At 63.2% G+C, this 113,441-nt stretch carries 103 protein-coding genes and 1 tRNA gene (1 of these 104 cut by a window edge); 43 read left to right on the forward strand and 61 right to left on the reverse strand.

All coding sequences use genetic code 11. From position 1 onward, the window contains the following. From apnL to AC1D1N_RS10860, 8 genes are all read right to left on the reverse strand, one after another. Positions 1 to 834, reverse strand: partial view of a D-apionate lactonase gene (apnL, locus tag AC1D1N_RS10825; protein WP_477348438.1) — the start only. 1,005 nt of this gene lie to the left of the window's left edge; 834 of the gene's 1,839 nt are visible here — the first part of the coding sequence; the start codon lies at positions 832 to 834; its stop codon lies off the left edge, out of view. After that, entirely contained in the window at positions 831 to 1,865 is a 1,035-nt protein-coding gene (locus tag AC1D1N_RS10830; RefSeq protein ID WP_477348440.1) for a Gfo/Idh/MocA family protein, read from the reverse strand. Before AC1D1N_RS10830 ends, apnL begins: the two co-directional genes overlap by 4 nt. A gap of 2 nt (positions 1,866 to 1,867) precedes the next feature. After that, the gene (locus tag AC1D1N_RS10835) at positions 1,868 to 2,932 is read right to left on the reverse strand and encodes an ABC transporter permease (protein WP_477348442.1); all 1,065 of its coding nucleotides are present in this window, start codon (positions 2,930 to 2,932) and stop codon (positions 1,868 to 1,870) included. After that, entirely contained in the window at positions 2,925 to 4,481 is a 1,557-nt protein-coding gene (locus tag AC1D1N_RS10840; protein ID WP_477348444.1) for a sugar ABC transporter ATP-binding protein, read from the reverse strand. The genes AC1D1N_RS10835 and AC1D1N_RS10840 overlap by 8 nt, the downstream gene beginning before the upstream one ends. Continuing rightward, positions 4,478 to 5,122 carry a DUF2291 family protein gene (locus tag AC1D1N_RS10845; RefSeq protein WP_436262040.1) on the reverse strand — a complete coding sequence of 215 codons (645 nt, stop codon included), beginning with the start codon at positions 5,120 to 5,122 and terminating at the stop codon, positions 4,478 to 4,480. Before AC1D1N_RS10845 ends, AC1D1N_RS10840 begins: the two co-directional genes overlap by 4 nt. A gap of 95 nt (positions 5,123 to 5,217) precedes the next feature. Further along, the gene (locus AC1D1N_RS10850) at positions 5,218 to 6,159 is read right to left on the reverse strand and encodes a D-ribose ABC transporter substrate-binding protein (RefSeq protein WP_112563086.1); all 942 of its coding nucleotides are present in this window, start codon (positions 6,157 to 6,159) and stop codon (positions 5,218 to 5,220) included. Positions 6,160 to 6,473: 314 nt separating this feature from the next. Continuing rightward, on the reverse strand, positions 6,474 to 7,301 hold the full coding sequence (locus AC1D1N_RS10855) for a phosphogluconate dehydrogenase C-terminal domain-containing protein (RefSeq protein ID WP_352583436.1): 828 nt from the start codon (positions 7,299 to 7,301) through the stop codon (positions 6,474 to 6,476). A gap of 741 nt (positions 7,302 to 8,042) precedes the next feature. Then, a complete protein-coding gene (locus AC1D1N_RS10860) occupies positions 8,043 to 8,942 on the reverse strand; it encodes a GNAT family N-acetyltransferase (protein WP_477348446.1) in 900 nt (299 codons plus the stop codon). A gap of 240 nt (positions 8,943 to 9,182) precedes the next feature. Here AC1D1N_RS10860 and argE point away from each other — a divergent pair, with 240 nt between their 5' ends. The 6 genes from argE to AC1D1N_RS10890 all read left to right on the forward strand — a co-directional run bounded on the left by argE (position 9,183) and on the right by AC1D1N_RS10890 (position 15,761). Further along, a complete protein-coding gene (argE, locus tag AC1D1N_RS10865; RefSeq protein WP_477348448.1) occupies positions 9,183 to 10,307 on the forward strand; it encodes an acetylornithine deacetylase in 1,125 nt (374 codons plus the stop codon). An 11-nt stretch (positions 10,308 to 10,318) separates the two neighbouring features. Beyond that, entirely contained in the window at positions 10,319 to 11,242 is a 924-nt protein-coding gene (locus AC1D1N_RS10870; RefSeq protein ID WP_477348449.1) for a 2-hydroxyacid dehydrogenase, read from the forward strand. Positions 11,243 to 11,265: 23 nt separating this feature from the next. Beyond that, positions 11,266 to 11,619 carry a cupin domain-containing protein gene (locus tag AC1D1N_RS10875; RefSeq protein ID WP_112563097.1) on the forward strand — a complete coding sequence of 118 codons (354 nt, stop codon included), beginning with the start codon at positions 11,266 to 11,268 and terminating at the stop codon, positions 11,617 to 11,619. 149 nt (positions 11,620 to 11,768) lie between these two features. After that, complete coding sequence (locus AC1D1N_RS10880; RefSeq protein ID WP_477348451.1) at positions 11,769 to 13,232, forward strand: aldehyde dehydrogenase family protein; 1,464 nt, start codon at positions 11,769 to 11,771, stop codon at positions 13,230 to 13,232. Between the two features lie 10 nt (positions 13,233 to 13,242). Beyond that, a complete protein-coding gene (locus tag AC1D1N_RS10885; protein ID WP_477348453.1) occupies positions 13,243 to 14,286 on the forward strand; it encodes a tartrate dehydrogenase in 1,044 nt (347 codons plus the stop codon). Positions 14,287 to 14,303: 17 nt separating this feature from the next. Continuing rightward, a complete protein-coding gene (locus tag AC1D1N_RS10890) occupies positions 14,304 to 15,761 on the forward strand; it encodes an NAD-dependent succinate-semialdehyde dehydrogenase (protein ID WP_477348454.1) in 1,458 nt (485 codons plus the stop codon). 38 nt (positions 15,762 to 15,799) lie between these two features. Here AC1D1N_RS10890 and AC1D1N_RS10895 read toward each other — a convergent pair whose 3' ends face one another. Together AC1D1N_RS10895 and AC1D1N_RS10900 are read right to left on the reverse strand one after the other, a co-directional pair. After that, positions 15,800 to 17,074 (reverse strand): NAD(P)/FAD-dependent oxidoreductase, encoded by a 1,275-nt coding sequence (locus AC1D1N_RS10895; RefSeq protein ID WP_477348456.1) that lies wholly within the window; start codon positions 17,072 to 17,074, stop codon positions 15,800 to 15,802. Between the two features lie 16 nt (positions 17,075 to 17,090). Then, on the reverse strand, positions 17,091 to 17,759 hold the full coding sequence (locus tag AC1D1N_RS10900) for a haloacid dehalogenase type II (RefSeq protein ID WP_477348458.1): 669 nt from the start codon (positions 17,757 to 17,759) through the stop codon (positions 17,091 to 17,093). Between the two features lie 319 nt (positions 17,760 to 18,078). Here AC1D1N_RS10900 and AC1D1N_RS10905 point away from each other — a divergent pair, with 319 nt between their 5' ends. From AC1D1N_RS10905 to AC1D1N_RS10935, 7 genes are all read left to right on the forward strand, one after another. After that, positions 18,079 to 18,918, forward strand: coding sequence for a GNAT family N-acetyltransferase (locus tag AC1D1N_RS10905; RefSeq protein WP_477348460.1), 840 nt, complete (start codon positions 18,079 to 18,081; stop codon positions 18,916 to 18,918). A gap of 14 nt (positions 18,919 to 18,932) precedes the next feature. Continuing rightward, positions 18,933 to 20,306 (forward strand): aspartate aminotransferase family protein, encoded by a 1,374-nt coding sequence (locus AC1D1N_RS10910; RefSeq protein WP_436260927.1) that lies wholly within the window; start codon positions 18,933 to 18,935, stop codon positions 20,304 to 20,306. A 267-nt stretch (positions 20,307 to 20,573) separates the two neighbouring features. Further along, a complete protein-coding gene (locus AC1D1N_RS10915) occupies positions 20,574 to 21,266 on the forward strand; it encodes an HAD-IA family hydrolase (protein WP_477348869.1) in 693 nt (230 codons plus the stop codon). A 64-nt stretch (positions 21,267 to 21,330) separates the two neighbouring features. Next, positions 21,331 to 22,941 (forward strand): ABC transporter substrate-binding protein, encoded by a 1,611-nt coding sequence (locus AC1D1N_RS10920; RefSeq protein ID WP_477348462.1) that lies wholly within the window; start codon positions 21,331 to 21,333, stop codon positions 22,939 to 22,941. An 86-nt stretch (positions 22,942 to 23,027) separates the two neighbouring features. Beyond that, a complete protein-coding gene (locus AC1D1N_RS10925) occupies positions 23,028 to 23,978 on the forward strand; it encodes an ABC transporter permease (protein WP_112563116.1) in 951 nt (316 codons plus the stop codon). Beyond that, positions 23,975 to 24,826 carry an ABC transporter permease gene (locus AC1D1N_RS10930; RefSeq protein ID WP_112563118.1) on the forward strand — a complete coding sequence of 284 codons (852 nt, stop codon included), beginning with the start codon at positions 23,975 to 23,977 and terminating at the stop codon, positions 24,824 to 24,826. The genes AC1D1N_RS10925 and AC1D1N_RS10930 overlap by 4 nt, the downstream gene beginning before the upstream one ends. Next, positions 24,823 to 26,478: an ABC transporter ATP-binding protein gene (locus AC1D1N_RS10935; RefSeq protein WP_477348465.1), complete on the forward strand. Its 1,656-nt coding sequence runs from the start codon at positions 24,823 to 24,825 to the stop codon at positions 26,476 to 26,478. The genes AC1D1N_RS10930 and AC1D1N_RS10935 overlap by 4 nt, the downstream gene beginning before the upstream one ends. A gap of 127 nt (positions 26,479 to 26,605) precedes the next feature. Here AC1D1N_RS10935 and AC1D1N_RS10940 read toward each other — a convergent pair whose 3' ends face one another. Next, positions 26,606 to 27,082, reverse strand: a complete 477-nt coding sequence (locus AC1D1N_RS10940) for an Lrp/AsnC family transcriptional regulator (protein ID WP_192259777.1) — start codon at positions 27,080 to 27,082, stop codon at positions 26,606 to 26,608. 223 nt (positions 27,083 to 27,305) lie between these two features. On the opposite strand from AC1D1N_RS10940, the gene AC1D1N_RS10945 reads away from it, so the two are divergent. Beyond that, on the forward strand, positions 27,306 to 28,631 hold the full coding sequence (locus tag AC1D1N_RS10945) for an NAD(P)/FAD-dependent oxidoreductase (RefSeq protein WP_477348467.1): 1,326 nt from the start codon (positions 27,306 to 27,308) through the stop codon (positions 28,629 to 28,631). Positions 28,632 to 28,672: 41 nt separating this feature from the next. Here the strand turns inward: AC1D1N_RS10945 and AC1D1N_RS10950 are convergent, their stop codons facing one another. The 5 genes from AC1D1N_RS10950 to AC1D1N_RS10970 all read right to left on the reverse strand — a co-directional run bounded on the left by AC1D1N_RS10950 (position 28,673) and on the right by AC1D1N_RS10970 (position 35,406). Further along, positions 28,673 to 30,040, reverse strand: a complete 1,368-nt coding sequence (locus AC1D1N_RS10950; protein WP_477348469.1) for an FAD/NAD(P)-dependent oxidoreductase — start codon at positions 30,038 to 30,040, stop codon at positions 28,673 to 28,675. Further along, positions 30,037 to 30,339, reverse strand: coding sequence for a (2Fe-2S)-binding protein (locus tag AC1D1N_RS10955; RefSeq protein ID WP_192259783.1), 303 nt, complete (start codon positions 30,337 to 30,339; stop codon positions 30,037 to 30,039). Before AC1D1N_RS10955 ends, AC1D1N_RS10950 begins: the two co-directional genes overlap by 4 nt. Then, the gene (locus AC1D1N_RS10960) at positions 30,336 to 32,321 is read right to left on the reverse strand and encodes a hydantoinase B/oxoprolinase family protein (RefSeq protein WP_477348471.1); all 1,986 of its coding nucleotides are present in this window, start codon (positions 32,319 to 32,321) and stop codon (positions 30,336 to 30,338) included. The genes AC1D1N_RS10955 and AC1D1N_RS10960 overlap by 4 nt, the downstream gene beginning before the upstream one ends. 4 nt (positions 32,322 to 32,325) lie before the next feature. Further along, a complete protein-coding gene (locus AC1D1N_RS10965) occupies positions 32,326 to 34,410 on the reverse strand; it encodes a hydantoinase/oxoprolinase family protein (protein ID WP_477348473.1) in 2,085 nt (694 codons plus the stop codon). 90 nt (positions 34,411 to 34,500) lie between these two features. After that, on the reverse strand, positions 34,501 to 35,406 hold the full coding sequence (locus AC1D1N_RS10970; RefSeq protein ID WP_477348475.1) for a LysR substrate-binding domain-containing protein: 906 nt from the start codon (positions 35,404 to 35,406) through the stop codon (positions 34,501 to 34,503). Positions 35,407 to 35,509: 103 nt separating this feature from the next. Between AC1D1N_RS10970 and AC1D1N_RS10975 the strand changes: the two genes are divergently transcribed. Both AC1D1N_RS10975 and AC1D1N_RS10980 read left to right on the forward strand, forming a co-directional pair. Next, positions 35,510 to 36,628: an NAD(P)/FAD-dependent oxidoreductase gene (locus AC1D1N_RS10975; RefSeq protein ID WP_477348477.1), complete on the forward strand. Its 1,119-nt coding sequence runs from the start codon at positions 35,510 to 35,512 to the stop codon at positions 36,626 to 36,628. A gap of 128 nt (positions 36,629 to 36,756) precedes the next feature. Next, a complete protein-coding gene (locus AC1D1N_RS10980) occupies positions 36,757 to 37,020 on the forward strand; it encodes a hypothetical protein (protein WP_477348478.1) in 264 nt (87 codons plus the stop codon). Between the two features lie 288 nt (positions 37,021 to 37,308). On the opposite strand, the gene AC1D1N_RS10985 is transcribed toward AC1D1N_RS10980, so the two are convergent. The 7 genes from AC1D1N_RS10985 to AC1D1N_RS11015 all read right to left on the reverse strand — a co-directional run bounded on the left by AC1D1N_RS10985 (position 37,309) and on the right by AC1D1N_RS11015 (position 45,803). Then, positions 37,309 to 37,749, reverse strand: a complete 441-nt coding sequence (locus tag AC1D1N_RS10985) for a hypothetical protein (RefSeq protein WP_477348480.1) — start codon at positions 37,747 to 37,749, stop codon at positions 37,309 to 37,311. Between the two features lie 164 nt (positions 37,750 to 37,913). Further along, positions 37,914 to 38,513 (reverse strand): hypothetical protein, encoded by a 600-nt coding sequence (locus AC1D1N_RS10990; RefSeq protein ID WP_477348482.1) that lies wholly within the window; start codon positions 38,511 to 38,513, stop codon positions 37,914 to 37,916. Between the two features lie 13 nt (positions 38,514 to 38,526). Next, positions 38,527 to 41,625 carry an efflux RND transporter permease subunit gene (locus tag AC1D1N_RS10995; RefSeq protein ID WP_477348484.1) on the reverse strand — a complete coding sequence of 1,033 codons (3,099 nt, stop codon included), beginning with the start codon at positions 41,623 to 41,625 and terminating at the stop codon, positions 38,527 to 38,529. Beyond that, entirely contained in the window at positions 41,625 to 42,596 is a 972-nt protein-coding gene (locus tag AC1D1N_RS11000) for an efflux RND transporter periplasmic adaptor subunit (protein WP_477348486.1), read from the reverse strand. The genes AC1D1N_RS10995 and AC1D1N_RS11000 overlap by 1 nt, the downstream gene beginning before the upstream one ends. A gap of 337 nt (positions 42,597 to 42,933) precedes the next feature. Next, positions 42,934 to 43,758, reverse strand: coding sequence for a 3-hydroxybutyrate dehydrogenase (locus AC1D1N_RS11005; RefSeq protein WP_477348488.1), 825 nt, complete (start codon positions 43,756 to 43,758; stop codon positions 42,934 to 42,936). Then, a complete protein-coding gene (locus AC1D1N_RS11010; RefSeq protein ID WP_477348490.1) occupies positions 43,748 to 44,533 on the reverse strand; it encodes an acetoacetate decarboxylase in 786 nt (261 codons plus the stop codon). The genes AC1D1N_RS11005 and AC1D1N_RS11010 overlap by 11 nt, the downstream gene beginning before the upstream one ends. A 97-nt stretch (positions 44,534 to 44,630) precedes the next feature. After that, entirely contained in the window at positions 44,631 to 45,803 is a 1,173-nt protein-coding gene (locus AC1D1N_RS11015) for a patatin-like phospholipase family protein (protein ID WP_477348492.1), read from the reverse strand. A gap of 150 nt (positions 45,804 to 45,953) precedes the next feature. On the opposite strand from AC1D1N_RS11015, the gene AC1D1N_RS11020 reads away from it, so the two are divergent. Continuing rightward, on the forward strand, positions 45,954 to 46,547 hold the full coding sequence (locus tag AC1D1N_RS11020) for a TetR/AcrR family transcriptional regulator (protein WP_477348494.1): 594 nt from the start codon (positions 45,954 to 45,956) through the stop codon (positions 46,545 to 46,547). 120 nt (positions 46,548 to 46,667) lie between these two features. Here AC1D1N_RS11020 and AC1D1N_RS11025 read toward each other — a convergent pair whose 3' ends face one another. The 15 genes from AC1D1N_RS11025 to AC1D1N_RS11095 form a co-directional block, all read right to left on the reverse strand. Continuing rightward, complete coding sequence (locus AC1D1N_RS11025) at positions 46,668 to 47,369, reverse strand: TetR/AcrR family transcriptional regulator (RefSeq protein WP_477348496.1); 702 nt, start codon at positions 47,367 to 47,369, stop codon at positions 46,668 to 46,670. Positions 47,370 to 47,497: 128 nt separating this feature from the next. Beyond that, entirely contained in the window at positions 47,498 to 48,391 is an 894-nt protein-coding gene (locus tag AC1D1N_RS11030; protein ID WP_477348498.1) for an alpha/beta hydrolase, read from the reverse strand. Between the two features lie 752 nt (positions 48,392 to 49,143). After that, on the reverse strand, positions 49,144 to 50,520 hold the full coding sequence (locus AC1D1N_RS11035; protein ID WP_477348500.1) for an aspartate aminotransferase family protein: 1,377 nt from the start codon (positions 50,518 to 50,520) through the stop codon (positions 49,144 to 49,146). Between the two features lie 256 nt (positions 50,521 to 50,776). Further along, positions 50,777 to 51,592 (reverse strand): D-glutamate cyclase family protein, encoded by an 816-nt coding sequence (locus AC1D1N_RS11040; protein WP_477348501.1) that lies wholly within the window; start codon positions 51,590 to 51,592, stop codon positions 50,777 to 50,779. Between the two features lie 158 nt (positions 51,593 to 51,750). Continuing rightward, positions 51,751 to 52,566 carry a type III secretion system export apparatus subunit SctT gene (gene sctT / locus AC1D1N_RS11045; RefSeq protein ID WP_477348503.1) on the reverse strand — a complete coding sequence of 272 codons (816 nt, stop codon included), beginning with the start codon at positions 52,564 to 52,566 and terminating at the stop codon, positions 51,751 to 51,753. 10 nt (positions 52,567 to 52,576) lie between these two features. Further along, positions 52,577 to 52,846: an EscS/YscS/HrcS family type III secretion system export apparatus protein gene (locus tag AC1D1N_RS11050; protein ID WP_477348505.1), complete on the reverse strand. Its 270-nt coding sequence runs from the start codon at positions 52,844 to 52,846 to the stop codon at positions 52,577 to 52,579. Positions 52,847 to 52,862: 16 nt separating this feature from the next. Next, positions 52,863 to 53,516: a type III secretion system export apparatus subunit SctR gene (gene sctR / locus AC1D1N_RS11055; protein WP_112563216.1), complete on the reverse strand. Its 654-nt coding sequence runs from the start codon at positions 53,514 to 53,516 to the stop codon at positions 52,863 to 52,865. After that, on the reverse strand, positions 53,509 to 54,609 hold the full coding sequence (gene sctQ, locus AC1D1N_RS11060) for a type III secretion system cytoplasmic ring protein SctQ (protein WP_477348507.1): 1,101 nt from the start codon (positions 54,607 to 54,609) through the stop codon (positions 53,509 to 53,511). Before sctQ ends, sctR begins: the two co-directional genes overlap by 8 nt. 111 nt (positions 54,610 to 54,720) lie before the next feature. Further along, on the reverse strand, positions 54,721 to 55,194 hold the full coding sequence (locus AC1D1N_RS11065) for a hypothetical protein (protein WP_477348509.1): 474 nt from the start codon (positions 55,192 to 55,194) through the stop codon (positions 54,721 to 54,723). Continuing rightward, complete coding sequence (locus AC1D1N_RS11070; protein ID WP_477348511.1) at positions 55,181 to 56,539, reverse strand: FliI/YscN family ATPase; 1,359 nt, start codon at positions 56,537 to 56,539, stop codon at positions 55,181 to 55,183. The genes AC1D1N_RS11065 and AC1D1N_RS11070 overlap by 14 nt, the downstream gene beginning before the upstream one ends. Then, a complete protein-coding gene (gene sctL, locus AC1D1N_RS11075; protein ID WP_477348512.1) occupies positions 56,536 to 57,153 on the reverse strand; it encodes a type III secretion system stator protein SctL in 618 nt (205 codons plus the stop codon). The genes AC1D1N_RS11070 and sctL overlap by 4 nt, the downstream gene beginning before the upstream one ends. Further along, positions 57,150 to 57,764, reverse strand: coding sequence for a hypothetical protein (locus AC1D1N_RS11080; RefSeq protein ID WP_477348514.1), 615 nt, complete (start codon positions 57,762 to 57,764; stop codon positions 57,150 to 57,152). The genes sctL and AC1D1N_RS11080 overlap by 4 nt, the downstream gene beginning before the upstream one ends. After that, entirely contained in the window at positions 57,764 to 58,603 is an 840-nt protein-coding gene (gene sctJ / locus AC1D1N_RS11085; RefSeq protein ID WP_477348516.1) for a type III secretion system inner membrane ring lipoprotein SctJ, read from the reverse strand. Before sctJ ends, AC1D1N_RS11080 begins: the two co-directional genes overlap by 1 nt. Positions 58,604 to 58,613: 10 nt before the next feature. Then, entirely contained in the window at positions 58,614 to 59,228 is a 615-nt protein-coding gene (locus AC1D1N_RS11090; RefSeq protein WP_477348517.1) for a hypothetical protein, read from the reverse strand. Positions 59,229 to 59,245: 17 nt separating this feature from the next. Beyond that, the gene (locus AC1D1N_RS11095; protein ID WP_477348519.1) at positions 59,246 to 59,905 is read right to left on the reverse strand and encodes a type III secretion protein; all 660 of its coding nucleotides are present in this window, start codon (positions 59,903 to 59,905) and stop codon (positions 59,246 to 59,248) included. Between the two features lie 295 nt (positions 59,906 to 60,200). On the opposite strand from AC1D1N_RS11095, the gene AC1D1N_RS11100 reads away from it, so the two are divergent. Together AC1D1N_RS11100 and AC1D1N_RS11105 are read left to right on the forward strand one after the other, a co-directional pair. Then, the gene (locus AC1D1N_RS11100) at positions 60,201 to 60,818 is read left to right on the forward strand and encodes a L,D-transpeptidase (protein WP_477348521.1); all 618 of its coding nucleotides are present in this window, start codon (positions 60,201 to 60,203) and stop codon (positions 60,816 to 60,818) included. A 3-nt stretch (positions 60,819 to 60,821) separates the two neighbouring features. Continuing rightward, on the forward strand, positions 60,822 to 61,736 hold the full coding sequence (locus tag AC1D1N_RS11105; RefSeq protein WP_477348523.1) for a LysR family transcriptional regulator: 915 nt from the start codon (positions 60,822 to 60,824) through the stop codon (positions 61,734 to 61,736). 46 nt (positions 61,737 to 61,782) lie between these two features. Here AC1D1N_RS11105 and AC1D1N_RS11110 read toward each other — a convergent pair whose 3' ends face one another. Both AC1D1N_RS11110 and AC1D1N_RS11115 read right to left on the reverse strand, forming a co-directional pair. Next, positions 61,783 to 72,273, reverse strand: coding sequence for a LysM peptidoglycan-binding domain-containing protein (locus AC1D1N_RS11110; RefSeq protein WP_477348525.1), 10,491 nt, complete (start codon positions 72,271 to 72,273; stop codon positions 61,783 to 61,785). Between the two features lie 73 nt (positions 72,274 to 72,346). Continuing rightward, positions 72,347 to 73,207, reverse strand: coding sequence for a MurR/RpiR family transcriptional regulator (locus tag AC1D1N_RS11115; protein WP_477348527.1), 861 nt, complete (start codon positions 73,205 to 73,207; stop codon positions 72,347 to 72,349). Between the two features lie 216 nt (positions 73,208 to 73,423). Between AC1D1N_RS11115 and AC1D1N_RS11120 the strand changes: the two genes are divergently transcribed. The 6 genes from AC1D1N_RS11120 (at position 73,424) to AC1D1N_RS11145 (ending at position 78,695) form a co-directional block, all read left to right on the forward strand. Continuing rightward, positions 73,424 to 73,600 carry a hypothetical protein gene (locus AC1D1N_RS11120; RefSeq protein WP_477303437.1) on the forward strand — a complete coding sequence of 59 codons (177 nt, stop codon included), beginning with the start codon at positions 73,424 to 73,426 and terminating at the stop codon, positions 73,598 to 73,600. A gap of 89 nt (positions 73,601 to 73,689) precedes the next feature. Further along, the gene (locus AC1D1N_RS11125; RefSeq protein WP_477348529.1) at positions 73,690 to 74,679 is read left to right on the forward strand and encodes a SctD/MshK family protein; all 990 of its coding nucleotides are present in this window, start codon (positions 73,690 to 73,692) and stop codon (positions 74,677 to 74,679) included. A 101-nt stretch (positions 74,680 to 74,780) separates the two neighbouring features. After that, positions 74,781 to 75,110, forward strand: coding sequence for a hypothetical protein (locus AC1D1N_RS11130; RefSeq protein WP_477348531.1), 330 nt, complete (start codon positions 74,781 to 74,783; stop codon positions 75,108 to 75,110). 77 nt (positions 75,111 to 75,187) lie between these two features. After that, positions 75,188 to 75,439 (forward strand): tetratricopeptide repeat protein, encoded by a 252-nt coding sequence (locus AC1D1N_RS11135; RefSeq protein ID WP_477348533.1) that lies wholly within the window; start codon positions 75,188 to 75,190, stop codon positions 75,437 to 75,439. Continuing rightward, positions 75,436 to 77,595, forward strand: a complete 2,160-nt coding sequence (sctV, locus tag AC1D1N_RS11140; protein WP_477348535.1) for a type III secretion system export apparatus subunit SctV — start codon at positions 75,436 to 75,438, stop codon at positions 77,593 to 77,595. The genes AC1D1N_RS11135 and sctV overlap by 4 nt, the downstream gene beginning before the upstream one ends. Before the next feature lie 59 nt (positions 77,596 to 77,654). After that, complete coding sequence (locus AC1D1N_RS11145) at positions 77,655 to 78,695, forward strand: EscU/YscU/HrcU family type III secretion system export apparatus switch protein (RefSeq protein WP_477348537.1); 1,041 nt, start codon at positions 77,655 to 77,657, stop codon at positions 78,693 to 78,695. A gap of 35 nt (positions 78,696 to 78,730) precedes the next feature. Here AC1D1N_RS11145 and AC1D1N_RS11150 read toward each other — a convergent pair whose 3' ends face one another. Together AC1D1N_RS11150 and AC1D1N_RS11155 are read right to left on the reverse strand one after the other, a co-directional pair. Next, the gene (locus AC1D1N_RS11150) at positions 78,731 to 79,570 is read right to left on the reverse strand and encodes a putative hydro-lyase (RefSeq protein WP_477348539.1); all 840 of its coding nucleotides are present in this window, start codon (positions 79,568 to 79,570) and stop codon (positions 78,731 to 78,733) included. 565 nt (positions 79,571 to 80,135) lie between these two features. Continuing rightward, on the reverse strand, positions 80,136 to 80,909 hold the full coding sequence (locus AC1D1N_RS11155; RefSeq protein ID WP_162712237.1) for a DeoR/GlpR family DNA-binding transcription regulator: 774 nt from the start codon (positions 80,907 to 80,909) through the stop codon (positions 80,136 to 80,138). A gap of 105 nt (positions 80,910 to 81,014) precedes the next feature. On the opposite strand from AC1D1N_RS11155, the gene AC1D1N_RS11160 reads away from it, so the two are divergent. The 5 genes from AC1D1N_RS11160 (at position 81,015) to AC1D1N_RS11180 (ending at position 85,551) form a co-directional block, all read left to right on the forward strand. Then, positions 81,015 to 81,656, forward strand: coding sequence for a TIGR00725 family protein (locus AC1D1N_RS11160; RefSeq protein WP_477348541.1), 642 nt, complete (start codon positions 81,015 to 81,017; stop codon positions 81,654 to 81,656). 80 nt (positions 81,657 to 81,736) lie between these two features. Beyond that, a complete protein-coding gene (locus tag AC1D1N_RS11165) occupies positions 81,737 to 82,516 on the forward strand; it encodes an ABC transporter permease subunit (protein ID WP_112563247.1) in 780 nt (259 codons plus the stop codon). Beyond that, positions 82,516 to 83,559, forward strand: coding sequence for an ABC transporter ATP-binding protein (locus AC1D1N_RS11170; RefSeq protein WP_477348543.1), 1,044 nt, complete (start codon positions 82,516 to 82,518; stop codon positions 83,557 to 83,559). Before AC1D1N_RS11165 ends, AC1D1N_RS11170 begins: the two co-directional genes overlap by 1 nt. Before the next feature lie 24 nt (positions 83,560 to 83,583). Continuing rightward, positions 83,584 to 84,657, forward strand: coding sequence for an extracellular solute-binding protein (locus tag AC1D1N_RS11175; RefSeq protein ID WP_477348545.1), 1,074 nt, complete (start codon positions 83,584 to 83,586; stop codon positions 84,655 to 84,657). A gap of 63 nt (positions 84,658 to 84,720) precedes the next feature. Beyond that, positions 84,721 to 85,551 carry an ABC transporter permease gene (locus AC1D1N_RS11180; protein ID WP_477348547.1) on the forward strand — a complete coding sequence of 277 codons (831 nt, stop codon included), beginning with the start codon at positions 84,721 to 84,723 and terminating at the stop codon, positions 85,549 to 85,551. A gap of 89 nt (positions 85,552 to 85,640) precedes the next feature. Here the strand turns inward: AC1D1N_RS11180 and AC1D1N_RS11185 are convergent. Continuing rightward, a tRNA-Ile gene (locus AC1D1N_RS11185) sits at positions 85,641 to 85,716 on the reverse strand. A gap of 134 nt (positions 85,717 to 85,850) precedes the next feature. On the opposite strand from AC1D1N_RS11185, the gene AC1D1N_RS11190 reads away from it, so the two are divergent. Then, positions 85,851 to 86,561: an SIMPL domain-containing protein gene (locus tag AC1D1N_RS11190; RefSeq protein ID WP_477348549.1), complete on the forward strand. Its 711-nt coding sequence runs from the start codon at positions 85,851 to 85,853 to the stop codon at positions 86,559 to 86,561. A gap of 249 nt (positions 86,562 to 86,810) precedes the next feature. Here the strand turns inward: AC1D1N_RS11190 and AC1D1N_RS11195 are convergent, their stop codons facing one another. From AC1D1N_RS11195 to AC1D1N_RS11205, 3 genes are all read right to left on the reverse strand, one after another. Beyond that, on the reverse strand, positions 86,811 to 87,155 hold the full coding sequence (locus AC1D1N_RS11195; protein ID WP_477348551.1) for a hypothetical protein: 345 nt from the start codon (positions 87,153 to 87,155) through the stop codon (positions 86,811 to 86,813). A gap of 299 nt (positions 87,156 to 87,454) precedes the next feature. After that, a complete protein-coding gene (locus tag AC1D1N_RS11200; RefSeq protein WP_112563363.1) occupies positions 87,455 to 87,901 on the reverse strand; it encodes a YcgN family cysteine cluster protein in 447 nt (148 codons plus the stop codon). Between the two features lie 106 nt (positions 87,902 to 88,007). Further along, positions 88,008 to 89,018, reverse strand: a complete 1,011-nt coding sequence (locus AC1D1N_RS11205; protein WP_477348553.1) for a hypothetical protein — start codon at positions 89,016 to 89,018, stop codon at positions 88,008 to 88,010. Between AC1D1N_RS11205 and AC1D1N_RS11210 the strand changes: the two genes are divergently transcribed. Both AC1D1N_RS11210 and AC1D1N_RS11215 read left to right on the forward strand, forming a co-directional pair. Beyond that, on the forward strand, positions 88,983 to 90,275 hold the full coding sequence (locus AC1D1N_RS11210) for an OmpA family protein (RefSeq protein WP_477348555.1): 1,293 nt from the start codon (positions 88,983 to 88,985) through the stop codon (positions 90,273 to 90,275). The two genes, AC1D1N_RS11205 and AC1D1N_RS11210, sit on opposite strands and share 36 nt — an antisense overlap. A gap of 325 nt (positions 90,276 to 90,600) precedes the next feature. After that, entirely contained in the window at positions 90,601 to 91,116 is a 516-nt protein-coding gene (locus tag AC1D1N_RS11215; RefSeq protein ID WP_477348557.1) for a TIGR00645 family protein, read from the forward strand. 116 nt (positions 91,117 to 91,232) lie between these two features. Here AC1D1N_RS11215 and AC1D1N_RS11220 read toward each other — a convergent pair whose 3' ends face one another. After that, positions 91,233 to 92,099, reverse strand: coding sequence for an SDR family oxidoreductase (locus AC1D1N_RS11220; RefSeq protein WP_477348559.1), 867 nt, complete (start codon positions 92,097 to 92,099; stop codon positions 91,233 to 91,235). A 177-nt stretch (positions 92,100 to 92,276) separates the two neighbouring features. On the opposite strand from AC1D1N_RS11220, the gene AC1D1N_RS11225 reads away from it, so the two are divergent. Next, positions 92,277 to 92,543, forward strand: a complete 267-nt coding sequence (locus AC1D1N_RS11225; protein ID WP_352589640.1) for a type II toxin-antitoxin system VapB family antitoxin — start codon at positions 92,277 to 92,279, stop codon at positions 92,541 to 92,543. Further along, positions 92,540 to 92,926, forward strand: coding sequence for a type II toxin-antitoxin system VapC family toxin (locus AC1D1N_RS11230; RefSeq protein ID WP_477348561.1), 387 nt, complete (start codon positions 92,540 to 92,542; stop codon positions 92,924 to 92,926). The genes AC1D1N_RS11225 and AC1D1N_RS11230 overlap by 4 nt, the downstream gene beginning before the upstream one ends. Before the next feature lie 6 nt (positions 92,927 to 92,932). Here AC1D1N_RS11230 and AC1D1N_RS11235 read toward each other — a convergent pair whose 3' ends face one another. Together AC1D1N_RS11235 and AC1D1N_RS11240 are read right to left on the reverse strand one after the other, a co-directional pair. Continuing rightward, positions 92,933 to 93,568 carry a helix-turn-helix transcriptional regulator gene (locus AC1D1N_RS11235; protein WP_477348563.1) on the reverse strand — a complete coding sequence of 212 codons (636 nt, stop codon included), beginning with the start codon at positions 93,566 to 93,568 and terminating at the stop codon, positions 92,933 to 92,935. A gap of 8 nt (positions 93,569 to 93,576) precedes the next feature. After that, positions 93,577 to 94,449, reverse strand: a complete 873-nt coding sequence (locus AC1D1N_RS11240; protein ID WP_477348565.1) for a S1C family serine protease — start codon at positions 94,447 to 94,449, stop codon at positions 93,577 to 93,579. Positions 94,450 to 94,675: 226 nt separating this feature from the next. Between AC1D1N_RS11240 and AC1D1N_RS11245 the strand changes: the two genes are divergently transcribed. Further along, positions 94,676 to 95,626 (forward strand): S1C family serine protease, encoded by a 951-nt coding sequence (locus AC1D1N_RS11245; RefSeq protein ID WP_112563267.1) that lies wholly within the window; start codon positions 94,676 to 94,678, stop codon positions 95,624 to 95,626. Positions 95,627 to 95,629: 3 nt separating this feature from the next. Here the strand turns inward: AC1D1N_RS11245 and AC1D1N_RS11250 are convergent, their stop codons facing one another. Further along, positions 95,630 to 96,541 (reverse strand): arginase family protein, encoded by a 912-nt coding sequence (locus AC1D1N_RS11250; RefSeq protein WP_477348567.1) that lies wholly within the window; start codon positions 96,539 to 96,541, stop codon positions 95,630 to 95,632. A gap of 95 nt (positions 96,542 to 96,636) precedes the next feature. Beyond that, on the reverse strand, positions 96,637 to 97,062 hold the full coding sequence (locus tag AC1D1N_RS11255) for a VOC family protein (RefSeq protein ID WP_477348569.1): 426 nt from the start codon (positions 97,060 to 97,062) through the stop codon (positions 96,637 to 96,639). A 66-nt stretch (positions 97,063 to 97,128) separates the two neighbouring features. Here AC1D1N_RS11255 and AC1D1N_RS11260 point away from each other — a divergent pair, with 66 nt between their 5' ends. After that, positions 97,129 to 97,752 (forward strand): TetR/AcrR family transcriptional regulator, encoded by a 624-nt coding sequence (locus tag AC1D1N_RS11260; RefSeq protein ID WP_477348571.1) that lies wholly within the window; start codon positions 97,129 to 97,131, stop codon positions 97,750 to 97,752. On the opposite strand, the gene AC1D1N_RS11265 is transcribed toward AC1D1N_RS11260, so the two are convergent. Further along, a complete protein-coding gene (locus AC1D1N_RS11265) occupies positions 97,691 to 98,641 on the reverse strand; it encodes a LysR family transcriptional regulator (protein WP_477348573.1) in 951 nt (316 codons plus the stop codon). The genes AC1D1N_RS11260 and AC1D1N_RS11265 overlap by 62 nt on opposite strands. Before the next feature lie 109 nt (positions 98,642 to 98,750). Between AC1D1N_RS11265 and AC1D1N_RS11270 the strand changes: the two genes are divergently transcribed. Further along, positions 98,751 to 99,392, forward strand: coding sequence for an FMN-dependent NADH-azoreductase (locus AC1D1N_RS11270; protein ID WP_477348575.1), 642 nt, complete (start codon positions 98,751 to 98,753; stop codon positions 99,390 to 99,392). Positions 99,393 to 99,617: 225 nt separating this feature from the next. On the opposite strand, the gene AC1D1N_RS11275 is transcribed toward AC1D1N_RS11270, so the two are convergent. Together AC1D1N_RS11275 and AC1D1N_RS11280 are read right to left on the reverse strand one after the other, a co-directional pair. Continuing rightward, a complete protein-coding gene (locus AC1D1N_RS11275) occupies positions 99,618 to 99,914 on the reverse strand; it encodes an HlyU family transcriptional regulator (protein WP_477348577.1) in 297 nt (98 codons plus the stop codon). Positions 99,915 to 100,073: 159 nt separating this feature from the next. Continuing rightward, entirely contained in the window at positions 100,074 to 100,745 is a 672-nt protein-coding gene (locus AC1D1N_RS11280) for a PadR family transcriptional regulator (protein ID WP_477348579.1), read from the reverse strand. 272 nt (positions 100,746 to 101,017) lie between these two features. Between AC1D1N_RS11280 and AC1D1N_RS11285 the strand changes: the two genes are divergently transcribed. Further along, positions 101,018 to 101,275 (forward strand): DUF2798 domain-containing protein, encoded by a 258-nt coding sequence (locus tag AC1D1N_RS11285; protein WP_112563373.1) that lies wholly within the window; start codon positions 101,018 to 101,020, stop codon positions 101,273 to 101,275. Positions 101,276 to 101,318: 43 nt separating this feature from the next. On the opposite strand, the gene AC1D1N_RS11290 is transcribed toward AC1D1N_RS11285, so the two are convergent. From AC1D1N_RS11290 to AC1D1N_RS11300, 3 genes are all read right to left on the reverse strand, one after another. Continuing rightward, positions 101,319 to 101,699, reverse strand: a complete 381-nt coding sequence (locus AC1D1N_RS11290) for a thiol-disulfide oxidoreductase DCC family protein (protein ID WP_477348581.1) — start codon at positions 101,697 to 101,699, stop codon at positions 101,319 to 101,321. An 84-nt stretch (positions 101,700 to 101,783) separates the two neighbouring features. Beyond that, the gene (locus AC1D1N_RS11295; protein WP_477348583.1) at positions 101,784 to 102,413 is read right to left on the reverse strand and encodes a sulfotransferase family 2 domain-containing protein; all 630 of its coding nucleotides are present in this window, start codon (positions 102,411 to 102,413) and stop codon (positions 101,784 to 101,786) included. Between the two features lie 93 nt (positions 102,414 to 102,506). Further along, entirely contained in the window at positions 102,507 to 102,800 is a 294-nt protein-coding gene (locus tag AC1D1N_RS11300; RefSeq protein WP_112563285.1) for a GYD domain-containing protein, read from the reverse strand. 315 nt (positions 102,801 to 103,115) lie between these two features. Here AC1D1N_RS11300 and AC1D1N_RS11305 point away from each other — a divergent pair, with 315 nt between their 5' ends. Further along, a complete protein-coding gene (locus AC1D1N_RS11305) occupies positions 103,116 to 104,171 on the forward strand; it encodes a TauD/TfdA family dioxygenase (protein ID WP_477348585.1) in 1,056 nt (351 codons plus the stop codon). Between the two features lie 75 nt (positions 104,172 to 104,246). Here AC1D1N_RS11305 and rpoD read toward each other — a convergent pair whose 3' ends face one another. The 3 genes from rpoD to AC1D1N_RS11320 form a co-directional block, all read right to left on the reverse strand. Further along, positions 104,247 to 106,274, reverse strand: coding sequence for an RNA polymerase sigma factor RpoD (gene rpoD, locus AC1D1N_RS11310; protein ID WP_477348587.1), 2,028 nt, complete (start codon positions 106,272 to 106,274; stop codon positions 104,247 to 104,249). 419 nt (positions 106,275 to 106,693) lie between these two features. Then, a complete protein-coding gene (gene dnaG / locus AC1D1N_RS11315; RefSeq protein ID WP_477348589.1) occupies positions 106,694 to 108,634 on the reverse strand; it encodes a DNA primase in 1,941 nt (646 codons plus the stop codon). A gap of 148 nt (positions 108,635 to 108,782) precedes the next feature. Next, a complete protein-coding gene (locus tag AC1D1N_RS11320; RefSeq protein WP_477348591.1) occupies positions 108,783 to 109,175 on the reverse strand; it encodes an RcnB family protein in 393 nt (130 codons plus the stop codon). Positions 109,176 to 109,584: 409 nt separating this feature from the next. Between AC1D1N_RS11320 and AC1D1N_RS11325 the strand changes: the two genes are divergently transcribed. The 3 genes from AC1D1N_RS11325 to AC1D1N_RS11335 all read left to right on the forward strand — a co-directional run bounded on the left by AC1D1N_RS11325 (position 109,585) and on the right by AC1D1N_RS11335 (position 112,862). Continuing rightward, positions 109,585 to 111,249 carry a Na/Pi cotransporter family protein gene (locus AC1D1N_RS11325; RefSeq protein ID WP_477348592.1) on the forward strand — a complete coding sequence of 555 codons (1,665 nt, stop codon included), beginning with the start codon at positions 109,585 to 109,587 and terminating at the stop codon, positions 111,247 to 111,249. A gap of 92 nt (positions 111,250 to 111,341) precedes the next feature. Beyond that, entirely contained in the window at positions 111,342 to 111,551 is a 210-nt protein-coding gene (locus AC1D1N_RS11330) for a DUF2061 domain-containing protein (protein ID WP_142866937.1), read from the forward strand. A 129-nt stretch (positions 111,552 to 111,680) separates the two neighbouring features. Further along, on the forward strand, positions 111,681 to 112,862 hold the full coding sequence (locus AC1D1N_RS11335; RefSeq protein WP_436260963.1) for an MFS transporter: 1,182 nt from the start codon (positions 111,681 to 111,683) through the stop codon (positions 112,860 to 112,862). Between the two features lie 3 nt (positions 112,863 to 112,865). On the opposite strand, the gene AC1D1N_RS11340 is transcribed toward AC1D1N_RS11335, so the two are convergent. Beyond that, positions 112,866 to 113,423 carry a GNAT family N-acetyltransferase gene (locus AC1D1N_RS11340; RefSeq protein ID WP_436260964.1) on the reverse strand — a complete coding sequence of 186 codons (558 nt, stop codon included), beginning with the start codon at positions 113,421 to 113,423 and terminating at the stop codon, positions 112,866 to 112,868. Between the last annotated feature and the right edge of the window lie 18 nt (positions 113,424 to 113,441).

A 113,441-nucleotide genomic window follows, 5' to 3' on the forward strand; every position in this document is an offset into this window, starting at 1 on the left:
CGGAAGGTTTGCGAGCGCGGCCTCCACGTCATCCGGGTAGATGATCACGCCGATATCCGGCAGCCTCTGCCCGGCCTCGCCGAGTTCGATGCGCACCGGTTCGGTGCTTGCCGCGACAGCCGGTATTTTCCCCTCGTCGATGATGCGCAGGCTGATCGTCTGTCTGACGGGTTGACCGGCAGGCAACACATAGGGCCATGGCAGCGCCAGCGGCCGGACATAGGTCTTGTAGGACGCATCCGACCAGTTGCGCTGGTCTTCCATCTCGAAAGTGTCGCCCTCCATCCGGCATTCGGCAGTAATGCCCGGCTGAACCTCATGGGTGATCGCGCGCAAATCCTTGAAAGGCTGCCAGGGATCGATCAGCAGCGGAAGTTTTGTCGCCACCACGCTGCCATCGGTATGCTCGACCGTCACCGCACTGCCAGCCAACCCGGCGATCGGGTGCAAGATGCAGAAGCCGCAGCGATTGGTCTCGAAATCGCTCTCGGGCAGTGCGCTGACGTCGAAGACCAGATGGCCATCAGAGGAGCCTTTGATCGTGGCGCGGAAGGCGAGCCGGCTTGCGTCCTGCCCGGCGCAGTTTGCCGTGTAGCTCACCGAGAAACTGTGGGTGCCACAATCGATCATAAGGTTGGTCAGCGCTGGTTCGTAAGTGCCCCAATCGCGATCCCTGACGATGTAGGCGATGGCGCGCAGCACTTCGATGCCACCATAACGGATGCTGCGCAGATTGCCGTTGACGAAGTCGGCGCTGAGCGGGCCTGCACGCAGCCTGACTGGCTCGGCCTCGACCACGCGTGTGCCGTAGATGAGAAACGCGTCGGCTGTCATTTCAGCAAGGCATCGAGGTGGACAGGTTCGTGGCTCGCGGCGCCCAGATAGGCCGCCTCGACAAGCGCAAAGGTTTGGAGATTGTCCGCGCCCGAGGTCGCCGGCTCAGTCCCCTTTGCCAGGCAGTCGACCCAGTGCTGTTGAATCGCGACGACGCTCTCCTGGATGTTGTGCCAGGGCCGCGACGCCCAGGGCAGCAGCGGCGGCGAAACGTCTATGATCTTCGTACCGCTCTTGCCGGTGACGGTGAGCCGGTATCCTTGCGCCAGCCGGATCGTGCCGTCGCGGCCGTCGATCTCGATCAGCGTTTCGGGAAACGGCTCGACGGCAAGCTTCGTCGCGTAGCTGCAGTCGACGACCGACGTCGCGCCGTTCTTGTGGTCCATCAACATCGTCGCGACATCTTCGCCGGCGATATCAGGGTTGATGCGCGCGGTTCGCGTCGTGATCGTCGACACGTCGCCGAGCAGAAAGCGGGCGATGTCGAGACTATGGATGCCAAGGTCTTCGATGATGAAGCGCTTTCCCTTGGCCAGATAGGGCTGGCCGGAGAACACGTCATAGGCGGAGCGGAAGGAGATGCGGCCGAAGAAGGGCGTGCCGATCTTGCCGCTGTCGAGCACGGCGCGCACCGCCTGGATCGGCGACTGCCAGCGGAAGTTCTCATGCACCATCAGCGGTACGCCGGCATCGGCACAGGCCTTCACCATGGCCTTGGCGTCGGCCAACGTCGGCGCGAACGGCTTTTGGCAGATCACCGGCACACGGTAACGCGCCGCCATCTCGACCAGCGGACGATGACTGGGCGCCGTGGTGGCGATATCGACGAAATCCAGCCTCTCGCTGGCAAAAAGTTCGGCCGCGTCGGTGTAGCGCTTCGCGATGCCGAACTGGTCACCAACGATGCACAGCCGTTCCGGGTCGCGGTCGCAAACGGCGACGATCGAGGCGCCTTCAATGTCACGCCAGGCATGCATCTGGTTAACGGCAAAGAAGCCGCAACCGATCAGCGCTCCCCGCAACTCCGCCATGCTCACCCTGCCTTTGCCATCTGCATCAGTGTCACCCGGCTCTGCAGCCGACGCTGCGCCTGGTCGACGACAACGGCGACGATGATGACCAGGCCCTTGATCACCATCTGCCAGAAGGAACTCACCCCCATCATCACCAACCCGTCCGAAAGAATACCGATGACGAAGGCACCGACGATGGTGCCGCCGATCGTGCCGCGACCGCCCGACATCGACGTGCCGCCAAGCACCGCCGCGGCGATGGCGTTGAGCTCGAAACTTTCACCCGTCGCCGGATGCGAGGCCATCAGTTCGGACGAAATGATCAGGCCGACGATCGCCGCGCAGAAACCGGAGAACATGTAGACGAACATTTTTACCATGTTGACACGGACGCCCGAAATTCGGGACGCCCGCTCGTTGCCGCCGACGGCGAAGATGTGGCGGCCGAGCGGCGTATATCTGGCGAGATAGGCTGCCGCCAGCGCAACGACGATCAGGATCCAGATCGCCACCGGCAGGCCGAGCACCCGGCCGGCGCCGAGAAAACCGAAGCCGGTGGTGCCGAGTTCCGGCTTGCCGACCAGATTGGGGAAGGTGCGGCCATCCGACGACAGCAGCGCCAGGCCGCGCGCGACGTAGAGCACGCCAAGCGTGGCGATGAACGGCGCGACGTTCAGCCTCGTGATCAGCAATCCGTTGACGGCACCGATCAGGATGCCGACGGTAAGCGTGATCAGCGCGATCTCGACCGCGTTGAAATAGATGGTGTAGCCGATCTGCAGGTCGATGCCGTTCAGCACGAGGTAGCCGGCTACCATGCCGCACAGGCCGACGATCGAGCCGACCGACAGGTCGATGCCGCCGGTGATGATAACAAAGGTCATGCCCATGGCCAGGAACGCGTTCAGCGCCACGTGTTTCGACATCAGGATCAGATTGGCGGTCGACAGGAAATTCGGCGCCGCGATCGAAAAGAAGATCAGCACGGCGATCAGCGCGATGAAAGTCCTCGCCTTCATCAGCGTGAGCAACAGCGAGCCGCTCGAGACGGAGGGGACAGCCGCCTTGGCCGGGATGTCAGTCATGAGCGGTGTTCTCCGTGTGCGGGGCCGGTCCGTGGCCAAGTGCGGAGGCAGCGACAAGGGCCGCCTCCGTCGCCTCGGCGCGATCGAACGTGCCCGTCAGTTTTCCATTGCTCATCACCGCGATCCGGTCGGACAGCGCCATCACCTCGTCGAGATCGGAGGTAGCGAAGAGAATGCCCAGCCCGTCGCGCGACAGTTTGCGCATGGTGCGGAAGACATCCGCCTTGGCGCCGACGTCGATGCCACGGCTGGGCTCATCCATCAGCAGCACCTTGGGGCCGGTGAGCAGCGCCTTGCCAATCACCACCTTCTGCTGGTTGCCGCCGGACAGCGACGAGACGTCCTGCGCCGGGTCGGCAACCTTGATCGCCAGTTCCCGCACCATCTGCGTCACCGCCTGCCTTTCGGGGCCGCTGCGAATATGAAACAGCCGGACAAAGCGCGACAGGCTGGCCAGCGTCAGATTGCTGGCGACCGAGAGGATCGACACCAGCCCTTCGCGCTGGCGGTCTTCGGGGATCAGCGCCAGCCCGCGCCGGATGCGCCGCGTCGTGTCGCGCTCCTTGACCCTTTTGCCAGCAATGAAGATCGCGCCGGTGGCCTGGCCGTGGCGGCCCATGATGCAGTCGAACAATTCGCTGCGCCCGGCGCCCATCAGGCCGTAGATACCGAGGATTTCGCCGGCGCGCAGCGACAGCGAGACGTGGTCGACTGAAAGCCCGCCGGTCGCGCGCGGCAGGCAGATGTCCTCGGCGCGGAATATCTCTTCGCCGGGAACATGGCCGTCGGCCTTGGCAAAATCCTTGGCGTCGGAGCCGATCATCTGCCGCACGATCCACCGCGTGTCGACGTTTCTCATCTCCTCCTGGCCGGTGATGTGCCCATCGCGCAGCACGGTGATGTAGTCGCCGATGCGGATCAGCTCTTCCAGCCGGTGCGAGATGTAGACGATAGCAACGCCACGCGCCTTGAGGTCGGCGATCACCTTGAACAGGATCTCGACTTCCGCCGCACTCAGCGCCGAGGTCGGCTCGTCCATGATCAGGATGCGCGCATCGAGCGAAACCGCCTTGGCGATCTCGACCAACTGCTGCTGGCCGATGCGCAGATCCTCGACCAGCATATCGGGCCTTATGCCGGCCTGCAGCCGTTCGAGAAATTGCGCGGCACGGCGCTCCTGCTCCTTGCGGTCTATCTTGCGGAACCGGTTGGTGATCTCGCGTGTGGCAAAGATGTTTTCGGCAACGGTCAGATTGCCGAACAGGTTCAGCTCCTGGAACACCATGCCGATGCCGCGGTTCACCGCATCTCCCGACGATGAGAAGGAGACCTCCTCCCCTTCCAGAAGGATCCGGCCGAGCGTCGGCTGTTCGACGCCGGCGATGATCTTCATCAGCGTCGATTTGCCGGCGCCGTTTTCACCGACCAGCACATTGACCGCGCCCTTGCGCACCTCGAAATTCGCCCGCTTGACCGCGACTGTGCCGGAATAGACCTTGGAGACGTCTTCCAGTTTCAGGATGACATCGTGAGCAACCACAGCGCTCATCGCTTCGGCCCGATTTCTGCCTCCGCCGGCGTCACCAGCGGCAGGTCCTGGCCGCTTTCGAGCGTATAGGCGCCAAGAACCTTGGCGGTCCGGCCCTCCAGCGCCTCGCGCGGCAGTTTGGAAAGCACGGCCTTGTCGGCATAGGCGTTGAACGCCTTGCCGAACTGGGCAAAATCGATCTGGTTGGTAAAATCGTTGAACTGGATGAAATCGAGGCTGTCGCGCAGCGCTGTTCCCCGCATCGCCGGTCCGATCTGCACCCTCGCATCTGCCTTGCCGTCGCCGTCGACATCGATATCCATCGTCGCCGCGCGCGACGCCGTGTTGGCGGCAATGATCTTGCCCTCAACGCGAACCGCGAAGGTCCAAGGCGAATTTGCCTGCTTGTTTGGATTGCCATATTTGGCGCCGGCAGAAGCGGGATCGGTTTTCGCCAGCGCGTGAACCTCGGCAAACGGCCCGGCTTTCCGCTGGAGATAGGGCACGACCTTCGCCACCCAGATCTCCTCGACCATCTTGTCGGGGTTGAACGCGGTGCTGCTGCCGCTGTCTCCCGAGGGAGTCGGAAGAATCTTGCAAGCGGTAAGGCTGATGCCGAGTGTCGCGGCAAGGATCGGCCAGATCGGCTTGTTGTTCAGCATGATGGCCTGTTGTTCAGCATTGCGGTCGGCACCCACGGAAAATGGCGGCGAGGGGCGCCCCATGGGTCGCCCCTCGCTATTCATATCGCGCCGGCTCAGTTGGTCAGCGCAAAAGTTTCCAGCTTGGGAGCATTGTCGCCATTGACCAGGACGCAGTCCATCAACTGCTTTTCCTTGGCCGGCGACTTCTTGTTCTTGATGAAGTCGTTGGCCTGCTCTACCGCCATCTGCGCCTGCGCATAGGCCGGCTGCAGCACGGTAGCCTTGATGCCGCCCGCGGTGATCGAGTCGCGCACGTCGTTCGATCCGTCGAAGCCGACGACGATGACGTCCTTCCGGTTCGCCGCGACCAGCGCCGCATAGGCGCCCATCGCCATCGTGTCGTTGCCGGAGATGACGCCCTTGATGTCGGGGTTGGCCTGCAGGATCGATTCCATCTTGGCGTAGGCTTCGGTCTGGCTCCAGTTGGCCGATTGCTGGGCGACCATCTTCAGGTCCGGATAGTCGTCGATGACGTCGTGATAGCCCTTGGAGCGGATGCCGGCATTGGTGTCGGATTCCTTGCCGACCAGCTCGACGAAATTGCCCTTCTCGCCCATCAGCTTGACGAATTCCTGCGCGCCGAGCTGGGCGCCCTGGTAGTTGTTGGAGACGATCTGCGCGACGGCGACTCCGGTGGCGTTGATCTCGCGGTCGATCAGGAACGAAGGCACGCCCGCGTCCTTGGCCTTCTGCACGGCGGCGACGGTGGCGTCGGCGCCGGCATTGTCGAGGATGATCGCCTTGGCGCCGCGACCGATCGCGGTGTCGATCAGTTCGGACTGCTTGTTGGCATCGTCGTCATGGACGAGCACCAGCGCTTCGTAGCCGAGTTCCTTGGCCTTGGCTTCGGCACCGACGGCTTCCGCCTTGAAGAACGGATTGTCATGCGAGGGCGTGATGATTGCAATGAGGTCCGCCGCATAGGCGGGTGCCGCGGTGCCAAGCGCCAGCATCCCGGCAAAAGCCGCAAGTGTCATTCTGCGTGTGAGTTTCATGATGTCCTCCCGTTTGAAAAACGGCCTTGATCAACCAAGGCCACTGTCTGCATTCGAATTCGTTACGCAGCGCGGGCCGCTGATCGGTTCAGGCTCAAAAGCCGTTTGCCGGCTTCCACTGACGGATCGTTGCTCCCCGGCCGTCCTCCACTCGTCCAGGCTTCGAACTCCCTGCGAAACCTTATCGATCCGAGTCAACAACAGCTAAGCCAACTGGTATGATGAGTCAATCACAAATTCAGATGATATGTAAGCGTCGGCGGCGATGCGCCGAGGCATCGAGACGCTCCGGCGAGCACCTGACTTGACCTTTCTCAGGTGATGCGCTGAATGCTCGCGGCGATCTCTTCCGGCTCGAACACCCGCTTCCAGTCGTCGCGCATCAGCACCGGCTTGCCGAACTCGATCGCCTTGTTGCAAGCGTCGGAGAACACACCCTTGGTTTCGCCGAAGATGACGGCGCCAAGAACATTCATATGGCCGAGCAGGAAATCGAGCGCAGCTTGCTTGTCGACGCCGCGCGCCACAACCTCGTCGACGGCTTCCTTCATGACGACGAGCAGCGAGGCGCATACGGTTTCCGAAAGGCCGGGCTCCAGCAACGCCATCTGATCGACAGTGACACGGTGCGAACGCATCACTGGCGCCCAGATGATCTTGGCGATCGCCTCGCCCTTGGCAAAATCCTCTTCCGGACCCTGCATCAGCGCGCTGACCATATGCTGCTTGGCTTTGACGCCGCCGAAATAGTCTTTTTTTGCCGCCATGTCGGTCTCGTCGTTGAAGATCGGCGGGTGGCAGGGATGGGTGACAAAATAGGTCAGGTCCGGCCGCTTCGGCAAATGGCCGGCGAACGGCGCGGCGGCGTCGAGAACGACGACCATCGTGCCCGATGCAAGCTTGCTCTCTATGCTGGCCGCCACCTTGCCGATATGCGTATCGGGAACCGCCAGGATCACCACATCGGCACCTTTGAGCGCTTCATCGGCGCTGACGGCTTCGAAGCCCAGACCCGACTTCAGCCGCTCGCGGCCGGCATCGCTGACCTCGACATGGCGTATCGTATAGGGCGAACCGCGAAAATTGGTCGACAGGCGGTACCCCATCTTCCCGCCGGCACCGAACAACGCAATCGTCGTCATGTATCCCTACTCCCGATTTTTAAACGACGGCCGCGCCGATCGTCATGTTATCAACTGGTATAATCACTTTACCACGCTTTAGCAAGTTGAACAGGCCGAGAATTTGCCCAAACCAGAGCCCCGTTGCCCGGCTTTGCCAGACGTTCGATGCCCACGCTCTGGAAGTCTGCGAGGTCCATTTTCTCGGGTGCTCGCGGCGATCCGGACGCTGCATTTTTCTACGTGTACGGAAGCCCGAGGTGGTCGAAGCAGTCGCGATCGGTTAGATGTGGCTCAAGACCCAGCAGCGTCGACTACCGCAGCGCGATACCGCCCGTAGCGGTATGGGACCACCGGCAAGGCGAAGTGCTTCCGAGCGGTCTCGGTCGCGTTTTTCGCATCTTAGGTTCCTGCTGCGAATTTTGGCGAAGGGCTATGGAGAATTCGTAATTCGCGGCTTCGCCGATCCCGGCGAGCCACCGCCTTTTCTACGCCATGACACGATATTGAACACTAGCGTGCCATTGTCAGTGCACTTCGGTCACGAATAAGCGAATCCAACAAAGTTGTCGCGACGTCGATGCGTTCAGACGGAAGTTGATGCGCGCCTGCCTTGGGCAACTTCGAAGGTTGTGACAATCCAGTGTTGTCTGCGTTTGAGCATGGCTGCAGAAACCATACTTTTAGATGTTAGTTCTACTGGTGCCGCAAGAGTGCCTGCGAAGGCGTGGACAACCGCGACTGCCCGCGTCCTGGATTGAACTAACCGAGCGTTTGACTGGCGAGGGCATAGGTCACCGGTTCAGCTGAGCCGCCGACTGCAAAATCGTTGAGGGGCTTGCCCATCGACATGGTGAGCACCGTGTCGAAAACCGGCATGCCGCTGTGCGACAGAAAGGCGGCGAACTCGCCATTGTCCATGTGGGTGTCGATCCGCAGGAAAGACCCCGAATGGTCGTCCACATGCGGCCGGACGATCGCCACGGCGTCGGCATCGCTTTCCGCCACGACCGGCCCCACGACGTGGCCTCGCCCGAACGGCCGGCAGAGCGCGAATGCGTTCAGCCTGCCATCCTTGAAAAGACCATAGCCGGCCGAGTGTGCGAAAAGCCTTTCGATGAGTGCCGCCCGCCTCACGCCAAATCCTGCCGCGTCGAGCGCGATAGCTGCGGGAATGTCCCCTGCGCCCAAGGTCCTGACATCGCGTATGTCTCCCGGGCTACCCGTCGTCTCCAGGCGGGCGATGCCCTGGCATTGATAGACAGTCTTCTCCGGCTGGAAGTCGAGCGAGAGATAGAGCCGCCTTGCCGCCCTGGTCGCATTGAGGCGCAAGTCGCGGCCGGCTACCCTGTCGAAGACCCGCTTCATCAGCCATTGCCCCGCACCCAGCGTCTGGAGCCGCGGCGAGGTGATGACCATGCCCACGGTTGCGAAATCCGTGCCATGCGCGAACCACATGGCCGAGCCGAGAACCCGGCCGATCTCGTCGAGCGCCACGAACCCCTCTCCCGATTGGCGCAGGAATTGCCAATCCTCGGCGCGATGCGGCCATCCCACGGAGAGCGAGAGTGCGTGCAACCGGTCAAGATCGACGCCTTCGATGTCGTCGATGCGCATCGAGAAAGTATCGATTTTCAAGCTCTCGGACGGCTTCAAGTCCATGCCCCTGAAAGATTACCACGAGGGAGGGCGACCTATTGGCGACCGCCTACTGCCACGCCAACGCTAAACAAGCAGCCCGGTACGATTTGCTCGAAAGCCGCGCGCCAACGCAAGATTCGACTGAAACACTTCCGCTTTCGGCACGCAATCGCGAAAGAACGCGCACACTCTCTCTCGAAATCTAGCAGCATATGGTCGACGGCATCGATCCGGCGAACCCGAAATGTTTTGAGGGCTGGAATGGACGTCTTCGACATCCTCGATCGTCTCGTCGCCTTTCCATCGGTCGCCGGCAGACCGAACGGCGATATCGCCGGCTGGATCGAGACCTATCTCGCGGAACACGGAACCCAGGTCACCGTGCTTCCAGGGCCGGAAGGCGATCGTTCCAATCTTTTCGCAACGATCGGCCCTGCCGATGTCCCGGGCTACATACTGTCCGGCCATATGGACGTCGTCCCCGCCAGTGAGCCGCAATGGAGTTCGAGCCCTTTCGCGCTACGCCGGGAGGGTGAACGGCTCTACGGACGCGGCACCACGGACATGAAAGGGTTTCTTGCCGCGGCACTGGCGGCCGTGCCTACGCTGGCGGGACTGCGCCTCGCCAGGCCAATCCACCTCGCCTTCTCCTATGACGAGGAGGTGGGATGCCGCGGCGTGCCGCATTTGATCGCCCGCCTTCCTGAGCTTTGCGCAAAGCCGCTCGGCGTCATTGTCGGCGAGCCGAGCGGTATGCGCGCCGTGCGCGGCCACAAGGGCAAGGCGGCCGCCCGCGTGATTGTCAACGGGCGCTCCGGCCATTCCTCCCGACCCGACCTCGGGCTCAACGCCATCCATGCCATGGCCGATGCGCTGAGCGCGGCCGTGAGCGAAGCCGAGCGGCTGACGCGCGGTCCGTTCAACTCCGCCTTCGAGCCCGCCTATTCCTCGCTGCAGGCCGGTGTGATCGCAGGAGGACAGTCGGTCAACATCATTCCCGACAGTTGCACGCTGGATCTGGAGGCACGCGCCATACCCGGTGTCGACCCAGCGAGCCTTCTCGCGCCGATCAGGGCGCGGGCCGAGGCCCTCGAAACCGACGGCTTTCCGGTCGAGTGGACGGCGATGAGCGCTTATCCGGCCCTGTCGCTGCCACAAGAAGCGGCACTGGCAGGACTGCTGCGCGAGCTGACAGGCGAGGTGCCGCTCGCCGCCGTCAGCTATGGCACGGAGGCAGGACTTTATCAGGCCGCCGGGTTCGATGCGATCATCTGTGGACCGGGCGACATCGACCGCGCCCACAAGCCGGATGAGTACATTCTCACCAGCGAACTCGCAGCCTGCCAGCGATTGATCGAGGCGCTTGGCGCCCGCTGCGCGGCTTGAAGGGAAACCGGATGACGTTCCTGTTCAATTCCGATGCGGGGCGCGGGGCGGTCTTCGCCGATGCATTCGCTAGAGAATTGCCGGACGTCCCCTTCACGATGGATGCTGCAGCGGTCGATCCCGACGCGGTACGCTATCTCATCACCTGGACCGCGCCAGAAGACCTCGCGCGCTACAGGAGCCTGGAGATCCTGTTTTCGATTGGCGCTGGCGTGGACCAGTTCCGCTTCGATACCGTGCCGGAACAGGTGAAGATCGTGCGTACGGTCGAGGAAGGCATCGTGCGCATGATGCAGGAGTATGTGACGCTGGCCGTGCTCGCGCTGCACCGCAACCTACCTGCCTATCTGGCGCAGCAGCGCGCCGGCGAATGGAGCGATATCGCACAACTCCAGGCCGGGTCGCGCCGGCTCGGCGTGCTTGGCCTCGGGCAACTCGGCCAGGCCGTCCTCGACCGGCTGAAGCCCTTCGGCTTTCCGCTCGCCGGCTGGAGCCGCTCGCCTCGACAGATCGCGGGCGTGGCCTGTTATCATGGCGAGCTTGGGCTGGAGGAGATGCTCGCGGCCAGCGACATATTGATCTGCCTGCTGCCACTGACCGAGGATACGCGCGGTTTTCTGAATGCCGACCTGTTGGCGAAGCTGCCCAAGGGCGCGGCGCTCGTCCACACCGGCCGAGGGCCGCAGCTCGACCACGAAGCGCTTGTCGCGGCTCTGAACAGCGGCCAACTATTGGCGGCGATGATCGACGTCACCGATCCCGAACCGCTGCCCGCGGGTCATCCGTTCTGGTCGCATCCGAAGATCATTCTCACCCCGCATATCGCAAGCGTCACCCAACCTGCGACGGCTGCACGCGCCGTCATCGACAACATCAGGCGCCACCGCGCGGGTCTCGATCCTATCGGGCTCGTCGACCGGTCGCGCGGCTATTGAAACCCAACCGGAAAGGTCATCCTTTGTCCCTGCTCAAGACCGTCGATACCAGCCCTGCCTCCCCGCCGCGCGAATCCAGGGCGCTGCCCGAACGGCTGATTGCCGGCAACCCTGCCTTCAAGACCTGGGCGCAGGACGCCGCCAAGAACGATCTCGTCCACACCGGCGTCTGGGAGGCGACGCCGGGAGAGACGCGCTCGATCAAGGGCGACACTTTCGAGTTTTGCCACATCCTGTCCGGCGTGGTCGAAATCACGCCCGACGCCGGTGAAACGGTGATCTACCGCGCCGGCGACAGCTTCGTGATGAAGCCCGGCTTCACCGGTGTCTGGAAGACCATCGAAACAGTGCGCAAGATCTACGTGACCGTCGGCTAACGGAACCCGCGTGAGATGCCGGCCTGCGCGGAAGATTTTGCCGTCTCTCACGTCTGGCACGCAACATTCGTCGGCGGTAGGTCGCCGAACAGCGCATGCTGCGTGCCGGCACGCGCTAGGCTCCAGCCCACGCCGCAGAGTGGTTGTCGATGAGCCTAAGCTTCAATCCCGATACAATCCCCCTCCCCGTCGGCCACCTCATCGGCGGGGAACTGATCTCGACCGAGGGCGGGATCGAAATGCGCCGCCCCTCGGACGGCAGGTCATATACTGCCTGCCCTGTGGCTGGCTTAGACATGGTCGACCGTGCGGTGGCAAGCGCCAAGGCGGCGCTTAAGGCCAGCAACTGGGGCGGCGTCCGGCCGCGCGAGCGCACCAAAGCACTCCAGGCCTGGGCCGACCTGATCGAGGCGGAAGCCGAAACGCTCGCCAGGATCGAGGCGCTGTCCTCGACGCGGCCCGTCGGCCAGCTCGTTGCCGGCGACATTGCCGTGACCGCCGAACAGATCCGCTTTTTTGCCGAGTTCGCCGACAAGGAAGGCAGCGAGCTCGTGCCGACCGACGACACCACCTTCGGCATGATCATGAGCGAGCCCTATGGCGTGGTCGGCGCGATCACACCCTGGAACTTCCCTGTCTCCATGGCCGGATGGAAGCTCGGCCCGGCGCTGGCCGCGGGCAACGCTGTCGTGCTGAAGCCGTCTGAAATGACGCCCTTCTCTGCTGTCTACATGGCAGAACTCGCGATCAGGGCGGGCCTGCCGGCAGGGCTCATAAACGTGGTGGTCGGCGACGGTCCGACGACCGGCACGGCGCTGACCGGTCATCCCGACATCGCCAAGGTCTCCTTCACCGGCTCGACCCGCGCCGGTTCGGCCATCATGGAGAACGTCGCTCGTACCGGCGTCAAGCCAATGACGCTGGAACTCGGCGGCAAGAGCCCGCAGATTGTTTTTGCCGATGCCGATCTCGACAAGGCAGCAATGGCGATCGCCGGCAGCGTCACCTTCAATGCCGGCCAAGCCTGTGTGGCCGGTACGCGCCTGATCGTCGAGAAGAGTGTCGCCGACAGGCTGACGACCGCCATCCTGCAACGGATGAAGGCGGTGCGGCCAGGCCCGACCTGGGACGAGACGACGCAGTATTCGCCTGTTATCTCGGAACGGCAGCGAGCGCGCATCGACAGCATCGTGCGAGCCGCGGTCGAAGCCGGCGGCGAATGCCTGATCGGCGGCGCCACCATGGACAGCCCGGGCTATTTCTACGAACCGACACTGATCACCAATGTCGATCAGGCCAATCCTGCAATCATCGAGGAAATCTTCGGCCCGGTCCTGACCGTCCAGACGTTCGAGACCGAGGAAGAAGCGCTGACGCTGTCGAGCCATCCGACCTACGGGCTGGCTTCCGGCCTGTTCACCTCCGACCTGTCCCGTACCATCCGCTTCGCGCGCAAGCTCGAAGCGGGCACCGTCTGGGTCAACCGCTACAGCCGCTCGCGCGACCATATCCTGCCAACCGGCGGCTACAAGCGCTCCGGCATCGGCAAGGATCTCGGCCGCGAGGCCTATCTCGCCAACCGCAGGACCAAGAGCGTCCTGATCAGCCTGTGAAGAGAAGCCGATGAAGTCCTATTCGATCGCCCTGATCCCAGGTGACGGCATCGGCCGCGATGTGACCGCCGCCACCTGGACGGTGCTGGAAGCCGCGGCCAAAAACTTCGGCTTTGCGCTGACGGGAACCGAGTTCCCCTGGTCCTGCCGCTTCTTCAAGGAAACCGGCCGCATGATGCCGCAGGACGGCATCGACACCTTGCGCGGCTTCGACGCCATCCTTCTCGGCGCGGTCGGCTGGCCGGCGGAGGTGCCGGATTCGGTCTCGCTGCACGGCCTGCTGCTGCCGATCCGCAAGGCGTTCGTGCAATATGCCAACATCAGGCCGCACCGTCTGCTGCCGGGCGTGAAGGGCCCGCTGCGGGCCGAGGGCTTCGACATCCTATGCATCCGCGAGAACACCGAGGGCGAATATTCGGGCGCCGGCGGGCGCGTGCATCAGGGAACTCTGGACGAGGTGGCCGTAGAGACCTCGATCTTCACCCGCGCCGGCGTCGAGCGCATCCTGCGCTTCGGCTTCGAGCAGGCGCGGTCGCGGCGGCGGAAGCTCGCCTCGGTCACCAAGTCCAACGCGCAGAAATACTCGATGGTGTTCTGGGACGACATCACGCGAAAGCTGGCTGCGGATTATCCGGACGTCGAAGTGACCAGCTATCATGTCGACGCGCTCGCCGCGCGCATGATCATGGCGCCGGAGAGCCTCGACGTGGTCGTCGCCTCCAACCTGTTCGGCGACATCCTGACCGACATCGGCGCAGCGATCCAGGGCGGGCTCGGCTACGCCGCCTCCGCCAACATCAATCCCAACCGCTCGGCGCCGTCGATGTTCGAGCCTGTGCACGGCTCCGCGCCCGACATCGCGCATCTGGGCATCGCCAACCCGATCGCCACCATATGGTCCGGCGCCATGATGCTCGACCATCTCGGCGAAGCGGCCGCCGCCGGCCGGGTCATGCAAGCGGTCGAAGCGACAACCGCGCGCGGCATTGGAACCACTCCGGGCAAAGACAGAACGGAGGCCATCACGGCCGCCGTCGTCGCAGCGCTCTCCTGATTGCAAGGCCGTTTTCGATGAAGAACCTGAAAGACAAAAACCTCTTCCGCGAAGCCGGCCTGATCGGCGGCAAATGGATCGCCGCCGACTCCGGCAAGACGGTCGATGTCGTCGATCCGGCGACTCAGTGCGCGATCGGCACGGTGCCCGACATGGCCGGTCCGGAGACCCGGGCGGCCATCGAGGCCGCGGCGTCCGCTTATGCTGGTTGGAAGAAGAAGACCAACGCCGAGCGCGCTGGCCTCCTGGAGGCCTGGCATGGCCTGATGCTGGCGCATCTGGACGATCTCGCGCTGATCCTGACCACGGAACAGGGCAAGCCGCTGGACGAGGCCAGGGGTGAGATCCGTTACGGCGCTTCCTTCGTCAAATGGTTTGCGGAGGAGGCACGCCGCATCAACGGCCATACCATCCCCTCGCCGACGCCGGACCGGCGCATCATCGTGCTGAAGGAACCGGTCGGCGTTTGCGGAATCATCACGCCGTGGAACTTCCCCAATGCGATGATCACCCGCAAGGTCGCGCCGGCGCTGGCCGCCGGCTGCACGGTGGTGATCAAGCCATCCGAGTTCACGCCCTACTCGGCGCTGGCGCTCGGCGTGCTTGCCGAACGAGCGGGCATCCCCGCCGGCGTCATCAACATCGTCACCGGCATGCCGGCCGAGATCGGCAACGAGATCATGGCGAACGAGACCGTTCGCAAGATCTCCTTCACCGGCTCGACGCGGGTCGGTTCGCTGCTGATGCGCGGTGCGGCCGACAGCGTGAAACGGCTCAGCCTCGAACTCGGCGGCAACGCGCCCCTCATCGTCTTCGACGACGCCGATCTCGATCTCGCCGTCGAAGGCGCGCTTGTCTCGAAGTTCCGCAATGGCGGGCAGACCTGCGTCTGCGCCAACCGCATCCTCGTCCAGGCCGGTGTCTACGAAGCCTTCGCAGCGAAGCTCACTGCTCGAGTCAACGCCATGACGGTCGGGCCCGGCACGCAGCCCTGCGTCGCCATCGGGCCGATGATCAACATGGCGGCGGTCGAGAAGATCAACCGCCATGTCGAGGACGCACTCGCCAAGGGTGCTTCGATCATCACAACGAGGCCGGCATTGCCCGACGGTCCTCAGTATGTCGCGCCGCTGGTGCTGACCGGCGCCACAAAAGACATGCAGCTCGCCGGTGAGGAAACCTTCGGTCCGGTCGCGCCGCTTTTCCGCTTCGAGACGGAAGAGGAGGCGATCGCGCTCGCCAACGGCACACCCTACGGCCTTGCCTCCTACTTCTACACAGAGAACCTGAAGCGCGCCTGGCGCGTCGGCGAGGCGTTGGAGTTCGGCATGGTGGGGCTCAACACCGGCTCGGTCTCGATGGAAGTTGCCCCCTTCGGCGGCGTCAAGCAGTCGGGCCTCGGCCGTGAGGGTGCGCAGGCCGGTATCGAGGAATATCTCGAGATGAAGAGCTTCCACATGGGCGGGCTCAGTTGAGGCAATTTGGCTGAAGCCCGAGCGGACTGGATCGACGATCACTGGATACGGTCGAGCGCCTTGTAATATAGGCCGACCATCGGCAGGAACCAGGGCTTGCCGGAATAGCCGGGGATGGGGGGCCACTCGAGCCCCTTCATCGGATTGCGGTCTTCGCGGCCGAGCATGGCATCAGCCAGGATCATGCCGAGATGGGTGGAAAGCTGCGCGCCGTGGCCGGAATAGCCCATCGCGTACCAGACACCGTCATGGTAGCCGGCCCGCGGAAAACGGTCCTTGGTCATGTCGACCAACCCACCCCAGCAATAGTCGATCTCGACCTTGGCGAGCTGCGGGAAGATAGCCGCGAGGCCGGCCTGCAATATCTGTCCGCTCCTGGCATCGGAGCGCTGGTCCGAGGTCGCCGAGAAGCGCGCGCGACCGCCGAAAATCAGGCGCCTGTCCGGTGAAAGCCGGAAGTAGTTGCCGATGTTCATTGAGGTCACGCATGTCCGGTTGCCGGGCATGGTGGCAGTGATCTCGGCGTCGCTCAACGGCCGCGTGGCGATGATGAAGCTGCCGACGGAGATGATCCTGCGGCGGAAATAGCTGAAATTCGGCGTCGTGTAGGCACCGGTCGCCACCAGCACATTGTCGGCGCTGATCCGGCCGCGGGAGGTGGTGATCTCATGCTTGCTGCCGACCTGCCTTCGATCCGTCACCGCCGCGTTCTCATGGATGGCGGCGCCATGACGGGCGGCGGCCGTGGCCAGGCCTGCCACATAGCGGCCCATATGCATCATGGCGCTCTTCTTCGACAGCATCGCGCCGTGAAAGGGCGAGCCGATCTCGGACTTGAGATCGGCCGCAGACAGCAGTGCGGTATCCGGATCCACTTCGGCATGGAGTGCTTCGAAGTTGCGGGCGATCGCTTCGAAATGCTGCGGCTTGGAGGCGAGCTTCAGCTTGCCGGCGCGGCGGAAGTTGCAGTCGATGCCTTCCTCTGCGACCAGCGCCTCGATGGTGTCGACCGAGGAGTCCAGCGCCCGGTAGAGCGCGATCGCGCGTTCCTTGCCGAGCTCCGCCTTGGCAGAGAGGTAGCTGTGAGCAAGACCGTTGTTCAGGTGCCCGCCATTGCGCCCGGAAGCGCCCCAGCCCACCCGCTCCGCCTCCAGCACAGCCACCTTCGCGCCGGCTTTCGCCAGTTGGCGCGCGGCCGCAAGACCTGTGAAGCCGCCACCGACGATGGCGGCATCGTAGTGCCCCTCGACCGGGTCTAGCGCCCCGCCGGTAAAGACAGGGGCCGTGTCGTGCCAGTAGGAGATCAGTTTCATCGACGATCCGCCTGCTTCAAAGCCCGACCACTCCCGGAAGACCGGAAATGTCCGGTATCTCGACATAGCCATAGTAAGGGTTTGCCGGTTCGTGGCCGCGATTGACCCAGACCTTGTTCTTGATGCCGAGATCATGTGCCGACATCAGGTCGTAGCGGAACGAGGACGAGCAGTGAAGAATATCTTCCGGGCCGCAACCCAGCATGTCGAGCATGTATTCGAACCCCTTGAACCGAGGCTTGTAGGCCTGTGCCTGCTCGGCCGTATAAACGGCATGGAATGGCGCGCCGAGCTTCTCGACGTTGGACATGATCTGCGCGTTCATGGCGTTGGACAGGATGACCAGCGGAATTTCCTTGGCGACCTTCGCCAGGCCGGCCGGAACGTCCGCGTGAGGCCCCCAGGTCGGGACACGCTCGTAGACCATCGTGGCATCGTCGGGGCTGAAGGCGACGCGGTTGCGCTTGCAGGAGCGCTCGAGCGCGTTGTGGACGACCTCGGCATAGGGCTTCCAGTCGCCCATGATCTCGTCGAGCCGATAGGCGGCGAAGTTCTTGATGAACTCCTGCATACGCGGTTCGTCGAGCCGGCTGCCGTAAAGGTCTCGCGCCGCTTCCGCCATCTGGAAATTGGTCAACGTGCCGTAGCAGTCGAAGGTGATATATTTGGGCCTGAAAGAAGCCATGTCCGTCGATCTCCAGTGGAAGCACATTCGCGTTGGGATGCATTCCATCATAGGACGGCAGTTTGCGACCCACCTGACCGAAATGGCCCTCCCGAAAGCAGAAAGTTCCGTATCCGCCGTCCGGTTTGGCACGCTGTAGCATCTTGACGGTTAATCGGAGCGGCGGCCACGGCGTCAAAGGCATCCGCCGCGGAGGGCGCCAGCACAAGATGCGGCGCACCCCTTGTGCTACGGCGAAAGATACCGCCGGAACCGACGCCTTCAGACGATCTGCGGCGCGCCGATGGCCGAGACTTGGCATCAGACGGAAGGGAAGCCTATGCAGCAGGGCGAGATCCAAATCCAGGCGTTCGGGCCGGACCATATCGAGGGCGCTGTGGCGCTTTCTCGCCAGGAGAACTGGCCGCATCGCCCGCAGGACTGGCAGATGGCGCTGCAGCTCTCGAGCGGCGCGGTCGCGCTCGACGACCAGGGCCGCGTCACCGGAACCATCCTGGTAACGCCCTACGGCGCGGAGTGCGCCATGATCAACATGGTGATCGTCGACAGGAACGTGCGGGGCAAGGGGCTCGGGCGCCGGCTCATGGAACAGGCCTTTGACTTGGCAGGAGGCCGCCCATTGCGGCTCGTCGCGACGACCGATGGCATGCCTCTCTATCAGAAACTGGGCTTTGTGCCCTCCGGCACGATCCTGCAGCACCAGGGCAAGGTTGCAGAGCTTGCTGCGCCCGAAGGTGTGGAAGCAGCAGGTGCAGACGATCTGCCGGAGATCAAGGCGCTGGACCGCGAGGCCTACGGCGCCGACCGTGAAGCTCTGATCGATGCGCTGGCCGAGCGCGGCCAGTTCGCGGTCATCCGCCGCAATGGCGCCATCGAAGGCTATGCCGCGATACGCCCGTTCGGACGCGGCGAGGTGATCGGCCCGGTCATCGCCGGAAATGTCGAGGACGCCAAGGCACTCATCAGTTTCTTCGCCACATCGCGCCCCGGCGCCTTCCTGCGTGCGGATACCGACAGCAGGGCCGGCATCGCCGACTGGTTCGGGGAAATCGGCCTCGCCCATGTCGGCGGCGGCGTGACCATGGACCGTCCGCCCAGGAAGGACGCGGCACAGGCCCGGCCAAAAGTTTACGCCCTCGCCAACCAGGCGCTCGGTTAATCCGGAGGACAACAATGCTCGCCAATTCCCTGATCGAACTCGACCGCGCCCATCTCATCCATCCGGTCTCGTCCTATCGCGGCCATGAGGCGCTCGGTGTGCGCGTCTTGAAATCGGCGAAGGGCGCGACCGTGACCGATGCGTCCGGCAAGCAACTCGTCGACGGTTTTGCGGGACTATGGTGCGTCAACGCCGGCTATGGCCACGACAGCATCGTCGAGGCCGCGGCCCGGCAGATGCGCGAACTTCCCTACGCCACTGCCTATTTCGACCTCGGCTCGGAGCCGGCCATACGGCTCGCCTCGGAACTGGCCGAGCGCGCGCCCGGGGATCTCAATCACGTCTATTTCACGCTCGGCGGATCGGACGCGGTCGACAGCACGATCCGTTTCGTCCGCTACTACTGGAATGCCAAGGGCGAGGCGAAACGCGACCAGTTCATTTCCATCGAGCAGGGTTATCACGGGTCGTCGGTGGTCGGCGCCGGCCTGACCGCGCTCCCCGCCTTTCACGCCGGTTTCGGCATTCCCTTCGAATGGCAACACAAGATCCCCTCCCCCTATCCCTATCGCAACCCGGTAGGCGAGGACGAGAACGCGATCATCGCCGCATCGCTCGCCGCATTGAAGGCCAAGATCGAGGATCTCGGACCGGAGCGGGTCGCCGCCTTCTATGCCGAACCGATCCAGGGCTCAGGCGGCGTCATCGTCCCGCCGAAGGGCTGGATAAAGGCGATACGCGAACTCTGTCGGGAGTACGGCATCCTGTTCATCGCCGACGAGGTGATCACCGGCTTCGGCCGCACCGGCCCCCTGTTCGCCTGCACGGAGGAGGACATCGTTCCCGACTTCATGACGACCGCGAAGGGGCTGACCTCGGGCTATGTTCCTATGGGTGCCGTGTTCATGGCCGATCATGTCTACAACGTCATCGCCGATGGCGCGGGCGCTTCCGCGGTCGGCCACGGCTACACCTATTCCGCCCATCCCGTCAGCGCCGCCGTCGCGCTCGAGGTGTTGAGGCTCTACGAAGACGGCCTTCTGGAGAATGGCATCAAGGCCGGCGCTCGCCTGATGGCGGGACTGGCAGGCCTGAGCGACCACCCTCTTGTCGGCGATGTGCGCGGTCGCGGCATGCTTGCCGCGATCGAACTGGTGGTCGACAAAAAGGAGAAGACACCGCTTCCGGCTTCGGCCATGGCGGCGCGGCGCGTCTTCGACAGGGCTTGGGACAACGGCCTGATCGTCCGTGCGTTTGCGCATGGGGTTATCGGCTACGCTCCCCCGCTCTGCTGCACTGACGACGACATCGATGCGATCATCGAGCGCACGCGCCGGACGCTTGACCAGACGCTGGACGATGCGGATGTCCGCCAGGCCCTGGCATGACGGGCGACGAATACCACGTGTTTCGAAATAGCGCCGGGGCAAACGATTTCGCAATTTTGTGCCGCAGCCCTGCGCCTTTTCGGCGAATCCAGCGCGGGGGAAGTGCCAGACTGTCCTTAAGACAAGGCCAGAGGGCTCGAATTTCCGGGCTCTTGAAAAGGCCGATGCCCCGGACAGCACGAAATTTTGTTCTGTTCAGCACCATGCAATTCGGCCGCGCGCAGAGGAGAGCCAGTCTTGGCCAGGGGCTTTAGCGAATTCAAATACATGACCTTCGATGTCGTCGGCACGCTGATCGACTTCGAAGGCGGCATCACAACCTGCCTAGCCGGGATTGCCGCCGACGCCGGCGTTGCCATCGATGGCGAAGCCGCGCTGGCCCTGTATCGGCAGGCCCGCTACATGCCCGATGCGGGCCTGTTCCCCGACGATCTCGTACGCGTCTACATGGTCATCGCGCCGCAACTCGGCCTGCCGGTCGAGGAGAAGTATGGCGTGCGCCTACGCGACTCCGCCAGCGCCTGGCAAGGCTTTCCCGACAGCGCAGCGGCATTAGCCGAGCTTGCGAAGTCACACAAGCTGATTGCCATGACCAATGCTCGGCGCTGGGCGCTCGACCATTTCGAGAAGCAGCTCGGATCGCCCTTCTTCGCCACCTTTACCGCCGACGATACCGGAACGGAGAAACCGGATCCGGCGTTCTTCCAGACGGTCTTCGATTTCGTCGCCTCAAGGGGCGACGGCAAGGACGACATCCTGCACGTCGCGCAAAGCCAGTACCACGACATCGGCATATCCCGGACACTTGGCCTGACCAATTGCTGGATCGAGCGCCGGCACGCCCAGAAGGGCTATGGCGGCACGATCGAACCGGAGCGCTTCACCGCGCCGGACTACCACTTCACCTCATTGGCCGCGTTGGCGGCGGCCGTGCGGGAAAGCCTGAAGGAACGAACCTGAGCCCAAGCCCGGAAAGCCGCAGCAAGACGAGCATCCCGACCAGACAAACAGAAAGGGGAATAACATGACCGACAAGATCACGAACTGGACCAGCGCAGACGATGCCATGGTCGAAAGCGCCATTAGGCGGGGCGCGAACCGCCGCGAACTTCTCAAGATGCTGTTGGCCGGCGGCGCCGCGGTTGCCGCGGACAGCCTGGTGCTCGGCCGCGCCACTCAAGCCGTCGCCGCTGAGCCGGTTTCCGGCGGAAATTTCAAAGCCGCCGGCTGGTCGTCATCGACCGCCGACACGCTTGATCCTGCAAAGGCGTCGCTCTCCACCGACTATGTCCGCTGCTGCTCGCTCTACAACCGCCTGACTTTCCTCGACAAGGATGGCGTCACGCAGATGGAGCTGGCTGAAAGCTTCGACAGCAAGGACGCCAAGACCTGGACGGTGAAGCTGCGCAAGGGCGTCACCTTCCACGACGGCAAAGACCTCACGGCCGACGACGTCGTCTTCTCGCTGAAGCGCCATCTCGACAAAGCGGTCGGCTCCAAGGTCGCCAAGATCGCCGCACAGATGACTGGCTTCAAGGCGGTCGACAAGTCGACCGTGGAAATCACGCTCGCCGACCCGAATGCCGACCTGCCGACCATCCTGGCGCTGCACCATTTCATGATCGTCCAGGACGGCACCACGGACTTCTCCAAGGGCAATGGCACCGGCGCCTTCGTGCTGCAAACCTTCGAACCTGGCGTGCGTTCGGTGGTCACCAAGAACAAGAACTACTGGAAGTCGGGCAAGCCCCATCTCGACTCCTTCGAGTTCATCGCCATCAGCGACGACAGCGCCCGCGTCAACGCCCTGCTTTCGGGCGACATCAATTTTGCAGCCTCGATCAATCCGCGTGCGATGAAACTCATCGGCGGCCAGGAGGGCTTCGAATTGTCGAAGACGACTTCGGGCAACTACACCGACCTCAACATCCGGCTCGACATGGATCCGGGCAGCAAGGCCGACTTCGTGGCGGGCATGAAGTATCTCGTCAACCGCGAGCAGATCGTCAAATCGGCATTGCGCGGCCTCGGCGAAATCGGCAACGACCAGCCCGTCTCGCCGGCGAATATCTTCCACAATCCCGACGTCAAGCCGAAGGCTTTCGACCCGGACAAGGCGAAGTTCCACTTCCAGAAGGCAGGCCTGCTCGGCCAGTCCATCCCGGTGATCGCTTCCGACGCGGCGACCTCGTCGATCGACATGGCGGTGATCATCCAGGCCGCCGGCGCGGATATCGGCATGAAGCTCGACGTCCAGCGCGTCCCGGCCGACGGCTACTGGGACAACTACTGGCTGAAGGCGCCAATCCATTTCGGCAACATCAATCCGCGCCCGACGCCGGACATCCTGTTCTCGCTCCTCTACGCTTCCAACGCGCCGTGGAACGAAAGCCAGTACAAGTCCGAGAAGTTCGACAAGATGCTCATCGAGGCGCGCGGCTCGCTCGACCAGGCCAAGCGCAAGGAGATCTACGGCCAGATGCAGGCTATGGTCTCCGAGGAGGCCGGCACCATCATCCCGGCCTACATTTCCAACGTCGACGCCCTCTCCAGCAAGGTGAAGGGTTTGGAAGCGAACCCGCTCGGTGGCATGATGGGCTATGCAATGGCGGAATATCTCTGGCTCGAAGCCTGAGAGAAGCCAGCCGGGGGCCGGTCAGCCAGCCCCCGGCACTTCATTGCGCAAGATTGCTTGGCCGAACAACCGCAGGGAGCGCTTCCATGACATCTGGGGTTCTCAACCTCGTGCTGAAGCGGCTGGGGATCGCGGCCGTCACGCTTTTGATCGTGCTGTTCGCCGTGTTCTTCGCCACCAGCATGCTGCCCGGCGACACCGCATCGATCCTGCTTGGCCAGGCGGCGACTCCGGAAGCGGTCGCCGGCCTGCGCGAGGCCATGCATCTCAACGATCCGGCGATCCTGCGCTTCCTGCTCTGGCTTGTCGGACTGCTCCACGGCGACCTCGGCACCTCCTATGCCAATGAGATGCCAGTCGCAGCGCTGATCGGCGGGCGCCTGGTCAACACCATGAAGCTCGCCGGCATCACCACGCTGCTCTCGGTGCCGCTGGCGCTGACGCTCGGCATCACCGCCGCGATGTTGCGCGGCTCCGTCTATGACCGCACCGTCACCATCCTGTCGATCGGCGTCATCTCCGTGCCGGAATTCATGGTCGCGACCCTCGCGGTCCTGCTCTTCGCCGTTTATCTCAAATGGCTGCCTGCGCTGTCCTCGGTCAACGAGGCACATTCGCTGACCGACCTCGTGCGCATCTATGCAATGCCGGTGATCACGCTCACCTTCGTCATCTCCGCCCAGATGATCCGCATGACCCGCGCTGCGGTGATCGAAACGCTCTCTACGCCTTATGTCGAGATGGCGCTTCTGAAAGGCGCCTCGCGCGGCCGCATGGTGCTGAGGCACGCCCTTCCGAATGCTCTTGGGCCAATCGTCAACGCTGTCGCGCTCTCACTGTCCTATCTGGTCGGCGGCGTCATCATCGTCGAGACGATCTTCAACTATCCCGGCATCGCCAAGCTGATGGTCGATGCCGTCGCGACCCGCGACCTGCCGCTTATCCAGAGCTGCGCGATGATCTTCTGCCTCGGCTACCTCTTCCTCATCACCGCTGCCGACATCGTCGCTATCATGTCCAACCCGAGGCTCAGATGACGATAGCCCGCGCGACAACCTCCCAACGGTCCTTCCTGGGCCACAGCTACAGCCTCGTCGGCGTCGTGGCCGCGCTGGTCATCCTGGCCTGGACGCTCATCGCGATCCTGGCGCCTTACGTCATTCCCCATTCGATCGGCGACATTGTCGACGACGACTATTTCGGCCCGATGCGCCAGGGACTGTGGCTCGGCTCGGACTATCTTGGGCGCGATATGCTCTCGCGGGTTCTGATGGGCGCCCGCTACACCGTCGGCATATCGCTCGCCGCCGTCGCCATCGCCTGCTTTTCAGGTGTCGTGCTGGGGATGATCGCGGCCGTCACCGGTGGCTGGCTCGACACCTGCCTCAGCCGCTTCCTGGACGCCATGAACTCAATCCCCAGCAAGCTGTTCGGCCTTGTTGTCGTCGCTGCGGTCGGCTCGTCGATCCCGGTGCTGATCCTGACGCTGGCCGTCATCTATATCCCCGGCGCCTACCGCTTCGCGCGCGCTCTCGCCGTCAACATCAACACCATGGATTTCATCACCGTCGCCCGTGTCCGTGGCGAGAGCACCGCCTACCTTATCGGCTCCGAGATCCTGCCCAACATCATCCGCCCGGTGCTTGCCGACTTCGGGCTGCGCTTCGTCTTCATCGTGCTGTTGCTCTCCGGCCTGTCCTTCCTGGGGCTCGGCCTCCAGCCACCGCTCGCCGACTGGGGGGCGCTTGTGCGCGAGAACATCGGCGGCCTGCCCTTCGCGGCCCCCGCCGTCATCGTGCCGTCGCTGGCAATCGCCAGCCTCACCATCAGCGTCAACCTGCTGATCGACAACCTGCCGCAGAAGATCAGGGACCGAGACGCATGAGCAATCTCGTCGAGGTCAGAAACCTGAGGATCGAGGCGAAGACCGACTCCGGACGGCTTGTTGAAATCATCAAGGGCGTCAGCTTCGACATCGCCGACGGCGAGATCGTTGCCCTGATCGGCGAGAGCGGCTCCGGCAAGACGACGGTAGCGCTCTCGCTCATGGGCTATGCGCGGGCCGGCTGCCGGATCGTCGGCGGCGAGATCAACGTCAACGGCGAGAACATGGTTGCCCTTTCCGAAAAGGAACGCGCCAGGCTGCGCGGCACCGACATTGCCTATGTTCCGCAAAGTGCCGCCGCCTCGTTCAACCCCTCCTCCACGATCATGGAGCAGGTCATCGAGGTCACGCGCATCCACAAGCTGATGCCACCCGAGCAAGCGCGCCAGCGCGCGGTCGAGCTGTTCCGGGCCTTGTCGTTACCAGATCCGGAAGGGATCGGCGCGCGTTATCCGCATCAGGTTTCGGGCGGGCAATTGCAGCGGCTGGCCGCGGCCATGGCGCTCATCGGCGATCCCAAGCTGATGATCTTCGACGAGCCGACGACAGCACTCGACGTGACGACGCAGATCGACGTGCTGAAGGCATTCAAGTCGGTCATGCGGGCGGGCGGAATAGCGGGTGTCTATGTTTCCCACGACCTCGCGGTCGTCGCCCAGATCGCCGACCGCATCGTGGTGCTGAAAGGCGGCGAAGTGCAGGAGACCGGCACCACTGCGGCAATCCTTTCGGCCGCCCAACACCCCTACACGCGCGAACTGCTGGCCGCCTTCGAACCGAAGCCGCGGCAAGCACATGCAGACGCGGATGCCGGGACGAAACAGCTGCTGCGTATCGACAATGTGACAGCCGGCTACGGCCCGGTGCGGGATGACGGACTGCCACTTATCCGCGCGGTCGATTCCGTCAGCCTGGTCGTCGAGAAAGGGCGCAATCTCGGCATCATCGGCGAATCCGGCTGCGGAAAATCGACGCTGGCGCGCGTCATCGCCGGCATCCATCCGGCGGCCGCCGGTGACATCGTCTTCAACGGTGAGGAACTGCAGCGTGCCGCCAGGAAACGCAGCCAGAACCAACTGCGCGAGATGCAGATTGTGTTCCAATATGCCGATACCGCGCTCAATCCGGCCAAGCCGGTGGAGGACATCATCTCCCGCCCGCTGGCCTTCTATCACCGGCTCGACAGGCAGGCGCGCTCGAAGCGCGTCGACGAACTGCTCGACATGGTGCGCCTGCCCAAGACGCTGCGCTACCGTCACCCATCGGAGCTCTCGGGCGGCCAGAAGCAGCGCGTGAACTTCGCGCGTGCGCTGGCGGCCGATCCCAAGCTCATCATCTGCGACGAAATCACCTCGGCGCTCGACACGGTGGTGGCGTCCGCCGTGATCGAGCTGCTCAAGGAGCTGCAGCGCGAGTTGGGCCTTTCCTACATTTTCATCAGCCACGACCTCTCCGTCGTCGAGGCCATCTGCGACGAGATCATGGTCATGTACAATGGCGAGCGGGTGGAGCAGATCACGCCCGACAAGCTGACGGCGCCCACCCACCCCTATTCCAAGCTTCTGTTTTCCTCCGTGCCGAAGCTTGACCCAACGTGGCTCGATGGCCTCGTCCGCGACCCCGAACTCGTCAGCCAGTACGGCCATCGATAGAGCGGTTCACCGTTTCAAGGAAACGGCGAACCGCTCTATCGCTTTGTTTTTGACGCAATTCCCAAGGGAAAGCGCTGCGCGCTTTTCCCGGGAAAACCGTTTTACACTTTTCCTGGAATTGCTCTAACTACATCGGAAACAGGCTGGGCAACGGCATGTGCGCCTTGACGATGGGAGACTTCAGCACCACGAAGCTGAAATACTTGTCGATGCCGATATCCATGTCGGTCAGTCGCTCCATGATCGTCTGATACTCACTAATGCCGGAGGTCACGAATTTCATCAAATAGTCGTAGCCGCCCGACACAAGATGGCATTCGATGACCTGCTCGATCTTCTCCACGACAGCGAGAAAGCGGGCGAAGTCAATCTGACGGTGGTTCTTCAAGGTGATCTCGGTGAACACGGTCAGCGTCTGGCCGAGCTTGCCGATATTGATCTGCGCGGAATAGCCTTCGATGTAGCCTTCCGACTGGAGCTTCTTGACCCGCATCAGGCACGGGCTCGGCGACAGATGCACCAGATCAGCCAGTTCCACATTGGTGATGCGGCCGTTCTTCTGCAATTCGTGAAGAATTTTGATGTCGATCCGATCCAGTTTCATGGCCGTCTCCGCAGAACACATGCCGCAGCACAAAATGCTGCTATACCCATAGCCATCGACACTACCACAGCCCGCCGGCCTGTCCATCCAAGCGGATACCGCTTTGAAACGCAGCGTCTCCCGATTTCAATCGAACAGCCGGAATAAAATTCTGCATCGGCCTCAACTGCAGCAGCGGCTGCCTGTGCAACGCGCTAGATTGGCGCTTCAAGGTAGAGAGACCATGCGCGCGCAGCTGCAGCAAATCGAGACATCTGGCGAACTGCCACAGTCCGCGGACGCGGTGGTGATCGGCGGTGGCATCGTCGGCGTCTTTGCGGCCTACTATCTGGCCAGGCGCGGCATGAAGGTCGCGCTTGTCGAAAAGGGGCGCATCGGCGCAGAACAATCCTCCAGAAACTGGGGATGGTGCCGCCAACAGAACCGCGACGCCCGCGAGCTGCCGATGGCGACCCAAAGCCTCGATCTTTGGGACAGCTTTGCGGCGGAAACCGGCGAAAACACCGGCTTTCGCCGCTGCGGCCTGCTCTATCTGAGCAACGACGAGGCGGAACTGGCCGGCTGGGCACGCTGGCGTGACTTCGCCAAAACGGCCGGCGTCACCACGCATATGCTTGACGGCGCCGAGGCCAGCGAGCGAGGCCGCGCCACGGGTCGGACATGGAAGGGCGGCGTCTCCTCGCCGACCGACGGCACCGCCGATCCGTCGCGGGCCGCGCCCGCGGTCGCCCGCGCCATCGTCAAGCTCGGGAGCACCGTGCACCAGCATTGCGCCGCGCGCGGCATCGAAACCGCGGGCGGGCGCCTGAGCGGCGTGGTCACTGAAAGCGGCACGATCCGGACAAACGCTGTGGTGCTGGCCGGTGGCGCCTGGGCCTCTTCGTTTTGCCATCAGTTCGGTTTCCGCTTTCCGCAGGCGTCGATCCGCTCCTCCATCCTGTCCGTATCGCCCGGCGCGGAGGGCCTGCCGGATGCGCTGCACACGGCAAGGATCTCGGCCACGCGTCGCGGCGACGGCGGCTACACGCTCGCCATAAGCGGACGCGGCCGCGTGGACGTCACGCCGCAGCAGCTGCGCTTCTCGTCGCAGTTCCTGCCTATGTTCCTGAAGCGGTGGCGAAGCCTCGCGCCCGGAGGTCTGCAGGGCGTGCGCTCGGGCCACGAAACGCTCCGGCACTGGCGGCTCGACCAGCCGACGCCAATGGAGCGGATGCGCATCCTCGATCCGGCCCCGGACCAAGCGACCATCCGCCTGACCCACGCCCGGGCACTCGAGCTGCTGCCGGCACTGCGCCAGACCAGGATCAGCGCAGCCTGGGCCGGCTATATCGACAGCACGCCGGACGGCGTGCCTGCCATCGGCGAGATCCATAGTGTTCCGGGTTTCTTCCTGGCCGCCGGATTTTCGGGACACGGCTTCGGCATCGGACCCGGCGCCGGGCATCTCGTCGCCGATCTGATGACCGGCTCGGAACCGGTCGTCGATGCGACATCCTATGATCCCCGACGCTTCGACGCTTCGGCCTGGGGGAAGGTCGCCGACTTCTAGGATGTGATCCATGCCATCCTGGTGTGGCCTCCGGAATTGCATCAACCGTCCCGGAGAAAGGCACCGATAGGTGCCGGGCGGACAGGCGCCTGCCCGCGAAACCGGCCGACAGCGCCGGGCGCACAGCCGGCTTGCGCCGCAACAAGTTCAACGGCAGCCAACTGGCAGTAGCGCCCCTGGCATCGCCCCATGCCGACGCGCGACAGCGATTTCACCCTGTTGGCCTCGCCGCCGCCGAAACCCGCGCTCTCGCGTACAGCTCCGGCAGTCACGTTCTCGCAGCGGCAAACGACCGCGTCGTCGGCGAGTGCCCGCGCCATCGCTGCCGGCCAGGGAAAGGCGCAAGCCAGGCCACGGGCAAAGCGCTCGAGCCGCGCAAGCTTGCGCAGATCGCCGCCGGTGGACCGCGCCGGAATTCCGAGATCGGCAAGGCATGCCGCCGCCGCGAGACGCCCCACGATCTCCGCGCCGTCCGCTCCCAGAAGACGAGCCCCATCGCCCGCCAGATAAACGCCGTTGCCGGCCCGACCCATCTCGTCGGTCTTCGGCAGCCATTGCCGCCACTGCTCGTCATAGGTGAAGGCGCACCCCACAAGGTCGGCCAGATGCGTCTCTGCCCGCAGATGCCAGCCCATGCCTATCATGTCGCAAGGGGTGCGGTGCTCCCGGCCGCCGGCGTCGCGCCAACGCATCGCGGTGACACCTTTTTCGTCAGCCTCGATCCGCTCGAGCGTCACGCCCGCATGGTAGCGGCCGCCGAGCCTTGCTCGCAGGGCCAGACCGCGCAGCGTGACGAGCGGCCGGGCGGCAAGCTGCCAGAGCCCCCGCATCTGCTGATGCCAGGGAGAAGTGTCCAGCACCGCCGCCACATCGGCTCCAGCTTTGACGAGCTGGGCGCCGACCAGCGTCAGCAAAGGCCCCGATCCGATCAGGACGATGCGCCGCCCAAGCGCCACGCCCTGCGCCTTGAGCGCGATCTGCGCGGCGCCGAGGCTGTAGACGCCGGCGCTCTGCCAGCCCGGGACCGGAGCGACACGGTCGGATGCGCCGGTGGCAAGGATCAGGCGGTCATAGCCGACTAGCTGCACGCCGCCCTCCCCCAGCACGTGCAGTCGCCCGTTCTGCGCGGCGATAACCGAACTCGCCGCGCAATGGGTGAGCCGCCCCTCTTTGGCCAGCCAGTCAAACAGCGCATGCAGCGCGTCCGCCTTCGCCGCCTCCGACCCGTAGAGCTGCTTCGCGGTGCGGGTGAACCCGGCGGGCGGGCGGCGATAGATCTGTCCGCCTGCGCGCTGCCCTTCGTCGATCACCACCGGGTGGAGCCCGGCCTCCACAAGCGTCGCGGTGGCCCTTATGCCAGCCGGACCGGCGCCCACGATCACGATCCGCGGCGACGGGGTCTCGCTCACAGCCAGCTCTCCGATGGCATCGTGCGCAACCGCATGCCTTCGCTGAGAAGTGTCGAGCACGCCCGCAGCCGCGGTCCCTCGTCCTGCCATACCCAGCAATCCTGGCAGGCTCCCATCAGGCAGAAGCCAGCACGCGGCTCGGCTCCGAACTCGGACTTTCGCAACGCGTGCCCTGACGCCAGCATGGCGGTCAGCACGGTGTCGCCCGCTAGCGCGCCGCGCATCTCACCGTCGAGAAAGAAATGCAGCTGCGCCCGGTCGCGTTCAGCCAGTCGGACGATGCGGCCGGCGATGATCATTCCGCGGCCTCTCGCACCGTGCGAGGACGGGGCAGTTCGGGGAACCGTTCGCAGACCGCATCGAACGCCGCCTGGACGCCTTCCGGTCCAGAGCGCCCCTTCATGCGACGGAAGATCTCCGTCTTGGCGAAAAACCGCCAGTGGATCGGCAAGTCCCGCAGTATGGCGGTCAGCAGGTCATAGGCCGCCGGCGTCCACTGCGCTTCGTAGCCATCGCGCTCCGGACCGAAATGAAAATGGCCGGCGGCTGGCCCCTGCCGCGCGCGCAGTCCTTCCGTCGCCTGCACGTCGACCTCGCCGTCGCGGATGACGACCCCATAGTCGCGCTCGGCAGCCGTTGGCGACACATAGCCACGCCGCACGTCCTGCGCGACGCGCCAGGGCTCGCGCGTACGCGGATCGCCGCGCCCGCCACCTCCGGCGGAGCGGATATCGAGCACGTCCCCAGGCTGCAGCACCGCCGTGTCGATGTTGCCCAGCCGCCGCTCGCGCTCGGTCCCTGGATTGACGACCATGTCCGATAGGCCGGCCGCCTTGCCGCCCAGCACGCCCCAGGGACGAAAGAAACTGCGGTCCCGGTTGCGCGCCGTGATCCTGGAGTCGGGGGCGAAGACACGGAAGGCCATCTCGGTCGCCAGGCCGCCGCGCCAGCGCCCTGCACCGCCACTGTCCCTGGCGAGCCCGTACTTCACGAATTCGACCGGGGTCTCGGTCTCGGTGATCTCGATCGGCGTGTTCTTGAGATAGGCGGCGTCGGCGCCCGATCCGTTGGTGCCGTCGCGATGCGGCATCGCACCACCGCCCCCCACCACGGGGTTCACCGCCGCGATGACGGTCCGGCTGGTCCGCTCGTCCGTGGTCATGACGTTGACGATGCAGTTGTTGCCGGCGGGTGCTGCTGGCAGGCGCTCCGGCACGGCTTGCGAGAAGGCGCCGAAGATGACCGACCGCAGCCGGGCGCAGGTGAGCGAGCGCATGCCCACTGCGGCGGGATGGACCGGATTGAGCACCGAACCTTCGGGCGTGATGCAGGTGAACGGCCTGGTAAGGCCCGTATTGAGCAGGATCTTCGGGTTGAGCGTGTAGAGCACGTAGTAGACGCCCACCAGCAGCATGGTGTGGCGCGGGTCGCCGCCTGATGGCACGTTGAGCGAGGAGCCGAGTTGCGGATCGGAGCCGGTGAAGTCGAGCACCGCTTCGTCGCCCCTGATCGTCAGCGTCAGCTTCAGCCGGCACGGATTGGCCTCGACGGAATCCTCGTCGGCATAGTCGGCGAATTCCCAGGTGCCGTCGGGCATCAAACGCAGCACGTCGCGCGCCTGCGCCTCCGCATGGTCGAGAAGCGCGGCAACGCCTTCGATGAAGCCGGCCTTGCCGAACTTCCTCACCATCGCCTGGATCTTGCGCTCGCCGGTGTTGAGCGCGCCGACCAGCGCCTTGATGTCGCCGATGTTGAGGTCGGGCTTGCGCACATTGGTGCTCATGATCCGCAGTATCGTCTCGTCGAAGACGCCCTCGTTCACCAGCTTCATCGGCGGAAAGCGAATGCCTTCCTGATGGATCTCGGTCAGCGCCCGGCTGAGCGAAGCCGGCACCGCGCCACCCATGTCGGTGTTGTGGATATGCCCTCCGGTCCAGGCGACGATCTCGCCATCGACGAAGACCGGCTTCCACAGATGCGTGTCGGGCGCGTGCGTGGCGACGTGGCCCGAATAGGGATCGTTGGTGAACGCAACGTCGCCCGGCCGGTAGTCGTCGACCATCGCGATGGCGCGGTGATACGAAAGCCCCGGATACCAGGTGGCGCCGAGGTCCATCGGCACGGCGAAGGTCGCGCCCGAACGATCCATCAGCATCACGGTGAAGTCCTGCGTCTCCTTGACGAAGGCAGAGTGCGCAGTGCGGTGCAGCGTGTGGGCCATGTTCTCGGCCGCCGCGCGGGCATGGTTCGCCAGAACCTGCAGATTTGTCCGGTCAAACATGGCATCACTCCGGGAAGGTCAGCAAAAGGTTGAGGTGACGGTCGACCCGTGCCTGTGCTCCAGCGGGAATTGCGAAGGTGGTGTCTTCCTGCACGACCACCGCAGGCCCTTGGAACGTGCTGCCCGGCACCAGGGCCTGCCGGTCGTGGAGGTCGACGGTCTCGACGCCAGCGCCCGTATAGACCGGGAGCCGGCGCGCCGGAACGGCGGCGGCTCGGATCTCGTCTGTCTCCAGGAAGGAGAGCTTCGGCCCCGCGCCTACGGCGGATAGCCGGACATTCACAAGTTCGATCTCGCCGTCCGGGTCGTGGAAATCGTAGAGCTGCTGATGGGTGAGGTGGAAGGCCTGCGCGATGGCGGCCGCATTGCCGTCCGTCAGCCATTCCGGTGAAAGGACGACCTCGATCTCATAGCTCTGTCCCACATAGCGCATGTCGCAGGACAAATTGAGCTCCGCCTCCCCGTCATGACGTTGCGCCGCGAGCCAGTCGCGGCCCTCACGTGCCAAGGCCTCGAAGGCCTCGCGAATTCCGGCAAGCGACATGCTCGACAGCGGGCTGAAGATGGTGCGGATGAAGTCCCCGCGCAGATCCGCCACCAACCCGCCCAGCGCCGACACCACGCCGGGACGGCGGGGCGCCATGACGCGCCTCATCCCGAGTTCGCGGGCCAGGAAGGCGCCGAGCATCGGGCCTCCGCCGCCGAAGGGCATCAGCGTGAAATCGCGCAAGTCGACGCCGGCGCGCGAGGCGAGTTTCTCGACCTCGACGAACATCTCCGACACCGCAATGTCGAGGATCGCCTGCGCGGTCTGCTCGACCGGTCGGTCGAGCCGGGCGGCAAGCTCGCCGACCCCGCGATGCGCCAGCCCGGTATCGATCCTGAGCTGGCCGTAGGCCATCTCGCTGTGACCGAGCCATCCGCACACCACCATGGCGTCCGTCACCGTCGCCCGCTCGCCGCCACGGCCGTAGCATGCCGGTCCCGGCGTCGAACCCGCCGACTCCGGCCCGACGCGCAGCACCCCTTGCGCGTCGACGCTGGCGATCGAGCCGCCGCCGACGCCGATAGAGCTCACCGAGACGGAGGGGATATGGAGCGGAAATTCGCCGATCAGTTCGCCGGTGCCGAACTGCGGCTCGCCGTCGATGATGAGCGCGAAGTCGGCTGAGGTGCCGCCGATGTCGAGGGTAAGGATCTTGTCTTCGCCAGCCTGACGGGCCAGCCACGAGGCGCCGATGACACCGGAGGCCGTTCCCGACAGCAACATGTTGACGCAGGCGTGCTTGCCTTCGGCGGCGTTCATCAGCCCGCCGTTCGACTTCGTCAGCATCGGGCGGGCCGGCACGCCGCGGTCCTTCAGCCGCTCTTCCAGCGCCGTCAGATAGCCCGAGACGCGCGGATGGACATAACCATTGAGAATGGCGGTCGAGCTGCGCTCGTATTCGCGGATGACCGGCCACACCTCGGCCGAAGAGAAGACGAAGAGGTCGGGAGCGAGACGCGCGATCGTCGCCTTGACGGCAGCCTCCTGCGCGGCGTTGCGCCAGGAATGGAGGAAGGAGACGATGATCCCCTGCGCCCCATTCGCTTTCGCCGCTGCCACCGCGCTGGCCACCACCGCCATGTCCGGCGCCTGGGATTCGCTTCCATCGGCGCGCATGCGGACCGGAATGCCGAACACCATATCGCGCGAGATCAGCGGGTCCGGACGCGAGCAGAACAGAGAATACATGTCCGGCATGCGCAGCCGCGCGAGCTCGATCACGTCTTCGAAGCCGGCATTGGTGAACAGCGCGAGCACTGCGCCTTTGCGCTGGATGATCGTGTTGATGCCAACGGTCGTGCCGTGCACGAAGCGCGTCATACGGGTAGGATCCAAGCCTTCGCGTTCAGCAAGAAGCCTGAGACCCGTCATCAGCTCGGCGCCCGGATCCTCCGGCGTCGTCAGCACTTTCAGCGAGGCTACCCGTCCGGAACGGGCTTCCAGCGCGCAGAAATCGATGAATGTCCCGCCGATATCGACGCCGACCTTCCAGTCGGTTTCGTTTTGCGCCTCATCCGCCGCGCAAGCGATGGCACCGTCCATGACGCGTCCCTTCCTGTCTGCCTGCCGGAAGCTGGCATGGCCGGGTGGGAGAGGTCCAAGACGTATGATGGGCAAGGATATAAGTCTTGCTTATGCCTTTGCCTTGTCACCGCCCAGCACGGCGGAACAGGCCGCACGGATCTGGTCGCGCATCATCTCATCGGCCCGCGAAAGGACCCGTGTGCGCGAGGTCAGCAGCGCGATCGGAAATTCCGGCCCCGCTGCGAGCGGCCTGACGGCAAGTCCGGCAAACTGGTGCCATGGCAGCAGCGCGTCGACCAAGGCGATGCCCAGACCGGCCTGGACAAAACCAACCGCGGAGATCGACACATCGATCTCAAGCGATGGCGAAAGCGTCACGCCTTGCGCGCGCGCAGCATGGGCCAATTCGTCGGCGGGGCGGGTGTTTCCGCGATAGGATATCAATTCTTTGCCGACGAGATCGGCGAGCGTCAGCTCGGTCTTCCCGGCCAACGCGTGCCCGGCGGGCAGCAGGCATGCGAAGCCGACACTGCCGATTACCTCCGCCTCGATATCCGGAGGGAGCCGGTCGTCCATGGCCACGCCAAGGCTGACATCACCCGCGCGCAGCATGTCGATGATGGCAGCGATCGGCGCGCTATGAGCACGCAGCATGATGTTGGGATGCTGGGCCCGGAATTTGGTGAACGCACGCGGCAAGATAGCCATGGCTGGCGGCGTTGAGGCAGCGACCCGCACCAGTCCTGCCCGACCAAGGCGTAGATCGGTGGTCTTGCGGCGCAAGCCTTCAAGCCCCGCCGACAACCTCTCGGCATCGGCGAAAATCTCGAGCGCCTCCGGGGTCGGCCGCAGCCGGCCCTTGACGCGCTCGAACAACGTGAAGCCGAGTTCGTCCTCGGTGTGGATCACGATCTGGCTCAAAGCGGGCTGGGAGATGTTCAGCATCCGGGCCGCGGCAGTCACGGTGCCCGCGCGCATGACGGCGATGAACACTTCGAGTTGCCGGGCCCGCATTGCCACTCCATAGGTAAAGCTTATGGCTCTTGTCCAAACCCATCTTTGACGCAATGCCACGGCGACGACAAGATTGGTCAAGGATTCACTGCAAGAGGGCGCCATGGATGTGATCGTTCTGGGCGGCGGACTGATGGGAACGGCTTCGGCCTATTTCCTGGCCCGGCGCGGCGCGCGCGTGACGTTGATCGAGCGCAACCGGATCGGTGCTGGAGCCACGGTTGCCTCCTTCGGCAACATCCGGCGCACGGGGCGTCATCTGTCCCAGCTTCCACTGGCCCATCGCTCGCTCAGCCTGTGGGGCGATGCCGAAAAAATGCTTGGCCGCGACGTGGAATTCCGCGCTACCGGCCATATCCGGCTGATCTTCGATGAAGATAGCCTCGCCGCCATGCGGGCCTATGCCGAAGCGGCGCTGCCCTGGGGGCTTGAGCTGGAGGAGCTCAACCCGCGCGAGATTCGCGCCCGTTTTCCCGGTCTCGGTCCTGATGCTATCGCGGCGTCGTTCTCGCCGCACGATGGCAGCGGCAATCCCCGGCTGATCGCACCGGCCTTTGCCGAGGCAGCCCGCAGGCTGGGCGCCGAAATCGTCGAGGCGACTGAGGTCGAGACGATCCGGCACACGGGCTCCAGCTTCCTTGTAGCCAGTTCAAAAGGTGCATTCGCCGCCGAGTGTCTGCTCAACACCGCCGGTGCTTGGGGCGCGCGCATCGCCGCGCAGTTCGGCGAAGCGGTTCCGCTCGACGCCCGTGGCCCGCAGATGGGCGTGACCGAGCCGCTGCCGCATCAGATCTTGCCGGTGGTCGGCATCTGGACGCGCAACAAGGACCATGGCGCCTATCTGCGTCAGGTCGAGCGGGGCAACATCGTCTTCGGCGGAGCGGCCGAAAGAGTGGCGGTGAATCTCGATCCAGGCCACGCCAGCGCCGATCCCATGCGCCTTCCATTGCAATTGCGCGCCGTCGCGCGGCTGCTGCCGGCGATCGCGCAGGCTACAGTCATTCGCACTTGGTCCGGCTGCGAGGGTTATGTCAGAGACATGCTGCCGATCATGGGACGCTCGGCGACGACGCCAGGCCTGTTCCACGCTTTCGGCTTCAGCGGACACGGCTTCCAGCTCGGTCCGGGCGTGGGCGATGCCATGGCCGAGCTCATCATGACCGACCGTTGCGAAACGCCGCTCGACGATTTCAGGGTCGATCGCTTCGGCCGCGCAGCCTGAAGGAGTAGCTGTCGACATCCGCGCAACGATGGCCCTTTTTGCGAAGGCGGGATAGTCAGTTCTCGCCGACGCCCTCGAGTATGAGGATCTCAAGCGAGCGTTGCGCGCTAGGTACCAAGATTTCCCCGATGATTTTGGCCATCGACGGCCAGTACTGGCGGGGGACGTGCACGGCCGAGTTCGGAACCCCGCCTAATTGCACGTCGTTGCCGCCGAATACCGCACGAATCGCCGAAGGGTCTTTCGAAACCGGGAGTGTCGAACTACGTGTGACGGGTGCCATCGACGAGACGGAGAAAATTGACGAATGGGCCCAAACCATTTCACTCAAAGGCAGAGACTTACCCGATGACGCTCAATTCAAACTCAAAGAATTAAGCGCAAGCCACTGATTTGTAACAAGTTGGTGGGCCCGGAGGGCGTATTAAGATTGTTGATATTATTGAGTTTTTCGTGGGCCAAAATCAGAAATCTTCCCGTATCGTTCCGCATCGTTCCGTGGCGCATACAGTCGACCTTAGCTAACTTCGTTTGCGAACGTTCGGAGCCGTGCTCCAGGGGACGGCGAGCGTTTCTGCCGTGAACAGACTTCCCATCCCGCTATATTGGACGGCAAGCTGGCTTCTTCTGGCATAGGCGCGGCGCTGATGAATTTGTTCAGCGTGCAAGTCTTCCAGGAGTTAGCGCACGGACGTCAACTCCGCGCGGCAAGCCTCTGCAAATGCCCGCAGAATGTCATGGGCAGCCACGCGCGAGTTCCGGGCCGCCAAGGCAGACGAAGTCGTCTCGTATGTCGTGACGACGTGTTCAAGCACTGCCTCGGCAGCCCCGATGGTGCTTGGCATCGCAAACAGGCGAAGCTTGCTGATGGCGGTATACATCGGGACCAGCTTGGCCGGGTCATCCAGGCGTTCCTGGACCACTCCGTCAGCATAGGCCCTCGATGCTTGGTCGATGAACTCGCCGAACAGCCGCTCGCGACGCGAAGCCTCCTGCTCAAGCCGCTGCACACGATTCTGACGATGCTGGGTGAGCCAGCTTGTAGCGACGGATGACAAGGCGCCAATGGCGGAACCGGCCAGTGCGGAGACGGCGGTGATGGTTGCTGGATCCATAGTCATGCGACTCTTCTTGAAGTTTCCGGTCGGGCGCCGGCCTGGCCGAGGAAGTTGGTCCTTGCCGAGCCGAGAATCCCCCTAGCGGTAGCGTTGGAAAATCAGGTGAGGTCGGCTGCTCCGCTTCCCGGCCTCATAGCTCGTGGTTTCGTTCAAATCTGTCATGTTGCTCATGAGGCCAGCGTGAAACTTCGAACAAACTGCTCGCCACCCAGCACGATGAAGGACAAACCGGTCATCAGCAGGCCGCGGTGGAAGCGCGCCTGCTTGATGGTCCGGACACGCGATGTCTTCAGCAATTCGGTGGCCAGTACCGAGGTCCAATCGGACTTCAAAGCCTGGTGGACCAGGGCACGGATATCGGAGAAGGAGCTGGGTTCGACATAGTAGACCGGTGCGACGGCGGAAGCCCCGCACACCTTGCCATTGAATTCCTTTTCCACGCGCATCCGGCTCGGATAAAGAACGTGGCCGAACTGCATGATCGGCATGATCACGACCCCCCAAACGACCGCATAAAACAGCGGCCCGATTGGCGCATGGATCGGCAACAGATCGCCGAACCGCAGCACCAGGTTGAGCGCGAGGATGTAGCCCACGCCGACGATCTGGGCCCGCGTGTCGTACGAGCGCGCCGCCGATTGCGCTTCCTGCAGCGCTGAGAGCAGCATCTTGTCGGCATATTCGCGGGCGGTCTCGCCCGATCCGGCGTATATCGTGGCATCCGATCCAAAGTATCGATGAAGGAGAGAGGACGACGTTTGCGGCATACCGGTCCCTTTCTCAGTACTGAGGTGCGAGCATGGGGGCCGCAATCGCATCCGGCTCGGCCGATGCCGTCGGCTCGTCCTTCTCCTGGATGCGATTGACCGCGACATAGAGGGCCGGGAGAAAGACCAGGGTCAGCACCGTGGCCACGGCGAGCCCCCCGACAATGGCGTAGGCCATCGGCCCCCAGAACACGTCGTGCATGATGGGGATCATGCCAAGGATGGCTGCAGCCGCGGTCAGCATGATCGGCCTGAACCTGTGGGTGGTCGCGTCGATCACCGCCTGCCACGGATCGATTCCGCGCCCACGCTCATGCTCGATTTGATCGACTAGGATCACGGAGTTGCGGATGATCATGCCTGCAAGTGCGATGATCCCGAGGATGGCGATGAAGCCCATCGGCGTACTCGTGGTCAGCAGCGCGATCGCGACCCCGATGAGGCCTAGCGGCGCCACGCTGATCACCATCGCCATCCGGCGGAAGCTGCCTAGCTGCACGATGAGTACGGTAAGCATCAGCGTGATCATCAGCGGAAACTGGGCCAATAGCGCGGCGTTGCTTTGGCCGCTCTTCTCGACCGTACCGCCGGTCTCAATCAGAGTGCCCGCCGGCATCGACTTGTGCAGCGCCTCAATCGCGCCTGCGAGTTGCTCGTGAACTGAGGCGGGCTGCAGCCCTGGCAGCGGTTCCGCCTGAACTGTGATGGTGGGCAGGCGGCCGCGACGCCAGATATAACCCTCGTCGAGATCATACTGGAACTCGGCAATCTCGCGCAGGGGCACTGAGGCGCCTGTCGCGGTGGGGATCTGAAGATTGCGTAAGGCCTCAACGCTTGAGCGCTCGCTGCTCTCGGCCCGTGCAACGACATCGACCAGATAGATTGAGTCGCGAAGCTGAGTGACCGTCGAACCGCTGACCACGCGATCGAGTGCCTGCGCGACCTGTTGCGAGCTCAGGCCAGCCTGACGCACGCGATCCTGATTGACCTCGATGCGCAGCTCCTTGCTCTTCTCCGCCCAGTCGTAGTTGACGTTTCGCACGAGTCCGGATGACCGCAGCACATTTGCAAGTTCCTCCGCGTGCTCCCTCGCCTCGTCGGCCGTCGGCGCGCTCACCCGGTATTGCACCGGCCAGCCGACGGGCGGCCCGAGTTCCAAGCGCGAGATGCGAGCCTTCACGTCCGGGAAGCTGTCGGCAAACAGCGTCTCGAGCTTCACCAGAACGCGGTCACGCGCCTCGAGGTCCTTCGCAACGACCACGGTCTCCGCCATGAAGTCGTTGTCGAGCTGAACGTCGAGCGGCAGATAGAAGCGGATGGCGCCACCGCCGACATAGGAAGAAAAGCGGGCGATGTCCGGGTCGCTGGCAAGCCACTGTTCCAGCCGTTTCGTCTCCGTCTCGGTCGCGGCGATCGAGGCATTCTTCGGCAGCGTCATCGTAACCACAAGCTCTGGCCGGTTCGACGCCGGGAAGAACTGCTGCTGCACAAAACCCATGCCGTAGAGCGAGGCGCCGAAGGCGGCAAGCGAGGCGGCGATGGTGAGCCAGCGGTGCCGCATGCTGAAACCGAGCAAGCCGATGAAAGTGCGCATGAAGCGGCCAGGCCCATGGGCGTGCGCCTTCATGCGGGAAGGCAGCAAGGAAAGCCCGATTACCGGCGCGAAGATCACGGCCACGAACCAGGACGCAACCAGCGCAACCCCAATGACGGCAAACAGCGAAAACGTATACTGCCCGGTGTTGTTGTCGGCGAAGCCGATCGGCAGGAAGCCGAGGATCGTGATCAGAGTTCCCGATAACATGGGGAAGGCGGTAGAAGTGTAGGCGAAGGTAGCCGCCTTAATTTTTTCCATGCCTTCCTCGATCTTCGAGATCATCATCTCGATAGTGATCATCGCATCATCCACCAGCAGGCCGAGCGCGATGATGAGAGCGCCGAGCGAGATACGCTGCAAGCTGATGCCGATCGCCTCCATGGCGATAAAGACGATCGCGAGTACGAGCGGTATTGACAGGGCAACCACGAGCCCTGCCCTGAGCCCGAGGCTGAGGAAGCTGACGGCGAGCACAATGACAATCGCCTCGACCAGCGCCTTGGTGAATTCGCCGATGGCCTCGCGCACGATCTCGGGCTGATCCGAAACCAGATTGAGATTAATGCCGACGGGAACGCGTTGCGTCAGGCGTTTGGCCGCTTCGTGCAGGCCTTCGCCGAATTCGAGGTTGTTGCCGCCCTCGCGCATGTTGATGCCAATGCCGATAGCCGGCTTGCCGTTGACGCGGAACATCTTCGTGGGCGGGTCGCTGTAGCCGCGTTGAACGTTGGCGATGTCAGTGAGTTTGTAGAAGCGCCCATCGATCCAGAGGTTGAGGTTCGCAACATTCTCTGGCGTCAAGAGCGAGCCCGTGACGTCGACAAGCATGTTCTCGTGCGGCGTGTTGATGACGCCGGAGGGCACAACGGCGTTCTGGCGGGCGATCGCCGTCAGCACTTCGTCGAGATTGAGCTTGAGATTGGCGAGCTTCTGGGGTGAGAAGCTGAGATAGATCTTCTCGTCCTGGTCACCAAAAATCTCGACCTTGCCGACATCGGACGAACGCAGGAACTCGGTCCGCGCCGTCTCGGCGAAGTCACGGGCCTCTCGTGGCGTGAAGCCGTCGTAGGTGATTCCGTAGATGACGCCGAAGACGTCGCCAAACTCGTCGTTGAAGAAGGGGCCGATCACGCCAGGGGGAAGCGTCGCCTGAACGTCGCTGACCTTCTTGCGGACCTGGTACCAGATGGCGTCGAGATCGCTCTTGGGCGTCGACTCCTTGAGGTAGACGAAAATCGTTGCCTGGCCGGGTTTGGTGTAGCTCTTGAGGTAATCCAGCTTGGGAGTTTCTTCGAGCTTCTTCTCCAGCCTGTCGGTCACCTCAGTGAGCATATCGGTCGCGGTGGCCCCGGGCCAGACCGCCTGGACCACCATGGTTTGCACGGTGAAGTCCGGATCCTCCTGCCGGCCAAGTCGCTCATAGGCGCTGATGCCACCGATGACGCAGACAAGCATGAGGAATACGACGATGGCCCGGTTGTGGACGGCCCATTCTGAAAGATTAAAGCGTGTCATCACTTCACCTCCGTCTCAGCGTTGACCAATTCACCGTCTGCCAGCGAATTGACGCCGGCTGTCACGACCTTCTCTCCTGCCGAAAGACCGTGGCTGACCACCACGGAGTCCGTATCGAATTGAAGCAGCTGGACGTTCCGGCGCTGAACCTTTCCGTCACCGCCAATCACCCAGACCTGCGGCTTGTCTCCGGACTGCAGCAGTGCGGTCGGGGGTAGTGTGGTGACCTCCTGGGCTCCTTCGCTTTCGACGCGGCCTACGACGACTGCCCCCAGCCGCATCTCTGGTGGTGGCGAGGCCAGCGCCACCTTGACCTGATAGGTGCCGGTCGTGCTGTCCGCCTCGGGCGAAATCTCGCGGATCGTGCCGATGACTGCGATCTCTGGCCGGCCCTGGATCGAAACGTTCACTGCCATGCCGAGCTTTGCCCCGGCGATGTCTTCGCCGGCGACAGCGAAGTCCGCCTCGCGCGCGTCATTGCGGGAGATCTCGACGACCATCTGGCCCGCGGCCACGACCTGACCAGGGTCCGCCGCCGTTGCCGTCACGATGCCATCGTCGGGTGCAAGCAACTGCGTGTAGCCGAGCTGGTTTTGAGCGATGCGGAGATTGGCTTCGGCCGCCTGGACGGCAGCTCGTGCGCTCTGCAGCGACTTCAGCGCCTCGTCGTACTGGGAACGGGTGGTAAAGCCCTTGCCGAGCAGAATGCGGAAGCGTTCCTCCTGGGCCACGACCTGGACGAACGTGGCCTTGGCCGCCGTGAGATCGGCCTCCGCGGCGGCCACCTTGTTGCGGTAATCGACGGCACTGAGCTCAGCGAGCTTCTGACCTTTCTTGACGATCGCGCCTATGTCGACATCGCGCGAGATGATCCGACCGCCGACTTCGAAGCCGACGTCGCTGACATAACGCGACTGGACGCGACCGGCGCCCTGCGCCACCGTGGCGAGCTTGTGAGGCGTCACCACCACTGCCCGCGCCTGCCGCGGTGCTGGAGATGCTGCCTTCTCCTGTTCGGAACAGCCAGCAAGACAAAGGGCGGCGAGACAGACACAAAGGAATTTGCCGTACGATAGGCGCATGAAAGCCTCCGCTCGAAAGGATCGGGGTTGCAGGGAACTGATGATGAAGGAGCTCCGGTTTAGCGGCCGGGGCTTCGATTTCATACTGAACGTATATGTCAAATCGACTATATAGTCAATATGAGAATCGTACAATTGTGCTATGCAAAAAAGGTACGACGAATAAGTGGAGATCGATCTGGACAAGGACGGAAGCGCGCGATGGGACGCGCGTCTCCGAACCCCGCTACTGCATGAACCATCCGTGGCTGACCACCATCGACTGGCCGGTCAGTGCGTTCGATGGGAAGGCCGCCAGGAACAGCGCTGCTTCCGCAACGTCCTGGACCGTCGTGAATTCGCCGTCGACCGTCTCCTTCAGCATCATGGTCTTGACCACGTCCGCCTCGGAGAGTCCTAGCTCGCGCGCCTGTTCGGGGATCTGCTTCTCGACGAGCGGCGTCAGCACAAACCCGGGGCATATCACGTTGGCGCGCACGCCGTGCGCGGCCCCCTCCTTCGCCACGACCTTCGCCAGGCCAACGAGGCCGTGCTTGGCGGTGACGTAAGGAGCCTTGAGCGGCGACGCCTCCTTGGAATGCACGGATCCCATATAGATGATGCAGCCGCTGTTCTGGCCGTACATCTGCCGCAAGGCTGCACGGGTCGTCAGGAAGGCCCCGTCGAGGTGGATGGAAAGCAGCTTCCGCCATTTCGCGAATTCGAACTCCACTATCGGCGCCACGATCTGGACGCCGGCGTTGCTGACCAGGATGTCGAGGCGCCCGAAGACTTCGATCGCCTTCGCCATTCCGCTTTCCACCTGCTCCTCGCTGCTGACATCCATGCCAACCCCGAGCGCACGCTTGCCCATCGGATCGATCTCGGACGCGGCTTTTTGCGCCGCGGTCGGATCAATATCCGCGATGACCACCTTTGCTCCCTCACGGGCGAAGCTGAGCGCTATCTCCTTGCCGATGCCGCTCGCGGCTCCAGTGATCACCGCCACCTTGTCCAGGAGCCGTCCGCCGGCTCCATCGGTGCGCTTGTTCGATGAGATCTCAGTCTGCAAGTTCATGGATTCTTCCTTTCCGATGGCGCGGCTCGGCCTGCACAAGGTAGTCATGCACGACCTTGCCGAGCGCGAGCGTGAGATCTGCGACGATGTGAACCGCCGATACCACTTCCAGGACCGGCAGCTCGGCGACCGGCGCCAGTGCGTGTGACCAAAGGTTCAAGGCTGCCGGGCCGGTCCAGGCGCCTTTCAGATCGATGTCCTCCAGGTGGTATTCGACGAGCTCGCAGATGCGCGGCGTGCCGTCGACATGCGGGATGATCTTGAGCAGGAAGTTCGGTTGGGCGAGCGAGGCCTTCACGCTCGCGAGGTCGGCGGCTCGGTGCTTGTAGCCCATGGTGCCCGTCGCGACGCGGACGGGGCCGTAGTTGAGCGTGCCAACAAGCGTATCCGTCTCCGTTCGAAGCGTTGGGCTGGCGAGCTTCTTTGGAAAACCCCACAACTCGCGTCCGCCGGCGATCGGCGGATGGTCATCGAGAAACATGCAGTGGGTGTAGCTGCCCTTTCGGCCTCCGAAGGAGACCGGGATGACCTGCCCGCTTTCGGTGTAATCGCCAAAGCCTGTCGAGTCCGGCATGCGAATGAACTCGAATTTCACGAGCGGCTCGACGACCTGAAGTGGCTCCGGCACCAGGTCGCGCAGCTTCTGCGGATCGGTGCGATATGTGATGATCAGATACTCCCGGTTTCGGAAGCGATATGGCCCGGCCGGATAGGCCGGGCTGGTCAGGGGCATGGCGAAAGCCTTCGCCCGGACGGTGTCTTGATGCATGTCTGAAATTCCTTTGGCTGGATCGAGCGGTTCGTTTCAGGAGAAGCCGGGTCGCCTTCGCGACCGGGAGGGGCCGTCAGTCGTCTTGGGCTGACCTCTATTCCAGCCCGTCGATGGCAAGGTCATAGGTGCTGACCCCGTCCAGATTGTCCGGCCGACCCAGTGCCTCAGGATGGCGCAATGTGCGAATGGCATCGAAGTAACCGGCCCGCCAATGCTCCTCCATCGACAAGCGCGAGAACTCGTAGTCCTTCGAGTGGTCTTCATACTGTTTTGCGCGGTAGATGAGGTGCACGAGCTTGTAGACCTTGTGGTCTGCAATCCCGCCCAGCATTCTTGCCTCTTCGCTGGCAAGCAAGTCGGGCGGAAGCTTCGAAAGCAGGCTGGCGAGAGCGTGCCGGGCGCGCTGGTACTGCTTGAACTGGTCGGTATGGGCGCGTGAGCGGCTCGAATACTGGATGTCTTTTTGCCGCGCCGCGACGTCGGCCAGGTTGCGCGGTATCTCACCGCGCGCGCTCCACAGGTCGACCTGGAAGGCAATCGTGTCTTGCCGCGTCCCGTGCTCGACGACCCACTGCAGCGGCGTGTTGGAAACGAGGCCGCCGTCCCAGTAGAGCTCGCCCTCGATCTCGACCGCAGGGAAGCCGGGCGGAAGCGAGCCGCTGGCCATCACGTGCTCGGGCCGGATCGTATGCGTCTCATTGTCGAAGTAGACGAGATTTCCTGTCCGCACGTTCACCGCGCCGACACTGAAACGCATGCCGCCCGCGTTGATCCGGTCGAAGTCCACAAGCCGCTCCAGAGTGCTCTTCAGGCGGCTGGTGTCGTAGAAGCTTGTACCTTGGAGCGAGCCATCCGAGTGCAGCCAGGGCGCGGGCTGCCGCAGGCTGAAGAAGCCTGGGGCGCCGGCGACGAGCGCGCAGGCTGCACTGAATTGATTGAAGAGTGCGCGCGGCAGATTGCCCGTCGGAGTAAGAGCGTCTGTGGCGGCAGTCCAGTCGAGAAGCGGACTGGCAGTGATCTCGCGCCAGAAGGTCCGCAGCTTCGCAACCCGTTCGGCCGGCTCGTTTCCAGCGATGATCGCGGAGTTGATGGCGCCAATGGAGACGCCGGCAACCCAATCTGGATGAATGCCGGCTTCCGCAAGGGCTTCGTAGACGCCAGCCTGATAGGCTCCTAGGGCCCCGCCGCCCTGCAGCACCAACGCGATGCATTCGAAAGGGAGACGCCGTTCCGCCGTTCGGAAATCCTTCTGGGACTGAACGTTCATCGAATGCTTTCCTTCTCACCGAGCGTGACCTCGCGGCCCTTCGCTGTCCGCATCGCACCATTCAATTTTCAATTTGCACTCATATGTCAAAACGACTATATGGTCAATATGAGAATTGCGTAATGGTGCGATGCAAAAAGGACATGACGCGTGGCAAAAGTTGATGTGGCGCGCAGGGCGGAGATAGGGCGCGAGAAGCGGGCGCGGACGCGTGCGCAGATCGTGGAAGCAGGCGCGACGCTCCTTGGGGGGCGTACGCTCGAGGCGGTTACGGTGGATGCTGTGGTCGAGGCTGCGGGCGTTGCCAAGGGGACCTTCTACTGCCATTTCAAGAGCATCGGAGATTTGGCCGCTGCGGTGGGGGCCGGGCTCAGTCAGAGCTTTGATGAGCTGCTGTCGCCTGCGAGGCTCGAGCGGCAGGATCCGATTGAGCGCCTCTCTTTCGCGTTCATGAAATTCCTGGAGAGAGCGAGCGCGGACACGGACTGGGCTCGTCTTGTTATTCAGAGCTCACAATCATCCGTTGAGTTCGGCAGGGGGGTTCGTGCGAACCTCAAGGCGGACATCGAGGAAGCGATTGCTCAGGGCCGAGTGAGCGTGCGCGACGTTGAGTTGGCAGCCGACATCGCAATAGGAATATGGCTGGAGGTGACGCGCGGAATTATTGCGCGAGGTCCCCGGCCTGAAACGACTAGCCAAGCGCTCGACGCAACGCTTCGAGCCCTCGGCCTCGGTCAGCGCTGAATAGGGTTGGATAAAGCATCCCGGCCGGACGCATGTTTTGACCGACAACGCACCGTCGCAACGTCTCAATCTCAACAAACAGATAACGGAGATCGCCGCGTGGGGGTCGGCACTCCAAGGTCAGGCCCTGCTGCTTCCCTCACCCGGGCGCCGAGACTTCCGTTGCCGCGGCCCATCAGACGTTGCGCCGTCGGCAGATGTAGGCAAGCGCGTGAGGACCGACTTCGCCTCCCGGGCATTGAGGCCGATCGCGCGCAGGATGGCGCTTATGGCCCCATCACGATCGAGCGGCGACAGCCTGCGCTCGCCAAGCGCGCGCATGAGCTGGAGCATGATCCCAACGACGATTTCCAGGTTCAGGTGCGAGGATGCCCCGCCGTCCGGTAGGTTGTTTGAGAACTGTTGCAGGTCTTCGAAGATTCGGCCTCGGAGGAGTTCGCCACCCTTTGCATCAACCGTCGCCATCCTAGCGACAAGGCTGGCCCAGCGAGGATCATCGAGGGCCTTATCGATGAACGCGCTGCACCCGAAAGCAATCCGAAGGGCAGGATCGTCGAGTGAGAGCCGGTCGGACTGCAGCATTTCGTCGAAAGATTGAACCAGTTCCTCCGCGACTGCCGCCGTCAAGCCCTCGAGACCATCGAAATGAACGTAGAACGTGCCCTTGGCAACGGCGGCCTGCCTGACCACATCGTCGACTGTTACCGATTCCACGGCCTGTCTGGCGAACAACGAGTTGGCCGCGGCAACGAGCTCTGCACGGGTTCGCGCGCGCTTTTCACGCCCAATTTCAGCTCGACGAATAGGATTGATCTTCGCCATCGTTGGTCCTACCTCAAACAACGGATTGCACAATAGGTCATATTGACCATAACGTCCACCACAAGCTGGCTCGTCGTTGATCATCACTCTCGTTACGTCTGGTCGAGCGCGCCGTCTACACAGATATCTCAGTACGAGATCTGACCATCAACGATCTGTCCGATCGACGTGACAGGCTCGCGCTTCAGCAACTTGCGTGCCTCGTTGCTGTCTACTGGGGCGGGCGCGGTTTTGCGCGGCAACGGCCGGTCGTAGACGGTCGGTGACGCTACGCGATCCGAGAACTTAGCTTCGCCTGCAGTCACCGATCGACCGCCTAGGCGCTGCGCCAGCAGCCGAACAATCTCCGGGCTATCGGCATACCCATTGTGCCCGAGTGGATCTCCCGACCCGATTGCGCTCGTGTCGATGACGGTAACTCCAAGTTCTTCAAGAACCGCCGTATATGGTGTGAGATCGGAACCGCCGACACGCGAAATTCCACCCGATAGCAATCGCGAAAACTGAAGGGCCTTGTCCTGTGTTGACGTGAAGATGGTAAACCGCGGCTTATTTGGACCCATTTCGACAAATTGACGGCGAAACACGTCGATGTCGATATCCGGAGACGCCAAGACGACATTCCTGACCTTGGCTGGGATCCCGATTTTACGCATGGCAACGCCGCGTAACGCCTCCACGGCAAGCCACGTCCCCATCGAATGAGCGAGAATGGTGACGTCGTCGACGTCGGGACTCATGGAAGCCTGAAGGATCAAGTCCTCCAGGGCTCGACGCGAGTAGTTCGCGCTCTCCTTGTCGTAGAGATAGTCGAAGACCCTGGCCCGCGAGGGCCAGGCGAAGAGAATGGGCGCAGCGTCGGTTCCTGTGTCGAGAACGATCTGAGCGAAACGAAAGACGGAGTCGGCATAAGAGTTGTTGTAGCCGTGCACAAAAATGAGCACCTGACGCTTTGCATTTCGGTTCTTGCGGAACCAATCGAAGACCTGCCTCTCCGTTGCGACTTTGTCGACCTCGGCCATGGCGAACTCCCGAGTGGAATCAGGAAGACGGTGTGAAGGCAGCTGGGACTGACTGATCTTTCGGTTTCGATTCGGAGGTGTGGTGACAGTGACGCTGTCCAACGAGATCGCCGTCCCGCGCTCTCCTGAATAAAGTTGGTCGGGGTCCGTCGACGGTTTGCGTGTTGTGGCGACCAGCAGGTTAACCCGCGTGGCCTCGCTCGTGGTGACCGCAGGAGGTTGGAGCACGTTTCCCGCCCGGGTCGCGCAGCCATTTGCGACCAAGCAAAGGGTCACCAAAATCGAAAGCACCAAGCGAGAGCTTCCGAATTTCCCCGGCTGACGTCGGCAGGCACAGCTTGGCATAGTGGATCTGACCTATTTCTATACGCGCGCAGCCGGGCCGTTTCGTCGCTAGGAAACTGCCAATCCCCCCTAACCTTGGAAGACCGGTCGTCGACGCACTGCATACAGAATAGTCAAAACGACGATAAAGTCAATATGAACTTATGTTCTGTGACGAGAAGGGTGCGAGCCGTGCAAACCCGTCGATTCCTGGCGCTTGCATTTACCGGATTTGCGCACCGGGCCGCAGGGAAACTGTCAGAAGCTGACAACCGCAAGGTCCGAATCCGCCCTGTTCAAAGCGTGCGTGTGCACCATCGACGTCCGCTTATGGGCGCGGACAAGACCGCCGTTGACTTCTTCTGTCCCGCCGCGTCGCTCGATGACGATCGGCCACATCAAGACTCGCCTGCAATCACAGACCTTGTTCAGTCCGGCGGTCGAACCTGCGGCATAGCGGCGGCGAGCGACCGCTCGAAAGCATCGATCAGCGCATCGACCTGGGTCTCGGTAATGATGAGCGGCGGGCAGAAGGCAATCGCATCGCTCATATTGCGCGAGATGACCCCGTTCTGCTGCAGGAACCCGTTTACCAGTCCGCCAAGCGCCCCGGGCTTCCCCCACGGCGCCTTGCTGGTCTGGTCGGCGACCAGTTCGACGGCGGCGATCAGACCGACACCACGCACTTCTCCGACGAGCGGGTGCGAAGCGAGCTTGCGCAACCGTGCCTGCATGTGTGCACCAACCGTGCGCGCGTTGCCGACAAGGTCGCGCTCCTCGATCAGCTTGAGATTCTCCAGTGCCACGGCTGCGGCGACGGGATGGCCGCCGCCGGTGAAGCCATGCCCGAACACACCGATGCGGTCGCTCTCGTCGGCGACTGGCTCGAACACCTTCTCATTGATGAGAAGCGCCGAAATCGGCAGGTAAGACGACGAGAGCTGCTTGGACAGCACCATAATGTCGGGCTTGATGCCGAAGGTCTGCGAACCGAACATCTGGCCTGTCCGGCCAAAGCCGCAGATGACCTCGTCGGCGACGAGCAGGATGTCGTATTTCGACAGCACCGCCTGGATCTTCTCCCAATAGCCTGCCGGAGGAACGATGACCCCGCCCGCACCCATGATCGGCTCGCCGAAAAAGGCGGCGATGGTCTCGGGTCCCTCGGCGAGGATCAGCGTCTCCAGATCTTCGGCAAGACGACTCGCGAACTGTTCTTCGCTTTCACCCGGCTCCGCATCACGCCAGTAATGCGGTGCCGATGTGTGGAGCACGTTGGCGATCGGCAAGTCGAATGAAAGATGGTTGTTGGGCAGCCCGGTCAGGCTAGCCGAGGCAATCGTCACGCCGTGATAGCCGCGTTTGCGGCTGATGATCTTCTTGCGACCTGGCTGGCCGAGCGCATTTGACCGGTACCACATCATCTTCATCGCCGTGTCGTTGGCCTCGGAGCCTGAATTGGTGAAATACGCCTTGCTCATCGGAACCGGCGCCATCTGAACCAGCTTCTCCGCCAGGTCGACCAGCGGCGAATGCGATTTCGAACCGAAGTCGTGATAATAGGGCAGCTTCGACATCTGCCGCGTGGCGGCGTCGACCAGCCGCTTTTCCGAGAAGCCGACGGCTACGCTCCACAAGCCCGCCATCGCTTCGATGTAGCGATTGCCGGCCACGTCCTCGACATAGATGCCATCGCCCCTTTCGATGATGAGCGGACCGGACTCCTGATGTTTGCGGGCGTTGGTATAGCCATGCAGGTGGTAGCGGATGTCACGTGCTTCAGGGGAATTGGGTCTGGCGTCCACGACGGCTCCTGTCTGCAGGGTTCACGGGGAACTATCTCCTGCCCTCCACGGGCTCGCAGCAGCTTCCGTTTCGCATGATCACAAACCAAGACGCCCTGCACAAGGCAGGCGATTGATATTTGGGAACCTATCCGATCAGCGTCGGTGCGAAGATACCGAGGAACTGTCGCCCGCCGACTATATGCAGAAGGCCGATCCAACCGCCTGCGCATTGATGCACGAGCGCAGGCACTCACCGCCCTGTTGCGCCACAACCTTAACCGGGGGAAGATCGAAACGCATCCACATCGGTAACCAGCATGTGGCCAGGCGATACCGTGACACACAACGCCAGTTCGGCGCGTGCAAGGGCATCTTGGGCCGTGAGGCTGCTGGCCCAAAATACAGGGACTTCACCTTCCTTGATTTCGACAGCATCGCCCCAGTCGGGCGCCATCAAATCCTTGATACCGATCGCCGCCGGATCGCCAACATGGATGGGAGAGCCGTGCACCTGCGGGTAACGCGCGGTGAGCGCGCGCACCTTGTCGACATCGCATCGTTTTATCGGCCGCATCGAGGCGACCATCTCGCCCCCGAACGGCCCAACCTGACACGTCTCGATTCTGGTTCGGAAAGTGGGCGGTGTTTTTCGATAGTCTGTGCTGCGCAGTCTCACACCCTTTTCAGCAAGCGCTGAGTCTACGCTCAAGGCACTGCCGAGCGCGAAGGCGGCAAAGTCGTCGCGCCACAAATCGATGATGTCCGTTTTCCAGCCAATGACCTCGCCGAAACAATAGATGTTGTACTGCGGGGCGTCGGTACGGATATCGATGTCGCCAAGGGTCGGCAACGACGGGCTACCGATGCGGTTGATGCCGACCAGCGGACAAGGTTTCGGATTGCGAACGCAAAACTGATGAAATTCGCGGGCAAAGCGGCGCGGCAAAATAACAACATTGGCCTGGAGTTTGCCGCGCGCAAGTCCGGTTGTGTGCCCCTCATAGGCGCCTGTTCTGACAAGCTTGCGCAGCCGGCTTGACTCGACGAGCCGCAAATCCTCAGACATCAGTGACGTGGAAGGGTAAGCCATGGCTTCCAGAGGTATGCACGGTTCAGAGTCAGGTCGTGACTGTCTAAGATCATCGACGCCTCGTCTGCCTGTCAAATTCTTATAATCTTTCCTTGCCGATAAATTCTATTTATTGGCCGGCCAAGGCCTACGCTACAGACAGATCCTGCCACTATGCTTCAGCGACAGCCTCCACAGGATATCGCCTCTATTTGCCGGCCGGCCTCATGCAGGAAACCGAGGTCGCGATTCATATAGAAAATGAGGAACGCGGCGTAGAGGACAAAGACCAGGCTGAAAACCAGCGTCTTGACGACCAGCGAGAGCGCGAAAACGTTGAGATGCGGTGAAGCACGAGCAAGAAATGCCAGCACGATGTCGGACAAAAGCATGCTGATGACGAGAGGAAACACCAGGGTGAGCGCCATCATCAGGATGCGGTTGAGCAGGCCCAGGAACAGCAAGGCTGCCTCCTTGCTGAACACGGGCAGGAACGCGTCGACCGGCCAGAGTCCATAGCTGTCATAGATGCCGGTCAAGGAGAGCTGGAGGCCGCCGGCTGCCAGATAAATGCTGAGCATCGTAACGGCGAGCAAAGTGCCAGTGGAACTGGTTTCGTGGGTCATCATGGGATCGATCAAGGTCCCCATCGTCGAGCCGCGCTGCAGGTCGAGAATGTCACCCGCCGCCTCGGCGGCCCAGAACGGGATCCCCATCGCCAGGCCGAGCGTCACGCCGACGACCGCTTCCTTGAAAATATAGAGGACGACCAACGTCATCGAGATGTCGGCGCTCGCCAGCTTGCTTGCGATCATCGGAAAGACCGGGACCGCCAGCGCCAGCGCAACGCCGTTGCGCAGAAGCCCCGACAGCGGCACGCGCGAAAAAAGCGGCATCAGAAGCATAAAGCCGATCAGGCGCGCCAGCGCAAAGCTGCCGGCGAGAAGGTAGAGCTGAAACTCCCGGAGGGATGCGAAGATTGGCTCAGCCGCCATGTCTTACGGCTCAGCGCGTAAGGGCCGGAAATTCATCCAGCGCCGCCGATGCCTGCTGGGCGATCTGCTGGCCAATCAGAGGGCCGGCGACCATGATGACCAGTAGGATGACGACGAGCTTGATCGTCTGCGGCAGCGACTGGTCCTGAATCTGCGTCAGCGCCTGTGCAAGGCCGACAAGGAGACCGACGGCAAGTGCTGCGACGATTGCCGGGCTGGACGCGAGCAACACAGTCATAAGCGCGCCCTGGACCTTCGCCAGGATAAGATCGTCGTTCATGCAGCTCTCCTGCGCCTCAAACGTAACTCAGGATGAGGCCATGCATCAGCCTCGACCAGCCGTCGATGGCGACGAATAAAAACAGCTTGAGCGGTATCGAAATGAGGACCGGCGAAACCATGATCATGCCAAGCGTCATCAGGACATTGGCGACGACGATGTCGATGATGAGAAAGGGCAGATAAAGCAGAAAGCCGATCTCGAAGGCACGCGTCAACTCGGAGGCGACAAAGGCCGGAACAAGGATCGAGAGATCGTCGTCCCTGAGGTTCTGGCGCGCTTCCGGCGGCCAAAGCCGGCTGGTGCCGTCGAGGAAGAACTGCCGCTCCTGCGGCCGGGTGAACTTCATGAGATGCCGCCGCAACGGCTCGCGAACCAGTTGCGCCGCCCTGGCGATGTCGTCGGTGGTCTGGAGCTGGACCTGCCCCTCTTCAAGCCGGTTCATCATCTCGCTCAGCACCGGGGTCGTGACATAGACGGTCAGCACAAGCGCGATGCCGTAGAGCACGAGATTGGGCGGCATCTGCTGGACGCCAAGGGCGTTGCGGATGAGAAACAGGACAACCGATATCTTCAGAAAGCCCGTCATCGTGACGACGGCCAGGGGCAACAGGCCGACAAGGCCGATGGCCAGCAGGATCGCGAGCAGGTTGGGCGAATTCTCAACCATTGTCGAACATCTGCAGGATCCGTACGCCCAGATGGTCGCCCACCCGCACCACCTCGCCGCGGCCGACACGTTTGCCATTGGCCATGATGTCGACCGTCTCTTCTACCGCATCGGGAAACGCAACGATGGCACCAGGCGCAAGCTGCCTGACGTCTCCAAGCGGCATGACCGTGCGGCCGACCTCGAAGGCGAGCGCAACGGGCAGCTCGTCCAAGCTCGATTCCTCCAATGTCTGGCCGCTTGGCGGTGTCTTCTGATCCATGGTCCACTCCCAGTTCGATCCGGCGATTGCCGCCGGCGCGGCAAGCAATTGCGACCCGGCGGCTGTCAGGCGCACCGGCGCGAAAAATCGCTCCGCGACAATGATTGCCGCCGTTCGGTCCTTCTCGGCATCGCCCAGCAGGATGACATCGTCGGGCTGCAGGCTGCGGAGCATGCCAAGGGTGATTGTGAGGGCGTCACGCCGAAGACAGACCAGCAGCGGGAAATCGGCCGGAACCGGAAGCGGTGCGCCGGCCTCGTCAAGAAGGCGGGCCATACGAACCGCGAGCTCGGCATCGTCGGCAAAAAACGTGCATCCCGTCGTTTGATCATCACCGGTCAAGGCAAAGGCGAAGGGTGTCGTGTGCGGCGGTGCGGCACCGCGTTCGACCGAGATGAACTCTATCTTTTCGCCGAGCGCGCCCTCGAGCCTTTCAATGTCGTCCGCCAGGACAGCTTCCAGCAGCAAGGCGGCGTGCCGGGGCGCAAGCTCGCTCAGGTCCACCGAAACCTCCGCCTTGGCCAACAACCGTTCGAGGGCGCGAAGCGGCAATTGCAATGTTGCGCCCTTTGCACCGACCGTCACGCCGATCGCGCACAGGGATTGCTCCGCCGCGTCCGTTGCCGGCCACCGGGCGGCAATTTCGGTTTTGCCGCCCGCAACCGTGATCCGCGCCTTGCCGCGCCGGCGGTAGAAGGCATTCAACACCGCCATCTCAGTTGTCGTCACAGATGCCGGCATCAGCCGTTCGGCACCGTCCGTCCGGCGGTGCTGGCGCTGCTCCCGATCCTGTTGCGTCATCGTTTCGGCTGACGCCAAAGCCTGCAGCATGTTGCGTTGATCTCCACCGTCAGGGCCGCGTCATCGGGCCGTGGCGCTGCCGTTCCGCAAGAATGGCGAAGCGCGCCTCGTGTCTTTTGTTTTCAAGCAATTGCGAAGGACCTAGCGCGACGAACCACGTTCATCCTCCTCGGCGAGTTCCAGCAATGCGAGACGGCGACGCGCGCCGCGCCTCTCCAGGGCCTCCGTCAACCGGTCCAGTTTCGACACCGCCAGCTGGCGCGCATGATGGCGGCGGCGCGCTGCCGACAGTTCCGATGCCAGGCGGTCCCTGTCCGCATCCGCGGCCTTTTGCCGATCGCGCAATTCCTCGGTCCTGCCGGCAGCGGCCTCGAAGCGTCCCTGAAGCCCATGCAGGCTGGCGACCTTGACCGGCCGGCCAACGAGGGAACCGAACGCCGCATCCTCGGCATCGGCCGTTTGTTGCACATGCCGGCTGACCGCCGTGGAGGCATCCCGAGCGATCACAGCCGCCCTGCGCTCGGCGCCATGTCCCTTGATGACGTCCTGCAGCGCGCGGTCTTGCCTGCGGCGCCTGAGCTCGCGCAGTCGAACGATCATGTTATGGTCGGTCATTGACGATGTCCCGCATGCGTTGACGTGTGGCGTTGAAATTTTCCTGAGTGGCCGAGGGCTGGCGCAGGAAGGCGTTGATCGCTTCCATCTTGGCCACGGCCTCGTCCGCGATCGCATCGCTGCCCTTTTCATACTCACCGACACGCAGCAAAAGTTCGATGTCAGCATAGCGGGCAAGCAGCGCCCGCAGATGGCCCGCATCGGCGCGATGGGCCGGTTGCGTGACCGCTTCCATGAGGCGGCTGCGGCTGCGCAGCACGTCGATGGCGGGGAAATGGTTGCGCTGCGCCAGTTCGTTCGACAGGAACACATGGCCGTCGAGAAGGGCCTGGACCTCCTCCGCGACGGGATCGAGCGTGCCGTCGCCTTCCAGAAGGACGTTGTAGAGACCGGTGATCGAACCGACGCGGCCAGGGCCGGAGCGCTCGAGCAGGCGTGGCAAAACCGCAAACAGCGAGGATGGGAAGCCGCGGCGCGTCGGCGGCTCGCCCGACGCCAACCCGATCTCGCGCTGCGCACGGGCAAAGCGCGTGATGTTGTCCATTGCAAGCAGGACGTGCTTGCCCTGATCGCGAAAATATTCGGCAATGCTGGTCGCCACATAGGCCGCCTTGACGCGCTCGATTGCAGGCCTGTCGGACGTCGCCACCACAACGATCGCCCGCGCGCGCCCGTGCGGCCCGAGCTTGCGGTCGAGGAATTCGCGCACCTCGCGACCGCGCTCGCCGACAAGGGCAACCACGGACACATCTGCATCGGTGCCGCTGACGATGTCGGACAGGAGGTTCGACTTACCGACGCCGGGTTCACCGAAAATGCCGACGCGTTGGCCACGCGCGCAGGTCAGCAACCCGTCAAGCGCGCGGATGCCGAGCTGGATCGGCTCGGAGATCAGGCTGCGCTCCAGCGGCGATGGCGGATAGGCGTTGACGGCGTAGGTGCCGGTAATGCCTTCCGGCGAAAGCGGGGTGCCGTCCAACGGCTCGCCGAGCGGGCTGATGACGCGTCCAAGCAGGCCGGGACCGACGGGCACACGCTGGTCCTTTCCGGTCGCAAGCACTTCCGTCAGGTTCGACAGGCCGGCCACATCGCCAAGCGGAACCAGGATCGCCATGTCGTCGAAGAAGCCGACGATTTCGGCCTTGGCGATGGCTCCGGTCCTGGGGTCGGACAGTTCGCAGACCTCGCCGATGCGGGCTTCCTCGACGGTCGCATGGATGACCCAGCCGGTGACCCTGCGCACCCGCCCCTTGCGAGGCCGGCTGGCATCATCGCGCAGCACCGACCGCAGGTTCGGAATGATCGACGCCAGACGGCTGTCGCTCTCGGACACGGGCGCCGTCATGATGTCTGCGCCCTTGCGGCGATCGCGCCTTCTATGGCCCGCAATTGCCCGTCGATGCTTGCGTCGACGACGGCAAAGTCGGTCGACAAGGTGCAGGCGCCGGCGGCAAGGTTTTCATTCGTGTCGATCTCGACCGTCATGCCCAGCTGGCTGTCACGCAACACCGCGTCCAGTGCATCGCGCACCTTGTCCAGGGCGCCGGGGTGGATCTGGACCTTCAGATGTTTGCCTCTGCGCAGTTCGGCAACGGCTTGTTTGGCGGCTTGCGCCACAAGCGTGCCGACGTCGAATTCGCCAAGCACGCGCTCGACCACGCCAAGCGCCAGGCTAACGACCTCGTTTTGAATACCGCCGAGGTAGCGATCCACCTTGACTGCTGCCTCGCTTATCAGGCGGGCGGCTTCCTCCTCGCCTCGCGCCTTGCCGTCGTCATAGCCCTGCGCATATTCGGCCGCATAGGCGCGCCGCGAGGCCTCCCGCAATTGCTGCGCTTCACGCCGCGCATTCTCGACCAGGGCATAGCCCTCTCGCAGTTCGCGCGCCTCGGCCGCGCGCAGGATGCGGGCGTGGGGGCGTAGCGAAACCCCGCCGGAGGCCTTGTGCGGTTCGCTCATGGCACCATCGCTCGTCGCACAATGGCAGGCCCGGTCTTGACGAAGGCTTCGTCTGCCTTGTGGTCGATCAGCGGATGCGGCATGAGCTTCAAACGCACGCGCATGCCCATGTCGCCGGACAGCGACTGACACCAGCCGCCAAGGCAACGCAGGCCGTCCTCGTAAACGAGACCATGGACATCTTCCAGCGGCCCGGTCGGCCGCAGCGGCCCGGTCAGGTCGCGATTGGCGAGGGCAAAGGCATAGGCATCGGCTCCAAGCGCCGCCTGCAGGGCGGCGGCTTGTCGGCCGGCAATGACCGAGGCCAGACTGCCGGCCCAATAGATCGCACCGGACCGAAGCGCGATGTCCTCCAGCACCTCGCCGGAGGCAAGGGCGATGGCCCGGTCGATGTCATCGGCAGGCGGCGCGGTTTCCAGGGTCAGGCCGTAGCGCTCCATCAAAATTCCGGACAGCCGGCCATGCAGGCGTTCAGCACCAAGCATGTGCAGGCATGCGGCTTCGTCGATCGAACCGTCGAAGCACGGCACCAGCCGCGCCGCATCCGCGTAGGAGGCGGGATTGGACACGAATGCCTGCCAGCCAACACTCGGCGCCGGATCTTGCTGCATCACGTCCTCTTCAACGGGATTGCCGCGGGATCCAGCGCGTAGACCCCGGACGGGCGTCGGCGCCACTGCAGGTAGAAGAGCCGGGAGCCCAACGCCAGGATGACCGCCGCCATCCCGCAAAACAGCCACATGGCCGCGTTGAGGCTGTCCGGATGCAGCCAGATGCCGAGGAACGACGTGAGCCTTGGCTCGGTGACCGCCTCGGGCGCCGGCGCCGCCACCGGGATGAGCGTGACCGAGACATTGTCATAGGTCAGCCCGGCCACGCCCTTGGCCACCAGCATCTTGACCTGTGGGACGAGCTCGTTCATCGCAACCGATGCACGATGCCGGATGAAGACCGACGCCGATGAAGGGACCAGCTGTTGCCGCAGCGGGTCGTTTTCTGGCAGGACGAGGTGAACGCGCGCGGAAAGCACACCATCTATGTCGGAGATCGTCTGCGACAGTTCCTGGCTCAGGCCGTAGATCATCGTCGCCCGTTCCTCCACCGGCGACGAGACCAGCCCGCCTCGCTTGAACACATCGCCCAGCGTCTGAAATTCCTGTTTGGGCAAGCCGTTCTCATCGAGAATGGCCATGGCTTCGGCGAAGCGGCCTTTCTCCACCGAAACCGCCATCTTGCCGTCCTTGGCCGTTTCGCTTTGCGCCGCGATGCCATGGCGCATCAGCGTCGCCACGATCTCGTTTGCCTGCCTCTGGTTGAGTCCGGAATAGAGCTCCACCGAACATGCCTGAAGCAGAAGAATTGCGAGAAAGACGAGCGCGAAGCGGCCGCGCGCGACGCAACCGTTCAACAGTCTTGTCAACAGCGGTAAGGACAGGTTGGGCACGAACACTCCTTGACGCCTACTGTTGCTTGACGAGCGCATTGGTCGACGAGGTGGCGGCGGTGACGCTGCTCGTCACCAGTTCGAGATTGGCGGCCGCCCACATGACCGAGATGTATTTGTCGAGGAGTTCCTCGCTCGTCCCCGGATCGGTCGGATTGTCTGCCGCCCCGGTCGTCTGCTCGGGCGATTGCCCAGCCGTTGCTTTCGCGGACGAGGCCGGGTCTCCGAAGGCCTTCTGCATGCCCTGAAGCGGTCCTTTCAATGCGTTGACGGCCGCACCGAACATCTCGGATGGCCCTTTGAACGCCATGCCGCCTGCCTTTTCCGCCTCGGCTAGGTATTCAAACAGCTGTCGCTCAACGATCGGTTCGGCTCTTTCAGGATTGGAGGATTGCCCGGCCATGGCCGGGCTGGCGCCGGCCGATGCCTGCGCCACCTGCTGGCCCGGCTGCGCGGCGGCATCGCCACGCTCGGCCGCGCCGGCTTTGGCCGCTTCATGCTTTTCCTGCATGGCGCCGACCATGCGGTTGCCCTCCGGCGTCGCGGCGGCAATCGCTTGCTGCTGCGTGCCGGCGCTTGCGGCCAGGCTCGAAAGCGTGGCCTCCAGCGCTCCGATGGGTGCGATAGCCATGGGCTTGACCTCCTTCCTCAGTCGAACATGCCGGAAGGCACATCCACCACCTCGGCTTGCTTGCCGCCGCGAAAAACGCGGACTGATGTAACTTTCGCGGACTGCTGCTTGGGTTGCGGCGCGGCGGCCTGCCCGAGCGTCTGCTTTACCAGCGCGATGTAGGAAGGCGGACCCGATACCGAGGCGGCTTCGTCCTGCCTGGAGATCGTGACGGGAAACCTTGGGTCGAGCACGCCCAACCGCGAGAGCCGGTCCTGCGCTCCGGCCACCGCGTTCGCACTGAGGGGCAGTATCTCGGTGCGAATTTCGGCCTCGGTCGCGACGTTCATGACGATGCCGTCGAAATGCCAGACCAGGCCATAGCGGCTGCAGATCGCTTCGAAAAATGCGCGGGCTGAACTCTGCGGCATGCCGGCGCCCAGCCGCCCCTTTACCTCGGCGCTGACCCGCATGGGCATACCCATATTGCGCCCCAGTTCGACGAGCGCGTCCGACACGGACTGGTCGATGGCAATGTACTTGTAGGGCCCTGACGGCCAGTGCGGTTCGGCAGCGGCGGACCGGTCGGCAAGACCGAGCATCAGCAACAATGCCAGAATGCCTGTCCCGGCGGCCGCAGCCGCCGCCTTCAGGTCTAACCGGTCGATGTAGCGTCCAGTCGTCATCTGATCCTGCACGAGGCTTGCAATCGGCCATCATCCGCCACGTCGCTCGAAAGCGGCGCCTGATCATTCTATCGCGCGGACATGGACATTGGAAGTCCAATTGGAATGCGAGTATTAAATTCGTGCCAAATGTTGCGCAGAATCGGCAAAACGCTATGGTGTGGACCGAATCGGATGCAACCACCGACATCGCCGGCACGGACAGGCAAGAAGTACAGCTACAGGATCGGTCTTTGTGACAGGAAACAACGGTCCGCTTGCAAGACAGTCGGCCGGGTTCACCGCGCGAAGCCGCCGCCGGGCGGCGTTGGGCGGCGCATGGCTGATTGCCGGCACGATTGTGTCGGCACAAGCTCAATCGAATGGCGGCTACGATCCCAGAAGCTGGACCTACGACCAGGATAGAAGCCTGCTAGTATCGCCTGCCGCTCCTGACGAAGCGCCGGATGAAGGCCCGGCGCCGGCGCGCTCTGCGATCCCCAGGCAGGTCGTGGACTTCAACGAGCCTCAACCGAAGGGATCGATCGTGATCGACACCACGCAACGGCGTCTCTACTACCTGCTGGGGAACGGTAAGGCGCTGCGCTATGCGGTGGGCGTCGGCAGGCAAGGGCTGGAGTGGTCCGGCCGCGATACGATCTCCAGCAAGAGAGACTGGCCGGACTGGCGGCCGCCCGCCGAAATGCGGTCCAGGGAAGCTTCAAGGGGCCGCGTCTTGCCGGAACGCGTTGCCGGGGGGCCAAACAATCCATTGGGAGCGCGCGCCCTCTATATCGGCAACACTTTATACCGCGTTCACGGCACCAACCAGCCATGGACCGTCGGCCAGGCGAATTCTTCCGGATGCATCCGCATGACGAACGAAGATGTGATCGACCTCTATGACCGGGTAAAGATCGGCGCCCAGATCATTGTCCGGCATTGAACCTTGATCCCCTTTAACATCAAACAGCTCGAGACCTTTCTGCTGGTTGCGACCTTCGGCAGTTTTCGCAAGGCGGCCGACCGGCTGAACACGACGCAACCGGCTGTGTCGGCGCGCATAGCAAGCCTGGAGGATGCGCTTGGCGCCAGGCTGTTCGAGCGTCAGAGCAGCACGGTCAAACTGACTGCCGAAGGTCAACGTCTGCTGCCGCCCGCGCAACGCGTTTTGCGCGACGCGGAGCGCTTGCAGCTCGCCGCCAACGCGCTTTCCGAAACGGCGGGAGTGCTGAGGTTAGGCATGGCCGAATCGATCGTGCACACGTGGCTCTCGGACTTCCTGGGCGAGCTCAAAGAACACTACCCGCTTGTCGAGACCGATATCGTCGTCGACGCTACGACAACGCTGCGCAGCGAGCTGATGTCTCATCGCATCGATCTGGCGGTGCTGATGGGACCCGTGCTGGAGTACGGCATCGAGAATGTCGATCTGCCGTCCTTTCCGCTGGTATGGGTCTGCGCGCCAAACCTGAAGTTGCCGAAGTGCGGTCAACTGACCCTGAACGAGTTGATGCAGTTTCCAATCATCAGCTATGCCCGCAGCACGAGGCTCTACAGCGAAATCCATCGCAAGCTCAGCGGTGAAGTGGAACAGACGCCGCGCATCTTTCCCGCCAACTCACTCGCGGCGTCGATCAAGATGACGCTCAGCGGCATCGGCATCGCTTCATTGCCCGAACAAGTGGTGCGGGAGCACACCGCGGACGGCACATTGCGCATCGTCGACTGCGAATGGCATCCGTCCGATCTGCAATTTACCGCTTCTTATCCTTCGGAGCCCTCAAACTCCGTAGCCGAAAGGGCGGCTAATCTCGCCGCCTGCGTCGCCCGAAGGTACGCGGCACGAGCCGTGGAACCATAGTTGCCCGCCGCTTTGGGGATGCGGCGGGCGCTCTGTCCGCGGGCTATCAGACCGATCTGTCGGGCAGATAGATCCTGTCGCCCGAGAAGATCATATCCGGCGTCAGGATGTGATCCATGTTGAGCATCATTGTCTGTGCCACATCGACCGACTGGCTCCTGGCGATCAGGCGGATGGTGTCGCCGCTTTGCGCCTGGACCCAGCGATAGCCATCCTTCTCCAGCGTCGGATTCGTGCGGCCTTCGGAATCGCTTTTGCCTTGCGGCTCGACATAGTCGACTGCAATCAGGCCGCCACGCGGTTTCCTGCTTGTAGGGGGCGGCGATTGCGGTTGGGAGGACGTCGATTGAGGCGGCGCCGGTGGTGGTGCTGGCGGTTGGGAAGACGTTGTTTGGGGCGCCGGCGGCTGGGATGACGTAGGCGATGGTGGCGCCGGCGACTGGGACGTCGTCGGTTGCGGTGCCGGCGGTTGCGGTGTGGCAGGCTTGGTCTTCCAGGGCTCGCCATCGAGACTGTCCCAGGCAAACAGGATCATGCCGACGCCGAAGGTTATTCCGAGCGAGAGACGGTCGGCCCTCGCCCAGCGCTTGTCGGACTTGGCCCTTTCCTCGGACTCCTGCTGTGTCCTGGGAACCGGCTTGCGGTTCAGAATGTCGGTTCTGGCGGCTGACGCCCAGAACTCGCTGCAGCCGACGGTAAACAAGCCGCCCGCTACCCAGGCCAATGGGGAATCGAGGTTCTGGAATGTGTAGAAGGCCGATCCAAGCACATAGAGCGGTTCGCCGAGATGCTCGCCCGCATTTCGGAATACAGTCCGTCCTGTGAAGACTTGCAGGCCGGTCTTGGTGCCGAAGATGATATTGCCAAGACCATAGGTGCCGTTCACCCACAGATTGTCGCCGTGCAGGGCAGCGTTGACTGAGCCCGGCGCCGCAAAAACGAAGGTTACAGCGTTGATGGCGTTAAGCGTTCGTCCAAGCCGCGTGTTGCCTGCCGTGGCATTGGGAAACACTGCCTGTGCGCTGAAGACAAGGCCACGAACCCCAAAGGCCACGCCGGAAGCCGTTGCGGCCCATTGCGGCGGCAAGGCTTGCTGTATCCCGTAGGCTGTGCCGGCCATGCCACCGAACGTCGCGAGCAGTTGGCTGTTTTCCTTGAGCCGGGCATGGCCCAGAACTTCGTCGACCGCGGCGGCCTGTACAGGCGTCATGGTCTTCTTGTGGGTTGCCCGGAAAGTCGTCATGTGCAGCACGGAAAGCGCGTCGGTGTGCTCCGCGGACATCCACTCAAACTGTTCGGGCGTGAACTTGCGAAACAGGCCCGGGCTCATTTCCCCAAACAGTTTTGATGGCACTGCTTCGATCAGCGGTTGAGGGAAGGCTTCAATGTGGTCAAGCGGGAAATCACCCCATTGGGCCAAGGTCAGATGCGGGACTTGCTTTTCGGTCAGCCAGGGAACTTGACCGGGATCGAGCTTCTTCACGTCGATCGAGCCGACCTTGTCGTTGGGGATCGCTCGAACCATGGGCTCTGTAAATGAGCTCAAGCGACCGGACTTGCCCAGGTCCGCGAATTGCTTGGACGTGAAACCGGCGACCTGACCGGGTTTGAACCAGGCAATCCGGCTCGGATCCACCTTCGTCATATCGAAGAGGGCAACCTTGTCTCCCTTGATCTGCTGCCATTGCGGCTGCTTGAGGTGTGAGCTCAGACCGGTATTGATCAGATCCTGCGTCTGTTTGTCGGTAAGATTGCGGATATGGCCCTTGGTCAGCCAGGGAACCTGTTTTCCGACGAGACCAGCAATGTTGACCTCGGTTATCCTTGTCTCGGGGACGGCGCGCATCTGGACCTTGGTGACGTAAGGCAGCAAGCCGGCGCGATCCATGTCGGCCCACTGCGGTCCCGTCAGTTCCGCCACCTGCTCAGGTTTCAGCCAGGGAATCTGGTCCGGGCGAAAATCTCTCATGACAAGGTTCGGCACCTGGTCGAGCGGAACGGCATGGACGCCATTTCGGGTGAGCCCGTTGTTGGGCTGGCCCTTGTTTGCCGGCGCGGGCTGGCCGGGTTCCAGCAGAGGTTTGGTATCGCCGCTTGTGTAGTGGTCATACAGTTTGTCGGCCTGATTGCGATAAAACTCGGTGTAAGTTCCCTCGCTGGTGCTCGGCTGCTTGTCGCCGATCAGCTTTGCCATTTTTGCGATCGCCTGTGGCCGATCGATCTCACCGGACTTGTATCGGGCGAATATTTCGGCCATCGGCACATCGGCGGCGAGAATTGCAGCCGGCTTGCCGCCATTGGCGGCAAGCTCGTCGGCAACGACATATTGACCGAATGTCGCTTCGCCCTCGGCGTGCAGATTGGCTGGGACCACTGTATCGCCATAGGCTTTCCCGCTCTCAAAATTGCCCGGCGGAAGGTCGATCGCGGCACTGGCGGCGTGCTTTGCCTCGTGACTGAGCAGGTCGACGAATTCTGCAAGCACGGTGTTGCCGTCCGCATCGGCGGCGCGGAACGTTTCGGCGTCGACAAAGATGACGCCCAGATTGCTGTCGAATTGCGATCCGGTCGCCGTCACGTCCTCGCCAGTCCTGGCGTCGGAAATCCTGAGATCACGCCGCGCCGGGTTGACGATGCGCACGCCCCTGTCGTTGGCATCGCGCAGGAGGCCTATAAGCGTTGGCGACCTGCTGAGCTGATCCACCAGATTGTCCATGGTGACTTCCGGCATGCCGAGATCCTGATGCAGCGTGTCATTGAGCAGGCTCGCCGCCTCCTTGCGGTTTGCCGCGATCTCGGCCGGCGTCAGCGGCTTGGCCATGGGGTTGTCGAACAGCCCATGCAAGACCGGCCCGTTCTCTGGTAACACCGGCCTTGGCGCCGGATTGCCAGGAGTGGCGATGTCCCTGCCTGTTGGAGATGAAGGCAGTGTGTTTTGACGGGCATCGCCCTCGAACAACAGGTTGAGGTAATGGGCCTGCGTGGGCGTCAGTTCGCCCCGCGCCTGCTGATCCAATTGTTGCCGCAACGCTTTCCACGCCGCCTTGTTCATGCCAGCAGGCCGTCCGCCGGCAGTGGCGAGCTGGTCCGGATACGGCGCATTGCCGAGTTCCGGAAACACGTCCGATACGCGTTCGCCGGCAAGCCTGAGCTGGGGATTTGGAGAGGCCGCCGTCTCGCCGAGATAGGCATCGAGGTGCGCCAGGAAATCTGGTGTCACGCGCCCGCCCGAAGTCCCCAGCGCCGACAGGACCTTGTTTGCGCCTTCGCTGAATTGGGGGTGCGGACGCGCGGTCCGGTCATGGGAAACCAGGTCCTTCCTCACCGAGCCAGCCTCCGCCGTCAGCAGTGGCAATTGCGGAAGGCTCACGGACGCGCCGAAGCCGTAATCCGTCCGGTCCAGCCGGTTGACGGGGCCGGCGCCCGCCTCGCGTGGCACGCCCTGGAAGGCAACGCTGCCGCGCCAGGGCTCCTTGCCGCCCCCCAAAGGCGCAACGACGCTGAAGTTCCGGTAAAGGACACGATCGTCCATGCCGGGCACCTTGCCTTCGGCGCTGTAATGACTGGCGCCGCCTCGTGTGGCCTCTTCCCAGAACGAGGCCGCCTCGCGGCTGAGCGGGCCTTCCGGCCTCAGCGTGTAGCCCGGCCTGCCGCCCTCACCGCCAAGATAATAGAGCTTGCGCGCGACGAAGGCTCCGCCGACAGAGAAGCCGCCGATGGATACGGACAAGCCAAGGGCTTTTTCGCTCTGATACGTATTCTTCGTCAGCATCGGCGCCGCACCGACCCACTGACCGGCCGTTTCGTCGTAAGCGTAGTTCGGCCGGTAGCCATTGGCGAACAGTGTCTGACCCCGCGCATCGTCGGGATGGACAGGCAGCAGGAAGCCGGTGCCACTGGGACCGTTGTTCTTAAGGCTGAGTTCCCCATAGGCCTGGCGGCTTGGCAGCGGCACACTGATGCCGAACATCGATCCGCCGAGACCAAGCGTGTTGGTCGCCAGGCTGTTCAGCGCCGGCCCGCCAATAATGTTGGATTCATGCTCCTGCAGGAACCAGGAGACCGTCGCGCGGTCGGAGCGCCAGACCCCTTGCGCATCGGTGAAGAAGTTCGGAGACCGCCACGAGCTTGCGCTGTCGGCATCCCTCAATTGCTGCAGAAGGACAGGCACGGTGCTGTTGATTTCGGTCCCGGCCTTGGGCTTGCTGCCAGGCAGTGCGTCTGCCAGGGAATGCGCCAGCGACTGGACCACGGGATCGGCGGATTTCTGCTGGTTGGCGGCATAGGCGCGCATCTCTCGCCACAGATGCGGCGTCCACGTGGCGTGGCCGGACAGAACCTTCTCATTGTAGCGTCCTTCCGGCGAAAGCTTGCCGGCCGGGCTGAACGCCCTCCCCGGCTGCAGCCTGGGACCGTAAACCCACGTGCCGCCGGCATCGGCTGCAAGAACCTGCAGGAGCGCGTCGTGCTGCTCTGGCGTCACGGCCTTTCCGGGCTTGGTGGCGCGTCCCTTCAAAGCCGGAAGCGCGGCCTTTGCCGCGGCGACAAGGTTCGGATCGGTGGCGCCCGCCGCGGCCTCGACGTAATCGCGAACGACATCGCGGCCGGCATCGGTCCACCGGGCTTTTGCGGGCAGCGCTCCTGATGTCAGTAACTGCTCGCCGCCAGGCAAGCCGCCTTCGGACGACAGGCCAAGTCGGTCGATTACTTCGGCCGGCGACACTTGCGGCAGCTTGCCTTGCGCGCTGAACACCTGGAGGGTCGTCACGCCGTTCATCGAAAGCTGCCCGACCGGCTTCGAGCCGGTGAAGACGCTGTGTTGGTCCGCATCGAGTATTTCGGTCAAAGCATGATGCTGAGCCGGCGTCATTTCAGTGCCAGCCTCTGGCAGGCCCCTGCCCCCCAGTTGCAGCCTGGTCGTGGTCACGGCGTCGCGCAAAACCGAATCCGTCGAGCGCTCGAGCGAATGCAGGTAGTCGCCGACGAGTTCCACCTGCTCCGGTGTCCATGTCGATGCGGGCGTTGCCGTCTCGCCGGGCAGTTCCGGCAACGTCGCGGCAAGCGTTTCTCCCAGCGCCGAGCGGTTCGTGATCTCGGCATTGTCGGCCGGATCGAACGTATGGACTTCGCGCGCGGGCGTGTTGACCCGAAGCTGGCCATTGGGCGTCGTCATCGACAGGCGTTTGGCGCGCTCGACAGTCGACCCGGAACCAAGGTAACCGGCTTCCGTGACGTGTTCACCCGGCACGACGTCGCCGTGGACAATGTTTGCCTGCGGACCGGCAATGATGACTGTCGCTTCCAGATATTTGCCGTCCGCCTCGACATAGATGCGCTGTCCCGCAGCGACCCCTTCCGGAACCGGTCGCTGGTAGATGCTGTCGACCAGTTCGCCAAGCTTCGGATAGTCATAGCGGGGGGCGGTGTCGAGGTAACGCGTACCGATGCGCCGCAGGCCGGCTTTGATGGCGAGGAACGTCTGGCCCAGACTGAGCGGGTTTGACGAGAACCTGTTGATGACCGGCGTGCCGTCGGACCTGACGGGTCGGGGCTGCCCGGTGTCGGTCACGGCGTTCGTCTCCGCCTCTTGCCGCGTGACCGGTTCCGTTGTCCAGCGGCCATCGTCGCCGAGATAGAGAACCGGCAAGGAAGGGTCGAGCTCGACGGGAGCCGGCACCGGCTTCGCTGCGGCCTCGATTGCTTTGGTCTCGGGCAGGGCCGTCGTTCTTTGCCCCGCCGGCAGATTGAAGTCGGAAAGGGTCTCGCCAGTGTGGCGATTGCCTATCGTGTAGCGCATCAACGGTCTTGTAGCCTGCGTCGAACCGCTAGCGTCCGATGAGGCTGGGTCACCTGTGAAACTGCGGCTTTGCGGGTCCCAGATCAGAGGACGCTGCGTGTTTGCCAGCACCACTTCGCCCGGCACAACGATCGGGTCGCTATCGGCGGGTGCATCCCCCTCCGGCTTTGTCGATGACCGCGAGACTGGAACCAATGCCGTGCCAGGTTCGCCCGCTCCACCAGCATCGTCCCCGTCTTGGCGAATGACGGGAAACGCAGGGTCGTGGTAGACCAGTTCGCCTGTGTCCACAAACACGCCGTCTGCGTCGGCTTCCAGAAGTTTCATCGGTTTTCCCGAATGGCCTATGGCTGGCCCGGAAGTCCAGGATTCGGTGTAGTCGGGCGAGGCATCGGCATCGAAGCTGGCGGGATTCGCCTCTTCCCCTGTTCCCGGCCGGAATGTGCGCAGGCCTCTGATGCCCAGCCCCGTGCCGACAATGCCGGTGCCCGTACCGATGATGGCGTTGGCGAGTTGGAGGCCATTCATCTGGTTGCCATTGGCGGCAAGATCGAAGGCGGACGTAACCAGCAATGGAGTTCCGGCAATGACCGAGCCGACATCCAGGTGCCACGCCGTTTTGTTCAACAAGGCGCTCGACTGCATGTAGGTCTGCGTTTGTAGCGCCAGCGGCGAGCCCGCCCGGGTTGCGCCTATGCTGCCTCGAAAGGCCTGGAGCGCGTTCAATTCCTTTCCGGCCAGGCCGGCAGTGCGGACCAGGCTGGAGGCGACCGGCAAAACCGTGGTCACAACACCGGCAATATTGCCCAGCGAAGCTCCATCGTCCCATTCGCCGCCATGCGCCAGATAATTGACCTCCTTTACCAGCGCCCGGGCGCCCAGATATCCGGCGCCGGCATAGGCCACCGGGGCCGCAACCGGAGCCAACGGCGTGAACGACAGGATGGTCGCCGCGCCGGTGACGACACCAACCAGCGGATCGACAAGCCTGTCCATGACCGAAACGTTGCGCGCATTGACAACCTCAAGCGCTATATCGCCATCGGCTCCGGTCTTCATCTCCAGGCCTTTGGGAACAACCAGTTTGCCGCTCTCGGAAAACTGGTTGTTGTTGTCCTGGAAATCCGCCAGATCGTCGAATTTCTGGCCGGTGGCGTCGACATAGCGCGTGGCATCGCCATCACGCACGGCAATCAATGCGGTTTGCTGTGCCCCAACCGCAGAGTCGACATAGAAGATCGGCACAACGCGCACGGCGACCTTGTCGCCGCCAATGCCGCGAATCTCGTCCAGCACGCTGTCGCTTGCTTTGCGGCCTGCATCGGTCGAGCGATCGAAATTGAACGCCCTGCCCACAGTGGTCTCAAGCGTGTTGCCCGGTTGGTCTCGAAATGTGTTGTCGTAACCGCTGTTGAAAAGCTGCTTGAACTTCGGCTTGTAGATAACGTCGAGCGTTTGCTGCTGGTGCTTGTCCAGATAGGCCCTGTCCACGCTGCTGTTGCGCTCGACCAGAAGCGACGGATCGCTCAGCGAGAGCTCGTGGTATTCGTTGAAATCGTGAAGCACCCGGCGCAAATCACCGGCTTGCGCAATCTTGTTCTTCGTAGCCTCGAGCGACAGCTGGGCGACAGCCAACTCGGGGTCGACCCAGCGCCCGCTGGCATCGCCGTCGCTTGTGTCCAGATCGATCCAGACCGCCTTGCCGCTTTGCGTCAGCGCATCGAGGCCGGTCAAGCCGTAGGCTTGCGCAACCTCCGGGGACACCTTGATCGTATGTCCGTCGACATCGATCGTGACAGGCTGCGCGCCGTCGGTCAGGGTGCCGGCGGGCGCATCGACCGTGCCCGGCTTGTGCGGCTTGTTGACCTCGGCTTGCAGCGCGGTCAGCTTGGAATTCAGATCTGTAATGCTTTTGCCAAGCTGCCCGTCGAGCGTGCTGTTGAGGTCCTTGGCGGCCTGCGCTTCAGTGACTTTGACGGCCGTCAGACCGTTGGCCACGCATTGCTGCGCGTTTGAGCCGTCCCCTTGCAGAAGTTGCTGCCATTCCTTGTTGAGCGGACGGTCACGATAGTCGTTGCGGACGTTCTTGTTGTCCGGACGGTAGGTAAGGGCCTGCTCCGTCGTTCCCTCTTCGAAGTGGTTTACCACCCAAAGCTGGCCATCGCGAATCTCCAGGGTGGATCCCTGGTAGCGTCCGAGGTAGTCGCCGTTATAACGGCTCACTTTCTCGTTCGGGTCGAACTTCTGCTTGCCAAGATACTCGATGAGCAGTTTTTGCTCGAGAGCGTCCTGTCGCGCACCGACCTGCGCGGCGTTGTCGTGGGCGTCATAATAGTTCTGGTAGGCCTGCGCCAGATCCACTTGGCTGGCTGCCGCCGTCTGCATTGCCTTGAGGTCTTTGTATTGCTGGGAGTCCACGGCAACCCCGTTCAGGTCAGCCTCACCCAGCAGGGAATCGATCGTGAGCTTGTCGCCCTTGCTCAAATGCAGTCCGACTTCGGAAAACTGCTTGTCGATGGCGGCGTGGTCGGCAACCTGCTGAGCGTATGACGGTCCGGGCGGGGCGCCTTGTGCACTCGCGTACGTCGCATTCGGATTGGGCAGTGGGCCCAACTTGCTGTTGCCGGCAATGGCGTCGTTGAGCACACGTCCCGCATTTTCATACTCAGCACGCGCGCCTTGCGCGTTCTGCAGCAAAGTATTGGCTTTGGTGAGGCGATTCTGCGCCTCTGCTAGAGTTCCCTGCGGCTTTTGCACCTTCCATGACATACCCAAGGGGGCCAGACCCTTGTTCACCGTGGCTTGCGCGGCGGCAACCGCGCCCTTGTAGGCGGGATCGAGCATCTGCACGTTCAATTGTTCCTGCCGCTGAACGGCCAGGGCGCGCGTCTCGGTGACGCGCGACAGCGCTATATTCTCGGTGATGATGGCCTGGGCAACCTGAGGATCGACCCAGGTCCAGACTCCGTCGATCTTAAGCGGCGTCCATTTTCCGCCCGAAGGGGCATTGCCTATCGGCGGATCGCCAAACGGATCGACAATCCGGTGCTGGCCGTCGAATTTGGGGGTGGCGGGCTTGCCCAGACCGTATTTGTCGATCAGGGCCTGTTTGTCCCGTCCGGCCTTATCCGCCAGTTCGACCAGGCTCGGCAACGCCTCGCCGGCCAGGATGCCTTCGACGAGGGTCTTTACGACCTGTCCTTCCTTCGCCACCTCGGGGTCGCTGCTGTCCGGGTTCACCGCCAGAAGTGTGTTGGCCAAGGCTGCTTGCGTGCTTCCGGCCTTGATGTCCAGATCGGCGCCCGTGGTGGCGTTGTGCAGGGTCATGCTGCCGTCGGGCCTGGTGGTCAGCGTATAGCCATTGAAGGTGACCGTTACCGTCGTACGGCTGCCACTCGCGACAGTGACCTTTTCGCCCGGATGGATGACCGAATCGCCAGGTGAGCTGAAAAGCTGCGGGTTGGCACGCCGCAAATCGTCCACCGTGACGCCATATTGTTTCGCGATCGCGCCCAGACTGTCGCCCGATTTCACCTCGTACTCGATCGGCTTGCCGCCATTGATCTGCTCGGTGGTGGTGGTTGTTACCCGGCCATCCTTGTCGGTGACCGTCTTGACTTGCGTCCCGGCTTTCGGATCGACGACGGTGGTCGTCGTCTCGCCTGTCGCTATGGTGCGAACGGTCTCACGGGTCCTGCCATTGCCGTCGGACCATTGCGTGGTCTCCTTGCCGCCGGCATTGGTCACGACCGTGCGTTCGTCGTGCTGGATGTCATTGGTGTAGACGGTTTTGGCGCCGGTGTGCGCGTCGACGATTTCGACCGACTGGACGTCGCCATTGCCGCTCGTTGCCGCCACGCTCTTGACCTGATAGCCGGCCGCCTGCAACTCGGCGGTAATCTGTTCCGGCTTGAGATTGTTCTCCCGCGCGATCTGGTCGATGCTTTTCCCCGCGGCCAGGCCGTCCGTGATGATGCGCGTGCTGTCGCCGCCCGGCTTCTGCTTGGGAGCCAAGGTGGTCTTCGTTCCATCCGGACCGGTAACGGTGGTTACCGGAATGGACGGGCCGCCGCGCGGCGTCACCGTCTCCACCGACGCGCCGTTCGGCATCGATGTGCGCTCCGTTACCGTGCCCGTGCCGAGATCGTCCTCGTAGCGCGTCGTCACCGCGCCGGTGTCGGAATTGTAGCTGCTGGTCTCCTTGCGCCCGAGCCCGTCGCGCACCGGCGTCGAGGTCGCCGGCCCGCCGGTCTTTTCCTGCACGCTCGTATAGTAGCTGTCATGCTGGTAGTCGTAATACTGCGTGACGGTGCGACCAGTGCTGTCTTTTATGCTCGTGGTTCCAACGTCGCCGTTGCTGCTGACGGACACATCCATATGTCCGGACCTCAGCGCATCGATGACCTGGTCGGGCCTCATACCGCGCGCAGCGGCGATCTGGTCGATACTCTTGCCGCGCACGGCTTCATCGACGATGCCGCGCGCCGTTGCCGCGTCATCCTCAGGCTTGCCGACGCCAAGCTTGAGAGGAGCCATGGCGGTCGGCGCAAACTCGTTGCGCTGAGGAAAGATGTATGGCGTCAGCGCTGTGGAGGCGCGCACCGGCTGAAAGCCGTTTGTGGTCGCATTGGCGCGCGCCAGGTTGGTCACCGACGCCGCTTGCGCCTGAAGCCGGGCTGCCTCGATCGCGCTCGCAATCGCCTTTTGCAAATCGAGCAGGGTCCTGGCGAACGATATCATGGGGGCGACCTCCGGATTGCGTTGCCGGCGACAAGACAGCCGCCACCCGCTCCGGTCGCACCCCTTGAGGATGCTACCGCGCGGGCTTCCAATAAATGCCGAAAGCGGCGAGTTGCTCTTCCGACTGCCTTACCCGTTCCGCAGCATCCGGCTCGGAGCGCGCCGCCATCAGCGCCACCAGCAGTTCGACGGCCGCGAAAGCCGGCGCCATGCTGCAAAAGAACGACTGCGAATTCGATGTGACGATGATCGTCTCTTGCGCGATCCGCGCGAGCGGCGCGACGCTGCTGTCGGTGATCGCCACCACGCTGACGCCTTGCCGGGCCGACTGACGCGCCATCTCGATCGTCGCGCGCTCATAGGGCGCCATGCTGATGGCAAGCACCATGTCGCCGCGGCCGGCGCGCCGCAGAGCGTCCAAGCCCTGGCCGGCCATTTCGGTAACGACAGCCACAGTGCGGTCATCGTCGGCCAAGAGCGACATGAGGTGCGCGAAGTGGCTTGCGACGGGATAGGCTGCGCGCGAGCCGAGACTGAAAAGGCGTCGCGATCGTTGCAGGACGTCGGCGGCGGCAATGATCTGCATGGCGCTGGTATATTCGCCGAGGCTCGAAATCTGCGCGGCAAGACTATCGGCGACGACGCCGGCCACCGAATAGCCCGTTTCACCGGCTCCTCCGATCGCTTGCCGTGTCGTGCCTCGCGCGCTCGCCTCGCGCAACGCGCGAGCGTAGAGGCTGCGCATATCCTCGTAGCCTTCGAGGCCGAGCCATCGCGCCAGCCGCATCATCGTGCTGTGCGAAACGCCTGCCTGTTGCGCCTGTTCGCGCATCGACATCAGCGCCACATCCTTGGGATGATCCAGCACAAAACGCGCCGCTACCCGCAACTGCGGCGGCATCGTTTCAAAGCGCTCGACCAATAGTTCCGCCAACGGACCATTTTCCATTTCATCAAACCCCTTTGACCCCTATCGCAGCTTACGCCTCAGACGCCTGCAATGCAACACTTGGAACTAAATTGGTTCATAAATTCCAAATGGACTTCCAATTTCAGTTGGACTGCCGTAAGGTGATAGTCGCAAGAGGCCAGGCAGCATCGCGCGGTCGCCTGGCGTTTGTAATTCGAATGGTTCTTCAAGGAGACGATCATGACCACAACCCCTCCGATCACCTCTGGCGGCTCGCCGGAAGACAACCTCGAGAAGATGATCAAGCAGCAGGAACGCATGTTCAGCCTCGAGGTAAAGAAAGATACCGCGAAATCTGAACATGACATGAAAATGGGCCTGGCAAGCACGATGGGCCGGTCCGCCGAAAAAGTCTGACGGCTTACCGAATTCACGCCGCCGCGGACAAGCGGCGGCGTCTTCGCCGCTCGGCATCTTGAAAACCGTCATTGGGGAGACGAACCGGCATGACCGCCTTTTCAGCCGGCAAGCCAATGGAAGCGGCGCAGTTGCCACAGTTGAGCGCTGGGACTCCGCACGCCGGCCATCCGATCGTCCTGGCCGTCATTCACGGCGTGCACGGCGGCGCCGAAATCAGTCTGCACGAACCCGTTCACACAATCGGCTCCAGCACCGAAGCCGACATAGTCCTTGGCGATGCCGGCGTAGGGCCGATTCACGCAAGGCTGCGCCGGCAAGGCGGCATCGTCGAGATCGAAGCGATCGGCGGTGACGTGGTCCTCGCCTCGGGCGAGACGATCGAGGAAGGACATGGCAGCCGTTGCAGGCTTCCCGTCGTCATGACGCTCGGTGGCGCGACGGTCCGGCTGGCCAGCCAGCGACGGTCGACGGATTGGACCGCTGCCGGCCGCCTGACTATGGCCGCGGGCTGCATCGTCTTCGTCCTCTGCGCGATCACCTTCACGGCAAGCGGGCTGTCGAAATCCTTGCCCGGCCTCACCCACCTGGCGTCGGCGTCGGACGGCGAGCCTGTCAAAGTCGCCTTCGCCGACCAGGCCAGGCAACGGACGCTCGACGATTCCTCGCCGCTCATGGCGCAGACCCTTGCCGAGGCGGAAAGCCAGCTCAGGCAGCGCCTCGACCAAAGCGGCCTGGGCGCACTGACCATTGAGAAATCATCGGAGCGTCTCGTGGTCTCGGGCGTGATCGCCAATGACATGTCGGGCGCCTGGACCGAAACGCAGTCATGGTTCGACCAGAAATTCGGCACCCATGTCGCGCTTGCCTCCGCCGTCATGATCGGCAACGCCCAGCAGGCGCCGCGGCTGATGCTGCAGGCGATCTGGTATGGCGACCAGCCCTATGTCATCGCGGCCGACGGAGCCCGCTATCACGAAGGCGCCTTCACCGACGACGGCTGGACGGTAAAGCATATCGGCGACACGGAACTCGTGCTGACCAAGGGCGGCGCCACGGTCGCGCTGAAGTATCAATGAGCCGCCGGCTCGAAGGGCCACGGCTGGACACGGCGCGAGCGGACGGCCGCGACGTCCGCCAGGCCGAAAGCGTTCGCGGCCAATCGATCGGCCGGCGACGCATGAACGACGCCGAGAGAGCCGCAAGCCGCGCCCGGCAGGCAGCATCGGCCGGAGCCGCGGAAGACCCGCAAGTACCGGAATTCCAACCGGCCAGAAATGCAGCCGACCTGTCTCTCGACGAGATGCTCCTCGACTTCGTCATGCCCGTTGGCGCGGAGCCTGGAATCCTGCGGCGCTGCGAGCCGATTTTGCAGCGCTTCGTTGCGGACCTGGTTCCAGACCTTGAGGGCGGCGAGCAGCTCAGAACGCTTGCCGTGACGCTGATGGAAGAGGAGATCGAGCGCCATCGCAATCTGGTCGGTCGCATGCAGGAAGGAAGCGGAATCTGATTGAACCGCAAGAACCGGTGCATCTGCTGCATGTCCTGGGCTATCTCTACGGGTGTCATGGCCAGGCAAAGCGGAGCGTGGCCTACCTGCTCATCGCCGCGCAACTCGAGCCACGCAATGCCGGCGTGCTGAAGACGCTTGCCCATCTGCTGATCCTGGAGGGCGAAGCCGAAAAGGCGCTGGCGACGGTTGCCAGGCTGGAGACCATGGACGGGAATGACCATCCGGCTCTCGCTCTCTTGAAGAGCCGCGCCCTGCTCGCGGCCGGCCGCAAGACCGAAGCGCGCAGCGCGCTCCGCAGCTTCCTATCGCAAAGAGGTAGTCAATGACGCAGCGGCTCCTGCAACTCCTGGTCAAGCTGTCTCGTCGCAGCGACCTGGTCGTCGCCGTCCTCCTGCTTTTCGCGGTGGTGATGATGCTCATCCCGCTGCCAACATTCCTCGTCGACGTTCTCATCACCACCAACATCGCCATCAGCGTGCTTATCCTGCTGGCCGCGTTCTATGTTTCGCATCCGCTGCAGTTTTCCTCGCTGCCGTCGGTCATTCTGATCGCCACGTTGTTTCGGCTGGCCATCACCATCACGACGACACGGTTGATCCTGCTGCAGGCCGATGCCGGCGGCATCATCACCACCTTCGGCACCTTCGTAGTCGGCGGCAGCATCGCCGTCGGCCTGGTGATCTTCATGATCATCACAGTCGCGCAGTTCATCGTGGTTGCCCGCGGCGCCGAACGCGTCGCCGAGGTTGCCGCCCGCTTCTCGCTGGACGCGCTGCCGGGCAAGCAGATGAGCATCGATGCCGAGTTGCGCAACGGCGATATCGACCAGGTCGAAGCGCGCCGCCTGCGCCAGCAGCTCGAACGCGAGAGCCAGCTTTTCGGCGCCATGGACGGCGCGATGAAATTCGTCAAAGGCGACGTCATTGCCGGGATCGTGATCATCCTGGTCAATCTCATCGGCGGTTTCAGCGTCGGTACGCTGCAGCACGGCATGTCGCTCGGAGAGGCGGCCACGACCTATGCGCTGCTCACCGTGGGTGACGGGCTGGTCGCGCAGATACCTGCGCTGCTCGTTGCCGTGGCGGCCGGAACCATGGTGACCCGCGTCGGCAGCGCGGATGGAAAAGGCGATCTCGGCGCACAGATTACCAGTCAGCTCCTGCGCGATCCCCGAGCCATCGCACTGGCCGCCATCATCATGGTCGGCCTGGCCCTGGTGCCGGGCTTTCCAGCCCTGGTGTTCCTGGCAATCGGCGCCTGTCTTGGGGCGGGTGCCTATCTGATAAACCGCGCAATGCGGCGCCCCGACGAGGACGAGGACGCGGGCCAGGACGCGGCTGGGGCTGCCGGCGACGGCAAAGCCGCGCTGGCAGCGCCTCAGACCCTGGCGCTGCCTGCGTCCTATCGCATTGTCGTGCGTCTCGGACGCGGACTGGCGCAGGCTATACCGGAGACCGAATTCAGCACGCTCGCCGAAGGCGTGCGCGGCGAATTGTTCGGCGACCTCGGGGTCAACGTTCCAGCCATCGGCATGGAGGTCGACGAGACCGCTTCGCCGCGCAGCATCCGTATCGACCTGGAAGGCGCACCGGTCCTCGACGAGGAAATCCCTGCCGCGCGCGTCCTCGTCGAAGCCGATGCCACGCATCTCGAACTGCTTGACGTGACATTCGAAAAGGCGTCGCCGGTTGCCGGCGGGCGCAAATCCGTATGGGTCGACGAGCGCCATGTTCACGTCTTGAAGGAGGCAGGGTTCAGCTTCGCGACACCGGCCGAAGTGGCGGCAAGATGGGCGAGCAACGCGCTTCGTCTTTATGCCGGTCATTTCGTCGGTATCCAGGAGACACGCAAGCTTCTGTCCGACATGGAAGCCGAGTACGCGGATCTGATCAAACAGGCACAGGAAATCGTTCCGCTGCAAAAGATCGCGGAGGTTTTGCGCCGGCTCGTCGGCGAAAACGTGCCGATCCGCAATCTGCGCCTGATCCTCGAAGCCATCGTCGAATGGGGCCAGCGCGAGCAGGACGTCGTGCTTTTGACGGAAGGGGTGCGCACGGCACTGAAACGCCAGATCAGCTTTCGTTGCGCGGATCGCAACAACATCATTGCAGCCTATGTGCTGCAGCGATCGGCCGAGGAAATCCTGCGAAAAGCCGTGCAGACCATGTCGAGCGGCACATTCCTGAACCTGTCCGACGACGATGCGCAGGCTTTGGTCGGGGAGATCGAACAGGTGCTGGCGCACAATACCGCCAATGCCGCGCCCGTGGTGCTCGCAGCGATGGATGTGCGGCGCCATATGCGCAGCCTGCTGGTGCACAATGGGATCGAACTTCCGGTCCTGTCCTTTCAGGAACTGGCGCAGGAATTCAACGTCCAGCCGCTGGCCACGATCACCGGCCGTTCCGGCAAGGCCGCGCGGGGTGGCGCGCAATCGCTGCCGCCGGCACAGGCAGAGGCCGAGCGAGAGGCCGCTTCGTGAGGAAGTTTGGCGGACGGGATATTTTCGGGGAGCGGGAGACGCACGGTTAAGATCGAAAGATGAGCCAGGAAGCGGAAGAAAAAACACTGCCGGCTTCCGACAAGAAGCTGCGCGATGCTCGCCGCAAAGGACAGGTGTCGCATAGCCGGGATTTTGTCTCGGGCTTTACCTTCCTTGCAGTGCTGGCCTATCTCTACGTCGCATGGCCAATGCTTCTGGACCACGTTCTACAGCTGATTCAGACCGTGACTACACCCGGGGACGCATTCGCTGACATCAGCATGCGAGCCGTGCGACACACCTTTTCGGTGCTGATGATCGCCACCTTGCCACTGGTTGGGATCGTTGTCGTGCTCGCCATCGTGTTCGGCATGCTGTCGACGTTCGGCCCGGTCTTTTCCTTCGAACCGCTGAAGCCGCAATTCGACAACATAAACCCTGCAAAGGGTCTTCAGAAAATCCTGTCGCTGCGCAATGTCATCGAATTCGCCAAGAGCCTGATCAAGGTGGTTCTGTTGGCCGGCGTGTTCGCAATTGTCCTGGCTTCGTCGCTGCAGCCGTTGTTCGACGCGCCTGGCTGTGGCCAGACATGCCTTGGGCCGACCGTCCTGGCGGTACTGGTGCCGCTGGGCTCCGCCGCGGCACTCGCCTTGGTCGCCATCGGCGTGATCGATGTTCCCCTGCAGCGCTGGCTGTTTCTTCGCGACACGCGCATGACGGTGAGCGAGTACAAGCGTGAAAACAAGGACCTCGAAGGCAATCCCCTGATCCGCCAGGAACAGCGGCGGCAACGACGTCAGGCCGTGACGAGGCCGATAAGGCTCGGCGTGAAAAACGCGGTGATCGTGTTCGTTTCCGCCGACCGTGCCGTGGCATTGCGTTACATCAAGGACGAGACGCCGGTGCCAGCGGTCGTCGCCAAAGGCCAGGGCCGCGTGGCTGGCGAACTGGCAGCCCAGGCGCGTGAGGCAGGCATCGTCGTGGCCGAGGATGCGGCGCTCGCCGAAGCCTTGTTCGAGGGGGCGCCGATGGGGTCCTATATCAAGCAGGAGATGTTCGCGCCGGTCGTTCGCCATCTCTCCCGCAACGGCCTCACCTGAAGCGCGCCGCGCTGGAGCGTTCGGACGATCATGCTTCAATAGACTTTGAAGGGGCCGACATCCGCGCGGCTGTCGACATCGGTGATGAGCATGTAGCCGGGCGCGTTGGTGATGAAGATTTCCGGGCGCGCGCGCTGCAGGGCATTCTGTGCGGTGAGGCCCGACGCCCAGAACACAGGAACTTCATCTTCCCGAAGCCCAACCGCGTCGCCCCATTCCGGGGCCTCGATGTCATCGATGCCGATGACGTCCGGAGCGCCGATGTGGATTGGCGCGCCATGGGCCTGAGGATAGCGAACCGAAATCGCCCTCACCTTGTCGATATCGATACGGCGGATCGGGCGCATGGAAACAGCTATGTTTCCGCTGAAGGGTCCCACACGGACTGTCCTGATGGCGCTGCGATAGACCGGCACCTTCATCCCCATCCTCACATGGCGCAGCTCGACGCCGCTTGCGATCAGCCTGTTCTCGAACGTGAAGGAACTGCCCAGGGCAAATGTGGAAAAATCTCCCCGCCACTCTTTGGTTATGTCCGTCTTCCGGCTCACCAATTCGCCAAACCGGTAGACATCGTACTGCGGCGCGTCGGTGCGCAGATCGATGCCGCCGAGCGCTCTTATGTGGGGCGACCCAACACTGCCCACCGCGACCAGGGGGCATGCCTTTGGGTTTCTGGCGCAGAACTGCTGAAATTCGTGGGCATATCTGTTTGGGATCACCACGATATTTGCCTGAAGTTTGCCTGCCGACAGACCAGGGGTCCGTCCTACGAATTGCCCCAACCTGATGGAAATGCGCAGCCTTGCCGCGCTCATTTTGCGAACGTCTTCGTCCTTCTTCCATGTGAGTAGCCGGAGAGTCGCGGCGCTCACGGCAACACCATGCGAAGAGCCATCCCGGCTATTGGCGGAGTGGGGCGCTTTCCTGGTCCGCTTTCCCTACGGAATGATCGAATGGATCGCTGCCTAAAGTCGGCGCAAAATGGCCCCAGACCGCAATCTTCGTACGGCCTGGTCGTGCCGTATCGTTTCAGGCATCCGACCGGCCGGCAGGATGCGTGGCAATGTCGCTGCCTCATCATCGAATTTACAGCGACCGACATCCTTCTCCCTCGTAGCGCAGGATGGACTTTATGACCTGAGTGGTCTGTGCGCGATGCCGCATGGTTTGATCCCGATACCGCCGACTGTTGCAGCGGCTTCCAGCGGCCCGATTGCCTGGCACCTCCGGCGTCACGGCAAGTCTCGACCACATCGTGAGAGGACCTGAACTGCAGGCTGCTGGCGCACGCGCCCCTGGTCGCCGCCGGGAGAATTACTGTCGTTCTCATCGTGATGGACCTAGAGAGAAAGGATCCGGTCAGCCCGTATCGCCGCTTGCCCGGATCGTGTTCAACAATGCCTGTTGCGTTGCTTGCCGGTACCAAACATGGGGTCGCTAAGGACCGCCAGCTTTCTCGACCCGGTAGCCGAATGTCGCGACGAAGCGTTTGCGGTCAGCCGGGATGATTGCATCCGTGACGATCGTGAACCCGGCGCCGGGAGGGGCGACACGCACCAGTGCGCGACGGGCGAATTTCGAGGAATCGCCAACCGCGAGCACATGCGCCGACCGTGCGATCGCCTGCTGCTTGACCGCCACTTTCTCAAGATCGAAATCCATCAGCGCGCCATCCTCGTCGAAGCCGGAATAGCCGAGCACCGCGTAGTCGAAACGGAAGCGACCTATCATGGCCAGCGTCGTCTCGCCGGCCAGCGAACCGTCGGCGCCGCGCACCGCGCCACCGAACACGAAGAGATCGATACCGGGGCGGCCGGTCAAAATCGCCGCAGCCGGCAGGCTCGCCGTGAAGACGCGCAGCCGCCGCTTCCCACACAAGGCCCGCGCGACGGCTTCGACAGTGGTGCCGACATCCAGAAAGACGATACTGTCCTCAGGAATCAGCTCCGCCGCCCGCTCAGCGATGCGCAGCTTGGCATCGGCGGCAACCGTTCGCTTTTCGGAGTAACCCAAACGCACGGACGCCTCGCACACCCCGACGCCGCCGTGAAAGCGCTGCAACAGGCCTTCGGCATCGAGCTTGATGATATCGCGACGCACGCTCTGGGCCGAAACGCTGAAATCGCGGGCCAGCGTGTCGATGGTGGCAAAACCGTGCTGGCTGACGATCTCGACGATGCGCGCCTGCCTCTCGGTAATCTTGTCGTTCAAGCTGGCTTCCATGGGTTCGACCTTGTCGCGGCAGCTTCGAAATGTGTAAGATATCTTCCATGTACTATCGCAGCATGATAAGCCTGCGGCAAGAGGAGAATAATGGTGAGCGAAGAGTTTTTGTGGTCGGCGTCCGAGAAAGCCCTGTTCGGGCCGGACGGCCGGTTCGACGCCTGGGCCATGATATGGCGCCTTGGCGACACGCCTGCGGACGCAGTTGCCGTCAGCGCGGTCGAGGCACTGCGCAGGCTGGCCGCCAATGGCGGCATCCGCCGCGTACCGGTCGGCATAATCGGACCGAAAATCGCCACGGACGACGAATTGGCAATGGCCGAACATATAGGCGGCGAGTTGGCGCGGCTCGGCCTGCAACTGTTATGCGGCGGCAAGAATGGCGTGATGGAAGCCGCCTGCAAGGGTTGCAGCGAGGCCGGCGGGATGGCGATCGGCCTGCTGCCCGACGAGGAATGGACCGCGGCCAACGACTATGTCGCCATTCCCATTGCCACCGGCATCGGCCCAGCCCGCAACGCCATCATCGCCCGCGGCTGCCAGATCCTGATCGCCATAGGCGGCGGCCACGGCACGCTATCGGAAATGGCGCTTGGCCTGCATTTCAACCGCCCGGTTCTGGCGCTCGGCAACACGCCTCCGGTCGACGGCGCCACCCTGTGCCAGGATGCCGGCGAGGCCCTCGCCCGCTTGGCCGGATACATTCTGCGAGGCCAGGGGCCAAGCTTGTCATAAATCTATCACCCTCTGTGGATAAATGATGTGATGAACGAAAACTTACACATACAGCCATTCAAATCGGAGGGACGCGGTTCGTGCTGCCAGTAACCGTTTTCTATCTGATTTTTCTGGCGGCGCCGATCCTGCTGTTGCTCATGGGTTCGTTTGGCGAGACGTGGAGCAACACGCTTCTGCCGCAAGGTTTTACCGGACGCTGGTATGCCGAGGTCGCGGCGGACCCGAGTTTCCGCCGCGCCTTCACTACCAGTCTTCAGGTCGTGGCGGCCACATGCGTCCTCAACGTCATCGTCGGCCTGCCGCTGGCCTACGCCATCCATTCGGCAGCCCATCGCGGCCTGCGCTTCGCCGCGCGGCTTGCCGCGCTGATGCCGGTGGCCGCGCCCGAACTGGTGCTGGCCTTTGGCTTCATCCTGGTCTTTTCGTCGGACAGCCTGCCGTGGCTCGGCAGTTTCTGGCTGCTCGTCGCCGCGCATCTCGTACTGACGCTTCCCTACAGCGTCACCACGCTGCTTGCCGATATGGAACAGCTGCGCCTTGCCGACTACGAAGGCGTGGCAGCTTCCCTTGGCGCGGGCTTTGCCCAACGCGCCCGCGACATCGTCGTGCCGCTTCTTGGCGCGAGCCTAACCTCCTCCCTGCTGACGGTGGCGGCGCTATCGATCGGCGAATTCCAGATTTCCAATCTGATCTCCGGCTTTCTCTCGCGCACCTATCCGGTGGTGCTGCTGCAAGCGTTCTACGGCGCGACGGGATTTGCCTGCGCGGCAACTGTGGTGCTCCTCGCGCTGGCCACCATGGCGGCGCTGGCGAGCTCGCTGGCGGCACGCACGACAGCGGGCGGGAGGACGGCCTGATGCTGGATCTCGACCAGGTCTCGTTCCAGTATCCGCGCGCGAACGCCGGCGTCAGCGATGTGTCGCTGAAAGTCGGACCGGGCGAGCTGGTCGCCGTCATAGGCGCTTCCGGATCGGGCAAGACCACCCTGCTCAACCTGCTTGCCGGCTTCCTGACCCCGGCCCAGGGACGCGTGATCATCGACGGCAAGGATGTCTCGGCTATGCCGCCGGAGCGGCGCGATCTCGGCATCGTGTTCCAGTCCTACGGCCTCTTCCCGCATATGCGCGCCTGGGAGAACGTCGCCTATCCACTCAAGGTGCGGGGCATGACGCCGACTGAGAGGCGCAGGCGTGCGCTGGAGGCCATGGAGCGCGTCGGCATGAGCAACCGCGCCGACAATGCACCGCGCGAACTTTCAGGCGGCCAGCAGCAGCGCGTGGCGCTTGCCCGCGCGCTGGTGTTCCAGCCGCGCGGCCTGCTGCTGGACGAACCGCTTTCAGCCCTCGACGCCAATCTGCGCGTCGAGATGCGCGACGAGATCCTGCGCGTGCAGCGCGCGGCCGGCATCGCCGCGCTGCTGGTCACGCATGACCAGCAAGAGGCGCTGTCGATCGCCGATCGCGTCGCCGTCATGCGCGACGGCAGGCTGGTGCAGGTGGCGCCGCCGCGCGAACTCTACGACAGCCCGGCCGATGAGGCGGTGGCGCGTTTCGTCGGCGAAGCCAACCTTTGGCGCTCGACGATTGCGGCCGCGGGCCGCATCGAAACGCCGGTGGGCGTTCTCGCCTGCGACACGGCCGGCCATGCCCCTGGCGCGACCGTCATTGCGCTCGTGCGGCCCGAAAGCGTGGTTCCGCTCGACGCGGATGCCCTGAGACACGTCAACGCACTTGCCGGCAACATCGTCGCCGACCGTTTCCTCGGCTCCACGCGCCGCATCGATCTTGCCGTCGGCAACGGCACGGTGCGGCTGGAAACCCGCATGCGCGAAGACATAAGCGGCGTCGCGATCCCGCCGGACGCGATCCGGCTGCTGCCGCCCAGCCAGCAAACCAGTTAGTCAAGCGACAGAGAGGAAATCGCAATGAACACGCATATCGGCCTCGGAGCCGCCCTTCTGGCGGTCTCGCTGCTAAGCACGCCTGCCTTCGCCTTCGATGGGCCGGAACTCTACCAGGGGGAGCAGGCCCTTTACGACGCGGCCCTTCAGGAGGGCATGGTCGTCTCCTTCGACACCGGTCCGACCTGGGCCAACTGGGCTGCCGAATTCAAGGCCTTCAAGACCCGCTATCCGGGCGTCGAAATGGTCTACAACGATCTTGGCTCGGCCGCGACGGTCGTGACGCTCGACAAGTCAAAGAACCGCCCCCAGGCCGATTCCGCCTACTACTTCGCCGCGTCCGCGCTCGACGCCGCGTCCAAGGGCCTGGCGGCCGATTTCAAACCGGTAAATTTCGACAAGCTGCCGGAAGCATTCCGCCATGAAAACGGCCAGTGGTTCACGGTCCATACGCTCAACGTTTCGTTCCTCGTCAACACCAGGCTGGTCAAGAACGTGCCGCAAGGCTGGGCCGATCTCTTGAAGCCCGAATACAAGAATTCCATCGTCTATCAGGATCCGCGTTCGACGGGGCAAGGCCAGGTGATTGCCTTCGCCGCGGCCTTCGGCAATGGCGGCAGCATGGACGACGTTCAGCCTGGCATCGACTATCTCGGCAAGCTGACCGCGGCCGGCAACGTCCTGCGCACTGTCGGCACGACGCCTTACGCCCAGTTTCTGAAAGGCGAGATCCCGATCTGGATCGGCTACGAGAATGACGGCCTGAAGGCAAAGTACACGGACGGCATGGGCGACGACATTGCCGTGGTCATGCCGAAGGAAGCCTCCGCGGCGGCACCCTACGCCATCTCGCTGGTCAAGAACGGGCCGAACCCGAATGCCGGCAAGCTCTGGCTCAACTTCATCATGACCGAGACGGGACAAGGCATCTTCGCCGAAGGTTTCGTGCGTCCGTCGGTGCCTGGCGTCAAACTGCCCGAGAGCGTGGCCGGCAAGTTGCCGGACGCCCCGCAACTGAAGCCGATCGATATCGTCAAGGCGACCGCCAGAAAGAGCGAGATCGATGCCGGCTGGGCGAAAGCGGTGCTTGGTCAGTAATCATTGCCGCATGGCGGTCCGCGAGGACGAACCTCGCGGACCGAAGCACAGCAAGGAACAAAAATGTCCGCAAGAACGCCCGGCGCCGTCACTGCGTCATTCGCCGTGCCAGGAACGGTGGTATTCGGCCTTTTCTTTCTTTTGCCGCTTGCCGCCATTCTGACCGAAGCCATGAGCGACGGCGGTTCCGCTTTCGCCCGCGTCTGGGACGATCCGACGTTCTGGACCGGCTTGCGCGGATCCATCCTGCTTGGCGTTGCCGCCCCGCTCTTTTCGCTTCTCGTTGGCGTGCCGGTGGCCATCACGCTGGCGCGCCTGTCGCCGCGCATGCGCACCTCGCTTTTGATCGCCATCTCGCTGCCCTTGACCTTCTCCGGCCTGATTGTCGCCTATGGCTTCATCCTGCTTTTGGGACGCGCCGGCTTCGTCACGCTGCTTCTGGCAAAGCTCGGCTTCGACCCGGCGGCGGTCGGCGGCTTCATCTTCTCCACCCTCGGGCTCGGCCTCGCCTATTCTTACTATCTGGTGCCGCGCGTCGTTCTCATCGTGCTGCCGGCCGTACGCAATTTCGACACCGTTCAACTGCGCGCGGCGCGCTCTCTGGGGGCCAGACCGCTGCGGGTTCTGGCGGATGTTCTGATACCGCAGATCATGCCTTCGCTGATCGCCGCTTTCTGCCTCACTTCGGCGGTTTCGGTCGGCGCCTATGGTACCGCGCTCGCCCTGGTCGGCACGCAAGTGAACATACTGCCGCTGCTGCTTTACAGCAAGATCTCCGAGACCGGCACGGACCTGCCGTCGGCAGCCGTCATCTCGATCGTCCTGATGGCGATCTGCGCCTGCGCCATCGCCATCGGCGAGATCGTCTTCAGCCGCTCCAGGACGCGCGGCTGACCACGGCTTCGCTGTCGACAGCGTCATCGGCGTCTGCAGCCCGCCGGATTGCGGGCTGGCTCAATTGGGAACAATAAAATCAAAGGTTATGGTGGGCCCGGAGGGACTCGAACCCCCAACCAAGCGGTTATGAGCCGCCGGCTCTAACCATTGAGCTACAGGCCCCACGCGCGCTGGATTAGTGTTTTTCCTTACGCGGCACAAGGCTTTCCGGACAGGCTGGCCGAGATCGCCCAAATCAGCCCATATTCGCATCCTAGTCGACAGGCGCGACTGGATCGCAGACCGAGGAGATTTTCATGACCAGACATCTTTTGCCGCTCGCACTTGCCGCGGCGATCGCTTTTCCGGCTATTGCCACCGCTGCCGATTCGCTGCCCCCGCCCCGCATCATCGTGTCGGGTGAAGGCCAGTCGACTGTAGCGCCGGATCTGGCGCTGCTGACGCTCAGCGTCATGCGCGAGGCCAAGACGGCACGCGCGGCACTCGACGCCAACAATGACGCCATGGCCGCCGTGATCGCCGCAATGAAATCGGCAGGGATCAAGGACCGCGACCTGCAGACCGCCGGCATCCAGATCAACCCACGTTACAACTACACCAACAAGCCCGACGGCAGCCAGGAAGCCGAGCTTGTCGCCTACCAAGTGACCAACACGCTCTCCGTGCGCATCCGCGACATCGACAAGACCGGCGAGATTCTCGACAAGGCGGTGTCGCTCGGCGTCAACCAGGGCGGCGGCATCTCGTTCTCCAACGAGGATCCGAAGGCTGCCGTCACAGAGGCCCGCAAGAAGGCGGTCGCCGACGCCTTGGGCAAGGCCAAGACGCTGGCCGAGGCTGCCGGCGTCAGCATCGGACGGGTGCTGGAAATTACCGACCAGAACATCGCGCCGGCGCCGATGCCGATCAATGCCAAGGCCTTCGATGCGGCAGGCGCCGCGGTTCCGGTACAGGCCGGCGAGAATGCCTATGCCGTGCAGGTCACCGTCACCTTTGAGCTCAAGTAGGCTTATCCAAATCGGCAAAGGCCCGCGGCAGCATGCTGCGGGCCGAACTGGCCGGTATTTTAATTGGCACCAAATAAAAAACCCCGGAGGACATGGTCCTTCGGGGTTTTCTTCGAGCCGCACCCTTCCGCGCTATGGGAAAGGGGCTCCTGGCCGACCCTCGCAGAGGATCATGCCGCTATCACAGGCTGATCCTCGCAGAGGATCATGCCTCCAGACTGATCTTCATCAGCAGATCAGTCTCCTGCCTTAGCGATAAATAACCGGGCAGCCGCGCTCATTGGCGAACACGACCACCACGCGATCACCATACTGGCGGCCGGCGACCTTCACGACGCGGCGATTGACGTCGATGAGGCGGACGCGGTGCAGGCCCATGCGCTCGGCCTTGTCGAGGGCGCGCTCCGGCGAACAGCGGCGCCAATGGCGCTCGCGGCGAAAGCCGTCATCGTCGTCGCCGGTATAGACGCCGACGCGGCGGTCGTGGTTGTTGCCGAAGCCGAGATAGATCGAGTCCGCATGAGCGGGCACGGCGGCAAGCGTGCCGAGGGCTACGAGACCCGAAAGGGCTGCCGTTTTGAACGTGTTGAACATTGTCTTCTCCTTGTTGAGGGCTGGCGCCCGTCTTCGTCGAACCGATGGGGGGAGAATGCTCCTTGCAGTCTGAACTCTTTGCGAACCGGCCGTTCATTTTCGGTTAATCTGCCGGACAGGTCGAAAGCAACCGCCCCTTCCACCGCTGCAAACGACTTGGAGTGTCAAAAACGTCCGGTCATCCCAAAACGGGCGGCGGCTACATCCGTTCCAGACGCTTGAGCATGATGCCGAAAAGTGTGAAGCGGTTTTCTCGGACAACAGTGTTTGTCCAGACATCATGCTCTATCACTTTGAATCTAGGGCTCGTCGTCGAGCATATAGTCGAAATAGTCGTCCGGCTCGGCAAGATCGGTCTCGCTGGCGCGGACGCGGCCGCGCATGGAAATGCCGGCCTCATGCACGGTCTCGGCACTTCCCGACACCAGCCTGTGCCACCAGTAGAGATCGTGTCCCTCGGCAACCAGCCGGTAGGCGCAGGTTTTCGGCAGCCAACTGATGGTGCGCACATTCTGCGGAGTCAGCCCGACGCAGTCCGGCACGCGCGCCAGCCGGTTGGCATAGTCCGAACAGCGGCAGGTTTGCCCGTCGAACAGACGGCAGCCGACTGATGTCCAGTAGATCTCGCCGGTATCTTCGTCCTCGAGTTTCGACAGGCAGCATTTGCCGCAGCCGTCGCAGAGCGATTCCCACTCGGCCGGCGTCATCGCTTCCAGCGTCTTGGTTTTCCAGAACGGGGTTTCCATCATGGGCTGAGATGTGGCCCTCGCTGGCGGTGAGGTCAAGCTGTACCGCCGCCGCAAATGCCGCCCGCACCATACGAAGAACATGAAGTTGCCTTCAAAAGGCCGGTCAATCGTCCTTCGTTGTCGGTAATGTCCACGAACCGGAACCAATCCGGCTGATGAAAGTTTGGGCAGGGATGGGACCCCACAAGGAGAATTCGTGATGAAACGCCAACCACGGGTACTGGCAGGCACGGCACTTGGCTTGCTGATGGCATCCGCGCCGTTGGGCGCCTCCCCGCTGCAGGGCAACGCCGTTTTCGGCCCCTTGCAGCACACGGCCGCGCCATTGATCCTGGTCCAGGACGACCCTGCTGCAGATGGTCAGCAGACCGACCAGGAACTGCCGCGCAAAAAGAAACGCCAGCAGGCCGAACAGGCACCGGCCGCCGCCGAGCAGGCCGCGCCAGCCGTCGAGGAACAACAGCCGCGCAAGAAGAAGCGCAATCAACAGCAGCAGACGGAGCAGGCTCCTGCTGACCAGGTCGCTCCGGCTGAAGAGCAGCAGCCGCGCAGGAAGAAGCGCAATCAACAGCAGCAGACGGAGCAGGCCCCTGCCGAGCAGGCTGCTCCCGCCGTGGAAGAACAGCAGCCCAGGCCGCGCAAGAAGAAGCGTGACCAGCAGCAGCAGATCGAGGCAGCGCCGGCGGAACAGGCAGCGCCTGCTGCCGAGCAGCCGGCCCCCGCAGTTGATGAACAGCAGCCCAAGCCGCGCAAGAAGAAGCGCGACCAGCAGCAGCAGATCGAAGCGGCGCCGGCTGAACAGCCGGCCCAGCAGCCTGCAGAGCAGGCAGCGCCCACAGAACAGGTAGCGCCGGCGAACGACAACAATGCGCGCAAGAAAAAGCGCAAGCAGGACCAGCAGATCGAGGCCGCACCTGCCGAACAGGCGCCAGCCACCAAGGTTGCACCTGCCGGAGAACCCGTGCCGCAGGCGGAGCCGGTCCAGCCCCCGGCCGATCAGCAAGCCGCTCCCGCCGAGGGCGAACAGCCAAAGGACCAGGCCAGGAAGCATGGCAAGAAACCTGTCGGCGAACAGCCGGTGACAGGCGAACAGCAACCTGCGGCCGGTGAACAACAGCCCGCGACCGGTGAACAACCCGCCAATGCCGAGCAGCCGGCGCAGGGCGAAAAACCGGCCCAGGGCGAAGCCGTGGCCAATCCCGACGAAGCACCCATTCTGGACAGCCAGAAGGATGCCAGGCGCAAGCACCGCAAGGACCAGGGCGGCCAGAACGCCGACGGCCAGAATGGTCAGAATGCAGGCGGCCAGACGGGCGAGCAGCCCGCGCAGGGCAGCACAGAGGCGCAGAACCCGAAGCCGGCTCCGGTCGACCAGGGACCGCCGCCCACCGACGACAAGTCGGCCCAACAAGCAATCCAGCTTGAAAAGATCGCGCCGGTGACGGAGGAAAAGGGCACGCGCGTAGAGCGTGCACCCGATGAGAACGTTCGCGACCGCCGGCGTCCGAAAGGCGTCGACGTCGTCAGGGAACTCGGCGACCGCGTCATCCTGCAGTTCAACAACCAGACATTCGTCCAGAGCAATGACGCCCCGCGCATGACCCGCGGCGCCAGGAACGTCTACTATGAGGATCTGTCGGGCGATCGCACCCGGGAAATCGTCGAGCGTGACAACGGTGTCCAGATCGTCACCATCCGCAACCGCTATGGCGACGTCATCCAGCGTTCGCGCATTGCGCCGGATGGACGCGAATATGTGCTGAGCTATGTCGACGAGCGGCACTATGAGGATGACAGCGACTGGCGCGATCCCGGCGACGACCTGCCGCCGATGCGGCTCGACATCTCGCGTCGGGACTACATTCTGGATTCGGAGGATGTGGAGGATCCGGACGACTACTACACCTTCCTCGAACAGCCGCCGGTGGAGAGGGTCCAGCGCCTCTATTCGATCGACGAGGTCAAGCGCTCGGCGCGTGTGCGTGACATCGCGCGGCGCGTCGACCTCGACACGCTGAACTTCGAATTTGGCTCGGCCTCGATCTCCGACACCGAAGTGCAGAAACTGGAAGGCGTCGCCAGCGCCATGGAGAAGCTGTTGAAGAAGAACCCGGCCGAAACCTTCCTCATCGAAGGCCACACCGACGCGGTCGGAACGCCGGAGGCGAACCTTGCTCTGTCCGACCGCCGCGCCGAGTCGGTCGCCGAAGCGTTGACCAATGCCTTCGGCATCCCGCCGGAGAACCTGACCACGCAGGGCTATGGCGAGGAGTATTTGAAGGTGAACACGACGGCGCCCAATCGCGAGAACCGCCGCGTCGCCATCCGCCGCATCACCTCGCTGGTGGCGCCGGTGGCGAGCAACAATTGATCTGGTTTTCCAACAGCTTGAGTGGCTTTCTGGAATAGATCGGCAAAAAAAGGACCCATCCCGGTAGACCGGGATGGGTGGATGTACGAACCGCAAGCTCAGTCAACAAGAATTGTACAAGCATTAGAGCCGGCTCATTGAATCGCGAGGCCGCTCACCCCAGATTCACGACTGGGCGTTCCCTGCCCCGTCCCGACTCCAGCGGGATGCATTGAGCCCCGCCGGCCCTCCCGGCGGGGTTTTTTGCACTACAATTAGCCTTGCAAACCGGGGCGGGCTGGCCGAAATACCCATTCGACCTCAGAAAGCTGACCGGAACCGCTGCATGAAACGTCTCGAACTTGCCATCGAATCGATCATTCTCGCTTCGCGCTGGCTGCTGGTCGTTTTCTACATCGGGCTGGCCCTGGCATTGGCCGTCTACGCACTATCCTTCGGCAAGAAGCTCTATGAGTTTATCACCCTGGCCTTTACGCTCGGCGACACCGACACCATCCTGAAAATGCTCGGCCTCATCGATGCGGCACTTGTCGCCTCGCTGGTGGTGATGGTCATTATCTCCGGCTACGAGAATTTCGTCAGCCGCTTCGACGAGAATGACGGCGAGGTCCATTGGCTCGGCACGATCGATGTCGGCTCGCTGAAGGTCAAGGTTGCCTCGACCATCGTCGCCATTTCCTCGATCCACCTGTTGCAGGTGTTCCTCAACTCTGCCTCCTACACGACCGACCAGCTGATGTGGCTGACCATCATCCACCTCGCCTTCGTCGTCTCGGCGTTCATGCTCGCCTATATCGACCGGCTGATGGGCCTGGCCAAAGGCAAGAAGAGCGAAGAGTGAAGCGATCGCCTCCTCGCCGTCACCATACGGGGAGTTGAGGAGTGGGCCGCGCAGCGGACGAAGAGCCAATTGCTTGGCTTTTCGAAAAGACGAACGCCTACGGCAGATGATGTCAGCTAGTAGATGCTTTTGACGTTCGTCGGCGAATTGGCGAACACGTCGTCCGGCACGAAGAAGTCGCCGGCCAGCGATCCTGTCGCACCGGGCGAATAGATCGAAAAGTCCGTCACACCCTCGGCGCGCAGCACCTCTTCGTCGATGTAGAAATTGCCTGACGTCTCGCGCGATGGCCGCAGGAAGATGGCATGCGCGGCATCGGCCATGATATCGGGCAAACGGCTCATCGCCGCCACCGCCGCGCCGCCGAGCAGATTGCGCACCGCCGCGGTGTCGATGGTCGAGATCGGCCACAGCGAATTGACCGCGATGCCGTCCTTGGCAAACTCGGCGCTCATGCCCAGCGTGCACATCGACATGCCGAACTTGGCCATCGTGTAGGCGACGTGGTTCTTGAACCACTTGGCCTTCATATCGAGCGGCGGCGCCAGATTCAGAATGTGAGGATTGCTTGCCAACTTCAGGTGCGGAATGCACATTTTCGAGACCAGGAAAGTGCCGCGCGTGTTGATCTGGTGCATCAGATCGTAACGCTTCATGTCGGTTTCCAGCGTCCCGGTGAGCTGGATGGCGCTGGCATTGTTGACGCAGATGTCGATGCCGCCGAATTTTTCCACGGTTCTAGCGACTGCCTCGGCAACCTGCGCCTCCTCGCGGATGTCGCACAAAACCGGTAGCGCCTTGCCGCCGGCCTGCCCGATTTCTTCGGCAGCCGTGTAGATCGTGCCTGGCAGCTTCGGATGCGGCTCGGCGGTCTTGGCCGCGATCGTCACATTGGCGCCATCGCGCGCCGCCCTGAGCGCAATCGCCAGCCCAATGCCGCGCGACCCGCCGGAGATGAACAGCGTCTTTCCCTTCAGCGACATTTTTCCTCCAGTGGCTTTGGTTCTTTGCGCGATCCTTGCCCGCGCAGTTGCGGGATACAAGGGCCTGCGGCGGGAAGCGATGGGTGACGCTGCGGAGGGTGACATCGATCTGCGCCCGAAGCTGTAGGATTTGTCAGGCGCTTGGTATATATTCTATGCAAAAAGGTGGAATATAGAATGGCGCTGTCCATCAAGAACATGGAAGTCGAGCAACTGGCGCGCGAACTCGCCCGCCGCCGGCGCGTGACCGTGACAGAGGCTATCCGTCAGAGCCTCGAGCGCGAGGTCGCGCGCGAGCGGCTGGTGCCACGCGACGAAGCCAGCGACCTGTTTCAGCGGTTGATGGCGATTGCGGACAGTGCTGGAAACGTCCCGGAACGTGAAAACGCACTGACCGACGACGAAATCCTTGGTTACGATGAGTTCGGAATCCCGACAAAATGATCATCGATTCCTCGGTTCTGGTCGCCATTCTGAGCCTTGAGCCGGGCTACGACCGTTTCGTGCTGGCGATCACTCAGGCCAAGAGACGGCTGCTGGCAGCGCCAACTTTGCTTGAAACGACGATGGTGCTCGCTGGCCGCCGGGAAGAAGTCTTGGATCGCCTCGACCAGTTCCTGCGTACCGCCTCGATCGAAACCGTCCCATTCACCGCCGACCACGCTGCCGTCGCCCGCCAGACCTTCCTGCGCTATGGCAAGGGCCGGCATCCGGCGGCGCTGAATTTCGGCGACTGCATCGCCTACGCCACGGCACGGCTCGAAGCCATGCCGTTGTTGTTCAAGGGCGATGATTTCCGGCTGACCGATATCGAAGCGGCAGTTTGAGCAACATCAGACCAGCACTAGGCCCTGCCGCATGGCAATCGCGATCGCATCGGTGCGGTTCGCCGCGCCGAGCTTGATCAGGATCGCGGCGACGTGGAACTTTGCCGTGTGCACCGAGATGTTCAGCCGTCGCGCGATCACCTTGTTGGGCGCGCCCTCGGCAAGCAGTGCCAGCACTTCGGCCTCGCGCGGTGATAGTGCCGGTCGGGGGGCATGTTCATCGGAGAGGTCTTCCTCGAAAGGCCCGCCATCGCCAGCATGAAAATCCCCATGGCGCCCGCCACCGCCGTCGCCCGAGACGCGATAGCCAGCCGCCGCCAGCCGCACCGCCGCGGCGATCAGCAGATCGTCCGCGCCGGCAGGCATGACCGCCATCACCTCGCCGGCAGGCCGTTCGCTGCCCGCACGCCCAGACAGCAGCACCCGCGGCGTGGCGGCCGGCACGGCATCAGCGCCGCTGCCGTCGATGATGGCGACGTCGGCCGCACCGCTGCCGGCCGCGACCGGCAACAGATCGTCGCTCGCGGCAAGCGCAGCAGCCAAGCGCTCAGCGCGAACAACGTCGCCAAGCGCGATCAGCACCACTAGCCGCCGCGAGGCGGGGCCGTCGGACATGATCCGATCGTTGGCGAGCGTGTCCATCAACCCTCTCAGCTCAGCGGCTTCTCGCCGATGGTCACAGCGACATCGCGCTGTTCGCCGCCGCGCACCACGCCAAGCCTCACTGCGGCACCTGCGCTATCGGGCCCAAGCTTGCGGATCAGCTCGCGCGGTCCATGTACGGCCTCGCCGTTCCACGCCACGATGATGTCACCGAGAGCAAGACCGGCGGCCTTGGCCGGGCCATTGTCGTCGAGGCTCATCACCATCGCGCCCCGCGCCGCACCATCGCGGATCGGGTGCAGGCCGGCGCCGAGATAGCCACGCGCGACATGGCCCTTTTCACGCAGTGTCGCTACGGCCCGCTCGATCGTCTCGTAAGGCATGACCAGGGCGCGGCCACGCGGCCCGAACAGGAGCATGCCAATCAGCGCGCCCTTGGCGTCAAGCACCGGCCCGCCCTCGAAACGGCCGCCGGCATTGACGGCAAGATTGATGCGCCGGTCGATGGTGCCGCCGCGCATCGAGCGCCAGGCCGGACCGACCTCACCGACCGAGCCCGACACGGCCAGAGCCGAGCCCTGGCTGCTGCCGATGGCGATGGCGACGTTGCCCGGCCGCACCGCATCCGCCTTGGCCAGCGCAGGCGCCGTGGCAGCACCTGCCGGCTTCAGAAGCGCGACGCCGGTCGAGGGGTCGCGGCCGACCAGTTCGGCCTTGACCGTCTCGCCCGATGCCAATGCCAATTCGATCTCCTCGCCGGCCTCGACGGCTTCCTCGGCGGTGACGAAATAGCCGTCACGCCAATGGAAGGCGCTGGCGGTGCGATGGTGATGGGTGGTGAAACTTGCCGTCACGGGTGCCGCCGCAGCCGCGACGTCGGCGATGGCCGCGGAAAAGGCGCTGAGATTGAAGTCGCTCATTTTGGTCTCCTGGGTTTCTTGCATGCCCCAGATATCGCTCGGCAGCCGGCCCGCAGATACTCGCCTGACGGCTAGTTCAAGGTTTCACTGGCCATCTGGTCAGGTCGCGGCGCTTCCCGCCGCTTCGCACATATAGTGCGTGTCGCCCAAAAGTGCTCAGCGGTTTTGGGATGACGACACGCACAGGAAAAAATCACGAACAAGCCTGAAAACACGGAGCCCACCAATGGCCGTCGCCGCCGCCAAATTCCAACCGGACGACACACTGCTCGACGCCTATTCGACGACGGTGGCAGACGCGGTCGATCGCATCGGCCCCGCCGTCTGCCGCATCGAGCGCATTGGCGGCCAGGGCGGCCACGGCTCCGGCTTCGTCATCGCACAGGACGGCTTGGTCGTCACCAATTTCCATGTGGTCGGCGACGCCAGGACGGTGCGAGTCTCGATGCCGGACGGCGCCTCCAGCGAAGGCCGCGTGCTTGGCCGCGACCCCGACACCGACATCGCGCTGGTGCGCGCTGACGGCAGCTTTGCCGACGTGGCGCCGCTGGGCGATTCCAAGCGGCTGCGGCGCGGCCAGATCGCCATCGCCATCGGCAATCCGCTCGGCTTCGAATGGACCGTCACCTCCGGCGTCGTCTCGGCGCTTGGCCGGTCGATGCGCGCCTCGACCGGGCGGCTGATCGATGACGTCATCCAGACCGATGCGGCGCTCAATCCTGGCAATTCCGGCGGGCCGCTGGTCTCGTCGGCCGGCGAGGTCATCGGCGTCAACACCGCCATGATCCATGGCGCGCAAGGCATCGCCTTCGCGGTTGCCTCCAACACCGCGAACTTCGTCATTTCGGAGATCATCCGCTTCGGCCGGGTGCGGCGCGCCTTCATCGGCATCTCCGCCGACACCACCAATTTGCCGCGCCGCGCAGCGCTTCTGTCACAGGTGTCGACCAACACCGCGGTACGGCTGCGCAGCGTCGAGAAGAACGGCCCGGCGGCAAAGGCCGGCCTGAAGGAGGGCGACATCATCGCCGCAATAGACGGCCGCCCAGTCACCGGCGTCGACGACCTCGTGCGCATGCTCGATGCCGAACGCATCGGCCGCGAGACGCTGTGCACCGTGGTGCGCCGCACCGGCGTCAGCCAGGTCACGGTGACGCCGGTGGCAAGGGCGAGCTGAACCCTATCGCTGCTTGAGCACGCGCCCGAGCAGCGACACCAGCAACGCTGCGAGGTCGCCGTCCGGGTCGAGATCGGGATCGTAGATGGTCATGTCCATGCCGATGCAGCGCAGGTCCCCTGCCAGCGCCGACAGGATCGCAACGAGATCGTCGGGATCGATGCCGGGACTGCCGGGCGAATCCACCGCCGCCATGATTGTCTGATCGAGCACATCGACATCGAGATGCAACCAGTAGGGACAATCGGCGCGCGTCAGCGTGGCTCGGGTCTTTTCCAACACTCCAGCCGCGCCGAGTTCCTGCGCGGCAAAGACATCGATACGCGTGATGGCGGTCGCATTGATGTCGGACCAGGCAAAATCGGCATCGCGGCTCTCGCGTTCACCGATCTGCACCACCGTCTCGTCAGCAACAAGCGGACCGGCAATGCCGGGCCACTCCGTCAACAAAGGCTCGCCACGTCCGGTGGCAAGCGCCAGGTCCATGCCGGCGGCCGAGCCGAGCGCGGCATCGACGTCGTAATTGCCGGGATGGCGGAAATCGCTGTGGCCATCGACATGCACCAGCGCGACCGCGCCGGACCGTCGCGCGGCCGCCAGCGCGCCAAGCAGGATCGAACAATCGCCGCCGATGACCAGCGGGAATTCGCTTTTCCCGAGCGCACTTGCGACGATCTCGGCAAGGTCGAGATTGAAGCGGCGGATCGCCGGACCATTGCGCAGGCGGGTGCCCGGTTGCTGTTCGATGCTGTAAGCGGGCCTTTCGAGATCGACCACCCGCATTGCCGCCAGCGCCTCGATGAGGCCGGCTTCGCTCAGCGCCTGCGGCGCCCGCCATGTGCCGGGCACATGGCCCGGGTGCAGCGGCCGAAGGCCGAGATTGGAGGGCGCACGAACAAGGCAGATGTCACGCATGCAACAGGACCGGCTTCAGCATCATCCAGCATAGACTGCATCGCGTGACCCCGGCCACAGAGGCCGGAGCCGCTGCCGACACTTGCTGCCATCGCTCAGCTCCCAGCCGCGCCCTCCGCGAATTGCGCCTGAAACTCAGGGCTGGGCGGGATCGGCTTGATGACGTCGATCAGCACGCCATTGGGGTCTCGGGTGATGAAATGTCGCTGGCCGAAGGGTTCGTCGCGCAGCGAGCGCAGGATCGGCAGGCCGGCCGCAACGATCCGCTCATAAACCGCGTCCGGATCCCTGACCTCGAAATTGATCAGCAGCCCCGACGTGCGGCCGCGCCCCTCTTCCGGGATCGTTTCGTGGTCGCCGTGGACGATACCGAGATTGACCCGGCGATCCTCGGTCGACTGCAGATGTACATACCAGTCGCTCGCAAACAACGGCTTGAAGCGGAAGTGGTTGATATAGAAGGCTTTCGTGCCGGCTACGTCGCCCGTCATCAACACCGGATAATAGCTCGTCGTCTTCATCTTTCTTTCTCCCGTCAGCTAACATACAGTCTGCATGTAAATTGAAATAACATACAGGCTGCATGTATGCAACGAGAGACCGCGCGCCGCTCCAATCGCGATCGCACCGAGGCAACACGTGCCGACCTGATCGCCGCCGCGCGCAAACTGTTCATTGAAAAATCCTATGCCGAGACCGGCACGCCGGAGATCGTAGCGGCCGCCGGCGTCACCCGCGGCGCGCTCTATCACCATTTCGCCGACAAGCAGGCGCTGTTTGCCGCCGTGGTCGAGCAGGAGGCAAAAGCTGTCGCCGCTGAGATCGATCGTGCCTCGCCGCCATCGCTGTTTGCCCGCGACGCGCTGATCGCAGGATCGGACGCCTATCTCGCTGCCATGCGCGCGCCCGGCCGCACCCGACTGCTGTTGCTCGACGGACCTGCCGTGCTCGGCCGCGCCGCCATGGACGCGATCGACAACCGCCACGGCAACCGTTCGCTGCGCGAAGGCCTGGTTGCAGCGATGCGCGAGCAGTCGTTGATGATCAGGCTGCCGGTCGACGCGCTGACTGCTTTGCTCGCCGCGGCTTTCGATCGTGCAGCACTGGCCGTCGAGGCCGGCGCCTCAGCCGAAGACTACCGCGCCGTGCTCATGGCGCTGATCGACGGACTGGCTCCTCGTCAGGCACTGGGCCCGGCTCGAACTCGTTGAAACAGCCGAGCTGGCTTTTGAACTGGTCGATCAGCCAGGCCGCCGCCGGCTTCGGACTGCGGTCGACGCGATGCATGGCATAGAGCGATGAGCGCACCTCGCTGTAGGGTACGAGGTCGAGTTCCACCAGCCGGCCGCTGGCGAGATCGTCTGATATCAGCCAGCGCGGCAGCCCGCCCCAACCCAGGCCCTCGCGCATCAGAATATGCTTGGTGCGCACATCCGTCAGTCGCCAGGTTCGGTAGGCAAAGACGCCGAAGTCGCGTCCCTTGGTGCGTTCGGACTGGTCGGTGACAACGAGTTGCGTGTGTTCGCGCGCATCTTCGAGCGCCACCGGCTTCGGCAGCCGGGCCAGCGGATGGGTGGGGGCGGCAGCCAGCACGATCGACATGAAGCCGATACGCACGAGATGCACGTCGACCTCTCCCAGCAGGCCACCAATGCCAAGATCGGACTGTCCGCTGACGACATGATCGGGGATCAGGCCGAGCGAACCGATGTGCAGGCGCAGCATCACGGTTGGAAACTGCGCCTCGAATGCCTTCAGTACACGAACCAGCACCGGCGAAGGCAGCGTCGCGTCGACCGACAGGGCCACTTCGGCCTCCAGCCCCTGATGATGGCCATCGGCACGCGAACGGATGCGCTGCAGCATGCCGACCATGCGCCGCGCATCCTCCAGCATCGCCCGGCCGATCTCGGTCAGCTGTGGCTCGCGCGTGCCCTCGCGCTCGAACAGTTTCACCCCAAGCTGCGCCTCGAGATTGGCGATACCATAGCTGATGACAGACTGCGCCCGGTTCAGCTTGCGCCCGGCGGCCGAGAAACTGCCGGTGTCGGCCACCGCCACCAGGATTTGCAATTGGTCGAGCGTCGGATTGGGTTGCATGGCGTATCTACTTTATGGATGGGTTATATAGAAAATATACCAGTTTTTTGAATGGATCGATAGGCCCATATCAAGCGGGACAATTCAATTCCCACTGGAGAGAACCGCCATGTCCATCCTTCTTGTAACCTCGAGCCCGCGTGGCTCCGCTTCGCATTCGACCCGCATCGCCACCGAATTCGCTGAAAAGCTCCTCGCCGCCGATCCGTCGAACACGCTTGTCGTGCGCGACCTCGTCGCCAACCCGCTGCCGCATATCGACGCCGATTATTCGACCGGCATCTACACGCCCGTCGAAGCCCGCAGCCCGCGCCAGGCTGAAGTCGTCGGCGTCTCCGACGTCGCGCTCGACGAGCTGTTCGCCGCCGACACCGTGATCCTGGCCACCGGCTTCATCAACTTCAACATCTCCTCGACGCTGAAGTCGTGGGTCGACCACATCGCCCGTTCCGGTAGGAGCTTCTCTTACGGCGAGGGCGGCCCCAAGGGCCTCGTCACCGGCAAGAAGGTCTACATCGTGCTCGCTTCCGGCGGTATCTATTCCGAAGGCGCGGCCGTCCAGATGGACCACGCTGTCCCCTATCTGCGCTCGGTGCTCGGCTTCCTCGGCATGACCGATGTCGAAGTCATCCGTATCGAAGGCGTCGGCATGGGCCCCGATGCCGTTACCGCAGCGCTCGCCAAGGCGACAGCCAAGGTCGACGCCGTGGTGGCAGCGGGTGCTGCCGAGCGTGTTGCGGCGGCGGCGTAAAACGCAAGCCCGTCACTCACTCGAATTGAAAAAGGCAGGCGCCCATCGCCTGCCTTTTTTGTTGTCAACGCACCAGGCGCTAACAAGGGTGTGTTGAGATTCAGGTCAGGCCGAGCCGAGAATGGCTGTACCGAGAACCGGAGTGGAGCGCACTTTTCGTACGTGAGCGTCGGAAGCGCAGGAAGCCGGCATTCGCAGGCCGGCATCACCCGAATATCGACATACCTAGCCGAAAATCTTCTCGCCCTGCTCGTCGACGAGCTGGATGCCCTTCTTGATCGAGATGTCGACAGCGTCGTCGAGACCGGCGAAACGGTCGGCGCGGATGAAGCGGTGCTCTTTCATGACGCCGCCGACTTCCTTCGAAACCACGCCGCAGGTCTGGTACTGGCCGTCCGCCTTGTAGGGCGTGGCGCTGATCAGGAACCCCTTGTGCTCGATCTGCTTTGCCGGAGCGGCGCTCTTGGGCTCGCCTGCGTCACCGCCGCCTCCGCCGCCGAAAAGACGTTTCAGAAAAGACATGAGCAGCCTCCAACCGCAATCATCCCGCATCACATGGTGTGATGCGAGATGATTTTCACTAGCGGTCCTTGGCTAAGTCGGCAAGGGCCGCGGCTCGGCCGCTAATGCATGTCGCGCAAAGTGCCCAGCGGTTTGGGATAGCGACATGCACACAACCAGCTAGCCGCGCGACAGCGCCTCAAGAGCTTCGGCGGCGCCTTCCAGTATGGCGATTGCTTCGGCCTGCTTTTCGGCCGGCGCGTCGACGATCTCGCCGAGTGCTGCACGCAGCCGGTGGCGGACAGTGCGGAACTCGTCGCGGGCTTCCGAACGGCCGCGGCCACGCCGCCCGCCTTCATCGCTCTCGTCGTTCCAGCCGAACCACTCGCGCGCCTTGGCCATCTTGCGGCCGAAGCGCTCGAGATGCTCGAGCACGCCGTCGATCATTTCGCGGTTTTCGTTGAGGTGCGCCTGGCCCGCCTCGGTGATCGAAAACACCTTCTTGTTGCCGTCGGCCGCAGAGGCGGCATAGCCGGCCTCTTCGAGGAAGGTCAGCGTCGGATAAACGACGCCTGGGCTCGGGCTGTAGATGCCGCTGGTGCGCTCTTCCAGCGCCTTGATGATGTCGTAGCCGTGGCGCGGCGCCTCGGCCAGCAGCGACAGCGTGATCAGCTTGAGATCGCCGTCGGCCAGCATGCGCCCGGCGCGAAACATGTCGCCCGGCCCGCCGCGTCCGCCGCCACGTCCGCCGTGACCGAATGGGCCGAAGCCGCCGCCGCGCCCGCCGAACTTGCCGGCCATATGCAGGAAGGCGCGCTCGGCGCGCTCGCCAAAGGGATGATGTCTGTGCATGGATTGCTCCTTGAGTTCTATCTTACGATATATCTTAATTAAGCGCACACGCTCGACGAGTCAAGATATATCTTACGATATATCTACGAACGGCGGCAGAGCGGTTGATTTCACCAACGCCGACAGCTAAAAGGCAGGTGAGAGTCAAACCTCTCCGTAAGCGTCTGACGTCAAGCAACGCATCCAACCCCGGTCTTTCCGGGCAGTTCCGCCGGGATTCCGGCGCAATGGATGCCGATGCGACGGACCGGATCCTTCAGGGGAAATCCAAAATGACCACGACCCGTAAGCGCGGCAAGCTGCCGGCGCGCTATGCTGCCATCGTCAGCCCGCTGGTGCTGTCGCTGCTGATGACCTTCATCGTCTCGTTCATCTCGACGCTGAAAAGCCTTGGCCCTCAGCCCAACCTGCCCTCTGTCTGGCTCACCGCCTGGGGCTTGTCCTGGCTGGTGGCGTTTCCGACGCTGCTGCTTGTGTTGCCGGCCGTGCGACGCATCGTCGGCTGGCTATGCGAGCTGCCCGCCCGGTAAGGCTCACGACGGCAGGCCCGAAGACAATTTCGGGCTTGCCCCCTTACCAACGTCCGTTGCGTCGATTCCAGGCATAGAGAAGGTCAGCAAAGCGATCATAGGCGAACCGGGTCAGCGGAAGCGCGACCGGATTGCCGAACAGCGCAGCCAGCCACCCCTCGCCCGGCGTCACCCTCCAGACGGCAAGCGCGACATCGGCGCCGACCAGCAGCTTGCCCTGATCATCCGTGGCATGCAGCCGGCGGCGGATGTCCTCTAGCGATGCGCCGTGGCCGGCGAGCGCCGCCGGTTCGAGATTGATGTCCCGAAACGCGATCCGCCCAGCCTTGATCGCTTCGATCAGCCGCCGTTTCTGCCTGGTGATGCCGCCATCGCAGACGGGGCAGCGTGTGTTGTACCAGACGGTAAGCGCAGGCTTGGGCATGGCTTTCAGACCGCGACCTGAGGGACGGAACCGACTATCCCTGCAATGCTATCGGCCCGCAACATGGCGAAGCGCCGCGCTTGATCAGAACTCGTAGCCGAAGCGCTCGAAGTCTCTGACATAGAGCCGCCACACGATCGCTTTCGCCTCCTCATCGTAGAGGGCGCGATAGTCGACCGGCGCCCCGACATTCGATCGCGGAAGCTCGCCGGGAAGGCCGAGCCGCTCGGCCAGGACATTGAACTGCTCGCCCAGCGTTTCGAAGCGCAGGACCTCGTCGATAATCAGCTTTCCATCCCTGTCCGAGATCCAGCTCGTCTGATCCACCCGCGCCAGCCGGTTCTTGCGTTCGAGGTAGCGCAGGAACGCCTTGAAGTCCCAGCGCTGCGCCTGGCGATGCCGGCGCCGCGAGGTTTTCCGGCGCAAATGCTGGTAATTGGAAACGACCAGCGCGAAAGGGTTGCGCACCACGGCGAATTTGTAGGCGCCGTCATAGAGCCGGGAGGGCAATTTGCGCCGCAGCCAGGCAGCTCGGTCATGCTGCTTGAAATTGACCTTCTCCGGGGCCTCTGGCACCGGCAGCCTCGACAACAGACGCCGCCATGGTGTCGGCTTCGGCTTTAAACACCATGGCCGCAGCGCACGGGTGATCGAGGTCCCGGCCGTCTTCGGGATGTGGATGAAAATAAAGTTCTTCTCGAGCGAGAGGAGCATTTCTCCTCAATATCGGCAGCTCAGGCGCCGTCAAGCGGCACCAGTATCGACCGCCAGGAAATGCTCCCGGCCGCGTTATCTCAGGCAGCCCGCCTATCCAAGCGAGGTGACGATCTCGCGATACGCAAATTCGGGGAAAGCCTTGAGCGTTCGCGTCCTGACGCTGCCACCCGCTCCCAGCATCAGCGCAAAACGCGCCAGCACCGCGTCGTCGGGCGCCTCGACCACGGCCACCATGTCGCATTCGCCCATCGTGAGATAAAACGCCTTGAACGATCCGCCCATGTCAGCCAGTTGCTTCTTGGCGGCATCGAGCCGTTTCGGCGACTCGCGCACATTCCTGGCCCCCTGTTCGGTCCAGTTCATCAAAAGGATGTAGGTTGTCATCGCACACCTCCCTCCGGCGCCACGGAGCACGGCTGAGGATCTCAGCCGGGGCGAACATCCGGTTTGTCACCCAGAACACGCATCCGACGGGGAAGTATCCGCCCACAGCGAGCTTCGTGCAAGGACCGCCGGCCAGCCCCATTGATGCGCGAAGGCGATTTCTCCAAGCGCCAAGGCGGCGGCATGGCGACGACCGCAAAACTGTCGGCGCCGACCAGGGAAAGCCGGTTTAATAATCCACCTGACTACGGCAATCTCCGTTCGTGGCCATCGACCTGGCGGAAATCCCCGCCGATCCAGCCATTGGAGAGTTTCATGCGCGAGAGCATCGACCTGCCGCCCGGACAGATCGAAATTCCTGCCGCATGGACTGGCGAGGAAATGGCGAAGCATCCTGAAAATTGGCTGGTCGAATTGGACAAGCAGGATGTCGCGGAACTGGAATTGGCGGCAACCGGCTTTCTCGCCCGCTCGCAAGATATCGGCAACCTGAGCAAGGCCGACTTCCCCTTGCCCCGGCTTGCCGGCCATCTCGCCGCCCTTCGTGAAAAACTCATCGCAGGCATAGGGTTCGAGGTGCTTCGCGGCCTCCCGGTCGAGACATATTCCGCGCAAATGGCGGCAACGATCTTCTGCGGGATTGGCGCTCATCTTGGAGGCGCACGGTCGCAGAATGCCCAGGGCCATATACTCGGCCATGTCCGCGACACAGGCGCCGACGCCAGGGACGCTACGACGCGCATCTACCAGACGGCTGAACGCCAGACGTTTCATTCTGATTCCGCCGACGTCGTCGGTCTGCTCTGTCTAAAAGATGCCATGCAAGGTGGCGAGTCCCTGCTGGTAAGCACGGTGACGATCTACAACGAGATGCGCAAACGACGGCCCGATCTGGTCCGTCTGCTGTTCGATCCGATTGCCACCGACCGGCGCGGCGAGGTACCGGAAGGCGCAAAGCCCTACTTCGAAATCCCGGTCCTCAACTGGCACGCGGGACTGCTGACCGGCATCTATCAACGCCAGTACATCGACAGCGCGCAGCGCTTCCCGGATGCCATGCGGCTAAGCCCCGCGCATGTCGAGGCGCTGGACCTCTTCGACAGCCTTGCCAATGACCCGAAACTGAACCTGTCGATGCGGCTGCGGCTCGGCGACATGCAGTTTGTCTACAATCATTCGCTGCTTCACGACCGCATGGGTTTTCGCGATTGGCCAGACTCCGACAAGCGGCGCCATATGCTGCACCTGTGGCTGTCGATTCCCGGCGACCGCCCGCTGCCCGAGTGCTTCAGACAGCGTTATGGCTCAATAGAAGTTGGCGACCGAGGCGGCATCATCGTCAAGGGGACACGGCTGAACGTGCCGTTGTAGAGCAATTCGATGAACCACTTGTAACGAAAAGGGCGCCTCGATGGGCGCCCTTAATTTCTTTGCAATCGGCGAGTGTCAGCTGTCGAGGAAGCTGCGCAGCTTGCGGCTCCGGCTCGGGTGCTTGAGCTTGCGCAGCGCCTTGGCTTCGATCTGGCGGATACGCTCGCGGGTGACCGAGAACTGCTGGCCGACTTCTTCCAGCGTGTGGTCGGTGTTCATGCCGATGCCGAAGCGCATGCGCAGCACGCGCTCTTCGCGCGGCGTCAGCGAGGCGAGCACGCGTGTGGTGGTCTCGCGCAGATTGGCCTGGATCGCCGCATCGATCGGCAGGATCGCCATCTTGTCCTCGATGAAATCGCCGAGATGCGAATCCTCCTCGTCGCCGACCGGCGTTTCGAGCGAGATCGGCTCCTTGGCGATCTTCAGCACCTTGCGCACTTTTTCGAGCGGCATTGCGAGCTTTTCGGCCAGTTCCTCAGGCGTCGGCTCGCGGCCGATCTCGTGCAGCATCTGGCGCGAGGTCCGCACGATCTTGTTGATCGTTTCGATCATGTGCACCGGGATGCGGATGGTGCGCGCCTGATCGGCGATCGAACGCGTGATTGCCTGCCGGATCCACCATGTCGCGTAGGTCGAGAATTTGTAGCCGCGGCGGTATTCGAATTTGTCGACCGCCTTCATCAGGCCGATATTGCCTTCCTGGATCAGGTCGAGGAACTGCAGGCCGCGATTGGTGTACTTCTTGGCGATCGAGATGACGAGACGCAGATTGGCCTCGACCATTTCCTTCTTGGCGATCGCGGCTTCGCGCTCGCCCTTCTGCACCTGGTTGACGATCTTGCGGAATTCCAGGATCGAGATCGCCGTTTCGGTGGCGAGGTTCTGGATCTCCGAACGCAGATCCTTGATCGCGTCCTTCTCGTTCTTGGTGAATTCCTTCCAGCCGCGCGAGGTCAGATTGCCGATCGAGCGCGTCCAGTTCGGATCGAGCTCGGAGCCCTGATATTCCTTCAGGAACTCCTCGCGGCGCACGCCATAGCTTTCGGCCAGACGCAACAGCTTGCCTTCGTTCTGCACCAGGCGCTTGTTGATGTCGTAGAGCTGCTCGACCAGCGCCTCGATGCGCGCGGTGTTGAGCGACAGCGACTTCACCGCCTTGATCAACTGGTCCTTCAGCTCCTTCAGCCGGCGGTCCTGGCTGGGCGACAGCGTGCCGGCCGCGGCCAGCCGGTTCTCGACCTGCTGGTCCTGCAGCTTGCGCAGCTTCTTGTAGGTGTCGGCGATGACGTCGAGCGTCTCCATCACCTGCGGGCGCAGTTCCGCTTCCATCGCCGCCAGCGACAGGCTGGCCTCGTCCTCATCTTCCTCGTCGTCATCGACCAGGCCGCGCGTATCGGTGCCGACATTGGTGATGTCGTCTTCGTCTTCACGGCTGCCGCGGCGTGGCTTTTCCTCGGGCTTCGGAGCCTCCTCGATGCGCTCCACCACCGGCGCCTGCTTGGCTTCGGGGCCGGCATAGGTGGCTTCGAGGTCGATGATCTCGCGCAGCAGGATCTTGGATTCGTTGAGCTCGTCGCGCCAGATGATGATGGCCTGGAAGGTCAGCGGGCTTTCGCAGAGGCCCGCGATCATCGTCTCGCGGCCGGCCTCGATGCGCTTGGCGATCGCGATTTCGCCCTCGCGCGACAGGAGCTCGACCGAGCCCATTTCGCGCAGATACATGCGCACCGGATCATCGGTGCGGTCGGTCGGCTCTTTCTTGGTGGTCGTGGCGGCGACGGCGGTGCCGGTCTGCTCGGCCAGTTCGTTGGCGTCTTCCTCAGCGTCGGCATTGCTGTCGGCGGCCTCGGGCTCCTCGCCCTGGTCGTCGTCCTCGACCACGTTGATGCCCATGTCGGACAGCATCGCATTGATGTCTTCGATGCGATCCGGATCGGTCTCTTCCGACGGCAGCACCGCATTCAGCTCGTCGAGGGTCACATAGCCGCGCTTCTTGGCGGCCTTGATCATCTTCTTGACAGCATCATCGGAAAGGTCGAGCAGCGGGCCATCGGTGGCGCCTTCACGTTCGGTCTCGACCTCTTCCTTTTCCTTTGTCGCCATAGTCTTTATCTTCTCCTAGCGGCCGAACATCGAAGCCGCGTAAGCTGCCGCACCGGTCAAATTATGCGCTCGTGACGAAACGCGCTTCACCGGGCCGGTAACCGCATCAACTCTTTTGTTTGGTTCATATCGTGCCCCAAAACCGGTTTTCACTTTTGGGCGACATGCATTAAGTCCAGATTAACCCTGATATCTGTGGCAGGCTAACAGCCTGTCCAGTGATCAGCACCTCACATCGCTGCATTTCCCATCGACGCCGGCACGGGTTAAGGTTTCGAATCGTCCTGATTCCGTCATTCTGCCAGAAGGTCAAGCGCCTCTCGCATGATTCGCATCAAAAAAGCGAATCAATTACCCGACTTAGAGGCGTCGATTCGACGCGCAGCACGTTTCAACTTCACTCTTGCGCAGGTTTCAACCTACACGCGTCCAGCCTTGCCCGAGGACACGCCGAACCCTTCGATCAGCGCTTCCGTTGCCTGCACATCACGAAATTGCGCCTGAATCTCGACGAGATGCCGGTAGTTTTCGTCTGTGGGATCGCTGGCGAGCGCTGCTTCCGCCTGCTTGAGCTCTTTATGTAAGGTGCGCGCGCTGCGCTGCAAGTGTAGCGCCTGGTTGAAGGCGTCACGGGCATCGTCAAGGGCGGCGGTTTCCAGCGCCGGCCATTGCCGGGCGCGTTTGATCAGCATCACCGCCCGCCCCCAGATCTCGCTGCAGCCGGCGCGCTCGATCGTGGCGATCACCGCGTCGCGGTCATTGGCCATGTCATGCGCCATGGCATCGAGGATGGCCGCGTGAAGCCGCTTCAGGTCGGTGTTGGCGAGATCGAGGAACTCGACATGGGCGAAATTCTCGTCGATCAGCGCCGGATGGTTGACGAGTGCGACGATGATCGTCGCCTCGCGCACCGACATCATCTCGCCGCCGCGCTTGACCATGGCGGAGCGGCCAAGGCTTTCGGTGATCGCGGCGCGCGCGCCGACGCCGCCGCCTTTCGCGAACTGCCCGCCGGGTGCGGCCGTTTTGCCCTGCCCCGGTTTCCAATCCTGACGACCCTGGCGGGCACTGCGCTGCGAGCCGAAGAAGTTCAGCACGCGCTCGCGCATCTCCTGCTGGTAGTGGTAGCGCAGGCTCTCGTCGCGGATGCGGCTGGTCAGTTCGCGCAGCGTCTTTTCCAGCTCCGCCCGCCGCTCCGGCGTGTCGAAGACGCCGCCTGCCGTCTCGCGCATCCAGAGCAGGTCGGCCAGCGGCCGCGCTTCGGCGAGCACGGCGCGAAAGGCGTCCGGCCCTTCGGCCTTGACCAGATCGTCGGGGTCCTTGCCCTCGGGCAGCAGGGCAAAGCGCGCCGTGCGTCCCGGCTGGATCGACGGCAGCGCCATGTCGGCGGCGCGCCACGCCGCCTTCATCCCAGCCTGGTCGCCGTCGAAGCACAGCATCGGCTCGGGAGCCATGCGCCACAGAAGTTCGAGCTGGTTTTCGGTGAGCGCGGTGCCGAGCGGCGCCACGGCATTTTCGAAGCCGGCCTGCGCCAGCGCGATGACGTCCATATAGCCTTCGACGGCAATCACCGTACCGCCCTTTGCGAGCGCTTTGCGGGCGCGGGCGAAATTGTAGAGCACATTGCCCTTGTGGAAGAGCTCGGTGTCGGGCGAGTTCATGTATTTGGCCAGCGCATCGGCGGCCAGCGCGCGGCCGCCGAAGGCGATGATCTTTCCACGCGAATCCGGGATCGGGAACATGATCCTGTCGCGGAACCAGTCATAGGAGACCGGGATGTCGTCGCCATGGCGCACCAGCCCGCAGGCCTCAATATCGGCCTTGGGCACGCCCTTGGCGGCAAGATGCTCCTTCAGCGCGTTGCGGCTGTCCGGCGCATAGCCCAGCCGGAACGATTGCTGCGTCGCCGGTGTGAGCCCGCGGTCCCTGAGATAGGCGCGCGCCTTGGCGCCTTCCGGTCCCTGCAGCCGCTCCTGGAAGAAAGCGGTCGCCATCTCCATGACGTCGGTCAGGCTGGCGCGTTCCTTCTCGCGCTGTTCCTCCCGTTCGTCGCGCACCGGCATCGGCACGCCGGCCATCTCGGCGATCTTCTCGACCGCTTCGGGAAAACTCATGCCGTCGAGTTCGGTCAGGAATTTGAAATGACCGCCCGACACCGAGCAGCCGAAGCAGTGGTAGCGGCCCTTCTTGTCCTCGCAGTGAAAGGATGGGCTCTTCTCGCCATGGAACGGGCAGCACGCCCAATAGTCGCCGCGCGACGCGTTGGTCTTCTTCCTGTCCCACGCGACGCGCTGGCCGATAACCGATGAAATCGGCACACGGTCGCGTATCTCGTCGAGAAAGGCGGGTGGAAAGCGCATCGGGGAACTCGTTTCCCCAACATATAATCATGCCGGCGAAATCCGACGACCCCGAATACCGGCCATACCCGGTTTCCACAGGCAAAAAGAAAGGCGGCCGTTGCCGGCCGCCTGCCTCCTTTCAAGCTCCAGCAGTGCGCTGGTAGGCTTACTGCGCGGCAATGGCGCCGAAGATGATGCCGGACAGGATGCTCACCAGCACATAGTCGTTGCCGACGCGGATCCATTCCTGGCCGCGGCCGGGACGATGCAGGCCATATCGGCCATAGTCGCGGATCGGCTGGTGCTGCCTCCAGCCGGAATATTTCTGGCCATTGCGCCAATGGTTCCGCTTCACGACCACCTTCCTTTCGAAACGCTTATGGATCACGCGCTTCTGGATGACACGCTTCTTGACATCCCTGTTGGTGGGCTTCTGCCAGTCGACGTTGGTGTAGTTCGACTGCGGTGCAGCCGGCGTGTTCATCGGTGCGGCCTCGCCGGCAAGCGAAGTCGCGGCCAGCATCGAGAAAGCGAGGGTGGAAAGAACAATGCGTTTCATAACGGGGGCTCCTTGGATGTTGATGCCCAGGGAATAGCGCCCGAAGGATGAACTGAAACTGAACGTCAGCATTACAATTATGTAATGAAATCATTCGCTTATATCAGATATTTAAAAATCATCACAAAGGTTGTCGCCAAAGGCGCGGCAAACTTCGCCAGTCCACTGCCGTGCCATGAACCCGCCGTGCAGTCATCTGCGCGTCCGTCTATTTTCCTGCGCGTCCGTCTATTTTCCGACACGGCCTGTCGCGTCGCGACGGCCCCTTGGAATCGACAAATTTTATTATCCGGCTAAAATATTCCAGCTAATATTAAGCGACTGTCATGATCATGATTCGCATCCTCGTTGTCCCCTCCAGGCGTCTCGCTGTCAGCATCGCGCGTCCTGTCTGCATGCAGGCGTCGACATGAGCGGTTCGGTCGTTCTCCTGCATCTGGCCGGCGCCGTGGCGCTGATGCTGTTCGCCACCCGGATGGTCAAGACCGGCGTCGAGCGCGCCTATGGCGATGTGCTGCGCCACCGGCTGCGCGCCACCATGCGCAATCCGATCATGGCGGTGCTGGCCGGCTGCGGCCTGTCGATTGCGCTGCAGAGCTCGACCGCGGTCACGCTTCTCGTCGGCTCCTTCGCCGGCGCCGGCATCGTGTCGGGCATGTCGGGCCAGTTGGCGGTGCGCGGCGCCGAAATCGGCTCGGCGCTGGTGGTCAAGCTGCTGACTTTCGATCTGACGCTGCTGGTGCCGATCTGCCTTGTCGCCGGCACCGTCATGTTCATGGCCACCGAGCGGCGCGACTGGCGCCAGTCCGGCCGCATTCTGGTCGGCATCGGCCTTTTGCTTCTGTCGCTCGAGATGATCGGCCAGGCGTCCGAGCCGCTGCGCCAGAGCACGCTGATGCCGCTCATCGTCAACTACTTCTCAGGCGATTTCGTCACCGCCTATCTGCTTGCAGCCCTCATCACCTGGCTGTTCCACTCCTCGATCGCCGCGGTGCTGCTTTTGGTGACGCTGGCCGGCCGCGGTTTCATCCCGCCGGAACTCGGCATCGTGCTGGTGCTCGGCGTCAATCTCGGCTCCTCGATCATCGCGCCGCTGCTCACCCGCAACGCCGAGCCTGGCGTGCGCGTCGTGCCGATCGGCAATCTGTTGATGCGCGGCATGGGCTCGCTGGTGATGCTGATCCTGTTCATGATGCTGAAGCCGCCGGTCGCCTTCCTCGGCGCCACCGTGCCCGACCAGATCGTCAACGCCCACATCCTCTTCAATGTGCTGATCCTGCTCGCCGGCCTGCCGCTGGCCGGTCTGGTCTATCGCGTTTCGGAGAAGATCGTGGCGATGGGCACCAAGTCCGAACCGGCCGCAGCTCTCGACGTCATCGAGCTTTCCGCGCTCAACGACAGCGCGCTGGACGTGCCGAGCCAGGCGCTGGCCAATGCCACCCGCGAGGTGGTGCGGGTCTGCGAAACGGTCGAGATCATGCTGAAGCGCATCATCGAACTCTACGAGAGCGCCGACGCCGACAAGATCAAGGCGCTGGCCGCACTTGACGACCGCGTCGACAGGAAGCACGCGGCGATCAAGCTCTATCTGGCCAAACTGACCAGGAACTCGCTCACAGAGGACGAGGCCCTCCGCTGCCAGGAATTGATCGGAGCCTGCGTCAAGCTCGAGCAGGTTGGCGACATCATCGTGCGCAACATGCTGGTGCATGTGAAGAAGAAGCTTGAGCGCGGGCTGGAGTTCACGCCCGAAGGCTGGCGCGAACTCAGCGCCTTCCATGCCTCGGTGCTGGCCAATGCCAGGCTCGCCTTCAATGTGCTGGTGTCCCGCGACCCCGAGGCCGCGCGCCAGCTGGTGCTGGAAAAGGACCGACTGCGCGACCGCGAGAAGGAAACCAGCGCCAGCCATTTCGTGCGCCTGCGCGACGGCACCGCCAAAAGCGTCGAGACCAGCTCCATCCACCTCGACACCATCCGCGACCTCAAGCAGATCAACTCGCTGCTTGCCTCGATGGCCTATCCGGTGCTGGAAGAGCGCGGCCTGCTCGGTGGGTCGAGGCTGAAGGCCAGCTGAGCCCGAAAAGCGCCTGCTGCGGCGAAATTAGTCTTTGCGCGCCCAGCCCTCCCTCGGCTAAGCATCGGGTCAGTCCACCGGGAGGATAGTCTTTGGATACCCATTCGCGCAGCTTTGCCAAGGCGCTATCGTGGCGCGCCACCGGCACCATCGACACGATGATCATCTCGCTCGTCATCACCGGCAGCATCAAGCTTGCCGCGGCCATCGGCGCCACCGAGGTCGTCACCAAATCCTTGCTGTATTACCTTCATGAGCGGGCGTGGCTGAAAATCCCCTACGGCAGGAAGAACGCCGCTTAGACTTGGCGGGTGCCGCCAGCTGGGATGGGCCGGATCAAGAAAACCTAAAGCGGCGTCGACAATTTCTGCATTGCCGGCAAGCGCCATCCATGATTTGAGGCGACCTCGTCTCAGGATCGCTTCCGCGCCATGCTTCCGCTCATTGCCCTGTTCATCGCCGCCTTCGCTTTCGGCACCACCGAATTCGTCATCGCCGGTGTATTGCCGCAAGTGGCCGATGGTCTGGGCGTTTCGATCCCGACCTCCGGCTATCTCGTCTCCGGCTATGCCGGCGGCATCGCGGTTGGCGGGCCGCTGCTGGCGCTCGCCACCAAAGGCTTTTCCCGCAAAACCCTGCTGCTTTGCCTGACCGTCGCCTTCACCATCGGCCAGGCCGCTTGCGCGCTGGCGCCCGACTTTGCCTCGATGCTGCTCCTGCGCATTGCGGTCGCCGTCGCGCACGGAGCCTATTTCGGCGTCGCCATGGTGGTGGCCGTCGGCCTTGTGCCCGAGGACAAGCGCGGCATGGCTGTCGCCGTCATCCTCTCCGGCCTCACCGTTTCCAACGTCATCGGCGTGCCGGCCGGCACCGCGATCGGCAATCTCTGGGGCTGGCGCGCCACCTTCTGGGTGATGTGCGCGCTTGGCGTGGTGGCGTTTGCTGCGATGGCCGCCCTCTTGCCGCGCAAAACGGGCGCGTCGAGCCCGCCAGCCAACCTTGGCCACGAGGTGCGCGTGCTGGCGCGCCAGCAGGTCTGGACCTCGCTGATCCTGATGCTGATGCTGATGATCGGGCAGTTCGGCCTGTTCACCTACATCACCCCGACGCTGCTTGAAGTGACCCATCTCGACGAAAACCTGATCCCCTGGGTGCTGCTGCTCAACGGCGTCGGCGCCACCATCGGCGTCTTCCTCGGCGGCAAGCTTTCCGACTGGAAGCTGATGCCGTCGCTGATCGCCATGCTTGCTCTGCAGGCGGTGATGCTTGGCGTGATCTATGCCGTCAGCCCCTATCCGCTGCCGATGATCGTTGCCATCGTCCTCTGGGGTGGCCTCAACTTCGCCATCGGCACGCCGATCCAGACCCGCATCCTGGCCTGGACGGCGGACGCCTCCAATCTTGCCTCCTCGCTCATACCCTCCGGCTTCAATGTCGGCATCGCGCTCGCCGCATCGCTGGGTGCCGCCATGCTCAATGCCGGTTACGGCTATCGCAGCCTGCCGGTGGTGGGCGCCATGGCCATGCTGGTCGCGGTGGCGGTGGCGCTTGCCTCGCATATCTGGGAATGGCGCAGCAGGGCTACGCCGCCGCTGCCGGCCGCGGCCGAGTAGCGCCTACAAATCGATCCGGAACAACAAGCTCTCGGCGCCGCCATATACGGCGTCCTTGATGAACGGGCCAACCAACCGGCCGCCATTGGCCAGCACCACCTTCTGCGAGGCAGGATTGTCGAGGTCGGTGGTGAGATCGACGTAGGGCAAGCCGACTGCCCTCGCCTTGGGGAGCATCAGCCGCAGCGCTTCGGTGGCATAGCCACGTCCGCGCTTCCACGGCACCACGGCATAGCCGATATGGCCGAGCACATGCGACGGCAGCGCCGACGTTCCGGGCTGCCAGCGAAAGCCGATCGAGCCGGCGGCCTCGCCATCCCAGATCCAGCGCCGGAAGCTGGGCAGCCGCGGCACGGTCGTGCCATCGGGCAAGGCGATCGGCGGCCCCTTCGCCTCGGGATCGTCGAGGCTGGCAAGGAACGCCACCGGATCCGCCTCCATGGCGGCAAGCTGCTCGCGCGTCGCTTCCATCAGGCGGACATTGTCCGGCGACCAGCCGCGCTCGAGCGCGGCCTTGTAGGACGGCAGATGTTCGAGCGCGGGTTTGACGATTTCGATCATGATGCTCAATGCACGGAA

It is taken from the genome of Mesorhizobium sp. P2_B5, assembly GCF_056404775.1.

What these genes read in the sequence shown, in the direction of transcription:
- AC1D1N_RS10830 (WP_477348440.1), bottom strand. Translation starts at nt 1,865, where the DNA reads ATGGCGGAGTTGCGGGGAGCGCTGATCGGTTGCGGCTTCTTTGCCGTT.
- AC1D1N_RS10835 (WP_477348442.1), bottom strand. Translation starts at nt 2,932, where the DNA reads ATGACTGACATCCCGGCCAAGGCGGCTGTCCCCTCCGTCTCGAGCGGC.
- AC1D1N_RS10840 (WP_477348444.1), bottom strand. Translation starts at nt 4,481, where the DNA reads ATGAGCGCTGTGGTTGCTCACGATGTCATCCTGAAACTGGAAGACGTC.
- AC1D1N_RS10845 (WP_436262040.1), bottom strand. Translation starts at nt 5,122, where the DNA reads ATGCTGAACAACAAGCCGATCTGGCCGATCCTTGCCGCGACACTCGGC.
- AC1D1N_RS10850 (WP_112563086.1), bottom strand. Translation starts at nt 6,159, where the DNA reads ATGAAACTCACACGCAGAATGACACTTGCGGCTTTTGCCGGGATGCTG.
- AC1D1N_RS10855 (WP_352583436.1), bottom strand. Translation starts at nt 7,301, where the DNA reads ATGACGACGATTGCGTTGTTCGGTGCCGGCGGGAAGATGGGGTACCGC.
- AC1D1N_RS10860 (WP_477348446.1), bottom strand. Translation starts at nt 8,942, where the DNA reads ATGGACTTGAAGCCGTCCGAGAGCTTGAAAATCGATACTTTCTCGATG.
- argE (WP_477348448.1), top strand. Translation starts at nt 9,183, where the DNA reads ATGGACGTCTTCGACATCCTCGATCGTCTCGTCGCCTTTCCATCGGTC.
- AC1D1N_RS10870 (WP_477348449.1), top strand. Translation starts at nt 10,319, where the DNA reads ATGACGTTCCTGTTCAATTCCGATGCGGGGCGCGGGGCGGTCTTCGCC.
- AC1D1N_RS10880 (WP_477348451.1), top strand. Translation starts at nt 11,769, where the DNA reads ATGAGCCTAAGCTTCAATCCCGATACAATCCCCCTCCCCGTCGGCCAC.
- AC1D1N_RS10885 (WP_477348453.1), top strand. Translation starts at nt 13,243, where the DNA reads ATGAAGTCCTATTCGATCGCCCTGATCCCAGGTGACGGCATCGGCCGC.
- AC1D1N_RS10890 (WP_477348454.1), top strand. Translation starts at nt 14,304, where the DNA reads ATGAAGAACCTGAAAGACAAAAACCTCTTCCGCGAAGCCGGCCTGATC.
- AC1D1N_RS10895 (WP_477348456.1), bottom strand. Translation starts at nt 17,074, where the DNA reads ATGAAACTGATCTCCTACTGGCACGACACGGCCCCTGTCTTTACCGGC.
- AC1D1N_RS10900 (WP_477348458.1), bottom strand. Translation starts at nt 17,759, where the DNA reads ATGGCTTCTTTCAGGCCCAAATATATCACCTTCGACTGCTACGGCACG.
- AC1D1N_RS10905 (WP_477348460.1), top strand. Translation starts at nt 18,079, where the DNA reads ATGCAGCAGGGCGAGATCCAAATCCAGGCGTTCGGGCCGGACCATATC.
- AC1D1N_RS10910 (WP_436260927.1), top strand. Translation starts at nt 18,933, where the DNA reads ATGCTCGCCAATTCCCTGATCGAACTCGACCGCGCCCATCTCATCCAT.
- AC1D1N_RS10915 (WP_477348869.1), top strand. Translation starts at nt 20,574, where the DNA reads ATGACCTTCGATGTCGTCGGCACGCTGATCGACTTCGAAGGCGGCATC.
- AC1D1N_RS10920 (WP_477348462.1), top strand. Translation starts at nt 21,331, where the DNA reads ATGACCGACAAGATCACGAACTGGACCAGCGCAGACGATGCCATGGTC.
- AC1D1N_RS10925 (WP_112563116.1), top strand. Translation starts at nt 23,028, where the DNA reads ATGACATCTGGGGTTCTCAACCTCGTGCTGAAGCGGCTGGGGATCGCG.
- AC1D1N_RS10930 (WP_112563118.1), top strand. Translation starts at nt 23,975, where the DNA reads ATGACGATAGCCCGCGCGACAACCTCCCAACGGTCCTTCCTGGGCCAC.
- AC1D1N_RS10935 (WP_477348465.1), top strand. Translation starts at nt 24,823, where the DNA reads ATGAGCAATCTCGTCGAGGTCAGAAACCTGAGGATCGAGGCGAAGACC.
- AC1D1N_RS10940 (WP_192259777.1), bottom strand. Translation starts at nt 27,082, where the DNA reads ATGAAACTGGATCGGATCGACATCAAAATTCTTCACGAATTGCAGAAG.
- AC1D1N_RS10945 (WP_477348467.1), top strand. Translation starts at nt 27,306, where the DNA reads ATGCGCGCGCAGCTGCAGCAAATCGAGACATCTGGCGAACTGCCACAG.
- AC1D1N_RS10955 (WP_192259783.1), bottom strand. Translation starts at nt 30,339, where the DNA reads ATGATCATCGCCGGCCGCATCGTCCGACTGGCTGAACGCGACCGGGCG.
- AC1D1N_RS10960 (WP_477348471.1), bottom strand. Translation starts at nt 32,321, where the DNA reads ATGTTTGACCGGACAAATCTGCAGGTTCTGGCGAACCATGCCCGCGCG.
- AC1D1N_RS10965 (WP_477348473.1), bottom strand. Translation starts at nt 34,410, where the DNA reads ATGGACGGTGCCATCGCTTGCGCGGCGGATGAGGCGCAAAACGAAACC.
- AC1D1N_RS10970 (WP_477348475.1), bottom strand. Translation starts at nt 35,406, where the DNA reads ATGCGGGCCCGGCAACTCGAAGTGTTCATCGCCGTCATGCGCGCGGGC.
- AC1D1N_RS10975 (WP_477348477.1), top strand. Translation starts at nt 35,510, where the DNA reads ATGGATGTGATCGTTCTGGGCGGCGGACTGATGGGAACGGCTTCGGCC.
- AC1D1N_RS10980 (WP_477348478.1), top strand. Translation starts at nt 36,757, where the DNA reads ATGATTTTGGCCATCGACGGCCAGTACTGGCGGGGGACGTGCACGGCC.
- AC1D1N_RS10985 (WP_477348480.1), bottom strand. Translation starts at nt 37,749, where the DNA reads ATGACTATGGATCCAGCAACCATCACCGCCGTCTCCGCACTGGCCGGT.
- AC1D1N_RS10990 (WP_477348482.1), bottom strand. Translation starts at nt 38,513, where the DNA reads ATGCCGCAAACGTCGTCCTCTCTCCTTCATCGATACTTTGGATCGGAT.
- AC1D1N_RS10995 (WP_477348484.1), bottom strand. Translation starts at nt 41,625, where the DNA reads ATGACACGCTTTAATCTTTCAGAATGGGCCGTCCACAACCGGGCCATC.
- AC1D1N_RS11010 (WP_477348490.1), bottom strand. Translation starts at nt 44,533, where the DNA reads ATGCATCAAGACACCGTCCGGGCGAAGGCTTTCGCCATGCCCCTGACC.
- AC1D1N_RS11015 (WP_477348492.1), bottom strand. Translation starts at nt 45,803, where the DNA reads ATGAACGTTCAGTCCCAGAAGGATTTCCGAACGGCGGAACGGCGTCTC.
- AC1D1N_RS11025 (WP_477348496.1), bottom strand. Translation starts at nt 47,369, where the DNA reads ATGGCGAAGATCAATCCTATTCGTCGAGCTGAAATTGGGCGTGAAAAG.
- AC1D1N_RS11030 (WP_477348498.1), bottom strand. Translation starts at nt 48,391, where the DNA reads ATGGCCGAGGTCGACAAAGTCGCAACGGAGAGGCAGGTCTTCGATTGG.
- AC1D1N_RS11040 (WP_477348501.1), bottom strand. Translation starts at nt 51,592, where the DNA reads ATGGCTTACCCTTCCACGTCACTGATGTCTGAGGATTTGCGGCTCGTC.
- sctT (WP_477348503.1), bottom strand. Translation starts at nt 52,566, where the DNA reads ATGGCGGCTGAGCCAATCTTCGCATCCCTCCGGGAGTTTCAGCTCTAC.
- AC1D1N_RS11050 (WP_477348505.1), bottom strand. Translation starts at nt 52,846, where the DNA reads ATGAACGACGATCTTATCCTGGCGAAGGTCCAGGGCGCGCTTATGACT.
- sctR (WP_112563216.1), bottom strand. Translation starts at nt 53,516, where the DNA reads ATGGTTGAGAATTCGCCCAACCTGCTCGCGATCCTGCTGGCCATCGGC.
- sctQ (WP_477348507.1), bottom strand. Translation starts at nt 54,609, where the DNA reads ATGCTGCAGGCTTTGGCGTCAGCCGAAACGATGACGCAACAGGATCGG.
- AC1D1N_RS11065 (WP_477348509.1), bottom strand. Translation starts at nt 55,194, where the DNA reads ATGACCGACCATAACATGATCGTTCGACTGCGCGAGCTCAGGCGCCGC.
- AC1D1N_RS11070 (WP_477348511.1), bottom strand. Translation starts at nt 56,539, where the DNA reads ATGACGGCGCCCGTGTCCGAGAGCGACAGCCGTCTGGCGTCGATCATT.
- sctL (WP_477348512.1), bottom strand. Translation starts at nt 57,153, where the DNA reads ATGAGCGAACCGCACAAGGCCTCCGGCGGGGTTTCGCTACGCCCCCAC.
- AC1D1N_RS11080 (WP_477348514.1), bottom strand. Translation starts at nt 57,764, where the DNA reads ATGCAGCAAGATCCGGCGCCGAGTGTTGGCTGGCAGGCATTCGTGTCC.
- AC1D1N_RS11090 (WP_477348517.1), bottom strand. Translation starts at nt 59,228, where the DNA reads ATGGCTATCGCACCCATCGGAGCGCTGGAGGCCACGCTTTCGAGCCTG.
- AC1D1N_RS11110 (WP_477348525.1), bottom strand. Translation starts at nt 72,273, where the DNA reads ATGATATCGTTCGCCAGGACCCTGCTCGATTTGCAAAAGGCGATTGCG.
- AC1D1N_RS11120 (WP_477303437.1), top strand. Translation starts at nt 73,424, where the DNA reads ATGACCACAACCCCTCCGATCACCTCTGGCGGCTCGCCGGAAGACAAC.
- AC1D1N_RS11125 (WP_477348529.1), top strand. Translation starts at nt 73,690, where the DNA reads ATGACCGCCTTTTCAGCCGGCAAGCCAATGGAAGCGGCGCAGTTGCCA.
- AC1D1N_RS11130 (WP_477348531.1), top strand. Translation starts at nt 74,781, where the DNA reads ATGAACGACGCCGAGAGAGCCGCAAGCCGCGCCCGGCAGGCAGCATCG.
- sctV (WP_477348535.1), top strand. Translation starts at nt 75,436, where the DNA reads ATGACGCAGCGGCTCCTGCAACTCCTGGTCAAGCTGTCTCGTCGCAGC.
- AC1D1N_RS11145 (WP_477348537.1), top strand. Translation starts at nt 77,655, where the DNA reads ATGAGCCAGGAAGCGGAAGAAAAAACACTGCCGGCTTCCGACAAGAAG.
- AC1D1N_RS11170 (WP_477348543.1), top strand. Translation starts at nt 82,516, where the DNA reads ATGCTGGATCTCGACCAGGTCTCGTTCCAGTATCCGCGCGCGAACGCC.
- AC1D1N_RS11175 (WP_477348545.1), top strand. Translation starts at nt 83,584, where the DNA reads ATGAACACGCATATCGGCCTCGGAGCCGCCCTTCTGGCGGTCTCGCTG.
- AC1D1N_RS11180 (WP_477348547.1), top strand. Translation starts at nt 84,721, where the DNA reads ATGTCCGCAAGAACGCCCGGCGCCGTCACTGCGTCATTCGCCGTGCCA.
- AC1D1N_RS11190 (WP_477348549.1), top strand. Translation starts at nt 85,851, where the DNA reads ATGACCAGACATCTTTTGCCGCTCGCACTTGCCGCGGCGATCGCTTTT.
- AC1D1N_RS11195 (WP_477348551.1), bottom strand. Translation starts at nt 87,155, where the DNA reads ATGTTCAACACGTTCAAAACGGCAGCCCTTTCGGGTCTCGTAGCCCTC.
- AC1D1N_RS11200 (WP_112563363.1), bottom strand. Translation starts at nt 87,901, where the DNA reads ATGGAAACCCCGTTCTGGAAAACCAAGACGCTGGAAGCGATGACGCCG.
- AC1D1N_RS11215 (WP_477348557.1), top strand. Translation starts at nt 90,601, where the DNA reads ATGAAACGTCTCGAACTTGCCATCGAATCGATCATTCTCGCTTCGCGC.
- AC1D1N_RS11220 (WP_477348559.1), bottom strand. Translation starts at nt 92,099, where the DNA reads ATGTCGCTGAAGGGAAAGACGCTGTTCATCTCCGGCGGGTCGCGCGGC.
- AC1D1N_RS11225 (WP_352589640.1), top strand. Translation starts at nt 92,277, where the DNA reads ATGGCGCTGTCCATCAAGAACATGGAAGTCGAGCAACTGGCGCGCGAA.
- AC1D1N_RS11230 (WP_477348561.1), top strand. Translation starts at nt 92,540, where the DNA reads ATGATCATCGATTCCTCGGTTCTGGTCGCCATTCTGAGCCTTGAGCCG.
- AC1D1N_RS11235 (WP_477348563.1), bottom strand. Translation starts at nt 93,568, where the DNA reads ATGGACACGCTCGCCAACGATCGGATCATGTCCGACGGCCCCGCCTCG.
- AC1D1N_RS11240 (WP_477348565.1), bottom strand. Translation starts at nt 94,449, where the DNA reads ATGAGCGACTTCAATCTCAGCGCCTTTTCCGCGGCCATCGCCGACGTC.
- AC1D1N_RS11245 (WP_112563267.1), top strand. Translation starts at nt 94,676, where the DNA reads ATGGCCGTCGCCGCCGCCAAATTCCAACCGGACGACACACTGCTCGAC.
- AC1D1N_RS11250 (WP_477348567.1), bottom strand. Translation starts at nt 96,541, where the DNA reads ATGCGTGACATCTGCCTTGTTCGTGCGCCCTCCAATCTCGGCCTTCGG.
- AC1D1N_RS11255 (WP_477348569.1), bottom strand. Translation starts at nt 97,062, where the DNA reads ATGAAGACGACGAGCTATTATCCGGTGTTGATGACGGGCGACGTAGCC.
- AC1D1N_RS11260 (WP_477348571.1), top strand. Translation starts at nt 97,129, where the DNA reads ATGCAACGAGAGACCGCGCGCCGCTCCAATCGCGATCGCACCGAGGCA.
- AC1D1N_RS11265 (WP_477348573.1), bottom strand. Translation starts at nt 98,641, where the DNA reads ATGCAACCCAATCCGACGCTCGACCAATTGCAAATCCTGGTGGCGGTG.
- AC1D1N_RS11270 (WP_477348575.1), top strand. Translation starts at nt 98,751, where the DNA reads ATGTCCATCCTTCTTGTAACCTCGAGCCCGCGTGGCTCCGCTTCGCAT.
- AC1D1N_RS11275 (WP_477348577.1), bottom strand. Translation starts at nt 99,914, where the DNA reads ATGTCTTTTCTGAAACGTCTTTTCGGCGGCGGAGGCGGCGGTGACGCA.
- AC1D1N_RS11280 (WP_477348579.1), bottom strand. Translation starts at nt 100,745, where the DNA reads ATGCACAGACATCATCCCTTTGGCGAGCGCGCCGAGCGCGCCTTCCTG.
- AC1D1N_RS11285 (WP_112563373.1), top strand. Translation starts at nt 101,018, where the DNA reads ATGACCACGACCCGTAAGCGCGGCAAGCTGCCGGCGCGCTATGCTGCC.
- AC1D1N_RS11290 (WP_477348581.1), bottom strand. Translation starts at nt 101,699, where the DNA reads ATGCCCAAGCCTGCGCTTACCGTCTGGTACAACACACGCTGCCCCGTC.
- AC1D1N_RS11295 (WP_477348583.1), bottom strand. Translation starts at nt 102,413, where the DNA reads ATGCTCCTCTCGCTCGAGAAGAACTTTATTTTCATCCACATCCCGAAG.
- AC1D1N_RS11300 (WP_112563285.1), bottom strand. Translation starts at nt 102,800, where the DNA reads ATGACAACCTACATCCTTTTGATGAACTGGACCGAACAGGGGGCCAGG.
- AC1D1N_RS11305 (WP_477348585.1), top strand. Translation starts at nt 103,116, where the DNA reads ATGCGCGAGAGCATCGACCTGCCGCCCGGACAGATCGAAATTCCTGCC.
- rpoD (WP_477348587.1), bottom strand. Translation starts at nt 106,274, where the DNA reads ATGGCGACAAAGGAAAAGGAAGAGGTCGAGACCGAACGTGAAGGCGCC.
- dnaG (WP_477348589.1), bottom strand. Translation starts at nt 108,634, where the DNA reads ATGCGCTTTCCACCCGCCTTTCTCGACGAGATACGCGACCGTGTGCCG.
- AC1D1N_RS11320 (WP_477348591.1), bottom strand. Translation starts at nt 109,175, where the DNA reads ATGAAACGCATTGTTCTTTCCACCCTCGCTTTCTCGATGCTGGCCGCG.
- AC1D1N_RS11325 (WP_477348592.1), top strand. Translation starts at nt 109,585, where the DNA reads ATGAGCGGTTCGGTCGTTCTCCTGCATCTGGCCGGCGCCGTGGCGCTG.
- AC1D1N_RS11335 (WP_436260963.1), top strand. Translation starts at nt 111,681, where the DNA reads ATGCTTCCGCTCATTGCCCTGTTCATCGCCGCCTTCGCTTTCGGCACC.
- AC1D1N_RS11340 (WP_436260964.1), bottom strand. Translation starts at nt 113,423, where the DNA reads ATGATCGAAATCGTCAAACCCGCGCTCGAACATCTGCCGTCCTACAAG.